Raw genomic sequence first — 101,663 nt, 5'->3', positions numbered from 1 at the left:
ACTAACAAAGCAAGGAAAGGCCAACACCCCAGGAACACCAACCAAAAGCGCCGCGCAGGCAAAAGGAGACGCCACCGCCACCACCAACAATCGCTTTCACACCCGAGAAACGCACATCAAGAAGCCGGATCCGCACCCCCCAGCACCTTCCCCCGCGTTTCGGGCAAACACAGCGCCGCGGCAATCACCAGCAAATACCCCGAACCAGCAACAAGCCCCATAGCATTGACGAGCGTCATCGACTGCGAAAGCATGCCGACGAGAATCGGAAAGAACGACCCAAGACCACGTCCAAGGTTGTAGCAGAACCCTTGCCCCGACCCGCGGATTTCATTCGGATACAGCTCAGAAAGATAAGCGCCGATCCCAGCAAAAATCCCCTGCACGACCACGCCAAGCGGAAAACCGAGCAACAACATCGCACCATTAGTGATAGGCAACATGGTATAGACCATACCAAGCCCGAACGAGCCTACCGCAAACAGAATGAACGAAGCGCGCCGCCCAATCCTGTCGCACAGGATTGCCCCGACGATATACCCGGTGAACGAACCGACGATCAACACGATCAGATAGCCGCTCGTATTGAACACGGACAGATGCCGAACGGTCTTCAGATAAGTCGGCAACCAGGTGGTGATCGCGTAGTAGCCGCCCAGCATCCCGGTGCACAAGACGCTGCCGAGCACGGTGGTTTTCAGATGAGGAAAGGCAAAAATCTGCAGAAAGTGAGCGGTATCGACGCCACTGTCGCGGGCACGGCGGGTAGCGAGAAAGATCTCCGGATCACTCACATTGCGGCGCACATAGACGATCCACAAAGCCGGCAGAATACCGACCCAAAAGCAGGCACGCCACGCCACCTGCTCCGGCAGAAGCGCAAACGAAGCCCAGTAAATGATAGCCGCCGCGGCCCAGCCGAACGACCAGCTGCTCTGCACAGTGCCGACAGCCTTCGCACGATGCTGCGGAGAGCGGATCGTTTCGGCCATCATGACCGTCACTACCGACCATTCCCCGCCAAAGCCAATGCCCTGCAGGGTGCGGGTGGTCAGCAATTGCCAGAACGAATGGGTGAAGCCAGACAAGCAGGTGAAGACCGCAAAGGTTGCGATGGTCCATTGCAGCACGCGCACCCGTCCGTAGCGATCGGCGAGAATGCCGGCGAGCCAGCCGCCGACGGCCGAGGAAATCAGCGAACTGGTCGCGATCATCCCGGCTTCGCTCTTGGTCATCCCCCAGGTGGCAATCAGGGTTGGGATCAGGAACGAGTAGATCATGAAGTCGAACGCATCGACTGCATAACCGCCGAAGCCTGCGTAGAGTGTGCGGCGCTCACGCGTCGTCAACTCTGTGAACCACTGAAATGACGCCATCCCGTTCCCTGAGCCTCTGGTTTTGTTGTCTGCGTTTTGCGCGCTCGCACTCCGGTGCGCCCCTATTTTACGGCGCACAAACGCGAGCGGGCCAGTGCGAACAAAAAACCGGTACGGCCGCCTAACGTATTCGGGCCACGGGTATTGCACCGGTATTGGGGCGAATTTCAGATTCTTACTGACTCCTACTTTGTAACCCTCGCGGTATTTTCTCCCGGTACACTCCAGCGCGGCGCTAAGTGTTTTACGCCATCCATCCGTCCTGCCGCGCAAGCGCCCCTTACCAATACATTCAATGGATTTCACTGCGAAAGCTCACTTACGCGCGATCCGCTCCGGAAGCATCCGGTCGTCACGCTTTGTGCCAAATAGTGAACTTGCGTCGCGCCGTGCGTTCCTGAAAGGCTCGGCGAGCGTCCTGTTGATGTCGGGATTCGGCAGCACACTGCTGTCGGCATGCGGCGGAGGGCTGTCGTCCGATCAGGCGGACACGCCGCGGCTTGCCTCGGTCGACAATTTTCGCGATATTGGCGGTGCAGGCGGCGGCTATCAGACCGTAGATGGCCGGCAGGTGCGGCGCGGCGTGTTTTATCGGTCGAATGCGCTGACCTTGAGCGCGGCGGACAAGGCGGTGATCAATACGCTCAACATCGGCAGCATCTACGATCTGCGCACGCCGGGGGAAGTCGCCCGGACGGCCGACGTGATGCCCGCCGGCGCGGCCTATCTGAACATCAACGTCACGGGTGAGCGCGACCAGATCGTGCCGCCGGCCGATATGCCGGGCGGCGCGATCGCGTGGATGGAGAGCGCGGAGCGCGCCTATGTCACCGGCGCAGCGCAGCGGGCGGGCTATGGTGCGGTGCTGAACCAGTTGGCGAATACACCGGGCGTGCAACTGGTCCATTCCACCGCGGGCAAGGATCGCACCGGTTGGGTCGCGGCGGTGCTGCTTAGCATTGCGAACGTGCCGCTCGATGTGATCATGCAGGATTATCTTCTGACGAATACCTATTCGGCCGCGTCGATCAACGTGCAAGTCGCGGCGGTCCAGACCCAAAGCGGCGCGGCGGCGGCCACGCTGGACACACCGCTCTACAGTGTGCAGGAGAGCTTTCTGCAGGCCGGCTTCGATCAGGTGCAGGCGAGCTACGGCACCATGTCCAGCTATCTGACAATCGGGCTGGGCCTGTCGCAGGCGACCATCGATACCTTGCACGACCGGCTGGTGATCTGAAGGCGTCTGCTGCGGGCAGGGGCTGGAGCAACGGGAAGCAGGGGATGCCGTAAGAGGCGGACGGTCCAGGACCGGGGCACGACGCTTGACCCGCCGCACAGCGGCGGAAGAAAAAGCGGCCCGCCCGGGCAACAGCAGGGCGGACCGAACAGGGGGCTATCGAGGAAGCCCGCGCAGACTATACGTGCGCGGACTTCCAACGAGGCCGCCCTGTAAGATCGTGTAAGCGCCCCCGGCTGCAACCTCACGTATCCAGTGGCTCGATCGGCAGCGCAATGCGCACGCACAAGCCGCCGTGCGGATGGTTGAACACGTCGCAGCGCCCGCCACGATCGTGCGCGAGGCGCGCCACAATCGCGAGACCAAGCCCGCAGTGGCCCTCGCCGCCGCGCGCGGCGTCGAGCCGCACGAACGGCTTCATCGCGGCGGCAATCCGGTCGTCGGGAATCCCCGGTCCGTGATCGCGTACGGTCACCATCCAATGCCGGTCGTTTCGCGCTGTCGTAATTTCGACGGGCGGTGCGCCGTGCTCGAGTGCGTTGTCGACCAGATTCGTCACCAGCCGGTCGAGCAGCGTGCGCGGCAGTGTAAAGCGCGGCCCGGCCCGCAGGTCGAGGCTAAAGAGCGGGCTTTCGGCAGGACCCGTGTCGACGGGATCGGCGTGATCCGTGACTTCGACACTCTCGACGATATCGGTGCTCGAAAACTGCTCGCGCAGGAACGCCTCGACTGCGACGGGCGGCCCGGCGTCGGCGGCCTGGCCGGCAAACTCCAGAAACTGCTGGACGATATTGGTGAGCGAATCGACATCGCGAATCAGCCCGGCCCGCTCGTTTTCCGCCACCAGCACGCTGGCGCGCAGCTTGAGCCGCGTGAGCGGCGCCTTCAGGTCGTGCGCGACGCCGGCCAGCATCACCGCCTGATCGTCGCCGGCTTCGTTGAGCCGCCGCATCATGTCGTTAAACGAACCGATCAGGTCGCGCAACTCACGTGGTCCCTGTACGTTGACCGGCTCGGGCCGGCCGCCGGCGCCGAACGCGCGCGCCGCCAGCGCGACGCGCGACAGCGGCCGCTGCATTTGCCACACAGCGAGCAGCGACAGGATCAGCGCCGCCACCAGCATGGAGACGGTTTCGACGATAAAGCGCGGGCGTGGCGGGATGTCGACCGGCACGACGACCCACATCGATTTGCCCGGATAGCGAATCCATAGGCGCGGGGACCGCGTATCGTCCACTTCGATCTGGGTGCCGAGCGGCAAACGGGCGCGCAAATGCTGGCTGAGTTCGACGAACTGCCGTTCGGTCGGCGGCAGCAAGTGGATCGTGGAAGGCATGTTCCAGGTAGGCACCAGGTGCACGCGCATCGCCGGTGCGAGATCGGCGCCCTGTACCGGCTCGCCGTTGGCTGCCTGCAGCATCAGCAGGATGCCGCGCGCGAAACCGTCCACCTCGTGGTGAGGCGGCTGCATCACGACCAGTACGAACCAGCCGGCCTGAATTGCCAACAATACCGCCGTCGAGAGCAACGCCATTCTGCCGAATAGCGTGTTCAACGGGTTTCTCATGAGTCTGCCGCGGCCTCGATCGTGAAGGGGGTCCCATCGGCATCAGGTACGAAGACATACCCTTTGCCGCGCACGGTCTGAACGTAGCACGGGCTCGACGGGTCGTCTTCGATCACGCGGCGCAGGCGCCAGATCGGCACATCGAGGCTGCGGTCGCGAAAGGCGAGGTTGTCGCGATGCACCAGATCGTGAATCAGCACGCGCGACAGCACTTTGTACGGATTGTTGACGAAAATCTTCAGTAGCGCGAACTCACTGTCGCGTAGCGCGAGCCGGGTGTTGTCGCGCGACAGCGTGCGGGTCGCGAAGTCGAGCTCGAACGGCCCGAAGTGATACGGCTTGCGGGCTTCCGGCGCGCTGGTGGTCGATGGCCCGCGCCGGCGCAGCACCGTCTGGATGCGGGCCAGCAATTCGCGCGGGTCGAACGGCTTCGTCAGATAGTCGTCGGCGCCGAGCGACAGGCCGACGATGCGGTCCGCCACGGTGCCGCGCGCCGTCACGAAGATCACCGGAATGTCGTCGCCGGCCGCGCGTAGCGCGGTAAGCGCGCGCAGGCCGTCGGTGTTCGGCATCATGATGTCGAGCACAACGACCGATGGCCGCTCTCGTTCGAGGCGGCGTTGCAAATGCGTGCCGTCGTGGAGCACGGAGGCATCGAACCCGTTCGATTGCAAAAAGCGGCAAAGCAGATCGCGTACGACCGGGTCGTCGTCGACGATAAGGACCTGTGGATTCATCTCGAAATTTTAGACTGGCACGTGCGACAAGCGGCTGACTGTTTTCTTACCAACACTTACCTGGTGAGGTCCGGCTGAGCACAAGTTCCTCTGGTCCCCTCTGGAAGCCTTATTGCATAAGCTTAAGCGAACAAATTACAACACTGATGTCGGCAACATAAATTGTAAATAGAGGGACGTATCGAGCCGGCTTTGCTTACCGGATTTCCTTCGAGGAAAGGATTGGCGCCTAGTCGAAACGGGTCGTAAGAACCGTGGAAAAGCGTGCGTTCCTTCGTGCATCGTGCGTTGCGTCGCAGCGTGATGATTCGACCTGTAGTCCATCACCGCCGTGCTTTGTTGGCCTGAAGGTCAGTACTCCCTCAGTGCCTGCGCAAGTGCAGCAACCGAATCCGCACTCTCCAGCGATACGCGAGGCAGACCATGACCGTTACCAACAATCTCCGTCCCACCACCTTTCCGCCTGTGCAGCGCGAGCGGCCGACGTCGACGCCCGACAGCACCGCCAAACCGGAGACGCCGGCCGAACCTGCGGCGCCGTCCTTGCCGGGCGGCCTGATCGGCAACCATGTCAACACGACTGCCTGACGTAACGAGGTTGCCTGTGTCGACTCAGAGTGTTTTCAAGCGGTGCGTAAGAGCGGCAAGCTGGCTCGCACTGGGAGCGATGCTGCTGCCGCTCGACGGCTGCGGGGTGGTTGCACTGCCCTGCCGCGTGACGGCCGCGGCGCTCGACATCCTGCCCGTGGTCGGCCACGCCGCGGCCACGCCGTTCAACGCATGTGCATCGGCAATCGACTGAGCCATGACTTCCCGACTGTCTGCCCGTAGGCGTTTCGCATGGGTGCCGCTGACGGTTGCGCTGCTGGTCGGCGTGGCCGCCGGCGCCGCGCACGCGGATTCTGCGGTGCGCGGCGTGCCTTCGCCGGCATCCGCTTCCGCGCCGAAGCGCAACGCCGCCGCCGAGCGCAGGCGCGCGCCCGATGCGCCATACGCGTTTCGCGGCATTCCGCTCGGCATCACGCTGGACGAATTCCGCGCGGGCTCGACCGTGCGGGCGACGCCGGTCGGCAGCGTGCCGGTCTGCGAGACCGACATGATGGCCGGATCGCTCGGCATGAGCCTGAAGACGAGCGAGAGCCTGACCGTGGCGTGCCGCTGGGCGCATCACTCGGCGGACGGCTGGCAGGTGTCGCAGGCGGTGGTGGATGGCACGCCGGCGCAGGACCATGTGCTGCGTTTCGCACGGGTCGACGGCGAGACGGCGTTGCGTCTCTACGAGATTTCTTTCGTGGTCGACGACGTCACGACCGGCGATCTGCGCGAGGCGCTCGCGGAGCGCTACGGGCCGCCGCGGCTCGTCACGAATAACACCTCTGCTGCGGGCGGCGCGGCACCGGTGTATGTCTGGGAAAACGCCGTCAGTTCGATCACCTTGTGCTTCTTACCGTCCACCCACAACGGTACGTTGACGTATTTACTGAAAGACCCGGACGCGTGGGTGAAGTCACTGGTGCGCCAATGGCAGGCGAGCAGTGCAGAAGCGGGTTGAGGCGCCGCCCAGGCGCCGACACCGATTTTGACCCATGTCGGAGGAACCTCTATGACCACGCTACGCCTCACGGCCGTGCTCGGCGCTGTGCTCTCTATGGCCGCCTGCGCGAGCCACCAGGATTCGATCGTCGATACGCCGATGCTGCCGCCGCTCGTCAGCGCTCCGCTCAACGTCAATACGCAAGGCGCGATCTATCAGGCCGGCTCGTCGCTGCTGCTGTACGAAACGCCGCGTGCGCAGCATGTGGGCGATGTGCTGACGATCCGTCTGTCCGAGTCGTATAGCGGCAACAGCAGCGCCAACACGACGGCAAACCGCAACAGCGACATCACGGCCACGGCCGCCGATCAGTCGACTAGCGCCGCTGCGCGGCTCGCGCGGCTTTTCAACATCGGCTCGGCGGCGACCGATTTCAAGGGGCAGGGGGCGATGACCGACGTCAACGGCATGACCGGCACGCTGGCCGTGACCGTGATCGGCACGATGCCGACCGGCAATCTGCTGGTGTCGGGTGAGAAGGTGATTGCGATGAACGGCAATAACGACCGTCTGCGGATGTCCGGGATCGTCAATCCGAAGGACATCGAAGCGGGCAACTATGTGTCGTCCAGCAAGGTGGCGAATGCGAAGATCGAACAGGCCGGCAAGGGCATTGTGAACGATTCGACCAGCGTGGGCTGGCTGCAGCGGATGTTCCTGAGCGTGCTGACGTTCTGAGGTTCCGAGGTGCTATCCCGGCCTCGGCTGCCGCCCGCAGCGTGCCGAGGCCGACTGCGCTATGCCTCGGCGAACGGCGCGCAGCGCTCGGCGGCGCCGATTTCCCCATCCGGCACGAATACGTAGCCGCGTCCCCACACCGTCTGCACATAACGCGGCTCGGACGGATCGACTTCGATCAGGCGTCGCAGCCGCCAGATCGACACGTCGAGGCTGCGGTTGCGGTGCGCCTCGCTGTTGCCGTGCAGCTTCTCGAGCAGTTGCGCGCGGGTGAGGACCGTCATGGCGTGCGTGACGAACACCTTGAGCATCGCAAATTCGCTCGAGCGCAACGGAATGCGTTCGCCGTCGCGGCGCAGTTCGCGCGCCGGGAAGTTCACCTCAAAACGGCCGAAGCGATAAGGTGCGCGGTTCTCCGGCGCGCCGGGCGCGATCGCGCCGCGCCGCCGCAACACGGTGCGAATCCGTGCGACCAGCTCGCTCGGTTCGAACGGCTTGCCGAGATAGTCGTCCGCACCCAGTTCGAGACCGATCACGCGGTCGATCACATCGGCGCGCGCCGTCAGCAGGATCACCGGAATGTCGTCGCCGGCCAGACGCAGGGCGCGCAGCGCACTGATGCCGTCCAGCTCCGGCATCATGATGTCGAGCACGACCAGCGCGGGCCGCTCGCTTTGCAGCCTGCGCTGCAAAGCCATGCCGTGCTCGAGCACGGCTACCGAAAAGCCGCGCCCCTGCAGATATTCGCGCACGAGATCGCGCACGACGGGATCGTCGTCGACGACCAGAATGGATTGGTTCATTCAACCAATCTTAAGAGATACGCCGGAGTGCTGATAGCACGCAATGCTTTCGAAACCTTTCCGGGGTAATGGGAAGCAAGTGTCTGTGCAGGATATCTGTTGGCTATCTGCCGGCGGCAGCGCATGTGCGCGGGCTGTTTGAGCCGCGCCTAGTTGATCTGCGAGGTCTGAATGGCGGACGGGCGGCGCAACTTGGTCTGGTCGACCACCATTTTGTCGATCATGCCCTTCAGCTTGACCGACGCATTCGAGAAACGGTCCATGCCGAGTTCGCCCGTCTGATAGCGGGCGGTCACGAGAATGTGCCCTTGCTGCAGCAGTGTCAAGTCGATCACCGAAAGATACTGGATCGGCGTGTCGCTAAACGAGCGCTTGCCATAGTCGACCGACGCATTGTAGACGAGGCGAGCCTCGCAACTGGCGGGGGAGGTGCCCGGGTTGTAGACGTCCGAGCGAACGCCGCGCCGGTTGAGGGCGAGTTGCAAGGCCGGGACGAAATCGCCGACGGACACCGCCTGGTTCACTTCGATGCACACCGCGCTGACGGACGCGGGCTGACCGTTGACGAAGGTCGGCGACGAGTAGTTCGAGGCGATGGAATAGCCTGCCTGGATCACCGAGCCGGTGGCGTCGGCGGCCGTGATCAGCGTCCACGCGCAACCGTTCAGTCCGACGCAGAGCAGGGCGGCGGTCGCGCCCCATACGCAGGGCCGCCGTCCCATGGACCACGGCAAGCGGACAGTCCAGAGAGCAGCGGGAAGTAGCGATGAGCGCAAGCCGTTCACGATGTCATGCCTCGGCGTGTCGGGTCGGGAGTGGAGCGCAGGGTGGGCACGCTTAGCGAGCGACGCGCAGGCGCAGCTCGTTGGGCCCCTGCACGCTGGCCGTGACGTTGATGCGGCGCTCGCCGGCGCTCACGACGAAATGCTGGCGCGTCGGCGTATTGAGGTCATGCACGACGTTCGGAAAACAGGCGGCGATGTCGGCGCCGAGTTCTTCGAGCGGGTCGGTGACCACGCCGTCGGCTTGCCAGTGCGCGCGCCAATGGCAGTCGTAGCTGTGGCTACTGGCGTGGCAGTCGTCTGCGCTGGCGAGGCCGGGCAACTGTGCGGCCGGTTCGTTGTGCAACTGCTTGAAGTCGGTGGCGTCGACGATGTGCTTGAGCGCGGGGCAGACGTCGGCCGGCTCGGCGGGCGGCGTCATCTGCGCAGCCTCGGCGCCGAGCGACAGCAGCAGTGCCACGGCGCCAAGGGCGGCGGGGCGCATGAAGTGGGAACGGCTCATCCGCGTGAGTCGTTGGCTCAAGTGACGGAAGCGGAGATCGAATGACATGGGCGGGAAGTCCGGTAACGGTGAGTGTCGTGCGGGCCGCAGGGGGTCGGCCCGCACGGCAATCGTCGCCGCTGCACGGTACTTTCAAAGCACGGAACAACCTGAACGGTTCGCAAATGCTTTCGAACTGTTGTCGGGTATTTCAGGATGTTGCAGGGGGCTGGTGGGGAGGGGTGGGGGCTTGGCTTGATCTTGCCCTTGGTTTGACTGGATTTTGCTTTTGCCTCTGCCTTGGCGGCGATTGATTCGGACTGCCGTAGATCTGTGCAGGGATGTGCAGGTCAGCCTAGCGTGAGTCCGCCGTCGATATGGATCACCTGACCGGTGATGTGACGCGCGTCATCGGACAGCAGGAAGGCGATCAGCGCGGCGACATCGGCGGGCTCGGCCACGTGGCCGAGCGGCGTGGCAGCGGCGGCGTGAGTCCAGACGGCGGCGTTGTCGGCGCTGGGGCCGCGGTCCTTGCGCGTGTAGCCCGGTGCGACGCAATTGACGGTGACGCCGTGCGGCGCCAGTTCGACCGCGGCGGTTTTGGCAAGCGACTCGACTGCGGCCTTCACTGCGGCCGTCGCGGCAAACGGAGCGTCCGCGCGATAGCGATGAGCGACGAATGAGCTGATCGCGACGATGCGGCCGCGCTGCGACGTTTCGAGAGCGGCCGACGCGCGTTTGACTAGCGTGGCAAAGGCGCCCGGCATGGCGGCGAAGGCTTCGCTGAAGGCGTCGGCGTCAAGCGTGCCGAGCGTCTGGCGCTGCGCATGGCCCGCGTTGGCGACCAGTTGATCGAGTGCGCCGAAGTGCGCGAGCGTCGCGTGGACGATGTGTTCGGCGGCGCCGCGCTCGGCCAGATCGCCGTAGACGGCGGCACAGTCGGCGCCGTGCGCGGAGCACCCGGCGGCGACGGCGGCGAGGCGCTCACGCGATGCCGCATCGGCGCCGCGCGCGTGCAGCATCAAGGCGGTGCGCGGCGCGGCAAGGCGCCGGGCCAGCGCTGCACCGATGCCGGAGCCGGCGCCGGTGATCAACACCACGCGGTCGAATGACGGGTGGGTCATGCGGCGATCGCCTCGCCCGCGCGCTCGACTTCGAGCGTTTCTTCGTGGAACGCCGCGAGCGATTCGCGATGCGCGACGCTGACGATCGCAGCCTTGGGCAGGCGCTCGGTGAAGAGCCGATAGACGCGTGCTTCGTTATCGGAGTCGAGGGCGCTGGTGGCTTCGTCGAGGAACAGATAATCGGGCTTGTGCAGCAGCACGCGGGCGGCGGCGAGGCGTTGCTGTTCGCCCGGCGACATGATGCGGGCCCAGTGCCCCGATTCCGCGAGACGGTCTACATAGTTTTCGAGGTGGCAGGTGCCCAGCGCTTCGCGGCACTCGTCGTCGCTGTAGGTGTCGGCGGAGGACGGGTAGGTGAGCGCCGCTTTTAGCGTGCCGATCGGCATGTAGCTCTGCTGCGGGATGAACATCATGCGCGCATTGACCGGCGCATCGATCGAGCCGTCGCCGAACGGCCACAGTCCGGCGAGTGCGCGCATCAGCGTGCTCTTGCCCGAGCCGGACGGGCCGCGGACGAGCCAGCGCGAGCCGGGTTGAATGGAAATGTCGCGGATCTGCGAGAGTGCGGCTCCGTTGGGCAACGCAAGCTTCAGTCCGTCGGTGCGGAGCTTGTCGTCGTCGACGTAGTGCAGGTTGATGCCGCCGTGAGCGGTGGCCGGCGAGACCGTTTCTTTCAGATGAGGATCGGCCATCACGCGCTTGAATTCGCGCAGACGGTTCACGGTGGCGCGCCAGGAGACCAGTGTGTCGTAACTGTTAATGAACCAGGAGAATGCGTCGCTGACGTTGCCGAACGCGCCGGAAATCTGCATCACCGTGCCGAAGCTGAAGGCGCCGGCAAAGTAGCGTGGCGCTGCCACCAGGATTGGAAAGATGTTGGCGACCTGCGAGTAGAAGTTGATCACGAAGCTATAACGCTTCGTGTATTTCATCACGCGCCACCAGTTGTCGCGAATGCGCGCAAACAGGTCCTTGGTGTTGCTCTCTTCGGTTTTCGCGCCGTCGTAAAAGGCGATTTGCTCTGCGTTTTCGCGCAGCCGCACCAGCCCGAAACGGAAATCGGCTTCAACGCGCTGCTGCTGATAATTGATCGGCACCAACGGATGGCCGACCTTATGGGTCACGAACGATCCAATGATGGCGTAGATCAGCGCCGCCCATAGCATGTAGCCGGGGATTGCGATAGGCACGCCGCCGAGCGAGAAAGTCAGTGCGCCCGCCGTGGTCCACAGGATCATCGCAAACCAGACCAGTGACGCGATCGTCGAGATCAGATCGATGGTTAGTGCAAGTGTCGTGCTGGCGAAAGAGTCCAGGTCGACCGCGATCCGCTGGTCGGGGTTGTCGGTTAGCCGGTCGCGCTCGATCCGATAGAACGTCCCGCCACCAAGCCACTCCCGCAGATAACGCGTAGTGAGCCACTGGCGCCAGCGAAAGCCCAGCATCTGGCGCAGGTAACGCGTGTACACGGCGATGATGATGAACGCGAACGCCAGTACCGTAAACACGAGCATCAGATGGGGGAACGCGTGAACATCCTTGCTTTGCAGCGCGTTGTAGAAGTCGCGGTTCCAGGTGTTCAGCTTGGCGTTGATGCCCACCAGAATCAGATTCATCGCGATGATCGCGACGATCAACCCCCAGGCGATCTTCCATTCCTCGGAGACCCAGTAGGGCTTGATCAGGCTCCACGCGGAGACCTTGTTGTCTGGCTCCGGCGCGCGGGTGGGAGAAGTATTGGGTGTCATGAGCATCCTGATGAACAACTGGCCCATTGTGGGCTGGCCCGCATGGGTAGCCCACAATGGGCCAGCCCACGGCGGTATTACGAGTGTTGCCCGGGCGACAGGCCCGTCAAGCGACCGCCCGATTCTGGCGCGAGTGCCTTAAGCGAAAATTAATCGTGGGTAACGCCAGAAACCGCGCCACCGGTGCGGGCACCGGCTTTTTGCATTGTGCCAGACCCCTCCTAACGACAACATTTCATTTGCCTCCCGTCAATGGGCCGCGCCTTCCCGGTTTGCGGGCGTCGCGCCTTTTATGGTCTAATGACTCTCGACGAAACAGGGGTGCTTTGCGCGCGGGCCGTACGCCGCCGTGAGGCTGAGAGAGACCCTTTGCACCCGATCCGGGTAATACCGGCGCGGGAAGTTTCCGGAAGTTAAGCCATTCTTCCATTCTCCCGCCGGGCGGCGTCCGTCACTGGATGTGCCTTTTGCCCGGCCGGCCTCGCCCGCCGGTTTCGTCCTTGGGTACGTGCGCCTGTTGCCGTACGGAAAGGATACGATGACCGCTCATTCTTCAGTCGATTGCTTCGTTCGCTTAGTTCGTTCTCTCACGCTCCATGCGGCTTTGCGCGCGCTGGCGGAACCGCAATGAACACGCTCGCTCAAGCTCAGCCCGATTTCGCCGTGATCGGCGGCGGCCTGTGCGGCCGGCTGGTCGCGTGGCGCCTGGCCGGCGCCGGACACCGCGTGGCGTTATACGAACGCGGCGATGCAGCCGGCTCGCAGGCCGCGGCCTGGGTGGCCGCCGCGATGCTCGCGCCGCTCGCCGAAGCGGCCAGCGCCGAGGTGCTGATCACGCGTCTTGGCGCGACCTCGCTCGACACCTGGCCGCAAGTGCTGGCCGAATTGCCCGAACCAGTGTTCTTTCAGCGCAACGGCACGCTGGTCGTCTGGCATCACGCCGACCGCACGGAAGCGCCGCTGTTCGAGCGCCGGGTGCGCTCGAACGCGCCGGCGGATCTGCTCGAAGGTGGCTTCGTGACCTTGTCGGGCGCCCAGCTCGGCGCGACCGAGCCCGCGCTCGCCGGCCGCTTCACGCAAGGCTGGCTGCTGCCGCATGAAGGACAACTCGACAATCGTCAGGTGCTCAGCGCATTGGCCGCCGGCCTTGCCGAGCGCGGTGTGGAAACGCACTGGAACACGCCGGTGGACGACCGCGCCATGCCGAGCGCGCGCGTGACGATCGATTGCCGCGGTCTCGGCGCGAAAGCGGTCTTGCCCACCTTGCGCGGCATTCGCGGTGAGGTCGCCCGCGTCCATGCCCCCGGCATTCACCTCACGCGCCCGGTGCGCCTGCTGCATCCGCGCTACCCGCTGTATATCGCGCCGAAGCAGGACGACCTCTACGTGATCGGCGCCACCGAAGTGGAAGGCGAAGACATGTCGCCCGTCAGCGTGCGTTCCGCGCTGGAATTGCTGAGCGCGGCATTCTCAGTGCATCCGGGTTTCGGCGAGGCGCGCATACTCGAATTGAACTCGCAGTGCCGCCCGACCTTGCCGGACCACCGTCCGGCACTCGTGTGGGATGGCGCGCAGACCTTGCGCGTGAACGGCCTGTACCGGCACGGCTACATGATCGTGCCCGAAGTCGCGGACGAAGCCGCACGCTTTGCCGCCGCGCTGCTCGATGGACGCATCCGCGATGCCGACGCCTTTGCCGACTGGCGGCGCGATGCCCGCTGGAGTGAGCTGTTTCAGCTTGCCCGGCTCGACCCACAGGATTGCTCGCAGGAGCCGGCGTGAGCATGGCGGCCGGTGCCGCAGCGAGCGCCGGGCCAGTTGCTTGAGCCATCGATTGAACCGTATCTGAACACCATGGACATTCATATCAATCAGAAGCCGTTGTCGCTCCCCGAGGGGGCGACCGTCGCCGACGCGCTCGCCGCCTTCGGCGCGCGTCCGCCATTTGCGGTTGCGTTGAACGGCGACTTTGTGGCCCGCGCCCAGCACGCGGCTCGTGCGCTGCAGGCGGGCGACAAGCTCGACGTCGTGCAACCGGTCGCCGGCGGCTAAGCAGTGGCCGCCGGCGGCTATGCGGTGATCGCCTGCGGCCAAAGCGGTCTTCGCCTACGGCCAGGCAGCCGCGTATCGCCAGAAACAAGGATTGACACATGACTTCCCCCACTCCCGCCGACGCGCTCACGCTGTACGGCGAAGCCTTCGCAAGCCGGGTGCTGCTCGGCACGTCGCGCTATCCGTCGCTGCAGTCGCTGTCCGACTCGATCGATGCCGCACGGCCCGGCATGATCACGGTCGCGCTGCGCCGGCAGATGAACGAAGGCGGCGCCGAAGCCGGCTTCTTCGACCTGCTCAAGCGCCACGGCGTGCCGTTGCTGCCGAATACGGCCGGCTGCCAGAGCGTCGGCGAAGCGGTGACGACGGCTCATATGGCGCGTGAAGTGTTCGAAACCGATTGGATCAAGCTGGAACTGATCGGCGACGACTACACGCTGCAGCCCGATCCGGTCGGCCTGATCGAAGCCGCCGCGCGGCTGGTGAAGGACGGCTTCAAGGTGCTGCCGTACTGCACCGAGGACCTGGTGATCGGCCGCCGTCTGCTCGACGCCGGCTGCGAGGCGTTGATGCCGTGGGGCGCGCCGATCGGCACCGGCAAGGGCGTCATCAATCCATATGGCTTGCGCGTGTTGCGCGAGCGGCTGCCGGACGTGCCGCTGATCGTCGATGCAGGGCTCGGCGTGCCGTCGCACGCGGCGCAAGTGATGGAGTGGGGTTTCGACGGCGTGCTGCTGAACACGGCGGTGTCGCAGGCGACGCACCCCGACGCGATGGCCCGCGCGTTCGCGCTGGGCGTCGAGGCGGGCCGCCAGGCTTACCTCGCCGGCCCGATGGCCGAACGTGAAACCGCCCATGCGAGCACGCCGGTGGTCGGCATGCCGTTCTGGCATCAGGATGGGAGCGCAACATGAGTCGGAGCACCGCGGGAACCTCCGGTCAGGCTTCCCCGCTCGCAGGCCGCGAGCTGTTCTGGCCGCCGGCTGACGAATTGAGCGAGGCTGCCGAGCGCATCCGCGCACGGCTTGGCGAATGGCCGCCCACTCACGCGCCGTGGCGCATCTGCCTGACGGCGCCGGACGACGCGAACGGCGGCGATCTGATTATCGTCGCCGACGCCCAGCAGCACGGCGAGCAGGTGGCGCGCTGGCAGGTGCAGGGCGCCGGGGTGATCGAAGCCGCCGCGGGCCGGGCGACGCTGCATCTCGGCGGTGAGCGCTACCCGCTGGAAGGGCATCTGGCCGAAGACTGGATTGCCGCGCTGGCTGCCTTCCTCGATTGCGGTTTCGATCCGCACGACGCGCTGGTGCTGGCGCTGGCGTGGCGCGACGGCGACGAAACGGCCTCGGACGACGCCTGGCCGTCGGACCTGGCGCGCTTCCCGCGCGTGCTGGGTTTGCCCGCCGCGCCGCAGCAGCCGTTCGCGTGCTGCCCGGCGCGTCTCGGTCTCTACCCGGTGCTGCCCACGGCGGAGTGGGTGGAGCGGGTGGTGGGCTACGGCGTGAAGACGGTCCAGTTGCGGCGCAAGACGGCCGGGCCCGGCGAACTGGCGCGGGAAATCGCGCGCTGCGTCGCGGTGGGCCGCGCGCACGATGCCCAGGTGTTCATCAACGATCACTGGCAGCTTGCGCTGGAAGCCGGCGCGTACGGCGTCCATCTCGGCCAGGAAGACCTGCACAAGGCGGACCTCCCGCAGCTCGCCGCAGCGGGCGTGCGCCTCGGCCTGTCGACGCACGGCTACTACGAGATCCTGACCGCGCTGCATTTCCGGCCCAGTTACATCGCGCTTGGCGCGGTCTTCCCGACCACCACGAAAGTGATGCCGACCGCGCCGCAGGGACTCACGCGCCTTGCCCGCTACGTGCGCCTGCTTGACGGCGTGGTGCCGCTGGTAGCGATCGGCGGGATCGACCAGCAGGTCCTGCCGCAGGTGCTGGCGACCGGCGTCGGCTGCGCGGCCGTGGTGCGGGCTGTCACCGAGGCGGCCGACCCGGCTGCCGCCATCTCTGCAATGCAACGAGGGTTTACGCCATAATCGCGAAGTCCGCGCTTTCGGGGACAGGGCGCGTCACGGCAGCTTTTGCACGATGGCCCTATAATTCGGCCTTCTGTGTAAAAGGATCGTCAGCTTCGTGTCTTCCTCCCCCGAGACCCTTCTCGAGCTTCGCGACGTCGACTTCGGTTACGGCGACCGGCTCGTCCTGTCGAACCTGAACCTGCGCTTCAAGCGCGGTCAGGTCGTCGCGGTCATGGGCGGCTCGGGGTGCGGCAAGACCACCGTGCTGCGGCTGATCGGCGGCCTCGTGCGTGCCCAGCGCGGGCAGATCCTGTTTCAGGGACAGGACATCGGCGCGCAAACGCGCGACGGCCTGTATGCGTTGCGGCGCAAGATGGGCATGCTGTTCCAGTTCGGCGCGCTGTTTACCGACATGTCGGTGTTCGAAAACGTGGCGTTCACGCTACGCGAGCACACCGATCTTCCCGAAGATCTGATCCGCGACCTGGTGCTGATGAAGCTCAACGCGGTCGGACTGCGCGGCGCCCGCGACCTGTCGCCGGCGGAGATTTCCGGCGGGATGGCGCGGCGCGTGGCGCTGGCCCGGGCCATCGCGCTCGACCCCGAGCTGATGATGTACGACGAGCCGTTCGCCGGCCTCGATCCGATTTCGCTCGGCATCACGGCGAACCTGATCCGCGCGCTGAATCAGGCGCTTGGCGCCACTTCCATTCTGGTGACGCACGACGTGCCGGAATCGTTCGCGATTGCCGACTACGTCTATTTTCTGGCCAACGGCGGGGTTCACGCCGAAGGCACGCCTGCCCAGTTGCGGGCCTCGGCCGACCCGACGGTGCGCCAGTTCATCGACGGCGCGCCGGACGGTCCGTTCAAATTCCACTATCCCAGCAATACGCCGCTTGCGGCAGATTTCGGCATCGGCGGGGGACAGGCATGATCAGTACCATCGGACGTTCGGTGCTCGGCGGGCTCGAGACCGCCGGCTACGCCACGCGGCTCTTCTTCCGTCTGGTGCTCGAATTCTTCCCGCTGCTGCGCCGGCCGCGTCTTGTCACGAAGCAGATCCACTTCGTCGGTAATTATTCGTTGGTGATTATCGCGGTGTCGGGCCTGTTCGTCGGTTTCGTGCTGGGCCTGCAGGGCTACAACACGCTCAACCGCTATGGTTCCGAGCAGGCGCTTGGGCTGCTGGTGGCGCTTTCGCTGGTGCGCGAGCTCGGCCCGGTGGTCACGGCGCTGCTGTTCGCGGGCCGCGCCGGCACCTCGCTCACGGCCGAAATCGGTCTGATGAAAGCTGGTGAGCAATTGACGGCGATGGAAATGATGGCGGTCGATCCGATCAAGATCGTGGTCGCGCCGCGCCTGTGGGCGGGCATTATCTCCATGCCGATTCTGGCTGCGATCTTCAGCGCGGTGGGGATCGGCGGCGGCTATGTGGTCGGTGTGCTGATGATCGGCGTGGATGCCGGCTCGTTCTGGTCGCAGATGCAAGGCGGCGTCGACGTGTGGGCTGACGTCGGCAACGGGGTGGTCAAGAGTATTGTGTTCGGCTTCGCGGTGACGTTCATCGCGCTCTTCCAGGGCTATGAAGCCAAACCGACCCCGGAAGGTGTTTCACGAGCCACGACCAAGACAGTGGTGTACGGTTCGCTGGCTGTGCTTGGCCTCGATTTCCTGCTGACCGCATTGATGTTCAGCTAAAAAAAGCGCGGCATGCTTTCCGCCGCGGGCATGCACTTGCCCGCGCCGCGCGGAAGGTGTGGCCGGCGCGACGGATTCTCTTTGGGATGACGATGAAAAAGACTGCTCTCGACTTCTGGGTCGGCCTGTTTGTGGTGCTGGGTTTCGTAGCGCTGCTGTTCCTGGCGCTGAAAGCCGGCAACATGAGCTCGTTGTCGTTTCAGGCAACCTACCCGGTCAAGCTCAAGTTCGACAATATCGGCGGCCTGAAAGCACGTGCGCCGGTGAAGAGCGCGGGTGTGGCGGTCGGCCGGGTCGACTCGATCAACTTCGACTCCAATTCGTACCAGGCGCTGGTGACGATCGATCTCGACAAGCAATACCAGTTTCCGAAGGACACCTCCGCCAAGATTCTGACCTCGGGCCTGCTCGGTGAGCAGTACATCGGTCTGGAACCGGGCGGTGACACGGAAATGTTGAAAGCAGGCGATACGATCTCGATGACCCAGTCGGCCATCGTGCTCGAGAACCTGATCGGACAATTCCTCTACAGCAAGGCGGCGGACTCGGGCGCATCCAAGCCGGGCGCACCCGCTGCAACCGCGCCGGCAGCACCGGCACCGGCTGCGCCCGCTTCGGGCGCGTCGGGTCAATAAGGAGAACAAGAATGCAGACCATGCGCCTTCGTATCTCGACGCTGGCCTTTGCCGCTGCGCTGACGCTGGCCGGCTGTACGACCGTCCAGACCCCGACAAAGGGCGATCCGCTCGAGGGTCTGAACCGCACCGTCTTCAAATTCAACGACAAGGTCGACCAATACGCGCTGAAGCCGGTCGCCAAGGGTTACGTGTACATCACGCCGCAGCCGGTGCGCGACAGCGTGACGAACTTCTTCTCGAACATCGGCGATGTCTATATTGCAGCCAATAACCTGTTGCAATTGAAGATAACCGACGGCGTCGAAGACATCATGCGGATCGTCATCAACACCACCTTCGGTGTCGGCGGCCTGTTCGACGTGGCGACGCTCGCGAAGCTGCCCAAGCACGACAACGACCTGGGCCTCACGCTCGGTCACTATGGCGTCCCGCCGGGCCCGTATCTGGTGCTGCCGCTGTTCGGGCCGAGCACGGTGCGCGATGGCGTGGGTTCGCTTGGCGAGTACTTCGTCAACCCGTTGTCTTACGTTCATCCGGACGGCGTGAGCTGGGCGCTGTACGGCGTGAACATCATCAATACGCGGGCTAACCTGCTGAGTGCGAGCGACGTGCTGGAAGGCGCGGCGCTCGACAAGTATTCGTTTGTGCGTAACGCGTACCTGCAGCGCCGTAATTACCTGCTGAACCAGGGTAAGGGCGGCAACGCTTCGCTGCCTGACTACGGCGATAACGCCGCGTTGCCGAAATACGACGACGTGGACGGTAGCGCCGCAGCGCCGGCCGCAGGAGCGGCTTCGGCGCCGGGCGCGGCCTCCGCGGCGGCGGCAACGGCACCCGCCGCAGCGCCCACCGGCGCTTCGGCTACGGCAGCAGTTGCGACACCGGCGTCCGGGACGTCAACGTCGCCGCCGCTCGATATGAATGGCGGGCCGGAAAACGACCAGGTGCCCGCCGACCAGATCGTGCCGCCGCGGCTGACTTTCCCATCGTTCAAATTGCACTAAGGGCGGTAGCCGTAACACCTGGAAACGACTCTCGCACTTTGCACGTGGATCGCGGATGAACTCGCGTGCTATTGTCAGCTCCAAGGTGTGCACTGCATTATTCTTTCTGCCAGGCTCAATATGAAAAAATTCTTCCTCATATCTCTCTTCGCCGCGTTGTTTTCGTTTGGTAGCGCCGCATTCGCGCAAACAGTCGATAGCAGCTCGCCCGATGGCCTGATCAAGACGGTGACGCAGCAGGTGGTCGACGCCGTCCGCAACGACAAGTCGATCCAGCAGGGCGATATTTCCCACATCTCCCAGCTCGTCAACGAAAAGATCCTGCCGTACACGGACTTCCGCCGCACCACGCAACTGGCGATGGGCCGCAACTGGCGCACCGCCACGCCCGACCAGCAGAACGCGGTGGTCGAGCAGTTCAAGATGCTGCTGATCCGCACGTATTCGGGTGCGCTGGCGCAGGTCAAAGATCAGCAGATCCAGTACAAGCCGTTCCGCATGAACCCGGACGACACCGACACGGTGGTGCGCTCGGTCGTGATGAACAACGGCTCGCCGGTCGAACTGGACTATCGCCTGTACAAGACGCCGCAAGGCTGGCGCGTCTATGACATCAACGTGCTCGGCGCATGGCTGATCCAGGCGTATCAGCAACAGTTCAACGAGCAGATCCAGCAGCACGGCGTGGACGGCCTGATCCAGTTCCTCACGCAGCGTAATCAGCAACTCGCTGCGGGCAAGCAGTCGTGAACACCGCGGTGAACGTCGAAACCCGTTCCGTCGCCGGCCGCTTCGAAACCGGCGCGACGCTGACCCACGCGAGCGCGAAGGCTGCGCTCGCCGCGGGTCTGCAGCGGATCGCGGCGGGCGCGAGCAGCGTCGATTGCGCGCCGCTCGCGCAGTTCGATTCGTCGGCGCTCGCCGTGCTGATCGCATGGCAACGGGCCGCCAAGGCGCGCGGTGCCGCGCTCGAAATCGTCAATCTGCCGGCTGGTCTCGCCAGCCTCGCGCAAGCCTACGGCGTCGATACCCTTTTGTCCGCGCGACATTGACGCTCCACTGACGCGTCCAGGCGTCACCTCCCAATCCCCTCGGGTCAAGTCGGGGCTCCCGACTTTGCCCTATAATCAAACGTTTTTTGGGGCTCGTTTCGGGCTTTAAGCCGTCCCCAATTCCGTTTCTTCCAGCACTTTGCGCACCTTTCAGGCGCCGTGATCCAAAGCGGCGCACAGTCATGCCAGCCATAGAAATTCGTAACGTCAAGAAGCGCTACAAAGATCTTCAGGCGCTCAAGGGCGTCAGCCTCACAGTGGAAGAAGGCGAGTTTTTCGGCTTGCTCGGTCCGAACGGCGCGGGCAAGACGACGCTGATCAGCATCCTCGCCGGTCTCGCGCGCGCCGATGAAGGCAGCATCGCGGTGCTTGGCCATGACGTGGTCAACGATTTCCGCGGGGCCCGCCGGGCGCTCGGCGTCGTGCCGCAGGAACTCGTGTTCGACCCGTTCTTCACGGTGCGCGAGACCTTGCGCATCCAGTCCGGCTACTACGGCCTGCGCAACAACGACGCGTGGATCGACGAGGTAATGGCCAACCTCGATCTCACCGAAAAAGCCGACGCGAATATGCGCGCTCTGTCGGGCGGGATGAAGCGCCGCGTGCTGGTCGCGCAGGCGCTGGTGCACCGGCCGCCGGTCATCGTGCTCGACGAGCCGACCGCGGGCGTGGACGTCGAACTGCGTCAAACCTTGTGGAAATTCATCTCGCGCCTCAATCGCGAGGGGCACACGATCGTCCTGACCACGCACTATCTTGAAGAGGCTGAATCGCTGTGCGACCGCATCGCTATGTTGCGGCGCGGCGAAGTGGTGGCGCTCGAACGCACCAGCGCGCTGCTGCAGCGCTTTGCCGGCATGCAACTGTTCCTGCGTTTTGCACAGGGCGTGCTGCCGGTCGAATTGCGGCCGCTCGAAGTGGAAGCGGGTGCGGGCAACGGCAATGGCCGCCAGCATCTGCTGCGTCTGTCGAGCTACGACGAGGTCGAACGGATTCTCGCGCAATGCCGCAACGCGGGTTGCACATTCGAAGAAATCGAGGTGCGCAAGGCCGACCTCGAAGACGTGTTCGTTCAGGTGATGAACGGTCCGGAAGTGATCGAGGGGCTTGCATGAGCGGCTACGGTAGTGGATTCGGCACGCTGTTTTATAAGGAAATCCTGCGCTTCTGGAAGGTCTCGTTCCAGACGGTTCTGGCCCCGGTGATTACCGCGCTGTTGTACCTGACGATTTTCGGCCACGCGCTGCGCGGTCACGTGCAGGTCTATCCGGGCGTCGAATACACCAGCTTCCTGATTCCTGGCCTCGTGATGATGAGCGTGCTGCAGAATGCGTTCGCCAACAGCTCGTCGTCGCTGATCCAGTCGAAGATCACCGGCAACCTGGTGTTCGTGCTGCTGCCGCCGCTGTCCCATTACGAGATGTACTTCGCCTATGTGCTGGCTTCGGTGGTGCGCGGGCTGGCGGTGGGCTTCGGGGTATTTATTGTGACGATCTGGTTCGTGCCGGTGAGTTTCAGTGCGCCCCTGATGATCGTCGCGTTCGCGGTGTTCGGCGCCGGGATTCTCGGCACGCTCGGTCTGATCGCCGGAATCTGGGCCGAGAAGTTCGACCAGCTCGCCGCCTTCCAGAATTTTCTGATCATGCCGCTCACGTTCCTCTCGGGCGTGTTCTACTCGACGCACACGCTGCCGCCGGTGTGGCGCGAAGTGTCGCGGCTGAATCCCTTTTTCTACATGATCGACGGCTTTCGCTATGGTTTCTTCGGGGTCTCGGATATCGATCCGCTCGTGAGCCTGGCCATCGTCGCCGGTTTCTTTGTGGTGCTGGCCGTGGTGGCGATGCGCATGCTCGCCTCCGGCTACAAGCTGCGCCACTGACGAGGAGCTTTCTCATGTTGCCGACTCCCGAACAGGTCAAGCAATACATTGCGGTTGGGCTCGCCTGCGAGCATCTCGAAGTCGAGGGCGACGGTCAGCATTTCTTTGCGACCATTGTGTCTCCGAGCTTCGAAGGCAAGCGGCTGATCCAGCGTCATCAACTCGTGTATGCGGCGCTTGGCGATCGCATGCGCGAAGAAATCCACGCGCTCAGCATGAAAACGCTGACGCCCGCCGAATGGCAAAACGCGTAATCTGGAACGTTAGTGCGAATTACACAAGACAGGCGAGATGCCGGTAGCGGCGCCGCCACAGTAAGCAAAACAGCAGCCCCGGCGCCGAGCCGGATCGATCAGGAGACGACAGGTATGGACAAACTTGTCATTGAAGGCGGCCAGCGGCTGGCCGGTGAGATCGTCGTGTCGGGGGCGAAGAACGCCGCCTTGCCGATCCTGTGCGCCGGTTTGCTGAGCGCGGAGCCGGTTCATCTCGAGAACGTGCCGGACCTGCAGGACGTGCGTACCACGCTCAAGCTGCTCAATCAGATGGGCGTGCGCACCGAAGCGGGCGCGGGGCGGGTGTCGCTCGACGCCTCGAAGGTCGACAACCTCGTGGCGCCTTATGAGCTGGTGAAGACCATGCGCGCGTCGATCCTCGTGCTCGGGCCGCTGCTCGCGCGCTTCGGCGAGGCGAAGGTGTCGCTGCCGGGCGGCTGCGCCATTGGCGCGCGGCCGGTCGACCAGCACATCAAGGGTCTCCAGGCGATGGGCGCGGAAATCACCATCGAGCACGGCTTCATTGAAGCTCGCGCGAAGCGCCTGAAGGGCGCGCGCATCGTGACCGACATGATCACCGTCACCGGCACCGAAAACCTGCTGATGGCAGCGGTGTTGGCCGAAGGCGAGACCGTGATCGAGAACGCCGCGCGTGAGCCTGAAGTCGGCGATCTGGCGCACCTGCTGGTGGAGATGGGCGCGCAGATCGAAGGTATCGGCACCGACCGTCTGGTGATCCAGGGCGTCGACAAGCTGCACGGCGCGAAGCACACCGTAATTCCCGACCGCATCGAAGCCGGCACCTTCCTGTGCGCAGTGGCGGCTGCGGGTGGCGACGTCATCTTGCGCCGCGTGCGTCCGCTGATCCTCGAAGCCGTGACGGAAAAGCTGCGCGAAGCCGGCGTGACGATCGAAGAAGGCGACGACTGGATGCGTGTGCGCATGAGCCAGCGTCCGCATGCGGTGAGCGTGCGCACTTCCGAGTACCCGGCTTTCCCGACCGACATGCAGGCGCAGTTCATGGCGCTCAACACGATCGCCAACGGCACCGCGCAAGTCGTCGAAACGATTTTCGAAAACCGCTTCATGCACGTGCAGGAGCTGAACCGCCTCGGCGCCAACATCACGATCGACGGCAATACGGCGCTCGTGAGCGGCGTCGACAAGCTGTCGGGCGCCAAGGTGATGGCGACCGACCTGCGCGCCTCGGCCAGCCTCGTGATCGCGGGCCTGTGCGCCGACGGTGAAACGCTGATCGACCGTATCTATCACCTCGATCGCGGCTATGACCGGATGGAGTCGAAGCTGACGGCCGTCGGTGCGAAGGTGCGCCGCATTGCGGGGAGCCAGGCATGAGCTCGGTAGCGCAAACCTCGTCGTCCCCAGCAGTGAAGGCGCCGCTCACTCTCGCGCTGTCAAAAGGCCGCATCTTCGAAGAGACGTTGCCGCTGCTGGCAGCCGCCGGCGTGCAGGTTGCCGAAGATCCGGAAACCTCGCGCAAGCTGATCCTGCCGACGACCGACGCCAACCTGCGCGTCATCATCGTGCGCGCCACCGACGTGCCGACCTACGTCGAATACGGCGCAGCCGACTTCGGCGTGGCGGGCAAGGACGTGCTGCTTGAACATGGCGGCAGCGGCCTGTACCAGCCGGTGGACCTCGATATCGCGCGTTGCCGGATGTCGGTCGCCGTGGCGGCGGGCTTCGATTACGAGAACGCCGTGCGCCAGGGTGCGCGGCTGCGCGTGGCCACCAAATACGTCGAAACCGCCCGCGAGCATTTCGCCGCGAAGGGCGTGCACGTCGACCTGATCAAGCTGTACGGTTCGATGGAACTCGCGCCGCTGGTGGGTCTCGCCGACGCGATCGTCGATCTGGTCAGCTCGGGCGGCACCTTGCGGGCCAACAATCTTGTCGAGGTGGAGGAGATCATGCAGATCTCGTCGCGCCTCGTCGTGAACCAGGCAGCGCTCAAGCTCAAGCGCGCCGCGCTGCGGCCGTTCCTCGATGCGTTCGAACGCGCCTCGCGGCGCGCCGATGTGGCGGCCTGACAACGCCTGATGCAGCCTGATGTTGCCTGAAGGGGCTTCAGGCGCGCCTTACCGAAACGGATACCAGCATGTCTATCAAGATTCGCAAACTCGACTCCAGCAGCGCCGATTTTCAGAAGGCGCTGCACGCGGTGCTCGCGTTCGAGGCGAGCGAGGACGAAGCGATCGAGCGCTCGGTCGCGCAGATTCTGGCCGACGTGAAGGCGCGCGGCGATGCGGCAGTGCTCGAGTATACCAACCGCTTCGACCGTTTGGCGGCGTCGAGCGTGGCTGCGCTCGAACTGCCGATGGCGGAGCTCGAAGCTGCGCTGGAAGGGCTCGACCCGCGCCGCCGGGCGGCGCTTGAAGCGGCCGCGGGACGGGTACGCGGGTATCACGAGAAGCAGAAGATCGAGTGCGGCAGCCATAGCTGGCAGTACACCGAAGCGGACGGCACCGTGCTGGGCCAGAAGGTCACGCCGTTGGACCGCGCCGGCATTTACGTGCCGGGCGGCAAGGCGGCCTATCCGTCGTCGGTGTTGATGAACGCGATTCCGGCGCGGGTGGCCGGCGTACGCGAAATCGTCATGGTGGTGCCGACGCCGGACGGCGTGAAGAATCCGCTGGTGCTGGCGGCCGCCTTGCTGGGCGGGGTCGACCGCGTGTTCACCATCGGCGGCGCCCAGGCTGTCGGCGCGCTGGCTTACGGCACGGCTACCGTGCCCGCGGTCGACAAGATCTGCGGCCCCGGTAACGCTTACGTGGCGTCGGCCAAGCGCCGCGTGTTCGGCACGGTCGGCATCGACATGATCGCCGGCCCGTCCGAAATCCTCGTGCTGTGCGACGGCACGACCGATCCGCGTTGGGTTGCGATGGACCTGTTCTCGCAGGCCGAGCACGACGAACTCGCGCAATCCATCCTGCTGTGCCCGGACGACGCGTTCATCACCCGCGTGCACGACGCGATCAACGAACTGCTGCCCACCATGCCGCGCCAGGACGTGATCCGCGCGTCGCTGGAAGGGCGCGGTGCGCTGATCAAGGTGCGCGATATGGCCGAGGCCTGCGCGATCGCCAACGACATCGCTCCGGAACACCTGGAAATTTCCGCGCTCGACCCGCATCAATGGGGCAAGCTGATCCGCCATGCGGGCGCGATCTTCCTCGGCCGCTATACCAGCGAAAGTCTTGGCGACTACTGCGCCGGGCCGAATCACGTGCTGCCTACGTCGCGCACCGCACGCTTCTCGTCGCCGCTCGGCGTCTATGATTTCTTCAAGCGCTCGAGCGTGATCGAAGTCAGCGCGGAAGGCGCCCAAACCCTGGGTGAGATCGCTGCGGAACTGGCGTATGGTGAGGGGCTGCCCGCGCATGCCCGCAGTGCCGAATACCGGATGAAGCAAAACGGCTGAGCGCGCCCGCTGTAAAACAGCCAGCGCATTTCCCGCAACCTTGACCAACCGGGGCGGCTCTCGCCGCCTCTGCATGACCTGTCCGCCGCGGGCCGGTCCGCCCATTCATGACGACACCTCAAGACATCATTCGCCGCGACGTGCTCGCGATGACGAGCTATCCGGTTCCCGACGCGACCGGCTTCGTCAAGCTCGACGCCATGGAGAACCCGTTCCCCTTGCCGGCGCCGCTTGCGGCGCAACTCGGCGAGCGCCTCGCCGGCGTTGCGCTGAACCGGTATCCGGCGCCGCGCCCGGAAGCGTTGCTCGAAAAGATCAAGCGCGTGATGAACGTGCCGGCCAATTGCGAGGTGCTGCTCGGCAACGGCTCGGACGAGATCATCAGCATGGTGTCGATGGCCTGTGCCAAGCCTGGCGCCAAGGTGCTCGCGCCGATGCCGGGCTTCGTGATGTATCAGTTGTCGGCCAAGCTGGCGAACCTCGAATTCGTCGGCGTGCCGCTGAAGGCGGACTTCACGCTCGACGTCGAGGCAACGCTCGCCGCGATCGCCGAGCATCAGCCGGCCATCGTCTATCTGGCCTACCCCAACAATCCGACCGGCACGCTCTACGACGACGCCGACATGGAGCGCATCATCGCCGCCGCGGACAAGAGTCTGGTGGTGATCGACGAGGCTTATCAGCCGTTCGCCCAGCAAAGCTGGCTGCCGCGCGCCGACGCGTTCGATAACGTGGTGGTGATGCGCACGGTCTCCAAGCTCGGTCTCGCCGGTATTCGTCTTGGCTATCTGGTCGGGCGCACGGCCTGGCTGACCGAATTCGACAAGGTGCGCCCGCCTTACAACACCAATGTGTTGACGCAAGCCACCGCCGATTTCCTGCTCGATCACCTTGAGGTGCTCGACGCGCAAGCCGCGCAACTGCGCGAGGAGCGCACGAAACTGGCGCATGCCGTGGCGCAGTTGCCGGGCGCCGAAGTGTTCCCGAGCGCGGGCAACTTCCTGCTGGTGCGGGTGCCTGACGCATCCGTTATGTTCGAAACGCTGCTTACTGCACGGGTTTTGATCAAAAACGTGAGTAAAATGCACCCATTGCTGGCGAATTGCGTGCGCCTGACGGTCGGTTCCCCTGAAGAAAACGCGCAATTGCTGGCCGCACTGAAACTCGTGCTGCATTAAATGGCGTGCCGTCGCGCCGCGCACCGCATAGCGGGCGCGGCATTCGGCGTTCCCCCAACTCCCTTTCTTTCATAGTCAGATTCGAGGAATTACCATGCGCCAGGCGGAAGTCGTTCGCGACACTAGCGAAACGCAGATCCGTATCAAGATCAATCTGGACGGCACCGGCAAGCAAAAGCTCGCCACCGGTGTGCCGTTCCTCGACCACATGCTCGACCAGATCGCGCGGCATGGACTGATCGATCTCGACATCGAGGCGCATGGCGATACGCATATCGACGACCACCATACGGTCGAAGACGTCGGCATTACGTTGGGGCAGGCGGTCGCGAAGGCGGTTGGCGACAAGAAGGGCATCCGTCGCTACGGTCATTCTTACGTGCCGCTGGACGAAGCCTTGTCGCGCGTCGTGATCGATTTCTCCGGCCGGCCGGGTCTCGAATTCCACGTGCCGTTCACGCGCGCGCGCATCGGAACGTTTGACGTCGATCTTTCCATCGAATTCTTCCGCGGCTTCGTGAATCACGCCGGCGTGACGCTTCATATCGACAACCTGCGCGGCCTGAACGCCCATCATCAGATGGAGACGGTGTTCAAGGCGTTCGGGCGTGCCTTGCGCATGGCGGTAGAACTGGACGAACGCGCGGCGGGGCAGATTCCGTCGACCAAAGGTAGCTTGTAAGCGCCCCCAAGCCTGGCGCGCAGCGTCAGGCGAAACCTCGGGGCGGCCCGGCATTCTCTTAGAGCTGACTAACCGGACCGGGCGCGCGCCTTGCGTGGCCCCGGCTTGCGATGGATATCCTCAAGTCGTTCATCTCGCTGCTGGCGCTGATCAATCCGGTGGGCGCGATTCCGTTCTTTATGAGCCTGACGGCGCAGCAGTCGGACGGCGAGCGGCGCCGGACGATCCGGATTGCGGCGGTGTCGGTGTTTTTCGTGATTGCGGTGACGACGCTGCTCGGACAGCAGATCATCAGCTTCTTTGGCATTTCGGTCGGCTCGCTGCAGGTGGGCGGCGGCATCATCATGCTGCTGATGGCGATCAATATGCTGAACGCACAGATCGGCAACAGCCGTTCGACGCCGGAAGAGCGCCACGAGGCCGAGCAGAAGGACAACGTCGCGGTGGTGCCGCTTGCGATTCCGCTGCTGACGGGGCCGGGCGCCATCAGCACGGTGATTATCTATGCGGCACACTCGCCTCATTGGTACGACCGGATTAGTCTTATTGTGATTGGCGCCGTGCTGGCGGCGGTGTGCTTTTTTTCGCTGCGGCTCGCCGAACCGATCGCCCGCTGGGTGGGGCAAACGGGTATCAATATCGGCACGCGGCTGATGGGTTTGATGTTGTCGGCGCTGGCGGTGGAATTCATCGTCGACGGTCTGAAGGCGTTACTGCCTAACTTGAAATGAAAACTTCGATTGCGATTGTGGATTACGGAATGGGCAACCTGCGCTCGGTCGCCCAGGCGTTGCGGAAGGCCGCGCCGGAAGCGGACGTGGCGATCGTCGACCAGCCGGAAGCGATCCGTGCAGCCGACCGCGTCGTGCTGCCCGGCCAGGGCGCGATGCCCGACTGCATGCGCTGTCTCGGCGCATCGGGCCTGCAGGAAGCGGTCATCGAGGCCTCGCGCAGCAAGCCGTTGATGGGTGTGTGCGTGGGTGAGCAGATGTTGTTCGACTGGAGCGCCGAAGGCGGCACGCCTGGCCTCGGCCTGCTGCCCGGGAAGGTGCTGCGCTTCGATCTGGAAGGCCAGGTGCAGGACGACGGTTCGCGCTTCAAGGTGCCGCAGATGGGCTGGAACCGCGTCCGGCAGACCGTGCCGCACCCGCTGTGGGACGGCGTCGCGGACGACAGCTTCTTCTACTTCGTGCACAGCTATTACGTGCAGCCGGACAATGCGGCGCATACCTCGGGCGAGACCGTGTACGGCGTGCCGTTTACCTCGGCGGTGGCGCGGGATAACATTTTCGCGACCCAATTCCACCCGGAAAAGAGCGCTGAAGCGGGCTTGCGCGTGTATCGAAACTTCGTGCACTGGAACCCATGAGCGCCTACCGTTCCCTGTTGACCGGAGTTAGCGCTTCAGCGCTTACTCCGGTCCCATGCAAGATAACTGCTGTTCCGTCCACCGTGCGCCGCGCGGCCCCTGCCGGGCCGGCGGGCGGACCTGCGTCCCGATGCCCGATGCACGTGCGCCGGGGTACTGAAAGAGTTGTACTAAACTAGCGAAACGGTACGCGAGCAGGCTTGTTTCGCCGCTTGGCGCCGTCCGACTTTAAACCTTCTTCCCTGACAACACCCGATTGCTATGCTGCTGATTCCCGCCATCGACCTGAAAGATGGTCAGTGTGTACGCCTCAAACAGGGCGACATGGACCAGGCGACGATTTTTTCCGAGGAACCGGCGGCTATGGCCCGACATTGGGTCGACCGCGGCGCCCGGCGCCTGCACCTCGTCGACCTCAATGGAGCGTTTGCCGGCAAGCCGAAGAACGAAGACGCCATCCGCGCGATCATCGACGAAGTCGGTGGTGAGATTCCCGTCCAGTTGGGCGGCGGCATCCGCGACCTGAACACGATCGAGCGCTATCTGGACGACGGCCTGTCGTACGTGATCATCGGCACGGCGGCGGTGAAGAATCCCGGCTTTCTGCAGGACGCCTGCACGGCGTTCGGCGGCCATATCATCGTCGGTCTGGACGCGAAAGACGGCAAAGTCGCCACGGACGGCTGGAGCAAGCTGACCGGCCACGAAGTCGCCGACCTCGCGCGCAAGTTCGAGGACTACGGCTGCGAGTCGATCATCTATACCGACATTGGCCGCGACGGCATGCTGCAGGGCATCAACATCGACGCCACGGTGCGGCTTGCGCGCGCGGTGAAGATTCCGGTGATCGCGAGCGGCGGCCTGTCGAACCTGGCCGACATCGAGGCGCTGTGCGAAGTCGAAATGGAAGGCATCGAAGGCGTGATCTGCGGTCGCGCCATCTATTCGGGCGACCTCGATTTTGCGGCTGCACAGACACTCGCCGACAAGCTGCGCGAGTCGGACGACGCCTGAAGGCAAGCGCGCGCGTCAGGTAACGTGGTGTGGGGTTGCGGCCCTGCGCTGCAAGAGGCGCGGGCCGGGGCTCACACAACCGGGCCGCAGCCGTGCGGCAAGGCCGCTGCGGCCAACCTTGGTCCAGGCCAGCCCGGCACCGCAACGCGCGCCGGCATTGCGCCGCTCGCCTGAGAGCGGCCTCATCAGCGGTATTGGCAAGAATTTGCACGATCATGGCTCTAGCTAAACGCATCATCCCTTGTCTCGACGTCACGGCTGGACGCGTGGTCAAGGGCGTCAACTTCGTCGAACTGCGCGATGCGGGCGACCCCGTCGAAATTGCCCGTCGCTACGACGAGCAAGGCGCCGACGAACTCACTTTCCTCGACATCACCGCCACCTCCGACCAGCGCGACCTGATCCTGCCGATCATCGAAGCGGTCGCCTCGCAGGTGTTCATTCCGTTGACGGTCGGCGGCGGCGTGCGCGCGGTCGAAGACGTGCGGCGCCTGCTCAACGCCGGCGCGGACAAGATCAGCATGAACTCGTCGGCGGTGGCGAACCCGCAACTGGTGCGCGACGCGACCGATAAATACGGCTCGCAGTGCATCGTGGTGGCCATCGACGCCAAGCGCGTCTCGGCCGACGGCGAAACCCCGCGCTGGGAAGTCTTCACGCATGGCGGCCGCAAGGCGACCGGGCTGGAAGCGGTCGAATGGGCGCGCAAGATGGCCGAACTCGGCGCCGGCGAAATCCTGCTGACCAGCATGGACCGCGACGGCACCAAGAGCGGCTTCGATCTGGCGCTCACGCGGGCCGTGTCGGACGCGGTGCCGATTCCGGTGATCGCCTCGGGCGGCGTCGGTTCGTTGCAGCACCTGGCAGACGGCATCAAGGAAGGTCATGCAGACGCCGTGCTGGCCGCGAGCATTTTCCACTACGGCGAACACACGGTCGGCGAGGCCAAGCGTTTCATGGCTGAACAAGGCATTTCGGTGAGGTTGTGACGTGGTGAATCCGACAGGTGTCGACTGGCTCGACAAGGTGAAGTGGGACGCGAACGGCCTCGTGCCGGTGATCGCGCAGGAAGCGTCCAGTAACGACGTGCTGATGTTCGCGTGGATGAACCGCGAGGCGCTCGCCAAGACGGTCGAGACGGGCCGCGCGGTGTATTTCTCGCGTTCGCGTCAGCGCCTGTGGTTCAAGGGCGAGGAGTCTGGCCACGTCCAGCATGTGCATGAAGTGCGGCTCGATTGCGACGAAGACGTCGTGCTGCTGAAGGTCGAACAGGTGTCGGGCATTGCCTGCCACACCGGTCGCCACTCGTGCTTTTTCCAGAAATTCGAAGGGACGGCCGACGACGGCGGCTGGATCGCAGTCGAGCCTGTTCTGAAAGACCCCGAACACATCTACAAATGACGCAAAACTCACAATCGACGAACGACACGCTGCTGCGCCTCGCAGCGATCATCGACAGCCGCAAGGGCGGCGACCCCGACGTCTCGTACGTGTCGCGCCTGTTTCACAAGGGCGACGACGCGGTGCTGAAGAAGATCGGCGAGGAAGCGACCGAAGTCGTGCTGGCCGCCAAGGACGTGCGCCAAGGCGGCGCGCCGACCGCGCTGGTCGGCGAAGTGGCCGACCTGTGGTTTCACTGCCTCGTGATGCTGTCGCATTTCGACCTGAGCCCGGCCGACGTGCTCACCGAACTCGAGCGCCGCGAAGGCACTTCGGGCATCGAAGAAAAAGCGCTGCGCAAGAGCCGCGAGCGCGAGCAGAACGGCGACTGAGCGCGTGGCGCGCAGGCAGGTTCGGGGCGCGCCACAGGGGGCGCCCGGCCTGCCATAATCTGTTGGGCACCCATTCCGTTGCACCCCGTACCATCAGGAAGGAGGACGCAAACATGGAACAGTCGCAAGGCGCCTACCCGCCACCCACGCCGCCGTCTTACCGCAACAACCTCGAATCGGAGCGCGAACGCGGCCTGCGCACGCTCACGCATGTGCTGTATGCGCTTTATGCGGTCTATTGGCTGACGGGCGGCATTTCGGTCCTGATCGCCATCATCATCAATTACGTGAAGCGGCCTGACGTGGCAGGCACACCGTATGAGGTGCACTTTCAGTGGCAGATCCGCACGTTCTGGTGGTGCATGCTCGGCTACCTGATTGGCGGCCTGCTGTTTTTCGTCTTCATCGGAATTCCGATCCTGTGGGCTGTCGGGATCTGGATGTTGTACCGTATCATCAAGGGCTGGCTGTATCTCTACGATAACAAGCCGCTGCTGAATCCGCGGGCGTGGTTCTGACTTCCGGTCCGGCCGCCTCATACGTTTGTGCTTCAGGGAACCCATGAGCCACGATTCAAATTGCCTTTTCTGCAGGATCGCTTCCGGCGAGATTCCGTCGACCAAAGTCCACGAGGACGACGAGTTCGTCGCCTTCCGCGATATCCGTCCGGCGGCCGAGACACATGTGCTCGTGATTCCGCGCAAGCACATCGAAACGCTCTCGAACTGCAGCGAAAGCGATGCACCGCTGCTTGGTAGAATGCTTGTATTGGTGGCGCGTCTGGCGCAGGAGTTGGGCGTGGCCTACAAGGGAGGCGAGACCGGCTTTCGCACGGTCATCAACACCGGGCCGGGAGGTGGGCAGGAGGTGTATCACCTGCATGCCCATATTCTGGCGGGGCCGCGTCCGTGGCAACGGATGGGGTAAGCGCCGGGGCGCCGGGAACGCAGCCGTTCCGGCTGGGTTCCGCGGGCCGGTTGGGCGAGGGCGTTTTGTGCTGCGCTGTAATGACGCCGTCGCGATTCGCCAGACACAATCATGCGCAAAGCCGCGGGCGGAATCTGAAGCCGCGGCAGGCAACGTAAAGATGAGGCGCAAGCGTCTCGATTCGAGCCGTAAGGCGCAGATAGCCGCCGCGTGCAAACGCGATGTCGGGGTTAAGGAGAGTAGTCATGGGTTCGTTTAGTATTTGGCACTGGCTTATCGTTCTGCTGATCGTTGCACTGGTGTTCGGCACGAAGAAGCTGCGCAATATCGGTACCGACCTCGGCGGCGCCGTGAAGGGTTTCAAGGAAGGCATGAAAGAAGCGGAGACCCCGGCCGGCGACACGCAACAGCGCGAGTTGCCGCGCGGCGAGACGGTCGACGTCGACGCAAAAGAAAAAACGCCGCGCTCGGGCGACTACCGCTAAGCCGCGGTCCAACCGCGTACTGACGGGAACCACCATTCATGCTGGACCTCGGTCTAACCAAGATGGCGCTGATCGGCGTGGTCGCACTGGTCGTACTCGGACCGGAGCGGCTGCCGCGCGTCGCCCGCACCGCGGGGGCGCTGTTCGGCCGCGCACAGCGGTATATCAACGACGTGAAGGCCGAAGTCACGCGTGAAATCGAGCTCGACGAGCTGCGCCGCATGAAGACCGAATTCGAGGCCGCCGCGAGCAATGTCGAAAACACGGTCCATGACACGATGCGCAAGCACGAGACCGAGTTGAACGACGCGTGGAATTCGGGCTCGTCCGTGAGCCCAAGCATCGCCGGCGGCTCGCTGGAAGGCGCCGCGGGTAATTCGTCCGTGATGACGTCCTGGCACAGCACGCCCGCCGCAGCGCCCAGGCGCAAGAACTGGCGCGTCAAGCAGACGGCAATGCCCACGTGGTACAAGCGTGCCACTGCCCGCCGTACGCGGGTGCAGTCGGGCGCGGCGCGTGTAGCGCGTCATACGCCGGTGAGCCTGCGCCGGCCGACACGCTTCTTCTGATGACCCTAGCGTTAATCTCCTACCGAGGGCCGGTGTGAGCGACCCCCAGCAAAGCCAAACCGAAGGCACTGAAGAGACCTTCATCTCGCATCTCGTTGAACTGCGCGACCGCATCATCCGCGCCGGCATTGCCGTCATCGTGGTGTTCATCGGGCTCGTCTACTGGGCGCCGGACATCTTCAAGCTGCTCGCGCGGCCCTTGATGATGAACCTGCCGAAGGACGGCAAGCTGATCGTCACCGACGTCACCGGCTCGTTCTTCGTACCGATGAAAGTGACCATGATGGTCGCGTTCGTGATTGCGCTGCCTGTCGTGCTGTACCAGATCTGGGCGTTTGTCGCGCCGGGGCTTTACCAGCATGAGAAGAAGCTGGTTGTGCCGCTGGTGGGCAGCAGCTACATCCTGTTTCTGTGCGGCATGGCGTTTGCCTACTTCGTGGTGTTCCCGACCATCTTTCGCGTGATGGCGCACTACAACGCGCCGCTCGGCGCGGCGATGAACACGGATATCGACAATTACCTGAGTTTCGTCCTGACCATGTTCATCGCGTTCGGGGTGACCTTCGAGGTGCCGATCGTCGTGGTGCTGCTGGTCCGCATGGGCCTTCTGACAGTCAAGAAGCTGCGTCAGATCCGCCCGTATGTGATCGTCGGGGCGTTCATCGTCTCCGCGGTCGTGACGCCGCCTGACGTGTTTTCGCAGCTGATTCTGGCTGTGCCGCTGATCGTGCTGTACGAGGCGGGCATCATCGCGGCGCGGCTGATTGTCGGCAAGCAGGTGGAAGTGGCCGACGAAGAGAAACCCGCTGCGAGCTGAGCATCTCTCGAGGAGCGCTTTTCGCAAGGCGGTAGCGGTTGCAGATGCAAAAAAGGGCAGTCCATTCGTGGACTGCCCTTTTTAGTTCTACGTCCTGGCTTCTGGGTAGGCGCCGGGCTTAACCGCCGTCGTCGTTCTGATCGTCGCTGTCGTCGGTGGACTGCTTGGGCGGCGGAGGCCGTTTGCCGATCATCACTTCCAAGTCTATCTCGTGATTCTTGCGCACCAGATGGATCTTTGCGTTGGTGCCCGGCTTGATCTGTGCGATCAGGTTCAAGAGGCGAGTCGTGTCCGTGATGTCCTGGCCGTCCACACTGACGAGAATGTCACCCGGCTTGATGCCGGCGCGGTCGGCCGGCCCGTTCTTCAGTACTCCGGCCACGATCGCCCCGGACTTCTGGTCGAGCCCGAACGATTCGGCGATCTCAGGCGTCACGTCCTGCGGTTCCACACCGATCCAGCCCCGCGTGACCGAGCCGGTCGTAATGATGCTCTCCAGCACGCTGCGCGCCGTTGACACCGGAATCGCAAAACCGATCCCAAGCGAGCCGCCCGAGCGCGAGTAAATCGCCGTATTGATGCCCAGCAGATTGCCGTTGACGTCGACCAGCGCGCCGCCCGAGTTGCCGGGATTGATCGCCGCGTCGGTCTGGATGAAGTTTTCGAAGGTGTTGATGCCGAGGTGATTGCGGCCGAGCGCGCTGACAATCCCCATGGTCACCGTCTGGCCCACGCCGAACGGGTTGCCGATCGCCAGCACGACGTCGCCCACCCGCGTCTGCTCCATGCGGCCGAGCGTGATGGTGGGCAGGTTGGTCAGGTTGACCTTGAGCACCGCCAGATCGGTCTCCGGATCGACGCCGATCACCTTGGCGGTGGTGGTGCGGCCGTCGGCGAGCGCGATTTCGATCTGATCCGCACCGTCGACAACGTGCTGGTTCGTTAGAATGTAACCTTCCGAACTCACTATGACACCCGAGCCAAGATTGGCCGCGGGCTGTTCCTGTTGTCTGCGGTTGTTGTTCTTGTCGCCGAAGAAGTAACGAAACAGCGGGTCTTTCGCCCGAGGGTCGGGCGGCAAAGATCCGTCCTTGCTCGAGAACACATTGACGACCGCGGGGGATGCCTTCTGCGCGGCGTCGGCATAGGAAGCCTGCGCGGGACCGCTACCGATGCCAGGCGCTACCTCCCGCAGTGCGACGATCGGCTCGGAGAGCTGCTTGCCGAATTGCCCTTGTCGCTGCAGCCATTGCGGTTTTAGGGTCGCAATGATGAACATCAGCGCCAGAAGCACGGTCACCGCTTGGGCAAAGAACAGCCAAAAGCGTCTAAGCATCTGAAGACTAGAGGTTTATATGGATCGGATCGAACTTGAATTGTACTTGAACAACGTCCTTGAAACCGCACGCTTCAAGGACTACTGCCCCAATGGCTTGCAGGTGGAGGGGCGCCGCCGGGTCCACAAGATCGCGACGGGTGTAACTGCTTCATTAGCGTTCCTGGAAGCCGCGCTCGACTGGGGCGCCGACGCCGTGCTGGTTCATCATGGCTACTTCTGGCGCAACGAAGCGCCGCAAATCACCGGCCGCAAATACGGCCGCCTGAAGCTACTGCTGGCCAACGACCTGAACCTGTTCGCCTACCACCTGCCGCTCGACGACCATCCCGAGTTCGGCAACAACGCCCAGTTGGGCGAGAAAATGGGCTGGATCGGTGACGTGCGTTTTGGCGAGAACAATCTGGGCTGGATGACCACCCTGCCCATGCCGATCACGCTCGAGCACTTCACGGCACAGGTCGAGCATACGCTCGGCCGCACGCCGCTCGTGTTCGGCGACCCGGAACTCGAACTGCGCCGCGTGGCGTGGTGCACGGGCGCGGCGCAAGGCTATTTCGACGCGGCGATCGAAGCCGGCGCGGACGTCTACCTAACCGGTGAAGTGTCCGAATCCACCATGCATACGTCGCAGGAAAGCGGCGTGGCGTTTTTGGCCGCCGGCCACCACGCCACCGAGCGTTTCGGCGTGCAGGCACTCGGTGCGCATCTGGCGGAATCATTCGATCTCGAGCATCTCTTTATTGATATCCACAATCCTGTCTGATTAGTGAACTAAAAGGCACGAAATACACAGGGCTCACTTAAAACGGGATACGAAAAAGTTTCTTATTGGTGGGGGAAAACCCTTGGATATCAAGGACTTCGCATGGTTTTTGGCATCCGGGCCTTGTAAATGGCGACTCCATTCGAGCAAACTAGCGTCGGTAGAAGCGACGTGAAGGAAAAATCCAACTCAGAAGTGGGGCGTGTGATGCGAGACAAAGAAGATGAGCTCGTCGACGGCAGCCGACGTACGTGGCTGATTACGACGACCGTAGCAGGTGGCATAGGAGGCGTTGCCACTGTCGTACCCTTTGTTAGTTCGTTTGCACCATCTGAAAAGGCCAAGGCAGCCGGCGCGCCGGTCGAGGCCGATATCAGCAATCTGAAGCCCGGCGACATGATGACCGTCGCCTGGCGCGGCAAGCCGGTCTGGATCCTCAACCGCACCGACCGGATGCTGGCCGACATCCAGAAAGCCGATAACGAAGTAGCCGATCCCCATACCGAACATCCCTTCTCGATGCCGTTGCCGGAGTACTGCAACAACGAATTCCGCTCGCGGCCCGATCACAAGAATCTGCTGGTTGCCGTTGCCGTGTGCACCCATCTGGGCTGCACACCGACGCCGCGTTTCCAGGAGGGCGCCCAGCCGAATCTGCCGGACGACTGGCCTGGCGGCTTCCTGTGCCCCTGCCACGGTTCCACCTATGATCTGGCCGGTCGCGTCTTCAAGAACAAACCGGCTCCGCAGAACCTGGATATCCCTCGCTACATGTTCACGTCGGCTACCCAGCTCGTGATCGGCAAGGACGAGAAAGGAGAAGCGTAAATGGCGATCGAACACGAAGTGGAGACAACCGGGCTGGCCGGCTGGATCGACCGCCGTTTCCCGATGACGGCGACGTGGAAAAAGCACGTCTCCGAGTATTACGCGCCAAAGAACTTCAACTTCTGGTATTTCTTCGGCTCGCTGGCGCTGCTGGTGCTGGTCAATCAGATCGTCACCGGCATCTTCCTCACCATGAACTACAAGCCCGATTCGACGCTCGCGTTCGCCTCGGTCGAGTACATCATGCGCGAGGTGCCGTGGGGCTGGCTGATCCGCTATATGCATTCGACGGGCGCGTCGATGTTCTTCGTGGTCGTCTACCTGCATATGTTCCGCGGTCTGCTGTACGGCTCGTACCGCAAGCCGCGCGAGCTGGTGTGGGTCTTCGGCTGCGCGATCTTCCTGTGCCTGATGGCCGAGGCATTCTTCGGCTACCTGCTGCCGTGGGGCCAGATGTCGTTCTGGGGAGCACAGGTGATCGTCAACCTGTTCTCGGCGATTCCCTTCATCGGGCCGGACCTGTCGCTGTGGATTCGCGGCGACTATGTGGTCTCGGACGTCACGCTGAACCGCTTCTTCGCGTTTCACGTGATTGCGATTCCGCTGGTGCTGATCGGGCTGGTGGTGGCGCACATTGTGGCGCTGCATGAAGTGGGCTCGAACAATCCGGACGGCATCGAGATCAAGGCGAAGAAGGATGCGAACGGCATTCCGCTCGACGGCATCCCGTTCCACCCGTACTACTCGGTGCATGACTTCATGGGTGTGAGCGTGTTCCTGCTGATCTTCGCGGCGATCATCTTCTTCGCGCCGGAGATGGGCGGCTACTTCCTGGAGTCGAACAATTTCATTCCAGCCAATCCGTTGCAGACGCCGCCGGAAATCGCACCGGTGTGGTACTTCACGGCGTTCTATGCGATGCTGCGCGCCACCACCGATCCGTTCAAGATCGTCCTGATGATCGTGATCGCGCTGCTCGGGCTATTCGCGCTGGTGCGCGCCCGCGGCAAGTGGAAGGTGGGGCTGCCGGTGCTGGCCGTGCTGGTGATTCTGGCGATGTTCTTCACCGAATCCAAGTTCTGGGGTGTGGTGGTGATGGGCAGCGCGGTGGTCTCGCTGTTCTTCCTGCCGTGGCTGGACCGCTCGCCGGTGAAGTCGATTCGCTACCGGCCGTTCTTCCACAAGGTGTTTTACGGGATCTTCGTGCTGGCATTCCTGACGCTGGCGTTCCTCGGAACCAAGCCGCCGTCGCCCGCCGCGACCTTGATCGCGCAGATCTGCGCGCTGGTCTATTTCGCGTTTTTCCTTGGCATGCCGTTCTGGACGCCGCTTGGCAAGTTCAAGCAGCCACCCGAACGGGTGCGGTTCAAGCCTCACTAATCGCAGGCCAAGGAGACACGAAGATGAGAAAAATGCTTTCGAGGCTCGCGGTGATAGGGGCCGCATCGCTCACGCTTGCGCTGGCGTTGCTGGCCGCGCCGGCTTACGCGGACGAGAATTTCCCGCTCGACCGCGCGCCCGATAACGCAGAGAATTTCGCTTCTTTGCAGCACGGCGCCAAATTGTTTGTAAACTACTGCCTGAATTGCCACAGCGCGAACCTGATGCGCTACAGCGCATTGACCAGTTTGGGCATTTCACCGCAGGAAATTCAGACTAACCTGCTTTTTACGACCGATAAAATCGGTAACACGATGTCGGTAGCAATGAAGCCCGACGACGCGAAAGCGTGGTTCGGCACCGCGCCGCCGGATCTGTCGGTGGAAGCACGGGCGCGCGGCCGCGACTGGCTGTACACGTATCTGCGCAGTTTCTATCGCGACGATGCGCGGCCAACCGGCTGGAACAATCTGGTGTATGAAAACGTGAGCATGCCCAACGTGTTGTGGCAGCTTCAGGGGCAACGTACGGCGAAGTTCGACGATGTAGTCGACGAAAGGAGCGGGGAAACAGTCCATAAATTCGTCGGCTACCAGCAGATCGCGCCGGGGGCGTTGTCGCCGGTGGATTATGATTCGGATGTGGCCGACCTCGTGTCGTACCTGTCCTGGATGTCCGAACCGACTCAGCAAACCCGTCACCGGCTTGGTGTGTGGGTGCTGCTGTTCCTCGGCATCCTGAGTTTTCTCGCCTGGCGATTGAACGCTGCGTACTGGAAAGATATCAAATAATCACGCCATAACTGGCGTGGGGCCGGCGCAAGGAAAGACCTGCTGGACGGTTTTTCCGCGTGCTGGCCCTTCAGCTTTTTGAGGAAACGTAAACATGATGGTTCTGTATTCCGGCACAACTTGCCCGTTCTCCCAGCGTTGCCGGCTGGTGCTGTTCGAAAAGGGCATGGACTTCGAGATCCGCGACGTCGACCTGTTCAACAAACCGGAAGACATCGCTGTGATGAATCCGTATGGTCAGGTGCCGATTCTCGTCGAACGGGATCTGATTCTGTACGAATCGAACATCATCAACGAGTACATCGACGAACGCTTCCCGCATCCGCAACTGATGCCGGCCGATCCGGTGCAACGCGCCCGCGCGCGTCTGTTCCTGCTCAACTTCGAGAAGGAACTGTTCGTGCACGTCGGCACGCTCGAAAACGAGAAGGGCAAGGCCGCCGAGAAGAATCACGAGAAAGCACGCCTCGCGATCCGCGATCGCCTGACGCAGCTCGCGCCGATTTTCCTGAAGAACAAGTACATGCTCGGCGAAGAGTTCTCGATGCTCGACGTGGCGATCGCGCCGTTGCTGTGGCGTCTGGATCATTACGGCATCGAGCTGTCGAAGAACGCCGCGCCGCTGATGAAGTATGCCGAGCGGATTTTCAGCCGCCCGGCCTATATCGAAGCGCTGACGCCGTCGGAAAAGGTGATGCGTCGTTGAGTTTGGCTTGAGGGCGCGGGCGCCGCGCGCTGCTTGTGAGTGTTTGCGCGCCGGCGCGCGGCGCCTTGCCCTCAAGGAAACGCCGGGCCGCCCCAAGTTTCCCGCCCCGAAGGAAATCCCCGAGGGGGATTGACCCCCTCGGGGGGCCTGACGCGTAAGCGGCAGGTCTGGGGGCGCTCAGTAAGAGGACTGTTGATGCAAGAGATTTCCACGAAGCCTTACCTGCTGCGCGCGCTCTACGAGTGGTGCACGGATAACGGCTATACGCCGCACATCGCGGTACGGGTCGACAATCAGACGCGGGTGCCTCGCCAGTTCGTGCGGGACAACGAAATCGTGTTGAACATCAGTTTCGAGGCAACCAGCCAGTTACAGATGGGCAACGAGTGGGTCGAGTTCAGCGCGCGGTTTTCGGGCAAGTCGCACAAGATCGAAGTGCCGGTCGCCAATGTGCTGGCCATCTACGCGCGTGAGAACGGCCAAGGGATGGCGTTCCCGGTCGATTCGGCAGGCGGCGAAGCGACGGATTCCGGGGCGGACGACGAGGCCGCGGATGAAGCGGCCGCGCCGGTGAAGGCGGGCGGCGCTGGGCCGAGGGCGGTTGAGGCTGAGCCGGTTGCCGCGGCGAAGGCTGACGATGCCGACGAGACGCCTCCTCCCGATGACGATGGGTCGAAGGGCGGCGGTCGGGGGCATTTGAAGGTCGTCAAATGACTTGAGACGGCAAGCTAACGCCAGTGGGATGAGCGGGTTACGTGAGGTTTGCGTAACCCGTTTTTATTTCTGCGCGTCGAAGTGCTTTGGCTGCTTTGACTTTTAGTCCAACGCAAAAACAAAACGGGCTACGCAAACATCACGTAGCCCGTCGAATTTCTGGTGCCCCCTGTCTGATTCGAACAGACCACCTCATGATTACAAGTCAAGTGCTCTACCAAATGAGCTAAGGGGGCGAAAGCAGCGCGCTATTATAAACCAAGAAGAACCAGACAGCTACCCGGCCGGCCGCATCTCGGCAGCCTCATCAGTTACCATGTACGTCTATTCGATATCCCTGTCATATCGAATCCCCACCTCGCTCAATGACCCAACACCCTAAGCAACACCCCACCCAGGCACCGACCATTACCTGGCCCGAGGCCGACGGCCCGCGCACCGCGCGCTGGCGTTCCGAAGCGGCGGTGCCGCCGCCCAAGCGCGTCGTGGTGGCTGATGACCGCACCACGGCCGATACCGCCTATCGCCTCGCCTGCGAAGGCACGGCGCTCCTGTGGCAAGGCGACTTCCAGAACGCCCGTCAGCTTTTGCAGGCGGTGACGCGCCGCGTCGAGCGCAAGCCGCGCAAGCAGGCCGAGACGCTGATCGACGCCTTCAATTTCCATCGCCAGGCGCAGTCGCAACGCGCGCGCACGCTGGGCATGATCCTGATCCCGCTCGACGCCGCCTACGCGATTCCGTTGCGCCGCGCGCCGGAAGTGGCGCAGGCTTGCGCGGAGACCTATGGTCCGCCGTCCGGCGAGGCGTCGGTGGTGTCGTTGCGCGAACTGCTTGGTCTGATCGGCGCTCACGAGTGGCGCAAGAAGGGCGTGGAGATTCCCGTGCTCGGCGAGCGCATTCACCCGCACTACGGCGTGTTCTCGCCGGTACGAGGCGAATACGTCGACCTGGTGGCGAGCACGCCGCTGCCGTCGCTGAACAAGGCATTCGATATCGGCACCGGCACTGGTGTGCTTGCCGCATTGCTGGCCAAACGCGGTGTAAAGAAAGTCGTCGCGACCGACCAGGACCCGCGTGCGCTGGCTTGTGCGCGCGAGAATCTCGCGCGCCTCGGCTTCGCGCAGCAGGTCGACGTCGTCGAGGCCGACCTGTTCCCGGAAGGCCGCGCACCGCTCGTGGTCTGCAACCCGCCTTGGGTGCCGGCACGGCCGGCCTCGCCGATCGAATACGCTATCTACGACAACGACAGCCGCATGCTGCTCGGTTTCCTGAACGGGCTGGCGGACCATCTGTCGCCAGGCGGCGAAGGCTGGCTGATTCTGTCGGATTTCGCTGAGCATCTGGGTTTGCGCACCCGTCAGTTTTTGCTCGACGCGATCGAAAAGGCCGGGCTTACGGTGGTAGGGCGCGAAGATATTCGTCCGCGCCATCCGAAGTCTTCGGATGAAACCGATCCGCTGCATGCCGCGCGCGTCGCTGAGGTGACGTCGTTGTGGCGCCTGAAGGCGCGCTAGGAACCCAGGCGTCTACCGGCGAACGGCGCTCAGCGTCCGGCTTCAGCCAGCCAGGCCAGCGCCCCGCGCCCCGCGACCAGCCCGCTCGCGAAGCACGCGGTCAGCAGGTACCCTCCGGTCGGCGCTTCCCAATCGAGCATTTCGCCGGCGCAGAACGCGCCCGGCAGATGCCCGATCATCAAGCGCGAATCGAGCGCTTCAAAGGGAACGCCGCCTGCGCTGCTGATGGCTTCTTCAATTGGCCGCGCACGCACGAGTTTCAAAGGCAGCGCCTTGATCGTTTGAGCGAGCAGCGTCGCATCGGCAAACGCTTCCTTTGAAAGCGCTTCATGCAGCAGCCCGAGCTTGACCCCGCCAAGGCCGATGCGGCTTTGCAGATGGCTCGACATCGAGCGTGAGCCGCGTGGCCGGGTGACTTCGTCCAGCAGGCGTTGCTCGCTGAGTCCGGGGGCGAGATCGAGCGCGATCGTGGCTTCGCCGTCCGCCAGGATCCGCTCGCGGATCGGCGCAGACAGCGCGTACACCAGGCTTCCCTCGACACCCGATTCGGTTACGACGAACTCACCTTGCCGATGCTGGACGTTGCCGTCGGTGCCGGTCAAGGTGATCGCCACAGGCTTCACCGGCGCGCCGGCGAAGCGCTCGCGGAAGTACCCGCTCCAGTTCGCGTCGAAGCCGCAGTTCGCTGCGCGCAGCGGCGCAACCGGCACGTCGCGCGCGCTCATCAACGGCACCCATGCCGCGTCTGAGCCGAGGCGTGGCCAGCTTCCGCCACCCAATGCGAATACCACGGCGTCGGCGTGTACCTGCTGCTCGCCGGCGGGCGTCATGAAACGCAGTGTCTGCTGCGCGGTGTCTCGCGTGGCGCCTTCGTGCCCTTCGTTGGCCGCTTTCGTGAACTCCACGCTCTCCCAGCCCACCCATTTGTGCCGCATGTGAAACCGCACGCCGGCTTCCTTCAGACGATGCAGCCAGGCGCGCAGCATCGGCGCCGCTTTCATGTCGGTGGGGAACACGCGGCCTGAACTGCCCACAAAAGTCTCGACGCCCAGACCTTGAAGCCATGCCCGCAACGCATCCGGCCCGAACGTATCGAGCAGTGGCGCAATCTGTTCACGCCGCGCGCCGTAGCGTCCGAGGAACGGTTCGAGCGGTTCCGAATGCGTGATGTTCATGCCGCCTTTGCCGGCCATCAGGAACTTGCGTCCCACCGACGGCATGGCGTCGTACACGTCGACGCGCACGCCGTGCCGGGCGGCCAGCGCCTCGGCGGCCATCAGGCCAGCGGGGCCGCCGCCGATGACGGCGACGCAAGCGGAATCGGACAAGGTGGACATGCGGTGCATTCGGATCGGTGAGGGCGTGAGGAGGAGAAAAGCCGCTTGCGCGGCCAGCTTGCCACGGCCGGCGGCGCAAAGCGCGCTATTTTCACACCCAGCGCTGGATGGGGCAAACGCGAGGCCGCTCCGGCGCACCCGGACAGCGGCCGCGAAAAGCGCTGATGTGCTAAACCGTCGCGCGTGCCGTCTCCGGCTCATGGTGTCCACCCGGGCTGGTCGGCAGCGGCTCGATCCGGCCGACGATCACGAGATAACTGAACGCGCCCAGAAAGCAGAATCCACCGGCGACGATCAGCGGAATGGTGAACGAACCCTTGGTCAAGGCGACCATCACGCCGGTAAACGTGGTGATGACAATGCCGGCCAGATTCGAGGCGAAATTCTGAATGCCGCTGATCGACGCGACATGATCCTGGGTAGGGGCGACGTCAGCGGGGAGCGACCAGATGCTGGCAGCCGCGAACGCGAGGCTGCCGTAGGCGACGCCGAAGCAAGCCAGCATCAGGTACACGTTCGAGGTGAAGGCCGACAGCGTGATCACCGACGACATCAGCATTCCGCCCACCATGCAGGTCTTGCGCGACGCGGTGAGGCTCCAGCCGCGCCGGTAGAGCGCGTCGGAGACGAAGCCCCCCAGCCAGCCGCCGGGGATCGAAATCAACGCTGGAATCATCCCGAGCGTGCCGAGCGATTTCAGCGAGAAGCCGCGCGTCTGCACGAGATAGCTTGGAAACCACGTGATGAAGAAATAAATCACGAAGTTCAGGCAGAAGAAGCCCAGCATCATGCCCCACAACGTGCGGTGGCGGAACAGCGAGGCCCAGCTTGCGCGTTGCCCGCCGGTGCGCGCTTCGCGTTGCGGCACGACATCGGTGGCGCCGGTCATGTCGCCGTGGGCGGGGCTGCGATAGATCGCCAGCCAGCCGGCAATCCACACCGCGCCGAGGAGGCCGGTGGCGACGAACGACGCTTTCCATCCGGCGCTGCTGATAATCAGCGCGACAAGCGGAATCGACAGCGCCGAGCCGACCCGTGAGCCGCTATCGAAGATGCTGGTGGCGATCGCCCGCTGCGCCGGCTTGAACCACTGCGCGACCAGTTTCGCGCAGGACGGATAGGCGCCCGCCTCGCCGATGCCGAGCATCAGGCGGCAGCCGAACATCGCGGCGACGCTGCCCGCCACCGCGGTGGCCGCCGTGAACAGCGACCACCAGCCGACCGCCAGCGGCAAGGCGATACGCGCGCCCACCCGGTCGATAAACCAGCCGAACGGCATCTGCATGAACGCATAGGTCCAGAAAAAGCCGCTCAGGATGAGACCCATCTGCGCCGGCCCGATGCCGAGCGCTTTTTCGATCTGCGGTGCGGCGACCGCGAGATTCGCCCGGTCGACGTAATTCACCGCAATAGCCAGAAAGCATAGAAAGATCACGACCCAACGCATTTTCCTCATGACAACGTCTCCTCCGGGGGCGGCATCCGTCGTGTGGATCGTGCGGTCCGCTGCGATGCCGGCTGGCGGTGCATCTGTCCTGTGCGTCCCACTCTGCCGGTGGGACTGCATTGCGTGCTTACTGATATCGGCCTGACCAGTTGCCGATAATAGAAGTGCTTTGCGCATCCGGTCAAATGCGCGTTCGATGATCGAAGGGGCGATCGCCGCGAGCGTCGCACCCACGGCGAAGCCGAAGGCGCTCAAGGCGCTCAAGGCGTTAAGGATGCTGTACGGGCGGATGGCGCAGGACGTGGCGAACCGCCGCGCACCGATTGCCGCGGACCGCGAGTTTCACCTGGGGGTGGTGCAGATGTCGGGCAACGACGTGCTGGTGCGCATGGTGGCCGATCTGTTCGACGAGCATCGCGCGATTCTCGAAGCGCTCGAGGCACGCGACCAGGTGCAGGCGCATGCTGCGATGCAGCGTCATCTGAAGCAGTCCTATGAGCGCCTGATGATCCAGTTAAAGCCTTGAGCACAGGCGCGCGCTGGCAGGCGAGCGGGCGAGGCGCAAGCGCCGCGGCCGCGCGTCGCTTTCCGGGCGTCAGCCCGGATATTCCTCATCGACCTTGAGCCCGGCGAGCTTGAAAATCACGCGCAGCGTTTGCGGCTTGATATCGCGCCGCGAGGCGAGCGTGGTCATCACGAAGTCGAGTACCTTGGCGTACTTGAGCATCGTGAGACAAGTCTCGAGGTCGACGCTGCCGTCGCGCATCAACTCGGCGAGGCGCAGCATCTCGACGGAGATATCGCGCGCCATTTCCAGTTCGAGCTGCTGCTTCTCGGTCCACGCGGGCGTGGCCATCAACTTGGTCAACAGTTCCTGAAACTTCTGTTCGGCGTTGCCGTTGGGTATCGTATCCATTGCCGCCTCATGTTCTTCTGAGCGCGCTTCCAGTTAAGATCGCGGCGCACTGCAGGTTACGTAACGTTCAGACCCGTGTTCCGGTCCGACCTCCCCACACGCTTGCGGTTCGCCTGATCGATCCGGCACCGGCAGTGTGTCTTTGTTCTCCATGCAGCCCGCCACGGGGCTAGGGCTGCATGCCTGGCCTGCTGCGCGTTCTCGCTCCGTCTTGCTTCGCTTCGTGCACTAATTTCAGAGCAGGAAGCGTTCCAGGAAAACGCGATGCGCGCGTCGTCGGCGGCGATGAATCGGCTGCTGTGCCGCGCTTTGGGTAAACTGGCAGTAACTTTTCTCTTTTTCCGTCGCCTGTCGCACGTTCGCCGTGCAATCGATGGCGCTCCGTACGATGTCCAGCAAAACTCACGAAATTCGCCCCAACCAATCTGTCGAACTGCTGAAGGAACTCCATATCCTCACGCGCGACGGCAAGATGAATCAGGACAGCCGCCGTAAGCTGAAGCAGGTCTATCACCTGTTCCAGTTCATCGAGCCGCTGCTGAAAGATCTGAAAGAAAGCCAGGGCGATTTGACCCTTGTCGACCACGGCGCCGGCAAGTCTTATCTTGGTTTTATCCTGTATGACCTGTTTTTCAAGGAGCAGCAGGATAAATCGCACATCTACGGCATCGAGACGCGCGAAGAGCTCGTGACGAGCTCGGAGGCGCTGGCGGTGCGGCTGGGCTTCAAGGGGATGTCGTTTCTGAATCTGTCGGTGGCGGAGTCGATTTCGTCAGACCGTTTGCCGGAGAAGATCGATATCGTCACCGCGCTGCACGCGTGCAATACCGCGACTGACGACGCCATTCGCTTCGCCCTGCAAAAGCATGCGAAGTACATCGTGGTGGTGCCGTGCTGTCAGGCCGAAGTGGCCGGAGTGCTGCGCCAGAACAAGAGCAAGTCGCTTGGCAATGCGTTGACGGAGATCTGGCGCCATCCGTTGCATACGCGGGAATTCGGCAGCCAGATCACCAATGTGCTGCGCTGTCTGCAACTCGAGGCGCACGGCTATCAGGTGAGCGTGACCGAACTGGTGGGCTGGGAGCATTCGATGAAGAACGAACTCATCATTGCCCAATACAAGGATCTGCCGCGCCGCCGCCCGGCGGAACGGCTCAATGAGGTGATGGAGACGCTCGGGATTGCAGAATTGCGTGAGCGCTTCTTTGTGGAGGCTTGAAGCGGCGCAGCCGCGTTGGCACAAACCGGCGGGGCTTGGCCGGGATTATTACTCGCTGGCCGGCTCGCTCATCCACTTCTGCCACCCGGCCAGGCCGAGGCGGCGCAGCGTTTCCTGATTGCGCTCGTAGATATCGGCGGCATCCGGAAACGCCTCCACCGCGCGTTCGATGCTGGCTTCGCGCAGCAGATGGAGGATCGGATACGGGGCGCGATTCGTATAGTTTTCGATGTCGTCCGCCTCGCTGCCTTCGAACTGGTAGCGCGGATGAAAGCTTGCGATCTGTAATTCGCCTTCAAGACGCAATTGCGCGAGCATGCGGTCCGCGAAGAACAGACAGTCGTTGTATTCGAGGAAGTCTGCGAGCGCGTGCGGCAGGATCAACAGCGTCGTGTCGATCTCGGCGGGGTCGGCCTGTTCGAGCGTTTTCAATTCCGCTTCGAGATCCGCCAGGACGCCTTCCATATCCGTCGCCTCACTGATCGCGTAGCGGATCTGCCCCTTCACGTGCACGGCCTTGGCGAACGGGCACAGGTTCAGGCCGATGACCGCGCGGGTCAGCCAGTGGTGGGTCGACGCAAGGATGGCGGCGTGGGAATCGGTGGACGGCGGCATGGCGGGGCAGCGGGCTTAAAGCGACATTTTACGGGTGCGGGCGCAACCCGGGGTTGACGTTCGGCTCGAGGTTCATACGCGTGCCCCGCATGAAGTGACGCAGCGCTGGTTCGCGCCGCTCCCGCCATGCAGAGCGCCTAGGCATCGGGCTCAGTCTTCAGGTCCACCGCGTTCGGGCAAGCTGCGGCAATCAACTGCGCAGCCACCCGCGGCGCGGCCAGAATCGGCCCGCAACCGGGACCGTAGGTCTGGCTCGCGGCATACACGCCTTCGATCAGCAACCCGAGTGCGTTCGCCAAGGCGACCGGATCGCCGGCGCCGGCCTGGGCGGCAAGAGCCGTAATCCGCTCGATCAGCCGTGCCTTGTTGCCGAAGACAAACTGGCGCGCCGCATGCGACGCATCGGGAAATTCCACCGCGACATTCACAAACGGACAGCCGCGATAGTCCTCGACCGACGCGCGCACGGCCAGATCCTCGAAGTATTGCAGGAGCTGTTTGGCCGGCTCGCCCGGATGCTTCGCGAAGCTCTTTTCGACGTAGCGGAAAAACTGCGCGTCTTTGCGCTCCAGATACGCCAGTACGAGGTCGTCCTTCGACGAAAACTGCCGGTACAGGCTCATCTTGTTGACGCCCGCCCGCTCGACGACGGCGTCCACTCCCACAGCCCGCACGCCTTCGCGGTAGAACAGTTCGCCGGCGGCCTGTAGCAAATGCTCCTGCGCTTGCGGCCCGGCGGTCTGCGTGCGGGTACGGCGGCCGCTTGTGGCCGGCTTGGCTGTGTCGCTCTGTGACATGGTGGCCCCGCAGTCGATTTTCGATGCTTGACATGTTACCGACCAGTCACTAACATCGCAACACCATTGTGACAGATCTGTCACAAGTCCTTTGCCAAATGCGTAACAAACCGAGGCGTCAGACGGGTGGGCGCCGACTGGAGATCCGATGAACTGGGCAGCGAGAATGATTGGCGGTCGCTTCCATTACGGCTGGCTGACCGTAGCGGTGGTGTTTCTGGTGTTGCTGGCCGCGGCGGGCACGCGCGCCACGCCAAGTGTGATGATGGTGCCGCTCGAACATCAGTTCGGCTGGAGCCGGGCGACAATCTCGCTCGCCATTTCGGTGAATATCGCGCTGTACGGCCTGATGGGGCCGTTTGCCGCGGCGTCGATGCAGCGCTTCGGCGTGCGTCCGACGGTGCTGACCGCACTCGGCACGATGGCGGGCGGGGTGGCGCTGTCGTCGCTGATGACGCATCCGTGGCAGATGATCCTGATCTGGGGCGTGATGGTGGGTGGTTCGACCGGGGTGGCGGCGCTGTCGCTCTCGGCGACGGTGGTGAATCGCTGGTTCACCACACATCGCGGTCTGGTGATGGGTATTCTCACCGCCAGTTCGGCGACCGGTCAGCTCGTGTTCCTGCCGTTGCTCGCGGCGATTGCCGAACATCATGGCTGGCGCCCGGTGGTCTGGGTCGTGGCGGGCGCCGCGGCGATCGTCCTGCCGCTGGTGGCGTTCCTGTTGCCCGAGCATCCCGCCGACCTGACGCTGCGTCCGTACGGCGCACCTGCCGACGCGCCGCTCAATCGCGCCGCGACGAAGCAGAATCCCCTTGCCATCGCGTTCGGCACCTTGGCCATGGCCAGCAAGACGCGCGATTTCTGGTTGTTGTTTTTCAGCTTCTTCATTTGCGGCGCAAGTACCAACGGCTATGTCGGCACGCACCTGATCGCCATGTGCGGCGACTATGGCATGAGCGAAGTGCAGGGCGCGTCGCTGCTGGCCGCCATGGGCATTTTCGACCTGTTCGGCACGACCTTGTCGGGCTGGCTGTCGGACCGCTTCAATAGCCGTGTGCTGCTGTTCTGGTACTACGGGCTGCGAGGCCTGTCGTTGATGTACCTGCCGCATGCGTTCGGTATCGACTTCTTCGGGTTGCCGCTGTTCGCGGTGTTCTACGGCCTCGACTGGATCGCCACCGTGCCGCCCACCGTGCGTCTCGCCACCGATGTCTACGGCAAGGAAGCGGCGCCGGTCGTATTCGGCTGGGTGGTCGCCGGGCACCAGCTTGGCGCGGCCTTCGCGGCACTGGGGGCAGGCATGCTGCGCGCGAGCCTCGGCACGTATACGGTGGCGTCGATGATCTCGGGCGGCTTGTGTCTTGTCGCTTCGGTGATCGTGCTGCGTATCAACCGCGGCGAGCGGACGCTCGCGCCGCAGACGGTCTAGGACTGATCGACGTTCCATATTCGTCGGGTGTCACCCGCCATGCCGTTCTATCGCCAAGAGGAAAACGATCTCGAACGCGCTTTATTAGTCTGTTTCACGGCGCCTGCGGCGAAGCCCGGGTATGCTATGTGCCCCGGGCAGCCGCCCGTCGATCATGAATTTCGACTGAGAGAAGCGCATGGCCAACAAACCCGCCCCAACCGCAGTCCCCATTCACGAACTGATTGCAGGCCGCTGGAGCCCGCGCGCGTATGCGAGCGAGCCGGTCAGCCGCGAGCAGCTGCACGCGGTTCTTGAAGCGGCACGCTGGGCGCCTTCGTCGTACAACGCGCAGCCGTGGCGTTTTATTGTTTTCGATCGCAGCAGCGACGAGATTTCCTTCAAGCGGGCCTTCGCTACGCTTGTGCCATTCAATCAGGGTTGGAATGCGCCGGCGCCGGTGTTGATCGCCGTGACCACGCAGACGCTTACCAGCAAGGGTGAAGTGAACCGTTGCGCATCTTACGATGCGGGCGCGGCCGCCATGGCGCTGGTATTGCAGGCCCACGCGCTGGGACTCGCCGCGCACCAGATGAGCGGCGTCGACATCAATGCCTTCCGCAAGGCGTTCGCGATTCCCGACGACGTTGAAGTGATCGCGATGATTTCGCTCGGCCATTACGGCGACGTCGACAAGCTCGACCCGGTGCTGCGCGAACGCGAGAAATCGGTGCGCACGCGTTTGCCGCTCGGCGAGATCGCTTTCAGTGGCGCGTGGAAGAGGCCGTTCTGAGTGTCCTCGGACCTGCCGCTTGCGCGTCAGGTCCCCCGAGGCCGAAGGGACTTCCTGTCGGGGGGAAACTTGGGGCAGCCCGGCGTTTCCTTGAGCGGAACGATGAATGACGGGGCCGCTGGAGCATCATCCAGCGGCGCCTCGCGCTCACTCGTCCTCTGCCAGCGCCGACAGCGGAGCGGCGACGCTTTCCAGCGATTTTCGCTCCGCGTCGACACCCCAGATTGCGGCAACTACGGCCGCTCCGACCATTAGCGCCGAGCCCACCAGATAACCGGTGAACACCTCGCTGCGCTGATGCGTGTCGATCAGACGGCCGAACAACGCCGGTCCGGCGATGCCGCCGAGTGCCGTGCCGAACGCGTAGAACACGGCGATCGCCAGCGCACGGATTTCCAGCGGGAACGATTCGCTCACCGTCAGATACGCCGAGCTGGCAGCCGCCGAAGCGAAGAAGAAAATCACCATCCACGTAATCGTCTGGGTGGTGACGTCGAGTAAATTCTGCTCGAACAGATAGCCGCTCGCGGTGAGCAGGATGCCGGACAAGGCGTATGTGGCGGCGATCATCGGGCGTCGCCCGATCACGTCGAACAGGCGCCCCAGCAGTAGCGGCCCGAGAAAATTTCCCAGCGCGAACGGCAGTAGATACCAGCCGATGTGATCGCCGGGCACGTGATAAAAATCGGTTAGCACCAGCGCGTAGGTGAAGAAGATCGCGTTGTAGAAGAACGCCTGAGCAGTCATCAACGACAGGCCTACCATTGCGCGGCGCCGATGCAGCGTGAAGATCGCGTGGAACACTTCGCCAAGGGGCGTGTGGTGGCGGGTACGCAGGCGCAGACGCGCCAATGAGTCATCCGCCAGGCGATGGCCGGCGCCGCGAAACCGTGCTTCGATCTGTTCGACGATGGTGGACGCCTCGTGCGCTTCGCCGTGCGTGAGCAGCCAGCGCGGACTTTCGGGTATCCAGGCACGCATTGGCAGGATCGCCAGCGCGAGCACTGCGCCGATGAAAAAACACGCCCGCCAGCCCCAGTCGGCGGGCAGCAAATGCGGATCGAGCAGCACCAGCGAGCCGGCCGCGCCAAGTCCGGCGCCGACCCAGAACGTGCCGTTGATGCCGAGATCGGTCCAGCCGCGCACGCGGGCCGGGGTGAATTCCTGGATCGTCGAATTGATCGCCGTATACTCGCCGCCGATGCCTGCGCCGGTCAGGAAGCGGAACAACAGGAAACTCGCCAGGTTCCACGATAGCGCAGTGGCCGCGGTGGCAGCCAGATAGAGCGTCAGCGTGATGAAGAACAGCTTGCGGCGCCCCAGCCGGTCGGTGAGCCAGCCGAAGCCGAGCGCCCCGAGCACTGCCCCTGCGATGTAGGCGCTGCCGGTCAGGCCGACGTCGGTATTGCTGAAGTGGAGCGTCGGACTCGCTTTCAGCGCGCTGGCGACGGCGCCTGCAAGAGTCACCTCGAGACCGTCGAGGAGCCAGGTCACGCCCAGGGCAACGACGATCAGCGAATGAAACTGGCCCCACGGCAGGCGGTCGAGCCGCGCCGGCAGATCGGTTTCGATCACAGCGTGCGGTTTTTCCTGTACTGCTGTGCTGACCGGCTCGGACATTGCGACAAGTCTCCAGTGTCGACCCGAGTTGGCGCTTTAGCGCTTACTCGGGTCTCATGCGATGCGCGCCCACGCAAGGTGGGTTGCTGGCGGGAAATTTGGATAGCGTATCCTGTGCAAATGAGCAATTTCCGTTCCCTCGAGTCGGCGCACGTTTGCCTGAACACCTCTCACGAAACCGCTGGACCGCTCCCGATTTCCCCGCGGTCTGCTGAGCCTCGCGCGAAGCCTCAGGGGCGGGGCGCTCCCGCTGCACCTCGCCCGGCTATCCCAAGTTTTCCCGTTTCTTTCGGCGCGCCCGCTATCAGGCGTGCCGTTGCAGGAACTTCAGTTGATGCCCGCTGCGCTTTCGTGATACAAAGCCGCTCCACTTTCTGTCCGCGCCAGCCGTGAGCGGCGATTTATTGCCATGACCTATTGCGCGATTGACTTTGGCACATCGAACTCTGCCGTCGCCGTGCCCGACGGCGCGGCGCTGAGGCTTGCGCCGGTCGAAGGTGCCTACACGACGCTGCCCACCGCCGTCTTTTTCAATACCGACGAAAACTCCCGCGACTATGGCCGCGCGGCGCTCGAGGCGTATATCGACGGCTTTGACGGCCGTCTGATGCGCTCGATGAAGAGCATTCTCGGCTCCCCGTTGGCGGACAATTCGACCGACCTCGGCGACGGTTCGGCGATCAAATACACCGACGTGATCGCGATTTTCGTCGATCATCTGAAGCGCTCGGCCGAAGCGAGCGCCGGCGGCCCGATCAGCCGTGCGGTGCTGGGTCGCCCGGTGTTCTTTGTCGACGATGATCCGCGCGCCGACCAACTGGCGCAACAACAACTGGAAGCGGCGGCGCGCTCCGTGGGGTTGCGTGAGATTCACTTCCAGTACGAACCGATCGCCGCTGCGTTCGATTACGAGTCGCATCTGACGGAAGAAGGACTCGTGCTGGTGGCCGACATTGGCGGCGGTACCTCGGACTTCTCGCTGGTGCGGGTGGGTCCGGAGCGGATGCAGCGGGTCGAGCGCAAGGACGATGTGCTCGCGCACCACGGCGTGCACGTAGCCGGTACGGATTTCGACCGCCGCGTGGAACTCGCGACGATCCTGCGCGAACTCGGCTACCAGGCACTCGATCCGGAAGGGCGCGAGATTCCGAACCGGATCTATTTCGACCTCGCCACGTGGCACCTGATCAATACCGTGTACGCTCCGAGGCGGGTCGGCGAACTGGCCCTGATGCGGCACCTGTACACCAACCTGAAGCACCACGATCGCCTCATGCGGGTCGTCGAGCGGCGTCTGGGGCATGCGCTGGCCGCGCACGCGGAAGAGGCGAAGATCGGCGTCGCGGCAGGCGGCGAGACGATGATCGATCTGGAACTGGTGGAAGAGGATTTGCGCCTCGCCTTCGACGAAGCGCAACTGATCAAGGCAGGGCACGACGAGACGCTGCGTATCGTGCAGGCAGCGCGGGACACGGTGCAGGCTGCCGGCGTGGCGCCCCGCGATGTGGGCGCAATTTACTTCACGGGCGGTTCCACCGGGCTCGCGTTTCTGTCTGGGGCGTTGTCGGCGGCGTTTCCGGACGCGCGTCCCGTATTCGGCGATCGCCTCGCCAGTGTGGCAACGGGCCTCGGCATTCACGCACGGCGTCTGTTCAGCTAAACGACTCAACGGCGAACGGCGCATCTGTCTGCGCGGGGCGCGTGTTTGCGGGCGCTCGCCGGACTGCGGGGCTGCGCGCTTGCCGCCAGCCCATCCGCCTGCATTTTCACCAGACGTAAAAAAACCCCGCTAAGGCGGGGTTTTCTTTGCGTCCAGAAGGAAGCGTGCGCTTACACCGGCTTGATGTTAGCTGCTTGCTTGCCCTTCGGGCCCGTCTTCACTTCAAACGTAACCTTTTGGTTTTCTTGCAGCGTCTTGAAGCCTTCCGTGCGGATTTCCGAGAAATGCGCGAACAGATCTTCGCCGCCGCCGTCGGGAGTGATGAAGCCAAAGCCCTTTGCGTCATTGAACCACTTGACGGTACCGGTTTCCATATTACTTGTTCCTAAAAATGGTAAATAAGGCCGAAGCCCGTTGGGTGCATGAAAATCAAGGAAGGGGGTAATGGGACCAACCGGAGTACCGTTGATGGGCGAACTACGAAAGACCAATTCACTCGCCGCTTGAAATCCTGCCCGAACGTTATACGGCGATTTCGAGAGAAGGTCAACTGTCTCAGCGAATCTTTACACGGTTTTTGGGGCCACGTGTGGTTGGTGCTTACAAAACTTGCGAACCCCTTAATTTCTTGCTAGGGATAACCCTAGCTTCACTGCATTCTCTTGGTGCAACCGTTAAACTACGCGCCGCGCTAGGGTTGCACCTGATTCAGACTATAAGCCCTGGCCCATCATGGCCGTCACCCCGTCTCCAGTGTCATAAGCATTGCCGCGGTGCCGACATGTTTTTGACGCAACTTGCATGGGACTGGAGTAAGCGCTGTGGCACTGGCGCCGGTCGACCGCAAGAAAATTTGCATGGGACCGAAGTAGGCGCTAAAGCGCTAACTCCCGTCGACACAGGAGAAGACGTGAAAAGTTCTATTCAACGGAACATTGGCCCGTTCGCGCTGATGCTGACCGGTCTCGGCTCGATCATCGGATCGGGCTGGCTGTTCGGTGCGTGGAAGGCGGCAAAAATTGCAGGCCCCGCAGCCGTTTGCGCCTGGGTGATCGGCGCAGTGGTGATTCTGGCGATTGCGCTCACCTATGCGGAACTCGGCGCGATGTTCCCTGAGTCGGGCGGCATGGTGCGCTACGCACGTTATTCGCACGGCGCGCTGGTGGGTTTCGTCAGCGCGTGGGCCAACTGGATCGCCATCGTTTCGGTGATTCCGATCGAAGCAGAAGCTTCGATTCAATACATGAGCACCTGGCCGTATCCATGGGCGCATGCGTTGTTCGTCAACGGGTCATTAACCACCAATGGGTTATTACTCTCGGCAATCCTCGTGATTATCTATTTCATGCTCAACTATTGGGGCGTGAAACTGTTCGCACGCGCCAATACGGCAATCACGGTCTTCAAGTTCCTGATTCCGGCTGCGACGATCGCCGGTCTGATGTTCACCGGCTTTCACCACGAGAACTTCGGCGAGGCGAGCACGTTTGCGCCGTATGGCTGGTCGGCGGTGCTGACCGCTGTGGCGACGAGCGGTATCGTGTTTGCCTTCAACGGTTTCCAGAGCCCGATCAACCTGGCGGGCGAGGCGCGCAACCCCGCGAAGAGCGTGCCGTTCGCGGTGATCGGCTCGATCCTGCTGGCGCTGGTGATCTATGTGCTGCTGCAGATCGCCTATATCGGAGCGGTGAACCCGGCTGACGTGCTGAAGGGCTGGAGCCACTTTAGCTTTGCGTCGCCGTTCGCCGAACTGGCACTCGCGCTGAACCTGAACTGGCTGGCATTCCTGCTGTATGTCGACGCGTTCATCAGCCCGAGCGGCACGGGTACGACCTATATGGCGACCACCAGCCGCATGATCTACGCGATGGAGCGCAACAACACGATGCCGAAGATGTTCGGCAACGTGCACCCGATCTACGGCGTGCCGCGTCAGGCAATGTGGTTCAACCTGCTGGTCTCGTTCATTTTCCTGTTCTTCTTCCGCGGCTGGAGCTCGCTCGCGGCCGTGATTTCGGTGGCGACCGTGATCTCGTACCTGACGGGTCCGATCAGCCTGATGGCGCTGCGCCGTGCGGCCACCGATCTGGAGCGCCCGTTGCATATCCCGGGCATGAAGATCATCGCGCCGTTCGCCTTTACCTGCGCGTCGCTGGTGCTCTACTGGGCGAAGTGGCCGCTGACGGGCGAAATCATCCTGCTGATGATCGTCGCGTTGCCGGTGTACTTCTATTTCCAGACGAAATCAGGCTTTAGCGGTTATCAGCGTGACCTGAAGGCGGCATGGTGGCTGGTGGCCTACCTGCCGGTGATGGCGATCCTGTCGCTGATCGGCAGCAAGCAGTTCGGCGGCCGCGGCGTTCTGCCGTATGGTTGGGACATGCTGGTCGTGATCGTTTTCGCGCTGATTTTCTATTACTGGGGCGTGAATACCGGTTATCGCAGCGAATACTTGGACGAGCGTGATGTCCACGACGAAGTGCTCGAAGGAATGGGCGTGCACTGATCGTTCGCGCTGCTTGATCCTGCCCCGGACGCTGCTGTTGGTCCGGGACGAAAAAAAGCCCGCCTGAGTTGCTCAGGCGGGCTTTTTTGTTACGCGCGGAGCGGTTCGTTTGGGCGGCTCCTCGTCTCGCATCCGGCGTGTTTATGCGGTGCCGAACACGTAGTTCGTCATCGCCAGCGACTTCTGGTACGTCCCCAGTGACTGGATCGCCAGTGAGTAGTCGTCGTCCGCTGCGCCGAGCGCCGCAAATACCGGCAGCAGGTGCTCGTCGGTCGGGTGCATCAGCACGGCGTGCGGCGCCTGGCTGCGATAGTCGAGCAGCGCGTCGATATCGTGCGCGGCCAGCCTGGCTTCGAACCAGTCGGTGAATTCCTCGACGCGCGGGTCGGCATCCTCCGGCCGTGCCGAAAAATCGGCGGCGCGCAGATTGTGGGTGATCTGGCCGGAGCCGATCACCATCACGCCGTCATCCTTCAGCGCCCGCAGCGCACGGCCCACGCGGAAGTGGTGCGCGGCGTCCATGTGCGGTTGGATCGACAACTGGGCTACCGGCACGTCGGCATTCGGGAACATCAGCAGCATCGGCACCCACGCGCCGTGGTCGAGGCCGTGCGGCTGCGTGTCGGCGAGCAGCCCGTGGTCGTTGAGCAGCGCCGCGGCCCGTCGTGCGACGTCCGGTGCACCCGGCGCCGGATACTGGATCTCATAAAGCTGGCGCGGAAAGCCGTAAAAATCGTGGATGGTCTCCGGCTGCTCAGCGGTGCTCGCGAGCGGCCCGGCCGTGCCCCAGTGGGCCGACAGCATCAGGATCGCCTGCGGACGGGGCAATTGTGTAGCGAGCGCGCCGAACTCGGCAGACGGCATCGAAGGATCGATCGGCAGCGTCGGGGCGCCGTGGGACAGGAAAAGCGACGGCAAACGGGTCATGGCAGCGAAGTGCGCAGCAAATGCGACTGGTAGGTTGGGTTGCTACCAATATAAGGCCGTACTGCTGTTTGATAAACGGCTTAAAACGGATTTGATTGCGTCGCAGGCGTTGTGAATCTGCGTGTGGCGTATGCGCGCTGCGGACCTATTCCGCCGACGCGTCGCGCAGCCCTTGCCACGCGGGCGAGAGCGCCGGGCCGAGTGCAAACAGATCCAGCACACGGGCGACGGTGTGATCGACCATCTCGTCGATCGAGGCGGGCCGGTTGTAGAAGGCCGGCAAGGGCGGAAAGATCACACCGCCCATTTCGGTAACGGCGGTCATATTGCGCAGATGCGCGAGATTGAACGGCGTTTCGCGCACCATCAGCACGAGACGGCGGCGCTCCTTGAGCGTGACATCGGCGGCGCGGGTGATCAGATTGTCCGACAGGCCGTGGGCGACGCTCGCGAGGGTCTTCATGGAGCAAGGCGCGATGATCATGCCGTCGGTCGCAAACGAGCCGGACGCGATGCTCGCGCCGACGTCGCGCACCGAGTGGACGACATCCGCGAGCGGATGCACGTCTTCTTTGCCCAACTGGAGTTCGTGCTGGATATTGAGCCAGCCGGCGCTGGAGATCAGCAGATGGGTTTCCACGCTACCCAGCCTGCGCAGCGTTTCGAGCAGGCGGATGCCGTAGATGGCGCCGGTCGCGCCGGTGATCGCGATAATCAGCCGGCGCGGCGCCGCAGCGTGTGTTTCCATGGCTAGCGGCACCTGGGGCTCGGCTTGTGAAGCGTCAGACGGTGCTCAGGCCGCTGCAAACAGTTGCTGCAGTTCGCCGTTCTGGTACATCTCCATCATGATGTCCGAGCCGCCGATGAACTCGCCCTTCACGTAGAGCTGCGGAATGGTCGGCCAGTTGGAGAATTCCTTGATGCCCTGGCGCACTTCGTCGTCTTCGAGGACGTTGACGGTCTTGATCGAGTCGACGCCGCATGCCTTCAGGATCTGGATGGCGCGGCCCGAAAAGCCGCACATCGGAAACTGGGCCGTGCCCTTCATGAAGAGCACGACGGCGTTTTCGTCGACGATTTGCTTGATGCGTTGTTGCGTATCCATGGCTGACCTTGCGGTTCCGGAATGAGGTGGGGATAGATTGAAATGATAGCGGATTTCGCTGCGACAGGCGGGCGGCGGTCTCGCGGCGGTTTTGCCGATGTGCCTGATCTGCCGCCGCGGATATTGCCGCAGCGTTGCGTTACTCGCGCGCTTGCCACGCGCCGCCGCTAATGCGTTCGATCCCGGCGAGATCGCGTTCCGAGCGCACCGCTGCGAAACCGGTCTTGTCGAGCAGGGCGCGTACCGCGGCCGCCTGATCGTAGCCGTGTTCGAGCCACAGCGCGCCGCCGTTCGCGGCGAAGCGTGCGGGCGCGCCTGCGATGATGGCGCGGATGGCGCTCAGGCCATCCGCTTCGTCGGTCAGCGCGCCGCGTGGTTCGAAGCGCAAATCGCCTTCGGACAGATGCGGATCGCCGCTGGCGATATACGGCGGATTGCTGACGATCAAGTCGAAGCGCAAGCTGGGATCGAGCGCGTCGTACCAGTCGCTGCGGGCAAGCTGCACTGCCCCGCCGGGGCGAGTTGCGCTGAGCAGGCGGGCCGCGTTACGGGCGGCGACGGCCAGCGCTTCGCTCGAGCGATCGACAGCCCAGACCTGCGCATCGGGCCTGACCGAGGCGATCGCGACCGCGATCGCGCCGGTGCCTGTGCCGAGATCGAGCACGCGCGGCCGCGCGATCCCCTCCAGCGTCGCCAACGCGGTTTCGACCAGCAATTCGGTTTCCGGCCGCGGGATCAGCACATCGGGTGTGACTTCGAAGTCGAGTCCGAAGAACTCGCGCGCGCCGATCAGTTGCGCCACCGGTTCGCCCGCCACACGCCGCGCTTCCAGCGTCTGAAAACGTGCCACCTGCTCGGCGTCGAGCGGCTCGTCGCTGCGCGTGATCAGCTCGGTGCGGCGCCAGCCGAGCGCATGCCCGAGCAGGATGCGTGCTTCGAGCGGCGGCAGCGGGGAGACGCGCAGCAGGGCGGCGACGTTATGCATGGAGACTCCGCTTGCGGCACATGCGCTCAGTCCGCATCGCCGAGCGACGCCAGCAGCTCGGCCTGATGCTCGCTCACCAGCGCGGCGATCAGCTCGTCGAGTTCGCCGTCCATGATCGATTCGAGGCGGTACAGCGTCAGGTTGATGCGGTGATCGGTGAGACGCCCTTGCGGGAAGTTGTAGGTGCGGATGCGCTCCGAGCGGTCGCCCGAGCCGATCAGGCTCTTGCGGGTCGCGGCTTCCTTGGCGTGCTGCTCGTGATACTGCTTGTCCTTGATACGCGCGGCGAGCACCTTCAGCGCGCGGTCCTTGTTCTTGTGCTGCGAGCGGTCGTCCTGGCATTCCACCACGATGCCGGTAGGCAGGTGGGTGACCCGCACGGCGGAATCGGTCTTGTTGATATGCTGACCGCCGGCGCCGGACGCGCGGAACGTGTCGATGCGCAGGTCGGCCGGATTGATCTCGACTTCGCCGATTTCATCCGCTTCCGGCATCACCGCAACCGTACACGCGGAGGTATGAATGCGGCCCTGGGTTTCCGTGGCCGGCACGCGCTGCACGCGATGGCCGCCGGATTCGAACTTGAGTTTCGAGTACGCCGCTTCACCCGCGATCCGCACGATCACTTCCTTGTAACCACCGAGGTCCGATTCGCTGGCCGACATCATTTCGACCTGCCAACGGTTGCGCTCGGCGAAGCGCAGATACATCCGCAGCAGATCGCCCGCGAACAGCGCCGATTCGTCGCCGCCGGTGCCCGCACGGATTTCGAGGAAGATGTTGCGGTCGTCGTTGGGGTCTTTCGGCAGCAGCATTTTCTGCAGCTCGGCGCCGAGTTTGTCCATCCGCTCGCGGGCCGCGCGAATCTCTTCTTCGGCGAAATCGCGCATGCCCGCGTCGGTCAGCAGCTCCAGCGCGGTGGCCGCGTCGTTGCTGGCCTGGCGCCACAGTGCGTAATGGTCGACCACCGGCCCAAGCTCGGCGTGCTCACGGGTGAGCTTGCGGTATTGGTCGAGATTCGAGGTAATGTCCTCGCGGCTCAACAGGTCGTTCAGTTCGGCCAGCCGGGTAGTGAGCTGGTCGAGCTTGCTTTGCATGCTCGTTTTCATCGGACGGTACGGAGCGGGCTCCGGAAAGGACGGCGTAACTGGGGAGGCGGGCGCAAGCCCTGGAGTTGGGCGCCGGCCTGCCGGAACACATGGCGAGGCGGCACGTGGCGGCAGCGCCGCTAACGTTCCGAAGAACCGGAATGTTTGTAGAAACCGCCCATCAGTTCGATGAGCTTATCTCGATTTTCGCTGCTGGCGCGATTGAGCGCGTGCGTCGGGCCATGAATCAGCTTGTTGGTCAGCGCTTGCGAAAGCGCTTCGATCACGGCGGCGGGATCCTCGCCGCGGGCGAGCGCTTTTTGCGCCCGTTCGACTTCGGCGCGGCGCAGCAGGTCGGCCTGAGTGTGCATATGGCGGATCACCGGCACGATGCTGCGCGCGTCGAGCCACTGCATGAAATTCTGCACGCGCGTTTCGATGATCGCTTCGGCCTGCGCGACCGCCGCCTGGCGCGAGGCGTTGCCTTCACGCACGATGGCGCCGAGATCGTCGACGGTATACAGGAACACGTCTTCCAGCTTGCCGACTTCGGGTTCGATATCGCGCGGCACGGCCAGGTCGACCATGAAAATCGGCCGGTGCCGGCGCGACTTCACCGCCCGTTCGACGGCGCCCAGACCGATGATCGGCAACGTGGACGCCGTGCACGAGACGATGATGTCGAACTCGTGCATCCGCGCGGGCAGGTCAGACAGTGGGATGGCCCGGCCATTGAAGCGCTCGGCGAGCCGCGCGCCGCGCTCGGCGGTGCGGTTCGCCACCACCAGCTCGCGCGGCTGTTGCGCGGCGAAATGGGTCGCGCACAGTTCGATCATTTCGCCCGCGCCGATAAACAGCACGCGCTGGTTCGCCACCTTGTCGAAGATGCGCTGCGCAAGACGCACCGCCGCTGCGGCCATCGAAACCGATTGCGCGCCGATCTCCGTGGTGGTGCGCACTTCCTTGGCGACCGCGAAGGTGCGCTGGAACAACTGGTTCAGGTAAGTGCCGAGGGCGCCGGCTTCCGAGGCCGTGCGCACTGCATCTTTCATTTGGCCGACGATCTGCGTCTCGCCCAGCACCATCGAGTCGAGCCCCGATGCCACCCGGAACGCGTGGCGCACGGCTTCCGACTGCGGCAGCGCGTACACGTGCGGCGCGAGTTCGCTGACCGGCAGGTTGTGATATCGCGAGAACCACTGAATGGCGGCTTCACGGGCCGCATGGTCGTCAGTCGCGCAGTAGAGTTCGGTGCGGTTGCAGGTGGACAGGATCGCCGCTTCCGGCGCGCTCCGGGCGGGGCCGAGCCAGATATCCTTGAAGGTTGCCAGGGCAGGTTTGATCTGTTCGAGCGGAAACGCCACGCGTTCGCGCAAGGCGACGGGCGCGGTGTGGTGATTGATTCCGATCGTTAGAAGCTGCATAGGGGGCGCTATGGTGAGGCGCTATGGTTTAGCCCAATATTATAGCGTTTCCATAATTCTTTCAGTCCGGGTACACCTTTAGACGAGCGTGCCGCCCTCCAGCGGGACCGCGTCGAGCTGGTAGCCGAAGCCGTACAGCGGCGTCAGGCAATAGCCGTGCTCGGCTCGCAACTGTAATTTGGTGCGCACCCGCGACGCATGCGTGTCGAGCGTGCGCGACCTTACGTCACGCCGACGGGTCCAGACGGTTTCGAGGATATGCGCGCGCGACACCGGCCGCGACACATTATTGAACAGAAGCAGCGCGAAACGGAATTCCTTGGGGGTTAGTGCCACTGTTTCGCCGTGGAAGGTAACGGTAAAGTGCGCGGCGTCGAATACGTAGCCGCCGAACACGTCGAGCCTGCGGTTGGGCGGCCGGCGCAGCCCGGCGCGCCGCAGCAGGGCGTCGACGCGAGCCAGCATTTCGGGGCCACGAACCGGTTTGCTCAGACAATCGTCCGCGCCGGCGTGCAATGCTGCGACAATCTCACTTTCGCGTGGCGCCGACATCAATATGATGACCGGGAGGTTGGGCAGGATACTGCGGGCACGAGGAATCACGTCTTCGGCCGGGCGGTCGCCGGCCCAGCTATCGGTCAGCAGGAGATCGAAGAATTCGTCGCACGCGCTCGCGAGAAACGGCGCGCTGGCGATGAAATGACGACAGGCATGGCCACCGGCGAAGATCAGCCTGTCCACGAGTTCCGCGTGGCGAAGGTCAGGCTCGATGAGGGCGATTCGCATAGGACCCGCTTTCAGCGTGGCGGACGCGGGCGGCGAAACCTTACGGCTTGCCTAAATGTGACCCCGGCCCCTAAACTCAACCGCTACGCGGAAAGCGCCGTGCTGACCTTTATAGTTAACGAGACAAAAATGCTAGTTGCCCGAACGCTTTACGCCTATGAGAAGAGTCCGAAAGTGAGCGAGGTTCCCCACTGATGGGGTGGCCCGGTATCGTGTTACTGGGTGCGGTGACCGGTCTCGCGGGCTGGTGGCTGCATCCGCTGCGGCACGCCAGCCGCACACGTTTCTGGGCGGCGCTGCTGGCCGGTGTGCTGGGCGCGGTGGTCGCCCGCATGGCCGGCAATGTGACCGGTCTCTTCCATGATGGTGATACGCTCGAATGGCCGGTGTGTACGGCTGTCGCTTTGATCGCCGTTGCCGTGACGGTCGGCTTGTTGTCCCGTCGCTGAACATTTGCAGGTGAATCCGATGAATGCCCGACTTCCCGAAACCTCTTCTATTCCTGAGCGTATCGCTCACCTGCGCAGCGCGATGAAGCGTGAAGGCCTTGCGGCCTATCTGGTCCCATCCGCGGACCCGCACCTGTCCGAATACTTGCCCGGCCGCTGGCAGGGCCGCCAATGGCTATCGGGTTTTACCGGTTCTGCCGGCACGCTGGTCGTGACGGACGGTTTTGCCGGCTTGTGGACCGATAGCCGTTACTGGGAGCAGGCCGAAGCGCAACTGACCGGCACCGGCGTCCAGTTGATGAAAATGATGGGTGGGCAGCAGTCGCAGCCGCACTTCGACTGGATGGCGCAGAACCTGGCGGCAGGCGCCACGGTCGGTGTCGATGGGGCGGTGCTGGGCCTCGCCGCAGCGCGCTCGCTGACCCAGGCGCTGAGTGCGCATGGCGTGAAGTTGCGCACCGACGTCGATCTGTTCGATTCGATCTGGTCCCAGCGGCCGTCGCTGCCGACTGAAACCGTGTTCGAGCACGCCGCGCCGCACGCAACGATGGCGCGCACCGACAAGCTCGATCAGATTCGCCGCGCGATGCAGGAAAAGGGCGCGCAGTGGCACTTCATCTCGACGCTCGACGATCTCGCATGGCTGCTGAACCTGCGCGGCGCCGACGTCAGCTATAACCCGGTGTTCGTCGCGCATGCGCTGATCGGGCTGGAGCGTGTCTCGCTTTTCGTGGCCGACGGCAAGGTGCCGCAGACTCTGGTCGAAGCGCTGGCGCGCGACGGCATCCATGTCGAATCGTATGGGAAAGCGTCCGAGGCGCTCGCCGCGCTCCCGGGCGGTGCGACCCTGCTGATCGATCCGCGCCGGATTACGTTTGGCCTGCTGCAATCGGTGCCGTCTACGGTGAAGATCGTCGAAGCGGTGAATCCGTCGACCTTCCTCAAGTCGCGCAAGACCGAGGCGGACGCGGAACACGTGCGGGCGACGATGGAGCAGGATGGCGCCGCGCTGGCCGAATTTTTCGCATGGTTCGAAGGCGCGCTGGGTCGCGAGACGATTACCGAGCTGAGCGTCGACGAGCGGCTGACGGCCGCCCGCGCGCGCCGGGCGGACTACATTTCGCTGAGCTTTGCGACCATCGCCGGTTTCAACGGCAACGGCGCGATGCCGCATTACCGCGCGACCGCCGCATCGCACTCGGTCATCGAAGGCAACGGGCTGCTGCTGATCGACTCCGGCGCCCAGTATCTGACCGGCACGACCGACATCACGCGCGTCTTGCCTATCGGCACGCTAAGCGACGCGCAGCGGCGCGATTGCACGGTGGTGTTGAAGGGCATGATGGCGCTCTCGCGGGCGAAGTTTCCGCGCGGCATCCGCTCGCCGATGCTGGACTCGATTGCGCGCGCGCCGATCTGGGAAGCCGGTGCCGATTACGGTCACGGCACGGGCCATGGCGTCGGCTACTTCCTGAACGTGCATGAAGGCCCGCAGATCATTTCGCACTACGCGCCGGCTGAACCGTGGACGGCGATGGAAGAGGGCATGATTACCTCGGTCGAGCCGGGCATCTACCGGCCGGGCAAGTGGGGCGTGCGCATCGAGAACCTGGTGTTGAACCGTCCGGCGCAGCAGACCGAGTTCGGCGATTTCCTCCAGTTCGAGACGCTGACGATGTGCCCGATCGATACGCGCTGCTTCGATTTGTCGATGCTGCGCGAGGACGAGCGCGCGTGGCTGAACGCGTATCACGAGACGGTGCGCGCACGGATTGCGCCGCATGTGTCGGGTGAGGCAAAAGCCTGGCTCGAGACGCGCACGCAGGCTGTTTGAGGCGGCGGCGAGTAACCGGAGCGGCGAGGTTCCGAAGAGGTGCCTGTGCCGCAATCAGCGATCAAGGCGCGCGGCATATGACTGGCGTAGCAGCGGTGGCGGTGACAACGGAGTTCGCATGAGCATCAAGGCCGTGGTGTTCGATTTCGGTGGAGTCCTGATCGACTGGAGTCCCGAATATCTGTTTCGCCAACTGATCCCCGACGAAACCGGGCGCCGCTGGTTTCTGACCCATGTCTGCTCGATGGACTGGGTGATCCGTCAGGACGGCGGCCAGGCGATCGCCGACGGCACGGCCGAGCTGGTTGCGCAGTTTCCCGATCACGAAGCCCTGATCCGCGCGTTCTATGAGCGCTGGCACGAGATGATCGGCGGCGTGCTCGAGGATGGCGTGGCGACGCTCGACAAGCTCGATGCGGCGGGCGTGCCGCTGTTCGGTCTCACCAACTGGTCGGACGAGACGTTTCCGTATGCGTGGGAGCACTTCCCGGTGCTGCGGCGCTTTCGCGACATCGTGGTGTCGGGCCGGGTCAAACTGGTGAAGCCGGATCCGGCGATCTTCGCCGAAATGCGCCGGCGTATCGAGGTGCAATTACCCGGCATCGAAGCGCACGAACTCGTCTTTATCGACGATAACCTCAAGAATGCCCAAGCCGCGAGCGCGCTCGGCTGGCACGGCGTGCATCACACGTCCGCGGCGCAAACCGAGGCGAAACTGCGTGAGTTGGGCCTGCCGGTCTGAGTCTCGGTTGAACTGATTCAGACGGCCTGATTCAGACGGTCGCCCCAAACGGTTTCAAAACGTCTTCATAGCGGCGTGTTTCTTGCCGCCGGGTACGCATCAGTTATTCATGCCACCAGATACCCCCCATCCACCGGAACGATCGTGCCGGTGATGAACGCCGCTGCCGGCGAGCACAGGAACACCACCGCTTGCGCGACGTCCTCCGGCTTGCCCCAGCGGCCGAGCGGCGTGCGTTCCAGAATCGCCCGCGAGCGGCCCTCGTCGTCCTGCAGCGCCTGCGTGAGCGGCGTGGCAATCCAGCCGGGCGCGACGGCGTTCACGCGGACCCCATCCTGCGCGTACGCCAGCGCGAGCGACTTGGTCAATTGGGCCACGCCGCCTTTGCTCGCGCTATATGCCGGCACCAGCGCGCCGCCGAAAAAGCTCAGCATCGACGCCGTATTGACGATGGCGCCGCGGTTCTTTTTCAGCAGGACGCGCGCCGCTGTGCAGGCGCGCATCGTCCCGGTGAGGTTCACGTCGATCACCTGCTCGAACACCTCGAGTTCGTGTTCGGCGGCGCGGCGGATCATGCCTGCGCAATTCACCAGCACATCGAGTGAGGCGAGCGGTGCGAACAGCGCGGTGACCTCGTCGTTCGAGCTGACGTCGAGCGAGCGGACCTCGATGCCCGATCCGAGCGTCTGACGCTGCGCGTCGGTCGGCGCGAGGCCTGCTGCGATCACGTGCGCGCTGAGCGCCGCGAGCCGGCGCGCGATTTCCGCGCCGATGCCCTGCGTGCCGCCGGTCACGACGGCGGTTTTACCTGCGAAGAGATCTTGCTGAAACGTCATGGCGAATCTCGAAGCGAGTGAACGAAAGAGCCGGGATGCTCAGGCCAGCGTCGCGGCGGCTACGGTTTCGGCGCGCTCGGCGATCGGCGCACGCACCACGAACATATAGACGAGCGCCGCCGCGAACGACACGCCCGCGCTGATCAGGAAGGCGTCGACGAACGAGTGCGTCTGCTCGACCACCACGCCGGTGATGAACGGCGCGAACGAACCGCCGAAGTAGCCGCCGAAGTTCTGGATACTGCCGAGCGACGCCACCAGGTGCCGCGGCGCGGCGACACTGACGAGCGCCCATGCTGCGCCGCTTGCCATATTGACGAAGTACATCGCCAGCGACAGGTAGACGACGGCGAGCGTGGTGTTCGGCGTGTAGGCCGCGGGCACCGTGAACACGGCTGCGAAAATCAGCCCCGTGCAGATTGGCCACTTGCGGCTGCGGATCGGCGCGATGCCGCGCGCCATCAGCCCATCGGCGACAAAACCGCTCGACAGCATGCCCAGCGTGCCGAACAGATAGGGAATCGAGACCACCCAGCCAGTCTTCGCAATCGACAGATGCCGTTCGTGTTCGAGGTAGGCGGGCAGCCAGGTCAGGTACAGCCAGACCATGTAGATCACACCCATGAAGCCGAAGATCATGCCCCACGTGGTCCGCGAGGCGAACAGGCCGCGCCATTCGGCCCCTGTCATGCGCCGCTCGGCGCGCGTGTGCGGTTCTTCCTCGGTCAGATGGGTGACTTCGTCCGGTTCGAGCGTGACTTCGCGGCGGTTGCGATAGACGAGGTACCAGCCGATCGACACCGCAATGCCCATCACCCCCATCACGATGAACATCCAGCGCCAGCCGAATGCGAGTAGCAAGCCCGTGAGAATGGGCGGTGCGAGGGCGGGGCCGATCGTCGAAGAGGTAGTGAAAATGCCGGTCGGCCGGCCGCGCTCACGTAGCGAATACCATTCGCTGACGACTTTCGCGCCGGCCGGGAACTGCGGTGCTTCGCCGATGCCGAGGCAGATCCGTGCGACCAGGAACTGCTGCAGGTTCTGCACGAAGCCGCCAAACAACTGCGCCACCGACCAGACGAACATGCCGAGCCCCAGCATCAGGCGAGCGCCGAAGCGATCGAGCAGCGCGCCCATCGGCAATTGCGAGAACGCGTACGAAAACGAGAACGCGGACAGCAGCAGACCCATTTGCGACGCGCTGAGCCCCAGTTCGCCGCTCACCGAGTGGTTTGCGATCGACAGTGTGCTGCGGTCGAGATAATTGACGATGCCCGCTAGCGTCAGGAACGCGAGCGCGACCCACTGGATGCGCCGTAGGCGCGGTGTCTTTGCCTGCATGGTTTTGTCTCCTCCGATGCTCTTTTGAGTCTATGGATGGAACACTGCGTATGCTTCGACAACCTGCCTCTACTTCTACCTCACGAACTGGTCCACATAATTGGCGCCGAGCCCGACTTTCTCGAAGTGTTCCCGGCACATCTCGAGCTTGGTGAACACGTCTTCATAGCCGGTGAAATTGCCGTATGGATCGCAGTAGTACATCACGCCGTTCACCTGGAAGTAGGTGATCATTTCCTCCACGTCTTCGGGGACGTAAAGCGTGTGCGTTTCGCCCGGCGGCTCGAACACGTAGCTGCCTTCAGTCGCGATCCAGTCGTGTTCGAGGTAGCGCCATTTGCCTTTGAGCACCATGCCGTGCACGGCAGCTGGGTGCCGGTGCCGGCTCAGCACGCCCGATTTGCGCACGCGCAGCAGATTCATCCAGTAGCCGGTGGAGACGTTCAGGCACAGTGGCCGGAACCAGACGTTCTCGGCTTGCGGCACCCACAGACGCTCGTCTTGAGGAATCGCCGATTCGACGACGATCTCGCGTAGCGCCTCGGGCGGGTTGGGGAGCTGATACGGCGTCATCGCGTCGGCGGCAGCGGATGGGCTTGGCATAATGTCTCCTGATTTACCCATAATGTGGATATTTAAATCGCGTTCTGGACAAATCCTCGAACTTTCCTTGCGACGTGTCAAGGCGTGGCGATGACTCGCGGCGATGACCTGCATAGAAGACGCGCGGTGGCGACCTACTGCCCGAGCAGATTCTTGAGCGCGTTGCCCAAGCCCTTCACCGTTTCGCCCGCGCCTTTCGCCACACCCTCGACGCTCACGCCCAGCGCCTCGGCGAAGCCGGTTCCAAGCTTGGTCAGCAGGTTTTCGTTCACTGAAAATTTCGGGTCGTGCAAATTGCCGTCCAGGACGAAGTGCACGGTGATATCGCCGCTGCGCGCCTTCAGCGCCGCAACGGCGGCTTTTGTCGGAATCGACAGGAAAGTGTCGAGCGGATCGCCGCTATCGGCGAGTTGCAGTTGGTGCACGGTCAGCGTGCCCGGCGCGTGCAGGTGATAGTCGCGCACGGTCGATTCGACCGTCAGGTCGAGTGTGCCACCCGCGATTTGCGTCTTGGCGCCGGCCTTCTTGAGCAGGTAGGGATCGAGCATCACGACGTCGACGCCGTGCAGCGTGCAGGTGGTCTGCGAATCCTTGCTGGCGATCTTGATCCAGCCGCCGAAGGCGACAGTGCCGGTATGCGCCGGACCGACGATCGAACCGTTGGCCGCGACACTCGTCGGTTCGGTGAGTGCGGGCAGATGCAGGTTGTCGACGCTGGCACTGGCCTGGGTGACGGTCACCTTATACGCGGGCTTGCTGACGGTGAAATCGTAGAACTCGAACGTGCCTTGCTCGAAGGCGATGTGATCGACGCGCTTCTCTTGCGGCAACGGCGTCTCGCCGGCGCCTGCGCCGGTATCCGGCCGGTTCAGCGATTCCTTGAGATTGGGGAGCAGATTGAGTGTGCCATCCGCGCGGCGCACCACGGAAAGGTCGAAGCCGCTCACCACGACCGAGCGGATATGCATGCGCTTGTGCAGCAGGTCGCGCACGTCGGGGATCACGGTGATCTGATCGGCCCGTAGAGAGTCAGCGGAGGGCCAGCCGGGCGGTCCTTTGAGGCGAACGTGGCTAAGGCGCACGGAGGTGAGGCCGACATCGATGCTCTGCGCGCTGCCGAGCGGCCCGAGTGCGGCGATCACGCGCTGTTTGACTTCGTATTGCGCGAAGTAAAGACCGCCAAGGGCAACGACGAACAGCCCCAGCAAAATGCCGGCGACGGCAATGGCCACGCGTCTTCCGGTCGACATCGTCATGGTTGCCTCCTCGTGGCCGCGCGGGAGGCGCGGCTGGCCGTAGGTCGGAGAGCAAACCCCGTGCCGCGAGCCGGCTGCCCCGGGCAAACCGCGCCATCTGCGGCGCGGCCTGTCTGGCAAGCGCGCTTAGCGCGCGATCGGCTTGTAGCGCAGACGCTTCGGCCTTGCAGCTTCTTCACCCAGGCGATTGCGCTTGTCCGCTTCGTATTCCTGGTAGTTGCCGTCGAAGAACGTCACTTGCGAATCGCCTTCGAACGCGATGATGTGCGTGGCGATACGGTCGAGGAACCAGCGATCGTGCGAGATCACCATCACCGAGCCGGCGAATTCGAGCAGCGCGTCTTCGAGCGCGCGCAGCGTTTCGACGTCGAGGTCGTTCGACGGTTCGTCCAGCAGCAGCACGTTGCCGCCCGCGATCAGCGTCTTGGCCAGGTGCAGACGGCCGCGCTCGCCGCCCGACAGGTTCGAGACGATCTTCTGCTGGTCGCCGCCCTTGAAATTGAAGCGGCCAATGTAAGCACGCGACGGCGTTTCATACTTGCCCACCGTCAGCACGTCGGCGCCGCCGGAAATCTCTTCGAACACCGTCTTCGAACCGTCGAGCGCGTCGCGGCTTTGATCCACGTACGCGAGCTTGACCGTCGGCCCTTGCACGATTTCGCCCGAATCCGGTTGTTCCTTGCCGGTCAGCATGCGGAACAGCGTCGACTTGCCCGCGCCGTTCGGGCCGATGATGCCGACAATGGCGCCCGCCGGAATCTTGAAGCTGACGTTGTCGAGCAACAGACGATCGCCGTACGCCTTCGAGACATTCTTGAACTCGATGACTTCATTGCCGAGGCGGTCGCCGACCGGAATGAAGATTTCCGACGTTTCGTTGCGCTTCTGGTAGTCCTGGCTGTTCAGTTCCTCGAAGCGGGCGATCCGCGCCTTCGACTTCGCCTGGCGGCCCTTCGGGTTCTGGCGCACCCACTCCAGTTCCTTCTTGATCGCCTTCTGGCGCGCCGATTCCGACGCTTCTTCCTGCTTCAGGCGTTCTTCCTTCTGGTCGAGCCAACTGCTGTAGTTGCCCTTCCATGGAATACCGTGGCCGCGGTCGAGTTCGAGAATCCACTCGGCGGCGTTGTCGAGGAAGTAGCGATCGTGAGTGACGGCGACGACCGTGCCCGGGAAGCGCGTCAGGAACTGTTCGAGCCAGTCGACCGATTCGGCGTCCAGGTGGTTGGTCGGCTCGTCGAGCAGCAGCATGTCCGGCTTTTCGAGCAGCAGCTTGCACAGTGCGACACGGCGCTTTTCGCCGCCCGACAGGTGCTCGATTTTCGCGTCCCATGCCGGCAGACGGAGGGCGTCGGCGGCGATTTCGATTTGTTGTTCAGCGCTGCCATCGGCGGTGGCGAGGATCGCTTCGTACTTGGCCTGCTCGGCGGCGAGCGCGTCGAAATCCGCGTCCGGTTCGGCGTAGGCGGCGTAAATCTCGTCGAGCTTCTTCTGCGCGCCGAACACTTCGCCCAGACCTTCCTCGACCGCTTCACGCACCGTCTTTTGCGGATCGAGTTGCGGCTCCTGCGGCAGGTAGCCGATGTTCAGGTTCGGCATCGGCGTGGCTTCGCCTTCGATCTCCTTGTCGACGCCCGCCATGATGCGGATCAGCGTCGACTTGCCCGAGCCGTTCAGGCCGAGCAGACCGATCTTCGCACCGGGGAAAAACGACAGGGAGATGTTTTTCAGGATTTGACGCTTGGGCGGCACGATCTTGCCGACCCGGTTCATGGTGAAGACGTATTGGGCCATTTTGTTTGCAATAGGATGTTGACGCCGCCGGCCGCGCTCGGGGCGGGCGGTCGTGGGGTGGATGGGAATTCGGTGTCGCCGCGGTGTTGCCGGTTTCCGGCCGGTGCGGGCGAGGCGTCGAAGCGCTGTGAGCGTTCGACGCGGCGCCGCGCGTGGCGCGAGAGGTGCCATTGTACTTCGGGGCGCGGCGGTCGAGTCGGACGAGATGGTGCGGGGCGGCGCTGTCGGCCTGAGGGGTGCGATGGGCGCCTCACCGCATCCGCAATCGGTCAGTTCGCCCGCTTCCCGCTCGCCGGGTCGAAGAAATGCAGATGTTGCGCGGGTAGTGCGACCTGCAGCGCCTCGCCGTTCGCCGGCCGGTGCGCATGCGGCAGCCGCGCCGTCACGTCGTGCTTGCCCCAGCGTCCATGCACGAGGTTGTCGGCGCCGAGCAGTTCGCAGGAGTCGACCGTCAGGGTGACATGCGCCGCGTTCGGCAGCCCCGGCGTCATATGCTCAGGCCGGATGCCGACGATCCATTCGCGCCCGGCCGCCACTTCGCGGCCAATGCACGGCATGCCCGCGAGCGGCAGCCGGGGACCGTCGCCGGCGACCTCGAAGCTGGCGCCGTCGTCCGAGACGCGTCCTTCCAGCAGATTCATCCCCGGCGAGCCGATGAAGCTGGCGACGAACACCGTCGCCGGCCGCTCGTAGACCTCGGTGGGTGCGCCGATCTGCTCGGCATGGCCGCGGTTCATCACAATCACACGCGTTGCGAGCGTCATTGCTTCGATCTGGTCATGCGTGACGTACAGGCTGGTGGTCGCGAGGCGTGCGTGCAAGCGCTGGATTTCGAGGCGCATCTGCACCCGCAACCGCGCATCGAGGTTCGACAACGGCTCGTCGAACAAAAACACGGCGGGCTCCCGCACGATCGCGCGGCCCATCGCCACCCGCTGCCGCTGGCCGCCCGACAGCTCGCGCGGCTTGCGTTCGAGCAGCGCTTCGAGTTCGAGAATCTGCGCGGCAGCCTGCACACGCCGGTCGATCGCCGCGCGCTCCACGCCGCTGATTTTCAGCGCATAGCCCATGTTTTGCGCCACGCTCATGTGCGGATAGAGCGCGTAGTTCTGGAACACCATCGCGATGTTGCGGTCCTTCGGCTCGAGCTGATTGACGACCTTGCCGTCGATCGAGATCGTGCCGTCGGAGATGCTCTCGAGTCCTGCCACCATCCGCAGCAGGGTTGATTTGCCGCAACCCGACGGCCCGACCATCACGACGAATTCGCCGTCGGCGACCTCCACGTCGATGCCGTGCAGTACGAACTGTTTGCCGTCGTAGGTTTTCTTCACGCTGTTTAACGTCAATGCAGCCATTCCGTCCGCCTTTGTTTGCTTCTGCGGTCACGCCGGCCTGGAAGGCCTGGCGTCGCCGCGGGGTTGTTCAGTTCTTGAGCGTTGCTTTGGGAGCGTCTTTCGGACTACTTCCCAGACCATTTACCGGACCACTGCGGCGGCTTATTTCTCGGCATCCACGAGTCCGCGCACGAACCAGCGCTGCATGGTCAGCACGACCGCGAGCGGCGGCAGCATCGCGAGCAGCGTTGCGGTCATCACGAGATGCCATTCAGTCGCGGTGTCGCCCGACGCGATCATGCTCTTGATGCCCACCACCGCGGTGGTCAGCGATTGCTGGCTCGTGATCAGGATCGGCCACAAGTATTGATTCCAGCCGTAGATGAAGGTGATCACGAAGAGCGCCGCGATATTGGTCTTCGACAACGGCAACACGATGTCCCAGAAGAAACGCAGCGCGCCGGCGCCGTCGATGCGTGCCGCCTCCATCAGTTCGTCGGGCAGTGTCATGAAGAACTGCCGGAACAGGAAAGTCGCGGTGGCCGAAGCGATCAACGGCAGCGTCAAGCCGGCGTAGGTGTTGGACAGATGCATCGACGACACGACCTGCACAGTCGGAAAGATCCGCACCTCGACGGGCAGCATCAGCGTGACGAAGATCAGCCAGAATGCGAGATTGCGGAACGGAAAGCGGAAGAACACGATGGCGTACGCGGAGATCATCGAAATGGCGATCTTGCCGATCGAAATCACCAGTGCCATCACGAGGCTGTTCAACAGCATGCGGCCGAACGGACTGGCCGCGTTGCCGCTGCCGTGCACCCAGACGTTGGCGATGTTCTCGAACAGATGCGTGCTTGGGACGAGCGAAAGCGGCACGGTGAAGACTTCATGCTCGCTCATGGTGGCCGCGCAAAACGCGACGTACACCGGAAACACCACCAGCGCGACGCCGATCATCAGCACCGCGTGGCAGAACAGGTCGAAACCGCGGCGATTCTCGATCATGAGTATTGGACCCTCCGCTCGACGACACGAAATTGCACGACGGTCAGCGCCATCACGATCACCATCAGCACGATCGACTGCGCGCCCGAACTGCCGATGTCGAGGCCCTGGAAGCCCTCGGCGAAGATCCGGTAGATCAGCGTGCGTGTAGCCTGGGCGGGGCCGCCGCCGGTGGCTGCGTCGATGACCGGCAAGGTGTCGAAGAACGCGTAGACCAGATTGATGACGAGCAGGAAGAAGCTCGTCGGCGAGAGCAGCGGCAGCGCGATGCCGAAGAAGCGCCGCACCGGTCCGGCGCCGTCGATGGCGGCCGCCTCGATCAGCGAGCGCGGAATGGCCTGCAGGCCGGCATAGAAAAACAGGAAGTTGTAGCTGACCTGTTTCCAGACCGAGGCGAGCACGACGAGAAACATGGCTTGGCCCGGATTGAGTGCGTGATTCCAGACGATGCCGTACTTCGCAAGCGCATAGGTCACGAGCCCGATGCTCGGATTGAAGAGAAACGACCACAGCACCGCGGCAATCGCCGGGGCGACGGCATACGGCCAGATGAGCAGCGTCTGATAGGCCTTTGCGCCGCGCGTGACGCGATCGGCGCAGACCGCGAGCAGCAGCGAAATCACGAGTCCGCTGACCGTGACGAGCGCGCAAAACAGCAGTGTGGTGTTCAGCGACGCCAGGTAGAGCGGATCGGCGAAGATCTGTTTGAAGTTGGCGAGACCGACGAATTCGGTCGAGGTGCCGAACGCGTCCTGGCTTTGCGTGGACTGCCACAGTGCGACGCCGGCCGGCCAAAGAAAGAACACCAGCGTGATTGCCAGTTGCGGCCCAACCAGCAGATAAGGCAGGACGCCAGTGCCGAAACGGGATCGCTTTTCCATGAAGGCTCTCTAAAGAAAACGCCGGGCCACTGGCCCGGCTGCATGCTGAAGCTGGCCAGCGCCGCTTAGCTACCGGCCTTCTCGAAGCGCCGCAGCAATTCGTTGCCGCGTGCGACGGCGGAGTCGAGCGCTTCCTTAGGCGTCTTCTTGTCCGCCCAGACCTGCTCGAGTTCCTCGTCGATGACCGTGCGGATCTGCGGCATGTTGCCCAGACGCAGGCCCTTGGTGTACGGCAGAGGCGGCTTGTTGAGCATCTGCTTGATCGCGGTTTCGCTGCCCGGGTTCTTCTCGTAGAAGCCCTGCTGTTGCGTCAACTGATAAGCCGCGGTGGTGATGGGCAGATAGCCGGTGTCCTGGTGCCATTTGGCGGCGACTTGCGGCGAGGCGAGGTAGGCGAGAAATTTCGCTACGCCCTTATAGACGCTCGGATCCTTGCCGGACAGCACCCACAGGCTCGCGCCGCCGATGATCGCGTTCTGCGGCGCGCCTTTGACGCTGGCGTCGTACGGCATCATGCCGGTGCCGAAGCTGAACTTGGCGTACTTCTTGATGTTGGCGAGCGACCCCGAGGAGTTGGTGATGATGCCGCAATCGCCGCTATAGAACTTGGATACCGGTTCGTCCTTGCGTCCGACGTAGGTGAACGAGCCTTCCTTCGCCATGTCCTGCAGGAACTGGATGTGGGCGATCTGCTGCGGCTTGTTGAAGTCGAGTTGCGCGTCGGCGCCGTCGAAGCCGTTGTTTTCCGTCGCAAACGGCAGGCCGTGCCAGGCACTGTAGTTCTCGAGCTGAATCCAGCTCTGCCAGCCCGACGAATAACCGCACGACATGCCCGAGGCCTTCAGCTTCTGCGCGTCCTTGCGCAGTTCATCCCAGGTGCGCGGCGGCTGGTTCGGGTCCAGGCCGGCCTTCTTGAAGGCGTCCTTGTTGTAATACAGCACCGGTGTCGAGCTGTTGAACGGCATCGAGATGAGCTGATCGGATTTGGAGTCGCTGTAATAGCTGGCGATGGTCGGCACGAAAGCTTTCTCGTCGAGCGGCACGCCGGCCTGCTTGAATACCTCGGAGACCGGAATCACTGCTTTCTTCGCCTGGATCATCGTGGCGGTGCCTACTTCGTAGACCTGCAGGATCGCCGGCGCGTTGCCGCTGCGATAGGCGGCGATACCGGCGGCGAGCGTCTGGTCGTAGGAGCCCTTGAAGACAGGGACGATCTTGTAGTCGGTTTGCGAGGCGTTGAAGTCGTTGGCGATGTCGTTCAGATGCTCGCCGAGGGCGGCTTCCATGGCATGCCAGAACTGGATTTCCGTCGCGGCCTGGGCGGCCTGATTGATGCCGAAGGCGAAAACTGCCGTTACTGCGAGCTTACGGAACAGCGGGGTGCAACTCATCTATGGTCTCCTTGGTCGGCAGGCGTACAGCCTGAGGGTTGCGCGATTTTAGTTTGGCTCGATGACAGTCTGGGGTCGGAGAATATTGTTTGTGCGCCGTTCCTCGCGGCGGCGGCGGTCGGCCGCCGCCGAGCTGGATTTGATGCCTGCCGATGGCTGCTTTTTTGCCTGACTGGCTTGCCTTGCCTTGTTTTGAGATCTGCGAACCGTAAGATACCCGCTCCGATCCCGTCCGTTCTATTCAGGAGTCCAGATGCCTCGCCTGATTTGCGTTGGTTTAGTCTTCGCTTTCTGTAGTGCGGTGCTGTCCGGTTGTGCTGCGCCTTCTGTGGCGCCAGCGGATGCTTCGACGACTGCGCTGCCGCGAATCATCGCGCATCGCGGCGGCACCGGCGACGCTCCCGAGAACACGCTGGAGGCGATTCGCCTCGCGCTCGCGCACCATGCCGATGCCATGTGGTTGACTGTGCAACTAAGCAAGGATGGGGTGCCGGTGCTGTATCGGCCGGCGGATCTGTCGGCACTGACGGATGCCAGTGGGCCGGTGTCCGCGCGCACCGCGGCGGAGCTTGCCCGGGTCAACGCCGGGTGGAGCTTTCACCAGCCTGACGCTCAGGGAGCGGACGCTTATCCGTATCGCAGCCGGCCGGTGGGGATTCCGACGCTGCGCGAAGCATTACGGGCTATTCCGCCTTCGCTGCCGGTGATCCTCGACATGAAGGCGCTGCCTGCGCAGCCGCAGACCCAGGCGGTCGCGCAGGTGTTGAGCGAGGAGAACGCGTGGTCACGGGTGACGCTCTATTCGACCGAGGCCGAGTATCAGGGCAGCTTTGCCGCGTATCCGCAGGCGAAAATCTTCGAGTCGCGCGACGCGACACGCACCCGGCTGGTGCGCGTGCTGCTTCAGCAAGGTTGTGTCGATGCGCCCGCCGAACGTGCTTCGGCGGCTTTCGAGTTGCATCGAACGGTGAGCGTGGTGGAGAAATTCACGCTGGGGGAAGGGCGCTCGGAGGTGAACGCGACGCTCTGGACGCCCGCGACGGTGGCGTGTTTCAGGCAACGTCCGGATGTGCATATCGTCGCAATTGCCGTGAACAGCGCGGATGACTATCGCGCGGCGGCATGTCTCGGGGTCGATGCGGTGTTGTCGGACTCGCCGGCGAAGATGACGGCGATTCGGGCGGGGATGGGGGTGTCGTTGCGGTGTGGCGGGTAGTTGGCGCCGCGGATCAGATGAGGCTCAATGGGCCTTGATAAAAATCGCAAATTGAGATATTTTGGACTATGCGCGTTATTTCCAACAGATCGTTGGTCGAGTTCGCCGAACGATACCCCGAGGCGGGTGTGCCGCTTCAAATGTGGCGTAAGACGATCGAAGCAGGAGCGTTTTCGAACTTTGCCGCGCTCAAGCAAGCGTTTAACGCAACGGACCGGGTTGGTGATTTTTACGTCTTCGACATCGGCGGTAACAAGTTTAGATTGATCGCAGCGGTGCACTTCAATGTGCAGAAGCTGTACGTGCGCCATGTACTGACGCACAAGGAGTACGACAAATGGAAGCCTTGATTTTTTCACCGACCGAAGTCAATGAACTCGCAGATCATTTTGGTGCGCTGTCCGCAAAGGTGCCGTTGCACCCTATTGCCGACGCCACGGAATATGACGATGCGGTGCGTGTACTCAATGCTTTGCTGGACGCAGGTGCGGCTGATGAAACGCATCCGCTTGCGGGCTTGGTGACGACGCTCGGTGAATTCATCGGTGACTTCGATGACGCTCACTATGCGCTTCCCGACGCGTCACCTGCCGAAGTGCTCCGCGCGATCATGGATCAGCACGGCATTAAGCAATCGGAACTCCCGGAGATCGGCAGTCAAGGTGTAGTGTCTGAGATACTCAACGGCAAACGCGAACTGAACGCGCGCCAGATTCGCGACGTTTCGAAGCGCTTTGGCGTCAGCCCTGCGGTGTTTTTCCCTGCGTAAATTGCGGTGCATTCGCTCTAATGGTGCGCCCACAAAGAAAAACCCCGTAAGCGCGCAAGGCGCTACGGGGTTTATTGCACCATGGCGCGACGCGCCAACTGGTGTTTGCCGTTAGACGTTGAACAGGAAGTTCATCACATCCCCGTCGTGCACGACATATTCCTTACCTTCCGCCCGCATCTTGCCGGCTTCCTTCGCGCCTTGCTCACCCTTGTAGGTCACGAAGTCACTGAAGCTGATCGTCTGCGCGCGGATGAAGCCGCGTTCGAAGTCGGTGTGAATCACGCCCGCTGCTTGCGGCGCCGTGTCGCCGATATGGATCGTCCACGCGCGCACTTCCTTCACGCCTGCCGTGAAGTATGTCTGCAGGCCGAGTAGCTTGAAGCCGGCGCGGATCACGCGGTTCAGGCCCGGCTCTTCCATGCCCAGGTCGGCGAGGAATACCTGCTTGTCTTCGTCTTCCAGATCGGCGATTTCCGCTTCGATCGCGGCGCACACTGCGACGACCGGCGCCTTCTCGGCGTCCGCGAACTTGCGCACCGCATCCAGGTGCGGGTTGTTCTCGAAACCGTCTTCCTTGACGTTCGCCACGTACATGGTCGGCTTGGCGGTAATCAGGCAGAAAGGCTTGAGCAGCGCCTGCTCTTCGTCCGACAGGTCGAGCGCGCGTACCGGCTTCGCCTGATCGAGCTGCACGCGGACCTTTTCCAGCACGGCGGCGAGTTTGACCGCTTCCTTGTCGTTGCCGGACTTGGCCGCCTTCGCGTAGCGCGTGAGCGACTTTTCGACGGTCGCCAGATCGGCCAGCGCCAGTTCGGTGTTGATGACTTCGATATCCGACAGCGGATCCACCTTGCCGGCGACGTGAATCACGTTTTCGTCTTCGAAGCAGCGCACTACGTGCGTGATCGCGTCGGTTTCGCGGATGTTGGCGAGGAACTGGTTGCCGAGCCCTTCACCCTTGCTCGCGCCGGCCACGAGGCCGGCGATGTCGACGAATTCCACCACGGCCGGCAGGATGCGTTCCGGCTTGACGATGTCGGCGAGCGCCGTGAGCCGCGCGTCCGGCACTTCGACGATGCCGACGTTCGGCTCGATCGTGCAGAACGGATAGTTTTCGGCGGCAATGCCCGCCTTGGTCAGCGCGTTGAACAGGGTGGACTTGCCGACGTTAGGCAAGCCGACGATGCCGCATTTGAGGCTCATGGGGTTTCTCTAGAAATCAGGTGGTGACGTGCTTTTTCGAGCGGGGCGCACGGACAGCCCCTGTGGCTCGGCCTGGCGCGCCGGGTAGTGTTCCCGGATTGAACGGGACAACGCCGGATCTCGCAGCGCAGGCGGCACGTCTTGTGCGTGACGTGGATCACCGGAAACCGCAATTGTAACCCTGTCCGGCGTTGCCTTCGCACGGTTGGCCTGACGGAGCGCTCAGCGCCCGTCGCCGTGAGCATGCCGCTACGCTCGTTCGCAGTGGCGCCGTTCCCGCCCCGGACCCGGGAAAAGCCGCGACCTGCGCCAGCTCAAAAGCCGCATCCGCCGATCCGGCCCCGCCACCCCCCGCAGCTATAATGCGGGCATGACTGCTCACCTCCAGACCTTTGACGTCGCCGTGATCGGCGGCGGGCTCGTCGGCAAGACCGCGGCGCTCGCGTTGACGCAGGGTGGCCTGCGCGTGGCGCTGCTCGCGCAACCATGCGCTCCGCTGCCCGCCGGCGCTGCCTTCGACGCGCGGGTCTACGCGCTGTCCTCCAGTTCGCAGGCCCTGCTGGAACGCCTGCGCGTCTGGCAGGTGCTCGACACTGCGCGCCTCGGCCCCGTCTACGACATGCGGGTCTACGGCGACGCCCATGCCGAACTGCACTTCTCCGCGTTTCAGGCTTCCGTGCCGCAATTGGCGTGGATTGGGGAGTCATCGCTGATCGAGCGCGCGCTCGATGCCGCGCTGCGGTTCCAGCCCAATCTGGAATGGATCGATTCGCGCGCCCAGGGGCTCGACGTGAAGCCGGGCGGTGCGACGATCGGGCTGGCCAACGGCAAGGTGCTCGAAGCGGATCTGGTGGTCGGCGCGGACGGCGCTCATTCGTGGGTGCGCGCGCAGATCGGCCCGAAGGTCATCCGCCGCGACTACAAGCAAACCGGCGTGGTCGCCAACTTCAAGGCTGAAAAGCCGCACGGCGAAACGGCGTACCAGTGGTTCAAGGACGGCGAGATCATCGCGCTGCTGCCGCTGCCTGACGGACATGTTTCGCTCGTCTGGTCGGCGCGCACCGAGCATGCCCACGATCTTCTCGCGCTCGATCCGGCGCAGCTCGCTGCGGAAGTCGAACGCGTGACCGGCGGCCAGGTGGGTGCGCTCGACTGCGTGACGCCCGCGAAGGGTTTTCCTCTCGCCCTGCAAACCGTCGACCGGCTCGTCGCGCCGCGCGTCGCGCTGGTGGGCGACGCGGCGCACCTGATCCATCCGCTCGCGGGACAAGGCATGAATCTCGGACTGCGCGACGTCGCGGCGCTCGCCGACACGATCGCCGCCAAGGAAGCGTTCCGCGACCTCGGCGACACCGTGCTGCTGCGCCGCTATGAGCGGGCGCGCCGTGAGGACATCCGCGCGCTGATGATTGCCACCGACGGCCTGCAAAAGCTGTTTTCCGTCCCCGGCCCGGTTGCTCGCGTGCTGCGCAATACCGGCATGGCTTTCGTCGGGGCGCAGCCACTCATCAAGCGTTGGCTTGTTTCGGCGGCGTTGGGGTAGGCGGCACACATTCGGCCGCGCCAGGCACGGGTATGATGAACGGATGGGCCGAATGCCTGTCCGAGATGCACACAGCCCATCTTGCATGGGACCGAAGACGCGTGACGCGGATTCGAATGAACAAGGAATAACAGCATGAAAAAGCACCTCCGAATCGCAGCGCTCGCCTTGACCGTGGCCGTCGCGACGCTCGGCTGCTCCGCGCAGGCCGACCAGGTCACCGACAAACTCAAGGCCACCTTGCAGGCCCGCCTCGGGGACGACGCGACCGTCAAGAGCATCTCGAAGTCGCCGATCGCGGGGTTGTACGAAGTGAATCTGGGTACGCAGATCGTCTATAGCGACGCAACCGGCGACTACCTGGTGCTCGGCGATATCGTCGACGCCAAGACCCGCAAGAATCTGACCGAAGCCCGGCTGGCCGAAACCAACCGCATCGACTTTGCGAGCCTGCCGTTCGCGAACGCGGTGAAAGTCGTGAAGGGCAACGGCAGCCGCAAGATAGCGGTGTTTTCGGATCCGAACTGCCCATATTGCAAGCAGCTCGAAACCACCTTGAAGTCGATCGACAACGTCACCGTGTACACCTTCCTGTACCCGGTGCTGTCGCCGGATTCGACGGTAAAGTCGAAGTCGATCTGGTGCTCGTCGGACCGCGCCAAGGCCTGGGAATCCTGGATGCAGGACCATCAGGCCCCAACCGCCGCCGGCACCTGCGACACCGCCGCCATCGACAAGAATCTCGCCCTCGGCCACGCCATGAACGTGGACGGCACGCCGACCGTGTTCCTGGCCGATGGCCGCCGCCTGCCGGGCGCAGTGCCGGCCGACCGGCTGGACAAGGAACTCTCGGCGGTGCACTAACCCGCCCGCATCGTCAGACTGGAGGCGCACTTTGCGCCTCCTGCCGTTTCTGGACCCCCATTCTTCCAACCGACCTCGCCGATGAAGCCGATCCGCTACAGCATCGTTCCGAAGCAACCCGCTGCACACCTGTTTGAAGTCACCGTCACCGTCGCCAATCCCGATCCGGCCGGTCAGCGTTTCATGCTGCCGGTGTGGATTCCCGGCAGCTACATGGTGCGCGAATTCGCGCGCAACATCGTGACGTTGCGCGCGTTCAACGAAGCGGGCCGCAAGGTGCGCATCGAAAAGACCGACAAGCAGACGTGGCAGGCCGCGCCGGTCAACGGCGCGCTGACGCTGCGCTACGAGGTGTACGCGTGGGACATGTCGGTGCGGGCCGCGCATCTGGACGATACGACCGGCTTTTTCAACGGCACCAGTGTGTTCCTCGCGGTCGTCGGCCAGGAAGGCGCGCAGTGCGTGGTCGACATCCAGAAGCCGGCCGGCCCGGCTTACCGGAGCTGGCGCGTCGCCACGGCGCTGCCGGAGGCGCGCGGCACCAAACGCTACGGTTTTGGCGAGTACGCGGCGCAGAGTTACGACGAACTGGTCGACCATCCGGTTACGCTCGGTGAATTCGCGCTGGCGACCTTCAAGGCGCATGGCGTGCCGCACGACATCGTGATTGCCGGCCGCGTCGTGGCGCTCGATATGGAGCGTCTCGCCGCCGACCTCAAGCGCATCTGCGAAGCGCAGATTGCCCTGTTCGAGCCGAAGTCGAAGAAGGCGCCGATGGACCGCTACGTCTTCATGACCCAGGCCGTGAGCGATGGCTACGGCGGCCTCGAACATCGTGCATCGACCGCATTGATCTGCAACCGCACGGATCTGCCGGTCGAAGGCCGCCCGCAGACCACGGAAGGTTATCGGACTTACCTCGGCCTGTGCAGCCACGAGTACTTCCACACCTGGAACGTCAAGCGCATCAAGCCGGCCGCCTTCGCGCCGTACGACCTGACACGCGAGAACTACAGCTCGCTGCTGTGGCTGTTCGAGGGCTTCACGTCGTATTACGACGATCTGATTCTGGTGCGCAGCGGTCTTATCACCCCGGAAGAGTATTTCGGGCTGCTCGGCAAGGTGGTGGGCGGCGTCATGCGCGGCAGCGGGCGCCTGAAGCAAAGCGTCGCCGAAAGCTCGTTCGATGCCTGGGTCAAGTACTACCGGCAGGACGAGAATGCACCGAACGCGATCGTCAGTTATTACACCAAGGGCTCGCTGGTGGCGCTGGCGTTTGATCTGACGATTCGTGCACAGACCAACAACCGCAAGTCGCTCGACGATGTGATGCGCCTGCTGTGGCAGCGTTTCGGGCGCGACTTCTATCGCGGCAAGCCGGTCGGCGTCGAAGAGGACGAGGTCGAAGCGATTTTTGCCGAGGCAACCGGCGCCGAGCTGGGTGCGTTGTTCGAGCAGGCGGTGCGCAGTACGCGCGATCTGCCGCTCGAGACGCTGCTGGAGCCGTTCGGCATTTCACTCGCGCCGGAGGCGGACAAGAACGCCAAGCCGTCGCTGGGTGCGCGCGTGCGTGGCAGCGCCGAGTGCACGCTCACCGCGGTGCATGACGGCAGTGCGGCGCAAAAAGGCGGCTTGTCGGCGGGCGACGTGCTGGTGGCGATCGACGGCCTGCGTGTCACTGGCGCGAATCTTGATACGCTGCTCGCGCGCTATTCGCCGGGCGCGAAAGTGGAAGTGCACGCATTCCGCCGCGACGAACTGCGCACTGCCCAGGTCAAGCTGGACGGGCCTGAGGCGGCGCGGTACTCGCTTAGCGTGACGGACAAGCGCACGGCGGCGCGCAACTGGCGCGAGCGCTGGCTGGCGGGCTAAAGCGGGTCAAATCGAGGCGCGGGCCGCTGAAATCTCAGGATTGAGCGGCGGATTGTTCTACCCTTGCAACAATCCGTCGCTGCCGCACGGCTTTTTCGCGGCCTGGTAAAAAAACACAATGGCTCCACTCGCGCAACATTGCGCGCCCCTACTGGAGTCAACCATGACCACGATTCTGCAAATCAACTCGGCAGCCCGCTCGCAAGGCGCTAACTCGACGCTGCTCGTCAACGAACTGACCGAAAAGCTGCAAAAGTCGCACCCGGGCGCGCAAGTCGTCGCCCGCAATCTGCAAGCTGAGCCGCTGCCGCATCTGGACGACGCCGTCCTCGGCGCATTCTTCACGCCGGCTGACCAGCGCACCCCGGAACAAGCCGCAATCGCTGCACGCAGCGAAGCGCTGATCGCCGAACTGCAAGCCGCTGACATCGTCGTGATCGGCGCGCCGATGTACAACTTCGGCATTTCGTCGCAACTGAAGACCTACTTCGACTTCATCGCTCGCGCCGGCATCACGTTCCAGTACACGGCGACCGGTCCGGAAGGCCTCGTGAAGGGCAAGAAGGTGTACGTGGTTTCGGCACGCGGCGGCAAGTATCTCGGCACCCCGAACGACAGCCAGACGCCGTATCTGAAGGCCTTCCTCGGCTTCCTCGGCATGACCGACGTGAGCTTCATCTACGCGGAAGGCCTGAACATGGGTCCGGACGCCGCTAGCGCCGCTTTGGCTGGCGCACGCGAAGCGATCGCTGCTGCGTAAGGTTTGCTGCGGTAGAGGTCCGCGTTGCGGACCAAAAAAAACGCCACGGAAGTGCATTCCTTGGCGTTTTTGTTTTTGCGCGGCGGCTAGGCGAGCGTCTGCGCTTCGTCGGGCAGGCGCCAGTCGATGGGCTGCCGGTTGTGCCCGATCAGATACTCATTGGCTCGCGCAAAGTGGCCGCAGCCGAGAAAGCCGCGGTGCGCGGACAGTGGCGACGGATGCGGCGCCTCCAGCACGCAATGCGCCTTGCCGCCGAGCAGCGCCCGCTTGGCCTGCGCGTGCGCGCCCCACAGCATGAACACGAGTCCGTCATGGCGCTGCGCCAGTTCGTGGATGAGTGTGTCCGTGCATTTCTCCCAGCCGCGCTTTGCGTGGCTCGCCGCCGCATCGCGCTCGACAGTGAGCACCGTGTTCAGCAGCAGCACCCCTTGTTTGGCCCAGGCGTCGAGGCAGCCGTGGCGCGGTGGCTCGTGCCCGAGGCTGGCGGCAATTTCCTTGAAGATGTTGCGCAGCGACGGCGGCGGGCGCACGGCCGGCGGCACCGAAAACGCCAGCCCGTGAGCTTGCGGTGTGCCGCGGTCCTCGCCGTGGTAAGGATCCTGACCGAGGATGACGACTTTGACGTCGTCCGGGCTGGTGAGGCGGAGCGCGCGAAATACGTCTGCTGGGTACACCGTCTTGCCGGCCGCGCGCTCACCATCGACGAAGCGGCACAGCGGCGCGTAAGCCCCGCTCTCGATGAACGGTCGCAGATGCGCTCGCCATGCCGGCGGCAGGGCGTCGAACTGGGCTTCGAGCGAAGCAGGGGGCGTAGGCGTCGAGGTCGTAGCCGACGCTGAAGGCGTTTGCTGTGCCACAGAGGATGGGTCGGACGGCTCGTCGCTAAACAATGAGGCTTGCGACGACGGGGAACGGGTACGGGAGGCAGAGGTCATGACGCGCAAGTGTCGCAGCAAACGGGGTGTAGCTCAAGACGCACGCACGTCGCAAGGCCGGACCGCGGCGTCGTATCAGCGGCCCGGCGCTTGTCGTGCCGCGCGATTCTTATTGCTCGCGCAACCGATAGCCGCGCTGAGCCTTGCTGATATTGTCCGGCGTCAGCCCGGGCACGTGGGCGCAGAGTTCGTCCGCCAACGCATGCAGTGCCGCTTCGTCACCGCTCTTCAATTCCAGCTCGACTTCTAGAATCGGCGCGCGGCGCGTCTCACCGTGGACTTCCGCGATCACATCGCCCTGATCGATCGCTGCTTCGATCGTGGCGCCGTGGCTGGCCACCTGCCACAGCGTGCGGGTGAAATTCGTGCGGAACAATTCGATCAGATCCGGTGCGGCCGCCCGCAAAGCTGCGGCCACGGTAGGTTCGTCGCACGCCTGCAGCAGCGCTTCGATCTCCAGCGCCGCGCCGGCTACCGGCATTTCCCACTCGTGCCGGCTATGCAGGCCGGCCGTCGCGTTACCCGCGGTCTTGAAGGTCTGCAGCCAGCCGTCCGGAGTGTGCCGCAGACGCAGCGCGCTTTTCGAGCGCGCCAGCGTCAGCGTCGGCGTATCGAAGTAGATGTTGGCAAGTGCGACCGGGTGTCCCGCGCTGCCGCTGGAGGCGACGAACCAGCGCGTCGCGGCGCTGACCTGGTCAGCCGGCAGCGCCAGCTTGATTTCACGTTCGATACCCATGGCGGTTGTTTCCCCGGTCAGCTCAGAAAAACATCCGCGCGAGTTCTGCACCCGGCTCTTGCGCGCGCATGAACGCTTCGCCGACAAGGAAGGTATGCACGTCCATCTGGCGCAAGCGGTCCACGTCGAGGCGCGACAGGATGCCCGACTCGGTCACGACGATGCGATCTTCGGGGATCGATTCGAGCATGCCGATCGTGGTCTCGAGCGACGTTTCGAAGGTACGCAGATTGCGGTTGTTGATGCCGATCAGCGGCGTCTTCAAGGTGAGCGCTTCCGTCAACTCGTTCCTGTCGTGCACTTCGACGAGCACGGCGAGCCCGAGCGAATGCGCGAGCGCTTCGAGATCCTGCATCTGCGAGGTTTCGAGCGCGGCGGCGATCAGCAGGATCGCGTCGGCGCCCATCGCGCGTGCTTCGACGATCTGGTACGGATCGACGATGAAGTCTTTGCGCAGCACCGGCAGGTCGCAGGCGGCGCGCGCTTCCTGCAGATAGGCGGTGCTGCCCTGGAAAAATTGCACGTCGGTGAGCACCGACAGGCACGCCGCGCCATGTTTCGCGTACGAGCGGGCGATCTCAGCCGGCACGAAATGCTCGCGCAGCACACCTTTGGAGGGGCTCGCCTTCTTCACTTCGGCAATCACTGCAGCCTGACCGGCGGCATGTTTGGCGCGCAGCGCGCCGACAAAGTCGCGCTTGTCGCGCGCCAAGGCTTCGAGGCGCAGTTCTTCGAGCGGTGCGCTCAGTTCCGCCGCGCGGACCTCCTGGCGCTTGACGTCGATGATGCGTTCCAGAATATCGCTCATAGGTGTTCCGATACAGAATTTAGTGCTTGAATTGCTGGGTGAAGCGAACCAGGTCGTCGACCTTCGCCCGCGCCTTGCCGCTCGCGATCGCTTCGCGCGCCAGTTCGATGCCCTCGGCGATCGAAGCTGCGACGTTGGCGGAATAGAGCGCCGTGCCCGCGTTCAGCGTGACGATTTCGCGCGCCACGCCCGGCTTGTTGTCGAGCGCTTCGAGCAGCATCAGCTTGGATTCGGCGGCGTCGGCCACTTTCAGCGTGCGGTTCGACACCATCTGCATGCCGAAATCTTCAGGATGGATCTCGTACTCGCGCACCTCGCCGTCGCGCAATTCGCCGACCAAAGTCGCCGCGCCGAGCGAGACCTCGTCCATGCCGTCCATGCCGTACACCACCAGCACATGCTTGGCGCCGAGGCGCTGCATTACGCGCACCTGGATGCCGACGAGGTCCGCGTGGAATACGCCCATCAACTGGTTCGGCGCGCCGGCCGGATTGGTCAGCGGCCCGAGAATGTTGAAAATGGTCCGCACGCCGAGTTCACGGCGCACCGGCGCGATGTTCTTCATCGCCGGATGGTGGTTCGGCGCGAACATGAAGCCCATGCCGGTCTCGGCAATCGAGGCGGCCACCTGTTCCGGCTGCAGGTCGATATTGACGCCGAGCGCTTCGAGCACGTCCGCGCTGCCCGACTTGCTCGAGACGCCGCGGTTGCCGTGCTTGGCCACCCTCGCGCCGGCGGCCGCCGCGACGAACATGGTCGCCGTCGAGATATTGAAGGTGTGCGAACCATCGCCGCCGGTGCCGACGATATCGACAAAGTTCGAGTTGTCCTGCACATCAACGTGCCGGGCGAACTCGCGCATCACCGTGGCGGCCGCGGTGATCTCGCCGATGGTCTCTTTTTTGACGCGCAGTCCTGTAATGATCGCGGCTGCCATCACCGGCGAAAGTTCGCCGCGCATGATGAGGCGCATCAGGTGCAGCATCTCGTCGTGGAAAATTTCGCGGTGCTCGATCGTGCGTTGCAGCGCTTCCTGGGGGGTAATCGTCATGATTTCGCCTTGGATGATCAAGCGTTGCGGCGCGCTGACGCGAGCTTCGACTGCTTCACGAAATTCTCGAGCAGGGCATGACCGTGTTCGGAGAGGATCGATTCCGGATGGAACTGCACGCCTTCGACAGCCAGTTCCTTGTGACGCACGCCCATGATCTCGCCGTCGTCGGTCCACGCGGACACTTCGAGGCAATCGGGCAGCGATTCGCGCTCGATGGCGAGCGAGTGGTAACGCGTCACGACGAAGTGCTTCGGCAGATCGGCGAAGACGCCTTTGCAGTCGGTTTCGATGGTGCTCACCTTGCCGTGCATGATGGTCTGCGCGCGCACGACGCGGCCGCCGAACGCCTCGCCGATGGCCTGATGACCGAGGCATACGCCGAGAATCGGCGTTTTACCGGAGAACTCGCGCAGCACGTCGAGCGTGATGCCGGCGTGTTGCGGGTTGCTCGGTCCGGGCGACAGACAGATCCGCTCCGGGTTCAGCTTGGCGATTTCGTCGAGCGTGATTTCGTCGTTGCGATAGGTCCGTACGTCTTCGCCGAGTTCGCCGAAGTACTGCACCAGGTTGTAGGTGAATGAGTCGTAGTTGTCGATCATCAGCAGCATGGTCTGTCTCCGGTCAGAAGTCGCTATCGAGGCCGTCTTGCACCTGCTCGGCGGCGCGCAGCACCGCGCGCGCCTTGTTTTCGGTCTCTTGCCATTCGGATTCGGGCACCGAATCCGCGACGACACCCGCGGCCGCCTGCACATACAGATTGCCATTGCTGATCACGCCGGTGCGGATCGTGATGGCCAGATCCATTTCGCCGGTGAACGACAGGTAGCCGACTGCGCCGCCATACAGCCCGCGCTTGACCGGTTCGAGTTCGTCGATCAGTTCCATGGCTCGCACCTTCGGCGCACCCGAGAGCGTGCCGGCCGGGAAGGTGGCGCGCAGCACGTCGAAATTGGTCGTGCCGGGTTTCAGCTTGCCTTCGACAGAACTCACGATGTGCTGCACGTGCGAGTACTTCTCGATCACCATCTTGTCGGTGACGTTCACTGTGCCGATCTGCGCGATACGGCCCACGTCGTTGCGCGCGAGGTCGATCAACATCACGTGCTCGGCGATTTCCTTCGGATCGTTCAGCAGTTCGGTGGCGAGTTCGGCGTCGCGCTCCGGCGTGTTGCCGCGCGGACGGGTGCCGGCGAGCGGACGGATCGTGACGATACGGTCTTCGCCGCGCTTTTCCTGACGCACCAGGATTTCCGGCGACGCACCGACCACGTGGAAGTCGCCGAAGTTGTAGTAATACATATAGGGCGACGGGTTCAGCGAACGCAGCGCGCGGTACAGCGAGAGGGGATTGTCGCGATACGGTTTCGTCAGACGTTGGCCGACCTGGACCTGCATCAGCTCGCCGGCGGCGATGTATTCCTTGGCCTTGCGCACGGCGGCGAGGTAATCGTCTTTGGCGAATTCGCGGTAGGTCTCGGTGCGCACGCTGGCGGAAGTCACCGGCGGTTGAACGGTCGTGCGCAGGCGCTGTCGCAGGTCGCGCAGACGCTGCTTGGCGCGGGTGTAGGCCTCGGGTGTGGTCGGGTCTGCGTAGATCACCAGATACAGCTTGCCGGCGAGATTATCGATTACCGCAACCTCTTCGGTCAGCAACAACTGGATATCGGGCAGATTCAGATCGTCAGGCGGCGCGCTGTGTGCGAGCTTTTTCTCGATGTAGCGCACCGCGTCATAGCCGAAGTAACCGGCCAGACCGCCCGCAAAACGCGGCAGTCCGGGGCGTTGCGCAACCTTGAAACGGCCTTGGAACTGTTGAATGAATTCGAGCGGATCGCCTTCGTGCGTTTCGACGACCTTGCCGTCCCGCACCACTTCCGACACGCCGTTGCGGGTCCGCAGCAGGGTGCGCGCCGGCAGGCCAATGAACGAATAGCGGCCGAACCGTTCGCCGCCCACTACCGATTCCAGCAGGAACGAGTTGGCGCCGTTGCGCTCGGGCTGCGCGAGCTTCAGATACAGCGAGAGCGGCGTTTCGAGGTCGGCGAGCGCTTCAGCGATCAGCGGGATGCGATTGTAGCCCTCGTTCGCGAGGGACTGGAATTCGAGTTCGGTCATGTTCCGATCCTGTTCATAGGTCCGTGCGCGGCTTGCGACGGACAAAGCGGGGCGATGCGCTGCCTGCGTGGCCGGTTAGGCGAGGCTTGGTCGTCTTAAAGACAAGGTTAGGCCAACCGGCGCGAGCTTTCCCACGAAGCATGCAAGAGGTCCGGACGTGCCACGGTACTCAAGGTACACGACGGCCGCATGAACCGATGCGACGAAAACTGCTGGGAAAGGCGCGTGAGCGCAGCGAAGCAAAAAACGGTGCCGAAGACGAGCTTCAGCGTACCTCAGGAGAGGTTAGCGCGACCAGCGACGCCAGGGCCAGGCTCCCCGGTCGATGCTGCTCAGACTCCGTTTTTTGTTCAGAAACATGAGGATGAAGGACTTGTCAGGTCGATGTATGGTGTACTGCGTTGTGCGCTGCGATAGCCTTGGCGGCATCGAACAGCGAGGCAACTATACCATCCGATTTTATTGTTTGTATAGCCTGGCCATGGTTGTAGCCGTAGGGCACGGTGAGCGTCGCCATGCCCGCGGCGCGGCCAGCCAGCGCGTCGTTTTCCGAATCGCCGATCGCCACCGCGGCCTCGGGAGCGACCTGCAACTGCGCGCAGGCGGTCAGCATCGGCAGCGGATCGGGCTTCTTTTTCGCCAGGCTGTCGCCGCCGAGCACCACGCTGAAATAGCCGCGCAACCCGTATTGCTCGAGCAGTTCCACGGCGAAGCGGTACGGCTTGTTCGTGACGCACGCGAGTTTGAGGCCGGCGTCGCGCATGGCGCTCAGGCCGGCCTCGACGTCGGGGTACAGCCGTGTATGGCGGCCGTTGATCCTGGCGTACTCTTCCTGGTAGATGGCGAGTGCCTCGTCGAAGCGGTCCTGGGCGTGGCTGGCCTCAAAGCGGGGCGCCAGCACGCTGCGGATCAGATGCTCCGAGCCCTTGCCGACATAGCCCACCACTTCCTCGCGCGACGTTTCCGCCGCATCGAGCTGGGCGAGCATGCCGTTCAGGCCGGCCGTGAAGTCGTCCGCGGTGTCGATCATCGTGCCGTCGAGGTCGATGAGCGCCGCCAGTAGGCGCGGGCCGGTGAAGACCGGCGCGGGAAAGGACGAGGGTGACGCGGTGCTTGCCGTCATGCGCGTTGCTCGACTTTGGCGAGTTCGGCGCGCATCTGATCGATCACCGTCTTGTAGTCATGGTGGCCGAAGATTGCCGAGCCGGCCACAAAGGTATCCGCACCCGCCGCCGCGATCTCGGCGATGTTGTCGATCTTCACGCCGCCGTCCACTTCCAGATGGATCTCGCGGCCGGTTTTTTCGGTGTACGCGTCGATCCGCCTGCGTGCTTCGCGCAGTTTGTTGAGCGCTTCGGGAATGAACGACTGGCCGCCGAAACCCGGATTCACCGACATGATCAGCACCAGATCGACCTTGTCCATGACGTGATCCAGATAGTTCAGCGAGGTGGCCGGATTGAACACGAGGCCGGCTTTGCAACCGTGGTCGCGGATCAACGACAGGGTGCGGTCGATATGGTCCGAGCCTTCAGGGTGAAAGCTGATCACATTGGCGCCGGCTTTGGCGAAGTCGGGCACGATGCGGTCCACGGGGCGTACCATCAGATGCACGTCGATCGGCACCTCGACATGCGGGCGGAGCGCTTCGCACACCATCGGGCCGATGGTCAGGTTCGGCACGTAATGATTGTCCATCACGTCGAAGTGAATCCAGTCGGCGCCGGCGGCGACGACGTTACGGACTTCTTCGCCAAGCCGCGAGAAGTCGGCCGACAAAATGCTGGGGGAAATGCGGAATTGCGTCATGGCAGGGGCAGACGGTAGGCGAAAAATCCCATTTTACCGTCTTGCGGGCCGCGGAGCCTTGTCCGGATGGGATAGCCCGGTTGCGGGCATGCCGCGCATGAAGCAGAATGCGGAACCATAATAGAGGCTTGACCGGCGTGCCTGAGAGCATGGGCGCCCGGGCCTCTCGTAGTGATTGTCTAGATCGTTTCACCAGACCGGAATCAGGATGAGCCAGTACGAATTCAGCGTAGCGGCGCAGGTCCAGTACCTGCCCGACGAGTCGGACCCGGAGCGTCGGCAGTATGCGTTCGCCTACACGCTGACCATCCGCAACAGCGGTCAGGTGCCGGCACAACTGATTTCACGCCATTGGGTGATTACCGATAGCGAAAAGCACGAGCAGGAAGTGAAGGGGCTGGGTGTGGTCGGCCACCAGCCGCTGCTCAAACCGGGCGAGCAATTCGAATATACGAGTTGGGCCGTGATTGCGACGCCTGTCGGCACCATGCGCGGGGAGTATTTCTGCGTCGCGGAAGACGGTGAGCGGTTCGAAGCGCCGGTGCCCGAGTTCGTGCTGCGCATGCCGCGTACGCTGCATTGAACCGGCGACGCTGCACGCGGTCTTTAGACTGCTTTAGCGTTGTTTGTCGCGGTTTGCTTTCTTCTTGCCGGACGACGTCCAGACAACGATGAAAACCAGCAGGAACAGCGCGACTAGCGATTCCAGCGCGAAGATGAGCATCGGGTATTCGTCGAACAGATCAGACATGGCGGTTTCCATCAAGAACGAACATTGTATGCGTTTTGTCCGCACGGCCGCCGGCTGGCTGGGGGCGCTTTCGGTTGCCGTGATGCTGGCTTCGTGCGGCGGCGGTGTGGTGCGGCCTTCCGGGCCGCCGACGGGCGCCGCGATCATCCCCGGGCAGATCGCCGCGGCGCGGCTGACGGCGGTGGCGTGGCAGCAGGTGCCGGGCTGGCAGGACGATTCGCTGATCGGGGCAACGGCCGCGCTGCGGCAAAATTGCCTGCGGCTTGCTCGTCAGCCGAACTGGCAGCGCGCCTGTGCCGCGGCGGCGCAGATCGACGATCTGGATCTGACGAGCGCCCGTGCTTTCTTTGAAGCCTATTTCACGCCGTATCAATTCGCGAATACCGACGGGACGCTCGACGGCCTCGTGACCGGCTATTACGAGCCGTTGCTGCGCGGCTCGCGCACGCGCCATGGCGTTTATCAAACCGCGCTGTATCGCTGGCCGGCGGGCTATCGCCCCGGCGGAGAGTTGCCGAGCCGCGCGCAGCTCGAGCGCTCGGGCGTGCTCAATGGCAACGAACTGGTTTGGGTCGACGATCCGATCGAGGCGTTTTTCCTGCAGGTGCAAGGCTCGGGGCGCGTTGTGATGGAAGACGGCAGCGTCATGCGGCTCGGCTTTGGCGGCACGAACAATCAACCGTACAAGTCGATTGGCCGCTGGCTGCTCGATCGCGGTGAACTGACGCCGGCTCAGGCGACCATGCAGGGGATCAAGGCGTGGGCTCGCGCGAATCCGGCGCGCGTCGATGGCTTGCTGGATACCAATCCGCGCTTCGTGTTTTTCCGCGAGATGCCGTCCGCGGAGAGCATTCCGAGCGGTGGGTCGGATGGCCCAATCGGCGCGTTGGGTGTGCCATTGACGCCGGAACGTTCGATCGCGGTCGATCCGTCGTCGATTCCGCTGGGCACACCGGTGTTTTTGCAGACCACCCGTCCGCTGACCAATTCGCCGATGAACCGCCTGGTGTTCGCGCAGGATACCGGGTCGGCGATCAAGGGCGGTGTGCGGGCGGACTACTTCTGGGGTCTGGGTGACGACGCCGGCGATCTGGCCGGCAAGATGAAGCAGGCCGGACGGATGTGGTTGCTGTTGCCTAACTCGTGACTGGGCGGCGGTGGGATGGGGCGCGCCTGCACCGCCCGGCAGACCTGAAAGCGGGCGCTTGAGCCAGAGCGGGCTCAAGCGGTTACTGCCCAGCTACCACCATCAGCGCCACTGTTACCGGCACCGCCGCCGGCGTTCTCAGGCGCTTGCCTTACGCTTGTCCACCACACGCCGCGCCTTCCCCACCGAGCGCTCAATACCGTTCACCGCCAGCACGTTCACCACTGCGCTGATGCCGATCAGCGCCTTGATGTCGTACGCCAGCGCATGCTTTGCTGCGGCGAGCGCGGTCGTGTCGGGTGCCGTCTCGGGGCAGGGTTCGACGTTCAGCGTCAGCACATCGAGCGGGCCTTCTTTCGTCAGCACGATCTGGTAGTGCGGCGCGAGTGCGTGCTGCTTGAGCAGCAGTTCCTCGATCTGCGTCGGGAAGACGTTCACGCCGCGCACGATCATCATGTCGTCAGAGCGGCCGGTGATTTTCTCCATTCGGCGCATCGTGCGTGCGGTGCCGGGCAACAAGCGCGTGAGATCGCGCGTGCGGTAACGGATGATCGGCAGCGCTTCTTTGGTCAACGAGGTGAACACCAGTTCGCCCAGTTCGCCGTCCGGCAGTACCTCGCCGGTTTCCGGATCGATGATCTCCGGGTAAAAGTGATCTTCCCAGATGGTCGGGCCGTCTTTGGTCTCGACGCATTCCGACGCGACGCCAGGCCCCATGACTTCCGAAAGACCGTAGATGTCGACCGCATCGATGCCCATGCGCTTTTCGATCGCGCTGCGCATGTCGTTGGTCCACGGTTCGGCCCCGAAGATGCCGATCCGCAACGAACATTGCGCTGGGTCGATGCCTTGCCGTTCGAGCTCGTCAGCGATCGACAGCATGTAGCTCGGCGTCACCATGATGATGTCGGGGCGGAAATCCTGAATGAGCTGAACCTGCTTTTCCGTCTGGCCGCCGCCGAACGGGATCACGGTGAGCCCCGCGCGCTCCGCGCCGTAGTGGGCGCCGAGCCCTCCCGTGAACAGGCCATAGCCGTAGCTCACGTGAACCTTGTCGCCGCGCCGCGCACCGGCCGCGCGAATCGAGCGGGCGACGACGTTGGCCCAGGTGTCGATATCGCGCGCCGTGTAGCCGACCACGGTCGGCTTGCCGGTCGTACCCGAGGACGCATGAATCCGGGATACCTGTTCCTGTGGGACTGCGAACATCCCGAACGGGTAGTTGTCGCGCAGATCCTGCTTGCTCGTGAACGGGAAACGGGCCAGGTCCGCGAGCGTCTTTACCTCACCTGGATGGACGCCGGCCTCGTCGAACTTGCGCCGGTAAACCGGCGAATTCTCATAAGCGTGGGTGAGCGACCATTTCAGCCGTTCAAGCTGAAGTGCGGCGAGTTCGTCGCGGCTCGCCGTTTCGATCGGCTCGAGCGGGAGCGGGGTATTCATCGAATGTCTCCTTGCTTCTACAGAATAGGTGGCAGCGAGCGCCGGGGCACGGGGCCGGGTGCCGCGCTGCGGGTTCAGCTTGCTGTTGGAATGACACTGCCTCTTATTTGGGCAGATTTGCCGCGAAACATCGCCACGGTTTCCTCCGCGCGATTGGTGACACGAATATCGTAGATGCCGGTGCGGCCGCTCAGCGTTTGTTCGGCGGCTTCCGCTGTCAGTACGTCGCCGCCTTGTACCGGTCGAAGAAACTCGATCGAGCACCCCGATGCCACCGTGTTGATGTTGTAGCTATTGCAGGCGAAGGCGAAGCTGGAATCCGCCAGCGTGAAGATCAAGCCACCATGGCAGATCCGATGGCCGTTGAGGAAATCGGGGCGCACGGCCATGCGTACCCGGGCATAGCCGGGGCGGATCTCCAGCAATTCGATTCCTAGTGCGCGACTGCAGGCATCGGCTGCGTACATTGCTTCGGCGGTGGCGCGCGCCAACTCGTTTGCCGACAGCACGGCTTCGCTTTCCGGCCGGGGTGTGATGTCGGCAGTGGGTTCGGGGTGTGTGGACATCTCAGCGGCCCTCGAAACGCGGTGCGCGTTTTTCGATGAAGGCTTGCACACCTTCTGCGTAGTCGTGGGATGCGCCTAATTCGCGCTGCAGATCGCGCTCCAGGTCAAGCTGCTGATCGAGTGTTTGCGTAACGCCCGCGCGCATGGCCTGCTTGATTGCGGCGATGGCGCGCGTGGGTTGCTGGGCGAGCTGGGCAGCAAGTTTGGCCGACGCAGCGGCGAGCTCGGCGTCGTCGACTACCTGCCAGACGAGTCCCCAGTCTTCGGCTTTTTCCGCGCTGAGCTTGTCGCCAGTAAGGGCGAGGCCGAGCGCGCGGGCCATGCCGACGCGTTGCGGCAGGAACCATGTGCCGCCCGAATCCGGCACCAGGCCGATTTTCACGAATGCCTGAATGAAGCTGGCCGAGCGTGCCGCGAGGACGATGTCGCAGGCGAGCGCCAGATTGGCGCCTGCGCCCGCTGCCGTGCCGTTCACGGCGGCGATCACCGGCAGGGGCAACGCCTGCAGGCGGCGAATCAGCGGATTGAAGTACTGGTCGATCAATTCGCCGAGGTCGGTCATGGCGCCAGGCGTGAAGTCGAGGTCGGCAAGATCCTGGCCTGCGCAAAAGCCGCGGCCGGCGCCGGTCAGCACAAGGGCTCGCGCGCCTGCGGCGACGACCTCATCGAGCGCGGCGCTCAGTTCCCGGTGCATTGTGCGCGTGAAGCTGTTGAGCTTGTCGGGGCGGCTCAGAGTCAGGGTGGCGACGCGGCTCAAGGCGTCGAAATCGACGCGGATCGCTTCATATGTCATCGGTTGTCTCCTCCTGCTGGCAATTGAATAGCGTATGAGCGGAGTCCGGTTACGTCAGACCCGCTCGATGGCAAGTGCGATACCTTGACCGACGCCAATGCACATCGTGCACAGCGCGAACCGGCCGTTCACGCGTTCGAGCTGATAGAGCGCCGTGGTAATGAGCCGCGCTCCCGATGCGCCGAGCGGATGGCCGAGGGCGATTGCCCCACCGTTCGGGTTCACGCGCGGATCGTCATCGCGCAGGCCAAGTGTGCGCAGCACCGCCAGCCCTTGCGATGCGAAGGCTTCGTTCAGTTCGATAACGTCGAATTGTTCCAACGACATTCCGAGCTGCCTGAGCAGCTTTTGCGTGGCAGGCGCGGGGCCGATACCCATGATGCGCGGCGCTACGCCGGCCGTAGCCATGCCGATGACGCGTGCGCGGCGGCGCAGCCCGTATTGATCTGCCGCCGCCTGATTGGCAAGCAGCAGCGCGCACGCGCCGTCATTGACACCCGAGGCGTTGCCGGCGGTGACGCTGCCGTCGGGGCGCACCACGCCCTTGAGCTTGCCGAGCGCTTCCAGCGAGGTTTCACGCAGATGTTCATCGAGCGTGACTCGAACCGGATCGCCTTTCTTCTGGGCAATCTCGACCGCGACAATCTCTTGCGCCAGTGTTCCATCGCGTTGCGCTTGAGCCGCCTTTTGCTGGCTTCGCATCGCGAACGCGTCCTGGTCCGCGCGGCTCACACCGAATTCGACCGCGACGTTCTCGGCGGTTTCGGGCATCGAATCGACGCCGAAGTCCCGCTTCATCAGCGCGTTGACGAAGCGCCAGCCGATCGTCGTGTCATAAATGTCGGCCTGCCGCGAGAACGCGGTGCTTGCCTTGCCCATCACGAACGGCGCGCGGGTCATGCTCTCTACGCCACCTGCGATCATCAGGCGTGCTTCGCCTGCCTTGATGGCCCGTGCGGCTGTACCGACCGCGTCCATGCCTGAACCACACAGACGATTGATGGTGGCGCCTGGCGCGTCGGTGGGCAAACCGGCGAGCAGGGCAGCCATGCGCGCGACGTTGCGATTGTCTTCGCCGGCCTGGTTGGCGCAACCGTAGATCACGTCGTCGAGCGCGCGCCAGTCCACGTCAGGGTTGCGTTCGATCAGCGCCTTGATGGGCACCGCGCCCAGATCGTCGGGACGGACATCTTTCAGGGCGCCGCCGTAACGGCCGAAGGGGGTGCGAATCGCGTCGCAGATGAAGGCGTCGTTCATGCTGTATTCCTGCAGATGGCGGACCGGGCTGGAATGCCGGTCCGATGTCTCATGCTAGTGATGACAGGTCGAGTTTTCCATTCGGCCAGACGGCCTAAGCCGCATCGACCTTTTCCGTCTTATGACGTTTAGCCGACTACAACCGGCGCCGCTTTCGGTTCAACATGAACGCGACTTTGAATGACACGGAAACGGTTTGCCACGAATGCGGCATCCGCGAGCGCGGCGTTGGCGGCGGGGTTTGCTCCGGTGCCGTGGAAATCGGAGAACGCGGCTGACTGGTTGACGAACACGCCGCCCGTCAGATTGATGGACAGGGCTACGCCGCCCTGAAGCGAGGCTTCATGAGCGGCTTCGATCACGGCTTCGTCAGTGCTGTAGACCGATAGCGTCAGAGCGCCGTGCTCTGCAGCGAGCTTGCCTGCCAGTTCCAGAGACTGCGCCGTCGAATCGGTGGCGATGACGAACGAGATCGGGCCGAACCATTCCTTGGTGAAGTTCGCCGAGTCAGTAGCGGCGTCGAGTTGCAGCACGAGCGGGGTGCGCACCCGAGCGCCTGCAAAGGCCGGATGTTCGAGCGCCTGACTCTCGGCCAGCACTCGGCCTAGCTTGCTGGCTTCGTCGAGGCGCTGGACGACGCCTTCATTCTGGATGGCGCCGAGCAGTTCGACGGCGCGCGCTGGGTCGGCAACCAGTTTCTGCACGGCTCCCGCGATAGCCTGTGCGACTTCATCGAAGCTCAGCGGACCTTCTGCGGTGCGGATGCCATCGCGCGGCACGTAGATGTTTTGCGGCGCGGTACACATCTGGCCGGAATAGAGCGCCAGCGAGAAAGCAATGTTCCGCGCGACGGCCTTGATGTCGTCAGCCGAGTCGATCACGATCTGATTGACGCCCGCTTTCTCGGTGTATACCTGTGCCTGGTGTGCATGGCGCTCAAGCCAGGTACCGTTTTGCGTGCTGCCGGTGAAGTCGATCAGCTTGATCTCGGGGCGCAGCGCGAGATCCTGAACCAGGGCGCCGTCATTCGGGTTGGTGGCAAGCAGGGTTACGACGTTGGGATCGAAACCGGCCTCGCGCAGGACATCGCGCGCGATGCGTACGGTGATCGCCAGCGGCAGGATAGCGCCGGGGTGGGGCTTGACAATGACGGTGTTGCCCGTTGCCAGATCGGCGAACAGTCCCGGGTAGCCGTTCCACGTTGGGAAGGTGCAGCAGCCCAGCACTAATCCGGTGCCGCGCGGTACGACGGTATAGCGCTTGTGCATCGCGAGCGGCGGGTTCTTGCCTTGCGGTTTTTCCCAGTGCGCGTCGGCGGGGATGCGGCGCAACTGATCCCATGCGTACACGACTGCTTCGAGCGCGCGGTCCTGGGCGTGCGGACCACCTGCCTGGAACGCCATCATGAACGCCTGGCCGGTGGTGTGCATGACGCTGTAACCAATCTCGAAGCTCGCGCGGTTCACGCGAGCCAGAATTTCGAGGCTCACGCCAATCCACGCTTTCGGACCAGCGGCACGCCAGGAACGTTGTGCGTCCGTAGCCGCGGCAAGCAGCGCATTGGGGTCGGCCTTGGGATAGCGGATGTCGAGCGGAAAACCGAACGGCGAGATCTCCGCGCCGACAGTTTCGCCGGTGGTTGGCTGATCGAGTTCGAAGGTCCGATGCAGGTGCGCCTTGAATGCTGCTTCGCCATCGGCATTCGCTGTTTCCCCGTACACTTTGAGGCTGGGCATTTCGACGAACGGGCTCCAGTAGCCGCGCGTCTCGATGGCGGCGAGCGCCTTTTGCAGCATAGCTTCGTGCTTGGAAAATAGCGGATGTGTCATGGCGAAAGGTGAGCTGAAGGTTAGGAGAAACCTTGTCGAATAATTGACCGACCGACCGGTTGGTTGGTTGGTGAATGTTAGCATTATTAAGACTGCGGCGCGAAGCGTTTTCGCGCTACTCACTCTTCATACAAAGGAGGCTGCATGGCTTACGAAAATATTCTGGTCGAGACCCGTGGGCGGGTCGGTCTTATCACTTTGAATCGCCCCAAGGCGCTGAATGCGCTCAACGATGCGCTAATGGACGAGTTAGGCGCAGCGTTGCAGTCGTTCGACGCCGACGATGGGATCGGCGCGATCGTTGTCACGGGCAGTGAAAAGGCATTCGCCGCGGGTGCCGACATCGGCATGATGGCCACGTACACCTATATGGATGTGTACAAGGGCGACTACATCACGCGCAACTGGGAAACCGTGCGTTCGATCCGCAAGCCCATCATCGCGGCCGTTGCAGGCTTCGCGCTGGGCGGCGGCTGCGAGTTGGCGATGATGTGCGACATCATCTTTGCCGCAGATACGGCCAGGTTCGGCCAGCCTGAAATCAAGCTCGGCATCATGCCGGGTGCTGGCGGCACGCAACGGTTGCCGCGCGCGGTGTCGAAGGCGAAGGCGATGGATCTGTGTTTGACCGCGCGCTTCATGGACGCGGCCGAGGCGGAGCGTGCCGGACTTGTGTCTCGTGTGCTTCCCGCTGCGTCGTTACTGGAAGAAGCGGTGGCTGCTGCAGCCACGATCGCTGAGTTTCCGCTGCCGGCAGTGATGATGGTTAAGGAGTCGGTGAATCGGGCCTATGAAACGACTCTCGCAGAAGGGGTTCATTTCGAGCGCCGCCTGTTCCATTCCCTGTTCGCGACTGAGGATCAGAAAGAAGGGATGGCTGCGTTCGTCGAGAAGCGCAAACCGGTGTTCAAGCATCGCTAAATGGGACTCTCGAAATAACGCTTGCAAGGCGATGACGTGGCCGCTAGAATCCCGCTCTTTCGCGCTCCGGAAAGCGGGGCGCGGGGAGCGGGAGAGCCAGCAGTGGCAAGGCTTGCGGCGGCGCGGACA

The 101,663-nt window shown here is 63.5% G+C and carries 106 protein-coding genes, 1 tRNA gene and 1 riboswitch; of the genes, 60 read left to right on the top strand and 47 right to left on the bottom strand.

Annotated features, from left to right (window positions below; all coding sequences use genetic code 11):
- Window positions 1-116: 116 nt before the first annotated feature.
- The gene (locus AC1ECK_RS32775) at window positions 117-1,376 is read right to left on the bottom strand and encodes an MFS transporter (RefSeq protein ID WP_480326799.1); all 1,260 of its coding nucleotides are present in this window, start codon (window positions 1,374-1,376) and stop codon (window positions 117-119) included.
- Between the two features lie 295 nt (window positions 1,377-1,671).
- Here AC1ECK_RS32775 and AC1ECK_RS32770 point away from each other — a divergent pair, with 295 nt between their 5' ends.
- Window positions 1,672-2,613: a tyrosine-protein phosphatase gene (locus tag AC1ECK_RS32770; RefSeq protein ID WP_480326793.1), complete on the top strand. Its 942-nt coding sequence runs from the start codon at window positions 1,672-1,674 to the stop codon at window positions 2,611-2,613.
- Between the two features lie 244 nt (window positions 2,614-2,857).
- Here the strand turns inward: AC1ECK_RS32770 and AC1ECK_RS32765 are convergent, their stop codons facing one another.
- Entirely contained in the window at window positions 2,858-4,180 is a 1,323-nt protein-coding gene (locus AC1ECK_RS32765; protein ID WP_480326791.1) for an ATP-binding protein, read from the bottom strand.
- Window positions 4,177-4,917, bottom strand: a complete 741-nt coding sequence (locus tag AC1ECK_RS32760) for a response regulator (protein ID WP_480326789.1) — start codon at window positions 4,915-4,917, stop codon at window positions 4,177-4,179. Before AC1ECK_RS32760 ends, AC1ECK_RS32765 begins: the two co-directional genes overlap by 4 nt.
- A 423-nt stretch (window positions 4,918-5,340) precedes the next feature.
- Here AC1ECK_RS32760 and AC1ECK_RS32755 point away from each other — a divergent pair, with 423 nt between their 5' ends.
- From AC1ECK_RS32755 to AC1ECK_RS32740, 4 genes are read left to right on the top strand one after another with little or no spacing between them, the layout of a single operon-like run.
- On the top strand, window positions 5,341-5,505 hold the full coding sequence (locus AC1ECK_RS32755) for a hypothetical protein (RefSeq protein WP_480326787.1): 165 nt from the start codon (window positions 5,341-5,343) through the stop codon (window positions 5,503-5,505).
- Between the two features lie 16 nt (window positions 5,506-5,521).
- Complete coding sequence (locus AC1ECK_RS32750; protein ID WP_480326785.1) at window positions 5,522-5,719, top strand: DUF6726 family protein; 198 nt, start codon at window positions 5,522-5,524, stop codon at window positions 5,717-5,719.
- 3 nt (window positions 5,720-5,722) lie between these two features.
- Window positions 5,723-6,469, top strand: a complete 747-nt coding sequence (locus AC1ECK_RS32745) for a hypothetical protein (protein ID WP_480326783.1) — start codon at window positions 5,723-5,725, stop codon at window positions 6,467-6,469.
- A gap of 51 nt (window positions 6,470-6,520) precedes the next feature.
- Window positions 6,521-7,189 carry a flagellar basal body L-ring protein FlgH gene (locus AC1ECK_RS32740; RefSeq protein WP_480326781.1) on the top strand — a complete coding sequence of 223 codons (669 nt, stop codon included), beginning with the start codon at window positions 6,521-6,523 and terminating at the stop codon, window positions 7,187-7,189.
- Window positions 7,190-7,248: 59 nt separating this feature from the next.
- Here the strand turns inward: AC1ECK_RS32740 and AC1ECK_RS32735 are convergent, their stop codons facing one another.
- The 5 genes from AC1ECK_RS32735 to AC1ECK_RS32715 form a co-directional block, all read right to left on the bottom strand.
- A complete protein-coding gene (locus AC1ECK_RS32735; RefSeq protein WP_480326779.1) occupies window positions 7,249-7,992 on the bottom strand; it encodes a response regulator in 744 nt (247 codons plus the stop codon).
- Between the two features lie 149 nt (window positions 7,993-8,141).
- Window positions 8,142-8,714 carry a hypothetical protein gene (locus AC1ECK_RS32730; protein WP_480326797.1) on the bottom strand — a complete coding sequence of 191 codons (573 nt, stop codon included), beginning with the start codon at window positions 8,712-8,714 and terminating at the stop codon, window positions 8,142-8,144.
- Between the two features lie 115 nt (window positions 8,715-8,829).
- Window positions 8,830-9,276, bottom strand: a complete 447-nt coding sequence (locus AC1ECK_RS32725; RefSeq protein WP_480326777.1) for a hypothetical protein — start codon at window positions 9,274-9,276, stop codon at window positions 8,830-8,832.
- 329 nt (window positions 9,277-9,605) lie between these two features.
- The gene (locus AC1ECK_RS32720) at window positions 9,606-10,379 is read right to left on the bottom strand and encodes an SDR family NAD(P)-dependent oxidoreductase (RefSeq protein ID WP_480326775.1); all 774 of its coding nucleotides are present in this window, start codon (window positions 10,377-10,379) and stop codon (window positions 9,606-9,608) included.
- Entirely contained in the window at window positions 10,376-12,127 is a 1,752-nt protein-coding gene (locus AC1ECK_RS32715; RefSeq protein WP_480326773.1) for an ABC transporter ATP-binding protein/permease, read from the bottom strand. The genes AC1ECK_RS32720 and AC1ECK_RS32715 overlap by 4 nt, the downstream gene beginning before the upstream one ends.
- A gap of 307 nt (window positions 12,128-12,434) precedes the next feature.
- A riboswitch (TPP riboswitch) is annotated at window positions 12,435-12,546 on the top strand.
- Window positions 12,547-12,754: 208 nt separating this feature from the next.
- Between AC1ECK_RS32715 and AC1ECK_RS32710 the strand changes: the two genes are divergently transcribed.
- The 29 genes from AC1ECK_RS32710 (at window position 12,755) to tatC (ending at window position 35,000) form a co-directional block, all read left to right on the top strand.
- A complete protein-coding gene (locus tag AC1ECK_RS32710; RefSeq protein WP_480326771.1) occupies window positions 12,755-13,909 on the top strand; it encodes an FAD-dependent oxidoreductase in 1,155 nt (384 codons plus the stop codon).
- A gap of 72 nt (window positions 13,910-13,981) precedes the next feature.
- Window positions 13,982-14,179, top strand: coding sequence for a sulfur carrier protein ThiS (thiS, locus tag AC1ECK_RS32705; RefSeq protein ID WP_137955781.1), 198 nt, complete (start codon window positions 13,982-13,984; stop codon window positions 14,177-14,179).
- Between the two features lie 98 nt (window positions 14,180-14,277).
- A complete protein-coding gene (locus tag AC1ECK_RS32700) occupies window positions 14,278-15,093 on the top strand; it encodes a thiazole synthase (RefSeq protein WP_480326768.1) in 816 nt (271 codons plus the stop codon).
- Window positions 15,090-16,214 (top strand): thiamine phosphate synthase, encoded by a 1,125-nt coding sequence (gene thiE, locus AC1ECK_RS32695; RefSeq protein WP_480326766.1) that lies wholly within the window; start codon window positions 15,090-15,092, stop codon window positions 16,212-16,214. Before AC1ECK_RS32700 ends, thiE begins: the two co-directional genes overlap by 4 nt.
- 97 nt (window positions 16,215-16,311) lie before the next feature.
- Window positions 16,312-17,133 carry an ABC transporter ATP-binding protein gene (locus tag AC1ECK_RS32690; RefSeq protein ID WP_480326764.1) on the top strand — a complete coding sequence of 274 codons (822 nt, stop codon included), beginning with the start codon at window positions 16,312-16,314 and terminating at the stop codon, window positions 17,131-17,133.
- On the top strand, window positions 17,130-17,897 hold the full coding sequence (mlaE, locus tag AC1ECK_RS32685) for a lipid asymmetry maintenance ABC transporter permease subunit MlaE (protein WP_480326762.1): 768 nt from the start codon (window positions 17,130-17,132) through the stop codon (window positions 17,895-17,897). Before AC1ECK_RS32690 ends, mlaE begins: the two co-directional genes overlap by 4 nt.
- 92 nt (window positions 17,898-17,989) lie before the next feature.
- Window positions 17,990-18,532 carry an outer membrane lipid asymmetry maintenance protein MlaD gene (gene mlaD, locus AC1ECK_RS32680; RefSeq protein ID WP_480326760.1) on the top strand — a complete coding sequence of 181 codons (543 nt, stop codon included), beginning with the start codon at window positions 17,990-17,992 and terminating at the stop codon, window positions 18,530-18,532.
- Window positions 18,533-18,543: 11 nt separating this feature from the next.
- Entirely contained in the window at window positions 18,544-19,539 is a 996-nt protein-coding gene (locus AC1ECK_RS32675; protein ID WP_480326758.1) for an MlaA family lipoprotein, read from the top strand.
- Window positions 19,540-19,659: 120 nt separating this feature from the next.
- On the top strand, window positions 19,660-20,289 hold the full coding sequence (locus tag AC1ECK_RS32670) for an MlaC/ttg2D family ABC transporter substrate-binding protein (protein WP_480326756.1): 630 nt from the start codon (window positions 19,660-19,662) through the stop codon (window positions 20,287-20,289).
- Window positions 20,286-20,591 carry an STAS domain-containing protein gene (locus AC1ECK_RS32665; protein ID WP_480326753.1) on the top strand — a complete coding sequence of 102 codons (306 nt, stop codon included), beginning with the start codon at window positions 20,286-20,288 and terminating at the stop codon, window positions 20,589-20,591. The genes AC1ECK_RS32670 and AC1ECK_RS32665 overlap by 4 nt, the downstream gene beginning before the upstream one ends.
- A gap of 182 nt (window positions 20,592-20,773) precedes the next feature.
- The gene (locus AC1ECK_RS32660) at window positions 20,774-21,706 is read left to right on the top strand and encodes an ABC transporter ATP-binding protein (RefSeq protein WP_480326751.1); all 933 of its coding nucleotides are present in this window, start codon (window positions 20,774-20,776) and stop codon (window positions 21,704-21,706) included.
- The gene (locus AC1ECK_RS32655) at window positions 21,703-22,470 is read left to right on the top strand and encodes an ABC transporter permease (protein WP_480326749.1); all 768 of its coding nucleotides are present in this window, start codon (window positions 21,703-21,705) and stop codon (window positions 22,468-22,470) included. Before AC1ECK_RS32660 ends, AC1ECK_RS32655 begins: the two co-directional genes overlap by 4 nt.
- Before the next feature lie 14 nt (window positions 22,471-22,484).
- On the top strand, window positions 22,485-22,724 hold the full coding sequence (locus AC1ECK_RS32650; RefSeq protein WP_074262648.1) for a BolA family protein: 240 nt from the start codon (window positions 22,485-22,487) through the stop codon (window positions 22,722-22,724).
- Between the two features lie 114 nt (window positions 22,725-22,838).
- Complete coding sequence (murA, locus tag AC1ECK_RS32645; protein WP_480326747.1) at window positions 22,839-24,101, top strand: UDP-N-acetylglucosamine 1-carboxyvinyltransferase; 1,263 nt, start codon at window positions 22,839-22,841, stop codon at window positions 24,099-24,101.
- Complete coding sequence (gene hisG / locus AC1ECK_RS32640) at window positions 24,098-24,796, top strand: ATP phosphoribosyltransferase (RefSeq protein ID WP_480326745.1); 699 nt, start codon at window positions 24,098-24,100, stop codon at window positions 24,794-24,796. The genes murA and hisG overlap by 4 nt, the downstream gene beginning before the upstream one ends.
- A 68-nt stretch (window positions 24,797-24,864) precedes the next feature.
- Window positions 24,865-26,187: a histidinol dehydrogenase gene (gene hisD, locus AC1ECK_RS32635; protein WP_480326743.1), complete on the top strand. Its 1,323-nt coding sequence runs from the start codon at window positions 24,865-24,867 to the stop codon at window positions 26,185-26,187.
- A 107-nt stretch (window positions 26,188-26,294) separates the two neighbouring features.
- Window positions 26,295-27,365 (top strand): histidinol-phosphate transaminase, encoded by a 1,071-nt coding sequence (gene hisC, locus AC1ECK_RS32630; RefSeq protein ID WP_480326741.1) that lies wholly within the window; start codon window positions 26,295-26,297, stop codon window positions 27,363-27,365.
- A gap of 94 nt (window positions 27,366-27,459) precedes the next feature.
- A complete protein-coding gene (hisB, locus tag AC1ECK_RS32625; RefSeq protein WP_117338061.1) occupies window positions 27,460-28,047 on the top strand; it encodes an imidazoleglycerol-phosphate dehydratase HisB in 588 nt (195 codons plus the stop codon).
- 110 nt (window positions 28,048-28,157) lie between these two features.
- Window positions 28,158-28,778 (top strand): YchE family NAAT transporter, encoded by a 621-nt coding sequence (locus tag AC1ECK_RS32620; RefSeq protein ID WP_480326739.1) that lies wholly within the window; start codon window positions 28,158-28,160, stop codon window positions 28,776-28,778.
- On the top strand, window positions 28,775-29,416 hold the full coding sequence (hisH, locus tag AC1ECK_RS32615) for an imidazole glycerol phosphate synthase subunit HisH (protein WP_480326737.1): 642 nt from the start codon (window positions 28,775-28,777) through the stop codon (window positions 29,414-29,416). Before AC1ECK_RS32620 ends, hisH begins: the two co-directional genes overlap by 4 nt.
- Before the next feature lie 261 nt (window positions 29,417-29,677).
- Entirely contained in the window at window positions 29,678-30,430 is a 753-nt protein-coding gene (gene hisA, locus AC1ECK_RS32610; RefSeq protein WP_480326735.1) for a 1-(5-phosphoribosyl)-5-[(5-phosphoribosylamino)methylideneamino]imidazole-4-carboxamide isomerase, read from the top strand.
- A gap of 215 nt (window positions 30,431-30,645) precedes the next feature.
- Window positions 30,646-31,419 (top strand): imidazole glycerol phosphate synthase subunit HisF, encoded by a 774-nt coding sequence (gene hisF / locus AC1ECK_RS32605; RefSeq protein WP_480326733.1) that lies wholly within the window; start codon window positions 30,646-30,648, stop codon window positions 31,417-31,419.
- A gap of 1 nt (window position 31,420) precedes the next feature.
- Window positions 31,421-31,831 carry a phosphoribosyl-AMP cyclohydrolase gene (gene hisI, locus AC1ECK_RS32600; RefSeq protein WP_480326731.1) on the top strand — a complete coding sequence of 137 codons (411 nt, stop codon included), beginning with the start codon at window positions 31,421-31,423 and terminating at the stop codon, window positions 31,829-31,831.
- Window positions 31,828-32,202, top strand: coding sequence for a phosphoribosyl-ATP diphosphatase (locus AC1ECK_RS32595; protein ID WP_480326729.1), 375 nt, complete (start codon window positions 31,828-31,830; stop codon window positions 32,200-32,202). The genes hisI and AC1ECK_RS32595 overlap by 4 nt, the downstream gene beginning before the upstream one ends.
- Window positions 32,203-32,315: 113 nt before the next feature.
- Entirely contained in the window at window positions 32,316-32,720 is a 405-nt protein-coding gene (locus tag AC1ECK_RS32590) for a DUF4870 family protein (RefSeq protein ID WP_480326727.1), read from the top strand.
- A 43-nt stretch (window positions 32,721-32,763) separates the two neighbouring features.
- Window positions 32,764-33,129, top strand: coding sequence for a histidine triad nucleotide-binding protein (locus AC1ECK_RS32585; protein WP_480326725.1), 366 nt, complete (start codon window positions 32,764-32,766; stop codon window positions 33,127-33,129).
- 245 nt (window positions 33,130-33,374) lie between these two features.
- Window positions 33,375-33,614 carry a Sec-independent protein translocase subunit TatA gene (tatA, locus tag AC1ECK_RS32580; RefSeq protein WP_480326723.1) on the top strand — a complete coding sequence of 80 codons (240 nt, stop codon included), beginning with the start codon at window positions 33,375-33,377 and terminating at the stop codon, window positions 33,612-33,614.
- A 38-nt stretch (window positions 33,615-33,652) separates the two neighbouring features.
- Window positions 33,653-34,183 carry a Sec-independent protein translocase protein TatB gene (gene tatB, locus AC1ECK_RS32575; protein ID WP_480326721.1) on the top strand — a complete coding sequence of 177 codons (531 nt, stop codon included), beginning with the start codon at window positions 33,653-33,655 and terminating at the stop codon, window positions 34,181-34,183.
- A 34-nt stretch (window positions 34,184-34,217) separates the two neighbouring features.
- Window positions 34,218-35,000 carry a twin-arginine translocase subunit TatC gene (tatC, locus tag AC1ECK_RS32570; protein ID WP_480326719.1) on the top strand — a complete coding sequence of 261 codons (783 nt, stop codon included), beginning with the start codon at window positions 34,218-34,220 and terminating at the stop codon, window positions 34,998-35,000.
- Window positions 35,001-35,118: 118 nt separating this feature from the next.
- Here tatC and AC1ECK_RS32565 read toward each other — a convergent pair whose 3' ends face one another.
- Window positions 35,119-36,336: a Do family serine endopeptidase gene (locus AC1ECK_RS32565; protein WP_480326717.1), complete on the bottom strand. Its 1,218-nt coding sequence runs from the start codon at window positions 36,334-36,336 to the stop codon at window positions 35,119-35,121.
- A gap of 19 nt (window positions 36,337-36,355) precedes the next feature.
- Between AC1ECK_RS32565 and AC1ECK_RS32560 the strand changes: the two genes are divergently transcribed.
- From AC1ECK_RS32560 to AC1ECK_RS32535, 6 genes are all read left to right on the top strand, one after another.
- Window positions 36,356-37,102 (top strand): Nif3-like dinuclear metal center hexameric protein, encoded by a 747-nt coding sequence (locus tag AC1ECK_RS32560; RefSeq protein WP_480326715.1) that lies wholly within the window; start codon window positions 36,356-36,358, stop codon window positions 37,100-37,102.
- Between the two features lie 207 nt (window positions 37,103-37,309).
- Window positions 37,310-37,930 carry a ubiquinol-cytochrome c reductase iron-sulfur subunit gene (petA, locus tag AC1ECK_RS32555; protein WP_480326795.1) on the top strand — a complete coding sequence of 207 codons (621 nt, stop codon included), beginning with the start codon at window positions 37,310-37,312 and terminating at the stop codon, window positions 37,928-37,930.
- Window positions 37,931-39,310 (top strand): cytochrome b, encoded by a 1,380-nt coding sequence (locus AC1ECK_RS32550; RefSeq protein WP_480326713.1) that lies wholly within the window; start codon window positions 37,931-37,933, stop codon window positions 39,308-39,310. It abuts the gene before it with no gap.
- A gap of 23 nt (window positions 39,311-39,333) precedes the next feature.
- Window positions 39,334-40,101 (top strand): cytochrome c1, encoded by a 768-nt coding sequence (locus AC1ECK_RS32545; protein ID WP_480326711.1) that lies wholly within the window; start codon window positions 39,334-39,336, stop codon window positions 40,099-40,101.
- A gap of 94 nt (window positions 40,102-40,195) precedes the next feature.
- Window positions 40,196-40,807: a glutathione S-transferase N-terminal domain-containing protein gene (locus AC1ECK_RS32540; protein ID WP_006052302.1), complete on the top strand. Its 612-nt coding sequence runs from the start codon at window positions 40,196-40,198 to the stop codon at window positions 40,805-40,807.
- Between the two features lie 195 nt (window positions 40,808-41,002).
- Window positions 41,003-41,521, top strand: a complete 519-nt coding sequence (locus tag AC1ECK_RS32535; protein ID WP_480326709.1) for a ClpXP protease specificity-enhancing factor — start codon at window positions 41,003-41,005, stop codon at window positions 41,519-41,521.
- A gap of 160 nt (window positions 41,522-41,681) precedes the next feature.
- Here AC1ECK_RS32535 and AC1ECK_RS32530 read toward each other — a convergent pair.
- Window positions 41,682-41,757, bottom strand: a tRNA-Thr gene (locus tag AC1ECK_RS32530).
- Window positions 41,758-41,886: 129 nt separating this feature from the next.
- Here AC1ECK_RS32530 and AC1ECK_RS32525 point away from each other — a divergent pair.
- Window positions 41,887-43,035 carry a methyltransferase gene (locus AC1ECK_RS32525; protein ID WP_480326707.1) on the top strand — a complete coding sequence of 383 codons (1,149 nt, stop codon included), beginning with the start codon at window positions 41,887-41,889 and terminating at the stop codon, window positions 43,033-43,035.
- 29 nt (window positions 43,036-43,064) lie between these two features.
- Here AC1ECK_RS32525 and AC1ECK_RS32520 read toward each other — a convergent pair whose 3' ends face one another.
- Both AC1ECK_RS32520 and AC1ECK_RS32515 read right to left on the bottom strand, forming a co-directional pair.
- Window positions 43,065-44,372, bottom strand: a complete 1,308-nt coding sequence (locus AC1ECK_RS32520) for a TIGR03862 family flavoprotein (protein WP_480326705.1) — start codon at window positions 44,370-44,372, stop codon at window positions 43,065-43,067.
- Between the two features lie 169 nt (window positions 44,373-44,541).
- Window positions 44,542-45,828 (bottom strand): MFS transporter, encoded by a 1,287-nt coding sequence (locus AC1ECK_RS32515; RefSeq protein WP_480326703.1) that lies wholly within the window; start codon window positions 45,826-45,828, stop codon window positions 44,542-44,544.
- A gap of 187 nt (window positions 45,829-46,015) precedes the next feature.
- On the opposite strand from AC1ECK_RS32515, the gene AC1ECK_RS32510 reads away from it, so the two are divergent.
- Window positions 46,016-46,345: a FadR/GntR family transcriptional regulator gene (locus AC1ECK_RS32510; protein WP_480326701.1), complete on the top strand. Its 330-nt coding sequence runs from the start codon at window positions 46,016-46,018 to the stop codon at window positions 46,343-46,345.
- Window positions 46,346-46,414: 69 nt separating this feature from the next.
- Here the strand turns inward: AC1ECK_RS32510 and AC1ECK_RS32505 are convergent, their stop codons facing one another.
- On the bottom strand, window positions 46,415-46,735 hold the full coding sequence (locus AC1ECK_RS32505) for a type II toxin-antitoxin system HicA family toxin (RefSeq protein ID WP_074301493.1): 321 nt from the start codon (window positions 46,733-46,735) through the stop codon (window positions 46,415-46,417).
- 388 nt (window positions 46,736-47,123) lie between these two features.
- Here AC1ECK_RS32505 and AC1ECK_RS32500 point away from each other — a divergent pair, with 388 nt between their 5' ends.
- Window positions 47,124-47,954 carry a class I SAM-dependent methyltransferase gene (locus AC1ECK_RS32500; protein ID WP_480326698.1) on the top strand — a complete coding sequence of 277 codons (831 nt, stop codon included), beginning with the start codon at window positions 47,124-47,126 and terminating at the stop codon, window positions 47,952-47,954.
- A 48-nt stretch (window positions 47,955-48,002) separates the two neighbouring features.
- Here the strand turns inward: AC1ECK_RS32500 and AC1ECK_RS32495 are convergent, their stop codons facing one another.
- Both AC1ECK_RS32495 and AC1ECK_RS32490 read right to left on the bottom strand, forming a co-directional pair.
- A complete protein-coding gene (locus AC1ECK_RS32495; protein WP_480326696.1) occupies window positions 48,003-48,569 on the bottom strand; it encodes a DUF1415 domain-containing protein in 567 nt (188 codons plus the stop codon).
- A 137-nt stretch (window positions 48,570-48,706) separates the two neighbouring features.
- Window positions 48,707-49,366, bottom strand: a complete 660-nt coding sequence (locus AC1ECK_RS32490; protein WP_480326694.1) for a TetR/AcrR family transcriptional regulator — start codon at window positions 49,364-49,366, stop codon at window positions 48,707-48,709.
- Window positions 49,367-49,514: 148 nt separating this feature from the next.
- On the opposite strand from AC1ECK_RS32490, the gene AC1ECK_RS32485 reads away from it, so the two are divergent.
- Window positions 49,515-50,798: an MFS transporter gene (locus tag AC1ECK_RS32485; RefSeq protein WP_480326692.1), complete on the top strand. Its 1,284-nt coding sequence runs from the start codon at window positions 49,515-49,517 to the stop codon at window positions 50,796-50,798.
- A gap of 178 nt (window positions 50,799-50,976) precedes the next feature.
- Window positions 50,977-51,570: a nitroreductase family protein gene (locus AC1ECK_RS32480; RefSeq protein ID WP_480326690.1), complete on the top strand. Its 594-nt coding sequence runs from the start codon at window positions 50,977-50,979 to the stop codon at window positions 51,568-51,570.
- A gap of 147 nt (window positions 51,571-51,717) precedes the next feature.
- Here the strand turns inward: AC1ECK_RS32480 and AC1ECK_RS32475 are convergent, their stop codons facing one another.
- The gene (locus AC1ECK_RS32475) at window positions 51,718-53,190 is read right to left on the bottom strand and encodes an MFS transporter (RefSeq protein WP_480326688.1); all 1,473 of its coding nucleotides are present in this window, start codon (window positions 53,188-53,190) and stop codon (window positions 51,718-51,720) included.
- A 409-nt stretch (window positions 53,191-53,599) separates the two neighbouring features.
- Between AC1ECK_RS32475 and AC1ECK_RS32470 the strand changes: the two genes are divergently transcribed.
- On the top strand, window positions 53,600-54,850 hold the full coding sequence (locus tag AC1ECK_RS32470) for an Hsp70 family protein (protein ID WP_480326686.1): 1,251 nt from the start codon (window positions 53,600-53,602) through the stop codon (window positions 54,848-54,850).
- A gap of 170 nt (window positions 54,851-55,020) precedes the next feature.
- Here the strand turns inward: AC1ECK_RS32470 and AC1ECK_RS32465 are convergent, their stop codons facing one another.
- The gene (locus AC1ECK_RS32465) at window positions 55,021-55,224 is read right to left on the bottom strand and encodes a cold-shock protein (protein WP_007180251.1); all 204 of its coding nucleotides are present in this window, start codon (window positions 55,222-55,224) and stop codon (window positions 55,021-55,023) included.
- A gap of 536 nt (window positions 55,225-55,760) precedes the next feature.
- On the opposite strand from AC1ECK_RS32465, the gene AC1ECK_RS32460 reads away from it, so the two are divergent.
- Window positions 55,761-57,356 (top strand): APC family permease, encoded by a 1,596-nt coding sequence (locus AC1ECK_RS32460; RefSeq protein ID WP_480326684.1) that lies wholly within the window; start codon window positions 55,761-55,763, stop codon window positions 57,354-57,356.
- A gap of 141 nt (window positions 57,357-57,497) precedes the next feature.
- Here AC1ECK_RS32460 and AC1ECK_RS32455 read toward each other — a convergent pair whose 3' ends face one another.
- The 7 genes from AC1ECK_RS32455 to AC1ECK_RS32425 all read right to left on the bottom strand — a co-directional run bounded on the left by AC1ECK_RS32455 (window position 57,498) and on the right by AC1ECK_RS32425 (window position 63,671).
- Window positions 57,498-58,283 (bottom strand): DODA-type extradiol aromatic ring-opening family dioxygenase, encoded by a 786-nt coding sequence (locus tag AC1ECK_RS32455; protein ID WP_480326682.1) that lies wholly within the window; start codon window positions 58,281-58,283, stop codon window positions 57,498-57,500.
- Between the two features lie 145 nt (window positions 58,284-58,428).
- Complete coding sequence (locus AC1ECK_RS32450; RefSeq protein WP_480326680.1) at window positions 58,429-59,031, bottom strand: UbiX family flavin prenyltransferase; 603 nt, start codon at window positions 59,029-59,031, stop codon at window positions 58,429-58,431.
- Between the two features lie 45 nt (window positions 59,032-59,076).
- Window positions 59,077-59,388: a Grx4 family monothiol glutaredoxin gene (gene grxD, locus AC1ECK_RS32445; RefSeq protein ID WP_480326678.1), complete on the bottom strand. Its 312-nt coding sequence runs from the start codon at window positions 59,386-59,388 to the stop codon at window positions 59,077-59,079.
- Between the two features lie 139 nt (window positions 59,389-59,527).
- Complete coding sequence (gene prmC / locus AC1ECK_RS32440; RefSeq protein ID WP_480326676.1) at window positions 59,528-60,373, bottom strand: peptide chain release factor N(5)-glutamine methyltransferase; 846 nt, start codon at window positions 60,371-60,373, stop codon at window positions 59,528-59,530.
- 26 nt (window positions 60,374-60,399) lie between these two features.
- Window positions 60,400-61,482 carry a peptide chain release factor 1 gene (prfA, locus tag AC1ECK_RS32435; RefSeq protein ID WP_480326674.1) on the bottom strand — a complete coding sequence of 361 codons (1,083 nt, stop codon included), beginning with the start codon at window positions 61,480-61,482 and terminating at the stop codon, window positions 60,400-60,402.
- 119 nt (window positions 61,483-61,601) lie between these two features.
- A complete protein-coding gene (hemA, locus tag AC1ECK_RS32430) occupies window positions 61,602-62,885 on the bottom strand; it encodes a glutamyl-tRNA reductase (protein ID WP_480326672.1) in 1,284 nt (427 codons plus the stop codon).
- 78 nt (window positions 62,886-62,963) lie between these two features.
- Window positions 62,964-63,671 (bottom strand): response regulator transcription factor, encoded by a 708-nt coding sequence (locus AC1ECK_RS32425; protein WP_480326670.1) that lies wholly within the window; start codon window positions 63,669-63,671, stop codon window positions 62,964-62,966.
- Window positions 63,672-63,865: 194 nt separating this feature from the next.
- Here AC1ECK_RS32425 and AC1ECK_RS32420 point away from each other — a divergent pair, with 194 nt between their 5' ends.
- The 3 genes from AC1ECK_RS32420 (at window position 63,866) to AC1ECK_RS32410 (ending at window position 66,696) form a co-directional block, all read left to right on the top strand.
- Entirely contained in the window at window positions 63,866-64,120 is a 255-nt protein-coding gene (locus tag AC1ECK_RS32420) for a hypothetical protein (protein ID WP_480326668.1), read from the top strand.
- Between the two features lie 19 nt (window positions 64,121-64,139).
- Window positions 64,140-65,954, top strand: a complete 1,815-nt coding sequence (locus AC1ECK_RS32415; RefSeq protein WP_480326666.1) for an aminopeptidase P family protein — start codon at window positions 64,140-64,142, stop codon at window positions 65,952-65,954.
- 118 nt (window positions 65,955-66,072) lie between these two features.
- On the top strand, window positions 66,073-66,696 hold the full coding sequence (locus AC1ECK_RS32410) for an HAD family hydrolase (RefSeq protein WP_480326664.1): 624 nt from the start codon (window positions 66,073-66,075) through the stop codon (window positions 66,694-66,696).
- A 107-nt stretch (window positions 66,697-66,803) separates the two neighbouring features.
- Here AC1ECK_RS32410 and AC1ECK_RS32405 read toward each other — a convergent pair whose 3' ends face one another.
- The 9 genes from AC1ECK_RS32405 to ugpB all read right to left on the bottom strand — a co-directional run bounded on the left by AC1ECK_RS32405 (window position 66,804) and on the right by ugpB (window position 77,140).
- Window positions 66,804-67,532: an SDR family NAD(P)-dependent oxidoreductase gene (locus AC1ECK_RS32405; protein ID WP_480326662.1), complete on the bottom strand. Its 729-nt coding sequence runs from the start codon at window positions 67,530-67,532 to the stop codon at window positions 66,804-66,806.
- A 39-nt stretch (window positions 67,533-67,571) separates the two neighbouring features.
- Entirely contained in the window at window positions 67,572-68,873 is a 1,302-nt protein-coding gene (locus AC1ECK_RS32400; RefSeq protein WP_480326660.1) for an MFS transporter, read from the bottom strand.
- A gap of 75 nt (window positions 68,874-68,948) precedes the next feature.
- Complete coding sequence (locus tag AC1ECK_RS32395; protein WP_480326658.1) at window positions 68,949-69,476, bottom strand: 2,4'-dihydroxyacetophenone dioxygenase family protein; 528 nt, start codon at window positions 69,474-69,476, stop codon at window positions 68,949-68,951.
- Between the two features lie 134 nt (window positions 69,477-69,610).
- Window positions 69,611-70,732: a DUF748 domain-containing protein gene (locus tag AC1ECK_RS32390; RefSeq protein WP_480326656.1), complete on the bottom strand. Its 1,122-nt coding sequence runs from the start codon at window positions 70,730-70,732 to the stop codon at window positions 69,611-69,613.
- A 126-nt stretch (window positions 70,733-70,858) separates the two neighbouring features.
- Complete coding sequence (gene ettA / locus AC1ECK_RS32385) at window positions 70,859-72,523, bottom strand: energy-dependent translational throttle protein EttA (protein ID WP_480326654.1); 1,665 nt, start codon at window positions 72,521-72,523, stop codon at window positions 70,859-70,861.
- A 269-nt stretch (window positions 72,524-72,792) separates the two neighbouring features.
- Complete coding sequence (locus AC1ECK_RS32380) at window positions 72,793-73,881, bottom strand: sn-glycerol-3-phosphate import ATP-binding protein UgpC (RefSeq protein ID WP_480326652.1); 1,089 nt, start codon at window positions 73,879-73,881, stop codon at window positions 72,793-72,795.
- A gap of 141 nt (window positions 73,882-74,022) precedes the next feature.
- On the bottom strand, window positions 74,023-74,868 hold the full coding sequence (gene ugpE, locus AC1ECK_RS32375) for a sn-glycerol-3-phosphate ABC transporter permease UgpE (RefSeq protein WP_480326650.1): 846 nt from the start codon (window positions 74,866-74,868) through the stop codon (window positions 74,023-74,025).
- Window positions 74,865-75,749 (bottom strand): sn-glycerol-3-phosphate ABC transporter permease UgpA, encoded by an 885-nt coding sequence (ugpA, locus tag AC1ECK_RS32370; protein WP_480326648.1) that lies wholly within the window; start codon window positions 75,747-75,749, stop codon window positions 74,865-74,867. The genes ugpE and ugpA overlap by 4 nt, the downstream gene beginning before the upstream one ends.
- 65 nt (window positions 75,750-75,814) lie before the next feature.
- Entirely contained in the window at window positions 75,815-77,140 is a 1,326-nt protein-coding gene (ugpB, locus tag AC1ECK_RS32365; protein ID WP_480326646.1) for a sn-glycerol-3-phosphate ABC transporter substrate-binding protein UgpB, read from the bottom strand.
- Window positions 77,141-77,393: 253 nt separating this feature from the next.
- On the opposite strand from ugpB, the gene AC1ECK_RS32360 reads away from it, so the two are divergent.
- The 3 genes from AC1ECK_RS32360 to AC1ECK_RS32350 all read left to right on the top strand — a co-directional run bounded on the left by AC1ECK_RS32360 (window position 77,394) and on the right by AC1ECK_RS32350 (window position 79,125).
- On the top strand, window positions 77,394-78,356 hold the full coding sequence (locus tag AC1ECK_RS32360; protein ID WP_480326644.1) for a glycerophosphodiester phosphodiesterase family protein: 963 nt from the start codon (window positions 77,394-77,396) through the stop codon (window positions 78,354-78,356).
- 68 nt (window positions 78,357-78,424) lie between these two features.
- Entirely contained in the window at window positions 78,425-78,706 is a 282-nt protein-coding gene (locus tag AC1ECK_RS32355; RefSeq protein ID WP_480326642.1) for a type II toxin-antitoxin system HigB family toxin, read from the top strand.
- Window positions 78,694-79,125, top strand: coding sequence for a helix-turn-helix domain-containing protein (locus tag AC1ECK_RS32350; protein ID WP_480326640.1), 432 nt, complete (start codon window positions 78,694-78,696; stop codon window positions 79,123-79,125). The genes AC1ECK_RS32355 and AC1ECK_RS32350 overlap by 13 nt, the downstream gene beginning before the upstream one ends.
- Window positions 79,126-79,236: 111 nt before the next feature.
- Here AC1ECK_RS32350 and ychF read toward each other — a convergent pair whose 3' ends face one another.
- A complete protein-coding gene (ychF, locus tag AC1ECK_RS32345; protein ID WP_480326638.1) occupies window positions 79,237-80,331 on the bottom strand; it encodes a redox-regulated ATPase YchF in 1,095 nt (364 codons plus the stop codon).
- Window positions 80,332-80,701: 370 nt separating this feature from the next.
- On the opposite strand from ychF, the gene AC1ECK_RS32340 reads away from it, so the two are divergent.
- The 4 genes from AC1ECK_RS32340 (at window position 80,702) to AC1ECK_RS32325 (ending at window position 85,370) form a co-directional block, all read left to right on the top strand.
- Complete coding sequence (locus tag AC1ECK_RS32340; protein WP_480326636.1) at window positions 80,702-81,874, top strand: UbiH/UbiF family hydroxylase; 1,173 nt, start codon at window positions 80,702-80,704, stop codon at window positions 81,872-81,874.
- Between the two features lie 135 nt (window positions 81,875-82,009).
- Entirely contained in the window at window positions 82,010-82,738 is a 729-nt protein-coding gene (locus AC1ECK_RS32335; RefSeq protein ID WP_480326634.1) for a DsbC family protein, read from the top strand.
- A gap of 81 nt (window positions 82,739-82,819) precedes the next feature.
- Window positions 82,820-84,610, top strand: coding sequence for a M61 family metallopeptidase (locus AC1ECK_RS32330; RefSeq protein ID WP_480326632.1), 1,791 nt, complete (start codon window positions 82,820-82,822; stop codon window positions 84,608-84,610).
- Between the two features lie 163 nt (window positions 84,611-84,773).
- Window positions 84,774-85,370 carry an FMN-dependent NADH-azoreductase gene (locus AC1ECK_RS32325; protein ID WP_480326630.1) on the top strand — a complete coding sequence of 199 codons (597 nt, stop codon included), beginning with the start codon at window positions 84,774-84,776 and terminating at the stop codon, window positions 85,368-85,370.
- Window positions 85,371-85,456: 86 nt separating this feature from the next.
- Here the strand turns inward: AC1ECK_RS32325 and AC1ECK_RS32320 are convergent, their stop codons facing one another.
- The 8 genes from AC1ECK_RS32320 to rpe all read right to left on the bottom strand — a co-directional run bounded on the left by AC1ECK_RS32320 (window position 85,457) and on the right by rpe (window position 92,827).
- On the bottom strand, window positions 85,457-86,305 hold the full coding sequence (locus AC1ECK_RS32320; RefSeq protein ID WP_480326628.1) for a uracil-DNA glycosylase: 849 nt from the start codon (window positions 86,303-86,305) through the stop codon (window positions 85,457-85,459).
- A 109-nt stretch (window positions 86,306-86,414) separates the two neighbouring features.
- On the bottom strand, window positions 86,415-87,041 hold the full coding sequence (locus AC1ECK_RS32315; protein ID WP_480326626.1) for a CYTH domain-containing protein: 627 nt from the start codon (window positions 87,039-87,041) through the stop codon (window positions 86,415-86,417).
- 22 nt (window positions 87,042-87,063) lie between these two features.
- Window positions 87,064-87,849, bottom strand: coding sequence for an indole-3-glycerol phosphate synthase TrpC (gene trpC / locus AC1ECK_RS32310; protein WP_480326624.1), 786 nt, complete (start codon window positions 87,847-87,849; stop codon window positions 87,064-87,066).
- Window positions 87,850-87,868: 19 nt separating this feature from the next.
- Window positions 87,869-88,900 carry an anthranilate phosphoribosyltransferase gene (gene trpD / locus AC1ECK_RS32305; protein WP_480326622.1) on the bottom strand — a complete coding sequence of 344 codons (1,032 nt, stop codon included), beginning with the start codon at window positions 88,898-88,900 and terminating at the stop codon, window positions 87,869-87,871.
- 17 nt (window positions 88,901-88,917) lie between these two features.
- Window positions 88,918-89,511: an aminodeoxychorismate/anthranilate synthase component II gene (locus tag AC1ECK_RS32300; protein ID WP_480326620.1), complete on the bottom strand. Its 594-nt coding sequence runs from the start codon at window positions 89,509-89,511 to the stop codon at window positions 88,918-88,920.
- 13 nt (window positions 89,512-89,524) lie between these two features.
- Entirely contained in the window at window positions 89,525-91,018 is a 1,494-nt protein-coding gene (trpE, locus tag AC1ECK_RS32295) for an anthranilate synthase component I (protein WP_480326618.1), read from the bottom strand.
- Window positions 91,019-91,394: 376 nt separating this feature from the next.
- On the bottom strand, window positions 91,395-92,141 hold the full coding sequence (locus AC1ECK_RS32290) for a phosphoglycolate phosphatase (RefSeq protein ID WP_480326616.1): 747 nt from the start codon (window positions 92,139-92,141) through the stop codon (window positions 91,395-91,397).
- The gene (rpe, locus tag AC1ECK_RS32285; protein ID WP_480326614.1) at window positions 92,138-92,827 is read right to left on the bottom strand and encodes a ribulose-phosphate 3-epimerase; all 690 of its coding nucleotides are present in this window, start codon (window positions 92,825-92,827) and stop codon (window positions 92,138-92,140) included. The genes AC1ECK_RS32290 and rpe overlap by 4 nt, the downstream gene beginning before the upstream one ends.
- A gap of 208 nt (window positions 92,828-93,035) precedes the next feature.
- Here rpe and apaG point away from each other — a divergent pair, with 208 nt between their 5' ends.
- Both apaG and mltA read left to right on the top strand, forming a co-directional pair.
- Window positions 93,036-93,410 (top strand): Co2+/Mg2+ efflux protein ApaG, encoded by a 375-nt coding sequence (gene apaG / locus AC1ECK_RS32280; RefSeq protein WP_480326612.1) that lies wholly within the window; start codon window positions 93,036-93,038, stop codon window positions 93,408-93,410.
- Window positions 93,411-93,498: 88 nt separating this feature from the next.
- Window positions 93,499-94,725 (top strand): murein transglycosylase A, encoded by a 1,227-nt coding sequence (mltA, locus tag AC1ECK_RS32275; RefSeq protein WP_480326610.1) that lies wholly within the window; start codon window positions 93,499-93,501, stop codon window positions 94,723-94,725.
- Between the two features lie 138 nt (window positions 94,726-94,863).
- On the opposite strand, the gene paaK is transcribed toward mltA, so the two are convergent.
- The 5 genes from paaK to paaN form a co-directional block, all read right to left on the bottom strand.
- Window positions 94,864-96,168 (bottom strand): phenylacetate--CoA ligase PaaK, encoded by a 1,305-nt coding sequence (gene paaK, locus AC1ECK_RS32270; protein WP_480326608.1) that lies wholly within the window; start codon window positions 96,166-96,168, stop codon window positions 94,864-94,866.
- Window positions 96,169-96,242: 74 nt separating this feature from the next.
- Window positions 96,243-96,734, bottom strand: a complete 492-nt coding sequence (paaI, locus tag AC1ECK_RS32265; protein ID WP_480326606.1) for a hydroxyphenylacetyl-CoA thioesterase PaaI — start codon at window positions 96,732-96,734, stop codon at window positions 96,243-96,245.
- 1 nt (window position 96,735) lies between these two features.
- Entirely contained in the window at window positions 96,736-97,527 is a 792-nt protein-coding gene (gene paaG, locus AC1ECK_RS32260; protein ID WP_480326604.1) for a 2-(1,2-epoxy-1,2-dihydrophenyl)acetyl-CoA isomerase PaaG, read from the bottom strand.
- 54 nt (window positions 97,528-97,581) lie between these two features.
- A complete protein-coding gene (gene pcaF, locus AC1ECK_RS32255; RefSeq protein ID WP_480326602.1) occupies window positions 97,582-98,784 on the bottom strand; it encodes a 3-oxoadipyl-CoA thiolase in 1,203 nt (400 codons plus the stop codon).
- A gap of 128 nt (window positions 98,785-98,912) precedes the next feature.
- On the bottom strand, window positions 98,913-100,613 hold the full coding sequence (gene paaN / locus AC1ECK_RS32250; RefSeq protein WP_480326600.1) for a phenylacetic acid degradation protein PaaN: 1,701 nt from the start codon (window positions 100,611-100,613) through the stop codon (window positions 98,913-98,915).
- Between the two features lie 144 nt (window positions 100,614-100,757).
- Between paaN and AC1ECK_RS32245 the strand changes: the two genes are divergently transcribed.
- Window positions 100,758-101,534 carry an enoyl-CoA hydratase gene (locus AC1ECK_RS32245; RefSeq protein WP_480326598.1) on the top strand — a complete coding sequence of 259 codons (777 nt, stop codon included), beginning with the start codon at window positions 100,758-100,760 and terminating at the stop codon, window positions 101,532-101,534.
- Window positions 101,535-101,663 lie beyond the last annotated feature (129 nt).

It is taken from the genome of Paraburkholderia sp. SSBN10T, from assembly GCF_056619545.1.
This window is presented reverse-complemented; position numbering and strand designations above follow the sequence as displayed.

Excerpts from the sequence above, each read along its gene's own strand:
- AC1ECK_RS32775 (WP_480326799.1), bottom strand. The coding sequence starts at position 1,376 with ATGGCGTCATTTCAGTGGTTCACAGAGTTGACGACGCGTGAGCGCCGC.
- AC1ECK_RS32770 (WP_480326793.1), top strand. The coding sequence starts at position 1,672 with ATGGATTTCACTGCGAAAGCTCACTTACGCGCGATCCGCTCCGGAAGC.
- AC1ECK_RS32765 (WP_480326791.1), bottom strand. The coding sequence starts at position 4,180 with ATGAGAAACCCGTTGAACACGCTATTCGGCAGAATGGCGTTGCTCTCG.
- AC1ECK_RS32760 (WP_480326789.1), bottom strand. The coding sequence starts at position 4,917 with ATGAATCCACAGGTCCTTATCGTCGACGACGACCCGGTCGTACGCGAT.
- AC1ECK_RS32755 (WP_480326787.1), top strand. The coding sequence starts at position 5,341 with ATGACCGTTACCAACAATCTCCGTCCCACCACCTTTCCGCCTGTGCAG.
- AC1ECK_RS32745 (WP_480326783.1), top strand. The coding sequence starts at position 5,723 with ATGACTTCCCGACTGTCTGCCCGTAGGCGTTTCGCATGGGTGCCGCTG.
- AC1ECK_RS32740 (WP_480326781.1), top strand. The coding sequence starts at position 6,521 with ATGACCACGCTACGCCTCACGGCCGTGCTCGGCGCTGTGCTCTCTATG.
- AC1ECK_RS32735 (WP_480326779.1), bottom strand. The coding sequence starts at position 7,992 with ATGAACCAATCCATTCTGGTCGTCGACGACGATCCCGTCGTGCGCGAT.
- AC1ECK_RS32730 (WP_480326797.1), bottom strand. The coding sequence starts at position 8,714 with ATGGGACGGCGGCCCTGCGTATGGGGCGCGACCGCCGCCCTGCTCTGC.
- AC1ECK_RS32725 (WP_480326777.1), bottom strand. The coding sequence starts at position 9,276 with ATGAGCCGTTCCCACTTCATGCGCCCCGCCGCCCTTGGCGCCGTGGCA.
- AC1ECK_RS32720 (WP_480326775.1), bottom strand. The coding sequence starts at position 10,379 with ATGACCCACCCGTCATTCGACCGCGTGGTGTTGATCACCGGCGCCGGC.
- AC1ECK_RS32715 (WP_480326773.1), bottom strand. The coding sequence starts at position 12,127 with ATGACACCCAATACTTCTCCCACCCGCGCGCCGGAGCCAGACAACAAG.
- AC1ECK_RS32710 (WP_480326771.1), top strand. The coding sequence starts at position 12,755 with ATGAACACGCTCGCTCAAGCTCAGCCCGATTTCGCCGTGATCGGCGGC.
- thiS (WP_137955781.1), top strand. The coding sequence starts at position 13,982 with ATGGACATTCATATCAATCAGAAGCCGTTGTCGCTCCCCGAGGGGGCG.
- AC1ECK_RS32700 (WP_480326768.1), top strand. The coding sequence starts at position 14,278 with ATGACTTCCCCCACTCCCGCCGACGCGCTCACGCTGTACGGCGAAGCC.
- thiE (WP_480326766.1), top strand. The coding sequence starts at position 15,090 with ATGAGTCGGAGCACCGCGGGAACCTCCGGTCAGGCTTCCCCGCTCGCA.
- mlaE (WP_480326762.1), top strand. The coding sequence starts at position 17,130 with ATGATCAGTACCATCGGACGTTCGGTGCTCGGCGGGCTCGAGACCGCC.
- mlaD (WP_480326760.1), top strand. The coding sequence starts at position 17,990 with ATGAAAAAGACTGCTCTCGACTTCTGGGTCGGCCTGTTTGTGGTGCTG.
- AC1ECK_RS32675 (WP_480326758.1), top strand. The coding sequence starts at position 18,544 with ATGCAGACCATGCGCCTTCGTATCTCGACGCTGGCCTTTGCCGCTGCG.
- AC1ECK_RS32670 (WP_480326756.1), top strand. The coding sequence starts at position 19,660 with ATGAAAAAATTCTTCCTCATATCTCTCTTCGCCGCGTTGTTTTCGTTT.
- AC1ECK_RS32660 (WP_480326751.1), top strand. The coding sequence starts at position 20,774 with ATGCCAGCCATAGAAATTCGTAACGTCAAGAAGCGCTACAAAGATCTT.
- AC1ECK_RS32655 (WP_480326749.1), top strand. The coding sequence starts at position 21,703 with ATGAGCGGCTACGGTAGTGGATTCGGCACGCTGTTTTATAAGGAAATC.
- AC1ECK_RS32650 (WP_074262648.1), top strand. The coding sequence starts at position 22,485 with ATGTTGCCGACTCCCGAACAGGTCAAGCAATACATTGCGGTTGGGCTC.
- murA (WP_480326747.1), top strand. The coding sequence starts at position 22,839 with ATGGACAAACTTGTCATTGAAGGCGGCCAGCGGCTGGCCGGTGAGATC.
- hisG (WP_480326745.1), top strand. The coding sequence starts at position 24,098 with ATGAGCTCGGTAGCGCAAACCTCGTCGTCCCCAGCAGTGAAGGCGCCG.
- hisD (WP_480326743.1), top strand. The coding sequence starts at position 24,865 with ATGTCTATCAAGATTCGCAAACTCGACTCCAGCAGCGCCGATTTTCAG.
- hisC (WP_480326741.1), top strand. The coding sequence starts at position 26,295 with ATGACGACACCTCAAGACATCATTCGCCGCGACGTGCTCGCGATGACG.
- hisB (WP_117338061.1), top strand. The coding sequence starts at position 27,460 with ATGCGCCAGGCGGAAGTCGTTCGCGACACTAGCGAAACGCAGATCCGT.
- AC1ECK_RS32620 (WP_480326739.1), top strand. The coding sequence starts at position 28,158 with ATGGATATCCTCAAGTCGTTCATCTCGCTGCTGGCGCTGATCAATCCG.
- hisH (WP_480326737.1), top strand. The coding sequence starts at position 28,775 with ATGAAAACTTCGATTGCGATTGTGGATTACGGAATGGGCAACCTGCGC.
- hisA (WP_480326735.1), top strand. The coding sequence starts at position 29,678 with ATGCTGCTGATTCCCGCCATCGACCTGAAAGATGGTCAGTGTGTACGC.
- hisF (WP_480326733.1), top strand. The coding sequence starts at position 30,646 with ATGGCTCTAGCTAAACGCATCATCCCTTGTCTCGACGTCACGGCTGGA.
- AC1ECK_RS32595 (WP_480326729.1), top strand. The coding sequence starts at position 31,828 with ATGACGCAAAACTCACAATCGACGAACGACACGCTGCTGCGCCTCGCA.
- AC1ECK_RS32590 (WP_480326727.1), top strand. The coding sequence starts at position 32,316 with ATGGAACAGTCGCAAGGCGCCTACCCGCCACCCACGCCGCCGTCTTAC.
- AC1ECK_RS32585 (WP_480326725.1), top strand. The coding sequence starts at position 32,764 with ATGAGCCACGATTCAAATTGCCTTTTCTGCAGGATCGCTTCCGGCGAG.
- tatA (WP_480326723.1), top strand. The coding sequence starts at position 33,375 with ATGGGTTCGTTTAGTATTTGGCACTGGCTTATCGTTCTGCTGATCGTT.
- tatB (WP_480326721.1), top strand. The coding sequence starts at position 33,653 with ATGCTGGACCTCGGTCTAACCAAGATGGCGCTGATCGGCGTGGTCGCA.
- AC1ECK_RS32565 (WP_480326717.1), bottom strand. The coding sequence starts at position 36,336 with ATGCTTAGACGCTTTTGGCTGTTCTTTGCCCAAGCGGTGACCGTGCTT.
- AC1ECK_RS32560 (WP_480326715.1), top strand. The coding sequence starts at position 36,356 with ATGGATCGGATCGAACTTGAATTGTACTTGAACAACGTCCTTGAAACC.
- petA (WP_480326795.1), top strand. The coding sequence starts at position 37,310 with ATGCGAGACAAAGAAGATGAGCTCGTCGACGGCAGCCGACGTACGTGG.
- AC1ECK_RS32550 (WP_480326713.1), top strand. The coding sequence starts at position 37,931 with ATGGCGATCGAACACGAAGTGGAGACAACCGGGCTGGCCGGCTGGATC.
- AC1ECK_RS32545 (WP_480326711.1), top strand. The coding sequence starts at position 39,334 with ATGAGAAAAATGCTTTCGAGGCTCGCGGTGATAGGGGCCGCATCGCTC.
- AC1ECK_RS32540 (WP_006052302.1), top strand. The coding sequence starts at position 40,196 with ATGATGGTTCTGTATTCCGGCACAACTTGCCCGTTCTCCCAGCGTTGC.
- AC1ECK_RS32535 (WP_480326709.1), top strand. The coding sequence starts at position 41,003 with ATGCAAGAGATTTCCACGAAGCCTTACCTGCTGCGCGCGCTCTACGAG.
- AC1ECK_RS32525 (WP_480326707.1), top strand. The coding sequence starts at position 41,887 with ATGACCCAACACCCTAAGCAACACCCCACCCAGGCACCGACCATTACC.
- AC1ECK_RS32520 (WP_480326705.1), bottom strand. The coding sequence starts at position 44,372 with ATGTCCACCTTGTCCGATTCCGCTTGCGTCGCCGTCATCGGCGGCGGC.
- AC1ECK_RS32515 (WP_480326703.1), bottom strand. The coding sequence starts at position 45,828 with ATGAGGAAAATGCGTTGGGTCGTGATCTTTCTATGCTTTCTGGCTATT.
- AC1ECK_RS32510 (WP_480326701.1), top strand. The coding sequence starts at position 46,016 with ATGATCGAAGGGGCGATCGCCGCGAGCGTCGCACCCACGGCGAAGCCG.
- AC1ECK_RS32505 (WP_074301493.1), bottom strand. The coding sequence starts at position 46,735 with ATGGATACGATACCCAACGGCAACGCCGAACAGAAGTTTCAGGAACTG.
- AC1ECK_RS32500 (WP_480326698.1), top strand. The coding sequence starts at position 47,124 with ATGTCCAGCAAAACTCACGAAATTCGCCCCAACCAATCTGTCGAACTG.
- AC1ECK_RS32495 (WP_480326696.1), bottom strand. The coding sequence starts at position 48,569 with ATGCCGCCGTCCACCGATTCCCACGCCGCCATCCTTGCGTCGACCCAC.
- AC1ECK_RS32490 (WP_480326694.1), bottom strand. The coding sequence starts at position 49,366 with ATGTCACAGAGCGACACAGCCAAGCCGGCCACAAGCGGCCGCCGTACC.
- AC1ECK_RS32485 (WP_480326692.1), top strand. The coding sequence starts at position 49,515 with ATGAACTGGGCAGCGAGAATGATTGGCGGTCGCTTCCATTACGGCTGG.
- AC1ECK_RS32480 (WP_480326690.1), top strand. The coding sequence starts at position 50,977 with ATGGCCAACAAACCCGCCCCAACCGCAGTCCCCATTCACGAACTGATT.
- AC1ECK_RS32475 (WP_480326688.1), bottom strand. The coding sequence starts at position 53,190 with ATGTCCGAGCCGGTCAGCACAGCAGTACAGGAAAAACCGCACGCTGTG.
- AC1ECK_RS32470 (WP_480326686.1), top strand. The coding sequence starts at position 53,600 with ATGACCTATTGCGCGATTGACTTTGGCACATCGAACTCTGCCGTCGCC.
- AC1ECK_RS32465 (WP_007180251.1), bottom strand. The coding sequence starts at position 55,224 with ATGGAAACCGGTACCGTCAAGTGGTTCAATGACGCAAAGGGCTTTGGC.
- AC1ECK_RS32455 (WP_480326682.1), bottom strand. The coding sequence starts at position 58,283 with ATGACCCGTTTGCCGTCGCTTTTCCTGTCCCACGGCGCCCCGACGCTG.
- AC1ECK_RS32450 (WP_480326680.1), bottom strand. The coding sequence starts at position 59,031 with ATGGAAACACACGCTGCGGCGCCGCGCCGGCTGATTATCGCGATCACC.
- grxD (WP_480326678.1), bottom strand. The coding sequence starts at position 59,388 with ATGGATACGCAACAACGCATCAAGCAAATCGTCGACGAAAACGCCGTC.
- prmC (WP_480326676.1), bottom strand. The coding sequence starts at position 60,373 with ATGCATAACGTCGCCGCCCTGCTGCGCGTCTCCCCGCTGCCGCCGCTC.
- prfA (WP_480326674.1), bottom strand. The coding sequence starts at position 61,482 with ATGAAAACGAGCATGCAAAGCAAGCTCGACCAGCTCACTACCCGGCTG.
- hemA (WP_480326672.1), bottom strand. The coding sequence starts at position 62,885 with ATGCAGCTTCTAACGATCGGAATCAATCACCACACCGCGCCCGTCGCC.
- AC1ECK_RS32425 (WP_480326670.1), bottom strand. The coding sequence starts at position 63,671 with ATGCGAATCGCCCTCATCGAGCCTGACCTTCGCCACGCGGAACTCGTG.
- AC1ECK_RS32420 (WP_480326668.1), top strand. The coding sequence starts at position 63,866 with ATGGGGTGGCCCGGTATCGTGTTACTGGGTGCGGTGACCGGTCTCGCG.
- AC1ECK_RS32415 (WP_480326666.1), top strand. The coding sequence starts at position 64,140 with ATGAATGCCCGACTTCCCGAAACCTCTTCTATTCCTGAGCGTATCGCT.
- AC1ECK_RS32410 (WP_480326664.1), top strand. The coding sequence starts at position 66,073 with ATGAGCATCAAGGCCGTGGTGTTCGATTTCGGTGGAGTCCTGATCGAC.
- AC1ECK_RS32405 (WP_480326662.1), bottom strand. The coding sequence starts at position 67,532 with ATGACGTTTCAGCAAGATCTCTTCGCAGGTAAAACCGCCGTCGTGACC.
- AC1ECK_RS32400 (WP_480326660.1), bottom strand. The coding sequence starts at position 68,873 with ATGCAGGCAAAGACACCGCGCCTACGGCGCATCCAGTGGGTCGCGCTC.
- AC1ECK_RS32395 (WP_480326658.1), bottom strand. The coding sequence starts at position 69,476 with ATGCCAAGCCCATCCGCTGCCGCCGACGCGATGACGCCGTATCAGCTC.
- AC1ECK_RS32390 (WP_480326656.1), bottom strand. The coding sequence starts at position 70,732 with ATGACGATGTCGACCGGAAGACGCGTGGCCATTGCCGTCGCCGGCATT.
- ettA (WP_480326654.1), bottom strand. The coding sequence starts at position 72,523 with ATGGCCCAATACGTCTTCACCATGAACCGGGTCGGCAAGATCGTGCCG.
- AC1ECK_RS32380 (WP_480326652.1), bottom strand. The coding sequence starts at position 73,881 with ATGGCTGCATTGACGTTAAACAGCGTGAAGAAAACCTACGACGGCAAA.
- ugpE (WP_480326650.1), bottom strand. The coding sequence starts at position 74,868 with ATGATCGAGAATCGCCGCGGTTTCGACCTGTTCTGCCACGCGGTGCTG.
- ugpA (WP_480326648.1), bottom strand. The coding sequence starts at position 75,749 with ATGGAAAAGCGATCCCGTTTCGGCACTGGCGTCCTGCCTTATCTGCTG.
- ugpB (WP_480326646.1), bottom strand. The coding sequence starts at position 77,140 with ATGAGTTGCACCCCGCTGTTCCGTAAGCTCGCAGTAACGGCAGTTTTC.
- AC1ECK_RS32360 (WP_480326644.1), top strand. The coding sequence starts at position 77,394 with ATGCCTCGCCTGATTTGCGTTGGTTTAGTCTTCGCTTTCTGTAGTGCG.
- AC1ECK_RS32355 (WP_480326642.1), top strand. The coding sequence starts at position 78,425 with ATGCGCGTTATTTCCAACAGATCGTTGGTCGAGTTCGCCGAACGATAC.
- AC1ECK_RS32350 (WP_480326640.1), top strand. The coding sequence starts at position 78,694 with ATGGAAGCCTTGATTTTTTCACCGACCGAAGTCAATGAACTCGCAGAT.
- ychF (WP_480326638.1), bottom strand. The coding sequence starts at position 80,331 with ATGAGCCTCAAATGCGGCATCGTCGGCTTGCCTAACGTCGGCAAGTCC.
- AC1ECK_RS32340 (WP_480326636.1), top strand. The coding sequence starts at position 80,702 with ATGACTGCTCACCTCCAGACCTTTGACGTCGCCGTGATCGGCGGCGGG.
- AC1ECK_RS32335 (WP_480326634.1), top strand. The coding sequence starts at position 82,010 with ATGAAAAAGCACCTCCGAATCGCAGCGCTCGCCTTGACCGTGGCCGTC.
- AC1ECK_RS32330 (WP_480326632.1), top strand. The coding sequence starts at position 82,820 with ATGAAGCCGATCCGCTACAGCATCGTTCCGAAGCAACCCGCTGCACAC.
- AC1ECK_RS32325 (WP_480326630.1), top strand. The coding sequence starts at position 84,774 with ATGACCACGATTCTGCAAATCAACTCGGCAGCCCGCTCGCAAGGCGCT.
- AC1ECK_RS32320 (WP_480326628.1), bottom strand. The coding sequence starts at position 86,305 with ATGACCTCTGCCTCCCGTACCCGTTCCCCGTCGTCGCAAGCCTCATTG.
- AC1ECK_RS32315 (WP_480326626.1), bottom strand. The coding sequence starts at position 87,041 with ATGGGTATCGAACGTGAAATCAAGCTGGCGCTGCCGGCTGACCAGGTC.
- trpC (WP_480326624.1), bottom strand. The coding sequence starts at position 87,849 with ATGAGCGATATTCTGGAACGCATCATCGACGTCAAGCGCCAGGAGGTC.
- trpD (WP_480326622.1), bottom strand. The coding sequence starts at position 88,900 with ATGACGATTACCCCCCAGGAAGCGCTGCAACGCACGATCGAGCACCGC.
- AC1ECK_RS32300 (WP_480326620.1), bottom strand. The coding sequence starts at position 89,511 with ATGCTGCTGATGATCGACAACTACGACTCATTCACCTACAACCTGGTG.
- trpE (WP_480326618.1), bottom strand. The coding sequence starts at position 91,018 with ATGACCGAACTCGAATTCCAGTCCCTCGCGAACGAGGGCTACAATCGC.
- AC1ECK_RS32290 (WP_480326616.1), bottom strand. The coding sequence starts at position 92,141 with ATGACGGCAAGCACCGCGTCACCCTCGTCCTTTCCCGCGCCGGTCTTC.
- rpe (WP_480326614.1), bottom strand. The coding sequence starts at position 92,827 with ATGACGCAATTCCGCATTTCCCCCAGCATTTTGTCGGCCGACTTCTCG.
- apaG (WP_480326612.1), top strand. The coding sequence starts at position 93,036 with ATGAGCCAGTACGAATTCAGCGTAGCGGCGCAGGTCCAGTACCTGCCC.
- mltA (WP_480326610.1), top strand. The coding sequence starts at position 93,499 with ATGAAAACCAGCAGGAACAGCGCGACTAGCGATTCCAGCGCGAAGATG.
- paaK (WP_480326608.1), bottom strand. The coding sequence starts at position 96,168 with ATGAATACCCCGCTCCCGCTCGAGCCGATCGAAACGGCGAGCCGCGAC.
- paaI (WP_480326606.1), bottom strand. The coding sequence starts at position 96,734 with ATGTCCACACACCCCGAACCCACTGCCGACATCACACCCCGGCCGGAA.
- paaG (WP_480326604.1), bottom strand. The coding sequence starts at position 97,527 with ATGACATATGAAGCGATCCGCGTCGATTTCGACGCCTTGAGCCGCGTC.
- pcaF (WP_480326602.1), bottom strand. The coding sequence starts at position 98,784 with ATGAACGACGCCTTCATCTGCGACGCGATTCGCACCCCCTTCGGCCGT.
- paaN (WP_480326600.1), bottom strand. The coding sequence starts at position 100,613 with ATGACACATCCGCTATTTTCCAAGCACGAAGCTATGCTGCAAAAGGCG.
- AC1ECK_RS32245 (WP_480326598.1), top strand. The coding sequence starts at position 100,758 with ATGGCTTACGAAAATATTCTGGTCGAGACCCGTGGGCGGGTCGGTCTT.